At 72.1% G+C, this 92,602-nt stretch carries 78 protein-coding genes and 7 pseudogenes (1 of these 85 only partly in view); 44 read left to right on the forward strand and 41 right to left on the reverse strand.

The genetic code is table 11. The annotated features are described in order from the left end of the window. The 3 genes from LPA54_RS06445 to rbsD all read left to right on the forward strand — a co-directional run. On the forward strand, positions 1-258 hold the end of the coding sequence (locus LPA54_RS06445) for a substrate-binding domain-containing protein (RefSeq protein WP_228974662.1). Its footprint begins 1,692 nt before the window's first position; only the last 258 of its 1,950 coding nucleotides appear in the window; its start codon lies beyond the left edge, outside the window; it ends in the stop codon at positions 256-258. 77 nt (positions 259-335) lie between these two features. Next, positions 336-1,238: a ribokinase gene (locus tag LPA54_RS06450; RefSeq protein WP_228974663.1), complete on the forward strand. Its 903-nt coding sequence runs from the start codon at positions 336-338 to the stop codon at positions 1,236-1,238. Further along, on the forward strand, positions 1,235-1,624 hold the full coding sequence (rbsD, locus tag LPA54_RS06455) for a D-ribose pyranase (RefSeq protein WP_228974664.1): 390 nt from the start codon (positions 1,235-1,237) through the stop codon (positions 1,622-1,624). The genes LPA54_RS06450 and rbsD overlap by 4 nt, the downstream gene beginning before the upstream one ends. A 150-nt stretch (positions 1,625-1,774) precedes the next feature. Here rbsD and LPA54_RS06460 read toward each other — a convergent pair whose 3' ends face one another. Then, positions 1,775-3,184 carry an amidase gene (locus LPA54_RS06460; RefSeq protein WP_228974665.1) on the reverse strand — a complete coding sequence of 470 codons (1,410 nt, stop codon included), beginning with the start codon at positions 3,182-3,184 and terminating at the stop codon, positions 1,775-1,777. A 239-nt stretch (positions 3,185-3,423) separates the two neighbouring features. Here LPA54_RS06460 and LPA54_RS06465 point away from each other — a divergent pair, with 239 nt between their 5' ends. Next, positions 3,424-4,785 (forward strand): DUF5050 domain-containing protein, encoded by a 1,362-nt coding sequence (locus LPA54_RS06465; protein ID WP_228974667.1) that lies wholly within the window; start codon positions 3,424-3,426, stop codon positions 4,783-4,785. 282 nt (positions 4,786-5,067) lie between these two features. Here the strand turns inward: LPA54_RS06465 and LPA54_RS06470 are convergent, their stop codons facing one another. The 4 genes and pseudogenes from LPA54_RS06470 to LPA54_RS06485 all read right to left on the reverse strand — a co-directional run. Continuing rightward, positions 5,068-5,415, reverse strand: coding sequence for a peptidase inhibitor family I36 protein (locus tag LPA54_RS06470; RefSeq protein ID WP_228974668.1), 348 nt, complete (start codon positions 5,413-5,415; stop codon positions 5,068-5,070). A gap of 318 nt (positions 5,416-5,733) precedes the next feature. Then, positions 5,734-6,726, reverse strand: a complete 993-nt coding sequence (locus tag LPA54_RS06475; protein ID WP_228974670.1) for a helix-turn-helix domain-containing protein — start codon at positions 6,724-6,726, stop codon at positions 5,734-5,736. Between the two features lie 307 nt (positions 6,727-7,033). Further along, on the reverse strand, positions 7,034-7,981 hold the full coding sequence (locus tag LPA54_RS06480; protein ID WP_228974672.1) for an LAETG motif-containing sortase-dependent surface protein: 948 nt from the start codon (positions 7,979-7,981) through the stop codon (positions 7,034-7,036). An 853-nt stretch (positions 7,982-8,834) separates the two neighbouring features. Beyond that, positions 8,835-9,770: pseudogene (locus tag LPA54_RS06485) on the reverse strand (TerC family protein); the annotation flags it as partial. A gap of 253 nt (positions 9,771-10,023) precedes the next feature. Between LPA54_RS06485 and LPA54_RS06490 the strand changes: the two are divergent. Both LPA54_RS06490 and LPA54_RS06495 read left to right on the forward strand, forming a co-directional pair. Further along, the gene (locus LPA54_RS06490; protein WP_228974674.1) at positions 10,024-11,091 is read left to right on the forward strand and encodes an arabinan endo-1,5-alpha-L-arabinosidase; all 1,068 of its coding nucleotides are present in this window, start codon (positions 10,024-10,026) and stop codon (positions 11,089-11,091) included. A gap of 377 nt (positions 11,092-11,468) precedes the next feature. Next, positions 11,469-12,443, forward strand: a complete 975-nt coding sequence (locus LPA54_RS06495; RefSeq protein WP_228974675.1) for a DUF2332 domain-containing protein — start codon at positions 11,469-11,471, stop codon at positions 12,441-12,443. A 365-nt stretch (positions 12,444-12,808) separates the two neighbouring features. Here the strand turns inward: LPA54_RS06495 and LPA54_RS06500 are convergent, their stop codons facing one another. The 5 genes from LPA54_RS06500 to LPA54_RS06520 form a co-directional block, all read right to left on the reverse strand. Continuing rightward, positions 12,809-13,486, reverse strand: a complete 678-nt coding sequence (locus LPA54_RS06500) for an adenosylcobinamide amidohydrolase (protein WP_228974677.1) — start codon at positions 13,484-13,486, stop codon at positions 12,809-12,811. A 401-nt stretch (positions 13,487-13,887) separates the two neighbouring features. Beyond that, on the reverse strand, positions 13,888-14,967 hold the full coding sequence (locus LPA54_RS06505; protein ID WP_228974679.1) for a SagB family peptide dehydrogenase: 1,080 nt from the start codon (positions 14,965-14,967) through the stop codon (positions 13,888-13,890). Positions 14,968-14,986: 19 nt separating this feature from the next. Beyond that, positions 14,987-17,164 carry a TOMM precursor leader peptide-binding protein gene (locus LPA54_RS06510; protein ID WP_228974681.1) on the reverse strand — a complete coding sequence of 726 codons (2,178 nt, stop codon included), beginning with the start codon at positions 17,162-17,164 and terminating at the stop codon, positions 14,987-14,989. Between the two features lie 306 nt (positions 17,165-17,470). Then, on the reverse strand, positions 17,471-18,763 hold the full coding sequence (locus LPA54_RS06515) for an NAD(P)/FAD-dependent oxidoreductase (protein WP_306806464.1): 1,293 nt from the start codon (positions 18,761-18,763) through the stop codon (positions 17,471-17,473). 236 nt (positions 18,764-18,999) lie between these two features. Beyond that, positions 19,000-21,153: an N-acetylmuramoyl-L-alanine amidase gene (locus tag LPA54_RS06520; RefSeq protein WP_228974811.1), complete on the reverse strand. Its 2,154-nt coding sequence runs from the start codon at positions 21,151-21,153 to the stop codon at positions 19,000-19,002. A gap of 464 nt (positions 21,154-21,617) precedes the next feature. Between LPA54_RS06520 and LPA54_RS06525 the strand changes: the two genes are divergently transcribed. Next, entirely contained in the window at positions 21,618-22,688 is a 1,071-nt protein-coding gene (locus tag LPA54_RS06525; protein WP_228974685.1) for a polyprenyl synthetase family protein, read from the forward strand. A 510-nt stretch (positions 22,689-23,198) separates the two neighbouring features. Here LPA54_RS06525 and LPA54_RS42840 read toward each other — a convergent pair. From LPA54_RS42840 to hppD, 6 genes are all read right to left on the reverse strand, one after another. After that, complete coding sequence (locus tag LPA54_RS42840; RefSeq protein WP_228974687.1) at positions 23,199-24,299, reverse strand: WS/DGAT domain-containing protein; 1,101 nt, start codon at positions 24,297-24,299, stop codon at positions 23,199-23,201. Between the two features lie 728 nt (positions 24,300-25,027). Next, complete coding sequence (locus LPA54_RS06535) at positions 25,028-26,650, reverse strand: alpha/beta fold hydrolase (protein ID WP_228974689.1); 1,623 nt, start codon at positions 26,648-26,650, stop codon at positions 25,028-25,030. Positions 26,651-26,671: 21 nt separating this feature from the next. Then, on the reverse strand, positions 26,672-27,607 hold the full coding sequence (locus LPA54_RS06540) for an alpha/beta fold hydrolase (protein ID WP_228974691.1): 936 nt from the start codon (positions 27,605-27,607) through the stop codon (positions 26,672-26,674). Further along, positions 27,597-28,946 (reverse strand): geranylgeranyl reductase family protein, encoded by a 1,350-nt coding sequence (locus tag LPA54_RS06545; RefSeq protein WP_228974693.1) that lies wholly within the window; start codon positions 28,944-28,946, stop codon positions 27,597-27,599. The genes LPA54_RS06540 and LPA54_RS06545 overlap by 11 nt, the downstream gene beginning before the upstream one ends. Beyond that, positions 28,943-29,656 (reverse strand): demethylmenaquinone methyltransferase, encoded by a 714-nt coding sequence (locus LPA54_RS06550; RefSeq protein WP_228974696.1) that lies wholly within the window; start codon positions 29,654-29,656, stop codon positions 28,943-28,945. The genes LPA54_RS06545 and LPA54_RS06550 overlap by 4 nt, the downstream gene beginning before the upstream one ends. Positions 29,657-29,693: 37 nt before the next feature. After that, positions 29,694-31,013, reverse strand: coding sequence for a 4-hydroxyphenylpyruvate dioxygenase (gene hppD / locus LPA54_RS06555; protein ID WP_308112806.1), 1,320 nt, complete (start codon positions 31,011-31,013; stop codon positions 29,694-29,696). 104 nt (positions 31,014-31,117) lie between these two features. Here hppD and LPA54_RS06560 point away from each other — a divergent pair, with 104 nt between their 5' ends. The 6 genes from LPA54_RS06560 (at position 31,118) to LPA54_RS06585 (ending at position 37,588) form a co-directional block, all read left to right on the forward strand. Then, positions 31,118-32,143: a methyltransferase gene (locus LPA54_RS06560; protein ID WP_228974815.1), complete on the forward strand. Its 1,026-nt coding sequence runs from the start codon at positions 31,118-31,120 to the stop codon at positions 32,141-32,143. Further along, positions 32,140-33,258 (forward strand): prenyltransferase, encoded by a 1,119-nt coding sequence (locus tag LPA54_RS06565; protein ID WP_228974697.1) that lies wholly within the window; start codon positions 32,140-32,142, stop codon positions 33,256-33,258. The genes LPA54_RS06560 and LPA54_RS06565 overlap by 4 nt, the downstream gene beginning before the upstream one ends. Further along, positions 33,255-34,268, forward strand: coding sequence for a tocopherol cyclase family protein (locus LPA54_RS06570; RefSeq protein ID WP_228974699.1), 1,014 nt, complete (start codon positions 33,255-33,257; stop codon positions 34,266-34,268). Before LPA54_RS06565 ends, LPA54_RS06570 begins: the two co-directional genes overlap by 4 nt. Before the next feature lie 96 nt (positions 34,269-34,364). Further along, complete coding sequence (locus tag LPA54_RS06575) at positions 34,365-35,843, forward strand: cytochrome P450 (protein WP_228974700.1); 1,479 nt, start codon at positions 34,365-34,367, stop codon at positions 35,841-35,843. Positions 35,844-36,068: 225 nt separating this feature from the next. After that, entirely contained in the window at positions 36,069-36,371 is a 303-nt protein-coding gene (locus LPA54_RS06580; protein WP_228974702.1) for an acyl carrier protein, read from the forward strand. Further along, positions 36,368-37,588: a beta-ketoacyl synthase gene (locus LPA54_RS06585; RefSeq protein WP_228974703.1), complete on the forward strand. Its 1,221-nt coding sequence runs from the start codon at positions 36,368-36,370 to the stop codon at positions 37,586-37,588. Before LPA54_RS06580 ends, LPA54_RS06585 begins: the two co-directional genes overlap by 4 nt. A gap of 231 nt (positions 37,589-37,819) precedes the next feature. Here the strand turns inward: LPA54_RS06585 and LPA54_RS06590 are convergent, their stop codons facing one another. The 3 genes from LPA54_RS06590 to LPA54_RS06600 all read right to left on the reverse strand — a co-directional run bounded on the left by LPA54_RS06590 (position 37,820) and on the right by LPA54_RS06600 (position 45,059). Beyond that, positions 37,820-40,447, reverse strand: a complete 2,628-nt coding sequence (locus LPA54_RS06590) for an RICIN domain-containing protein (RefSeq protein WP_228974705.1) — start codon at positions 40,445-40,447, stop codon at positions 37,820-37,822. An 80-nt stretch (positions 40,448-40,527) separates the two neighbouring features. After that, a complete protein-coding gene (locus tag LPA54_RS06595) occupies positions 40,528-42,888 on the reverse strand; it encodes a non-reducing end alpha-L-arabinofuranosidase family hydrolase (RefSeq protein ID WP_228974707.1) in 2,361 nt (786 codons plus the stop codon). Positions 42,889-43,466: 578 nt separating this feature from the next. Beyond that, a complete protein-coding gene (locus tag LPA54_RS06600) occupies positions 43,467-45,059 on the reverse strand; it encodes a sigma-70 family RNA polymerase sigma factor (RefSeq protein ID WP_228974709.1) in 1,593 nt (530 codons plus the stop codon). A 969-nt stretch (positions 45,060-46,028) separates the two neighbouring features. Between LPA54_RS06600 and LPA54_RS42220 the strand changes: the two genes are divergently transcribed. After that, entirely contained in the window at positions 46,029-46,154 is a 126-nt protein-coding gene (locus LPA54_RS42220) for a hypothetical protein (protein ID WP_267486810.1), read from the forward strand. A 467-nt stretch (positions 46,155-46,621) separates the two neighbouring features. Here the strand turns inward: LPA54_RS42220 and LPA54_RS06605 are convergent, their stop codons facing one another. From LPA54_RS06605 to LPA54_RS06615, 4 genes and pseudogenes are all read right to left on the reverse strand, one after another. After that, complete coding sequence (locus LPA54_RS06605) at positions 46,622-46,762, reverse strand: hypothetical protein (protein WP_228974821.1); 141 nt, start codon at positions 46,760-46,762, stop codon at positions 46,622-46,624. Continuing rightward, positions 46,722-47,334 (reverse strand): annotated as a pseudogene (locus tag LPA54_RS42615) (WYL domain-containing protein). Before LPA54_RS42615 ends, LPA54_RS06605 begins: the two are co-directional and overlap by 41 nt. A gap of 286 nt (positions 47,335-47,620) precedes the next feature. Further along, positions 47,621-47,671 (reverse strand): annotated as a pseudogene (locus LPA54_RS42620) (hypothetical protein); the annotation flags it as partial. Between the two features lie 624 nt (positions 47,672-48,295). Further along, entirely contained in the window at positions 48,296-49,258 is a 963-nt protein-coding gene (locus LPA54_RS06615; RefSeq protein WP_228974712.1) for a YafY family protein, read from the reverse strand. A gap of 63 nt (positions 49,259-49,321) precedes the next feature. Between LPA54_RS06615 and LPA54_RS06620 the strand changes: the two genes are divergently transcribed. The 3 genes from LPA54_RS06620 to LPA54_RS06630 all read left to right on the forward strand — a co-directional run bounded on the left by LPA54_RS06620 (position 49,322) and on the right by LPA54_RS06630 (position 52,836). Then, the gene (locus LPA54_RS06620) at positions 49,322-50,833 is read left to right on the forward strand and encodes an MFS transporter (RefSeq protein WP_228974816.1); all 1,512 of its coding nucleotides are present in this window, start codon (positions 49,322-49,324) and stop codon (positions 50,831-50,833) included. A 132-nt stretch (positions 50,834-50,965) separates the two neighbouring features. Continuing rightward, a complete protein-coding gene (locus LPA54_RS06625) occupies positions 50,966-51,799 on the forward strand; it encodes a VOC family protein (RefSeq protein WP_228974714.1) in 834 nt (277 codons plus the stop codon). A gap of 92 nt (positions 51,800-51,891) precedes the next feature. Beyond that, positions 51,892-52,836, forward strand: coding sequence for a Gfo/Idh/MocA family protein (locus tag LPA54_RS06630; RefSeq protein WP_228974715.1), 945 nt, complete (start codon positions 51,892-51,894; stop codon positions 52,834-52,836). A 127-nt stretch (positions 52,837-52,963) separates the two neighbouring features. On the opposite strand, the gene LPA54_RS06635 is transcribed toward LPA54_RS06630, so the two are convergent. Then, positions 52,964-53,593 (reverse strand): hypothetical protein, encoded by a 630-nt coding sequence (locus LPA54_RS06635; RefSeq protein WP_228974717.1) that lies wholly within the window; start codon positions 53,591-53,593, stop codon positions 52,964-52,966. A gap of 1,042 nt (positions 53,594-54,635) precedes the next feature. Between LPA54_RS06635 and LPA54_RS06640 the strand changes: the two genes are divergently transcribed. The 4 genes from LPA54_RS06640 (at position 54,636) to LPA54_RS06655 (ending at position 57,140) form a co-directional block, all read left to right on the forward strand. Then, positions 54,636-55,076 (forward strand): hypothetical protein, encoded by a 441-nt coding sequence (locus LPA54_RS06640; RefSeq protein ID WP_228974718.1) that lies wholly within the window; start codon positions 54,636-54,638, stop codon positions 55,074-55,076. 356 nt (positions 55,077-55,432) lie between these two features. Continuing rightward, complete coding sequence (locus LPA54_RS06645) at positions 55,433-55,618, forward strand: hypothetical protein (protein WP_228974720.1); 186 nt, start codon at positions 55,433-55,435, stop codon at positions 55,616-55,618. Positions 55,619-56,143: 525 nt separating this feature from the next. Further along, a complete protein-coding gene (locus LPA54_RS06650) occupies positions 56,144-56,425 on the forward strand; it encodes a hypothetical protein (RefSeq protein ID WP_228974722.1) in 282 nt (93 codons plus the stop codon). Between the two features lie 382 nt (positions 56,426-56,807). Then, a complete protein-coding gene (locus LPA54_RS06655; protein WP_228974724.1) occupies positions 56,808-57,140 on the forward strand; it encodes a hypothetical protein in 333 nt (110 codons plus the stop codon). A 178-nt stretch (positions 57,141-57,318) separates the two neighbouring features. On the opposite strand, the gene LPA54_RS06660 is transcribed toward LPA54_RS06655, so the two are convergent. Next, entirely contained in the window at positions 57,319-58,056 is a 738-nt protein-coding gene (locus LPA54_RS06660; RefSeq protein WP_228974726.1) for a WD40 repeat domain-containing protein, read from the reverse strand. An 860-nt stretch (positions 58,057-58,916) separates the two neighbouring features. Continuing rightward, a complete protein-coding gene (locus LPA54_RS06665; RefSeq protein ID WP_228974727.1) occupies positions 58,917-59,210 on the reverse strand; it encodes a YkvA family protein in 294 nt (97 codons plus the stop codon). Positions 59,211-59,436: 226 nt separating this feature from the next. On the opposite strand from LPA54_RS06665, the pseudogene LPA54_RS06670 reads away from it, so the two are divergent. The 5 genes and pseudogenes from LPA54_RS06670 to LPA54_RS06685 all read left to right on the forward strand — a co-directional run. Next, a pseudogene (locus LPA54_RS06670) lies at positions 59,437-59,874 on the forward strand (transposase family protein); the annotation flags it as partial. Positions 59,875-60,190: 316 nt separating this feature from the next. Then, positions 60,191-60,600 (forward strand): annotated as a pseudogene (locus LPA54_RS06675) (transposase); the annotation flags it as partial. Positions 60,601-60,634: 34 nt separating this feature from the next. Then, positions 60,635-60,757, forward strand: coding sequence for a hypothetical protein (locus LPA54_RS42225; protein ID WP_267486811.1), 123 nt, complete (start codon positions 60,635-60,637; stop codon positions 60,755-60,757). Next, a complete protein-coding gene (locus LPA54_RS06680) occupies positions 60,745-60,891 on the forward strand; it encodes a DUF6221 family protein (RefSeq protein ID WP_228974729.1) in 147 nt (48 codons plus the stop codon). Before LPA54_RS42225 ends, LPA54_RS06680 begins: the two co-directional genes overlap by 13 nt. 63 nt (positions 60,892-60,954) lie before the next feature. Beyond that, positions 60,955-61,725 carry a transposase family protein gene (locus LPA54_RS06685; RefSeq protein ID WP_228974730.1) on the forward strand — a complete coding sequence of 257 codons (771 nt, stop codon included), beginning with the start codon at positions 60,955-60,957 and terminating at the stop codon, positions 61,723-61,725. A gap of 58 nt (positions 61,726-61,783) precedes the next feature. Here the strand turns inward: LPA54_RS06685 and LPA54_RS06690 are convergent, their stop codons facing one another. Then, positions 61,784-63,874, reverse strand: coding sequence for a hypothetical protein (locus LPA54_RS06690; RefSeq protein WP_228974732.1), 2,091 nt, complete (start codon positions 63,872-63,874; stop codon positions 61,784-61,786). Between the two features lie 1,245 nt (positions 63,875-65,119). Here LPA54_RS06690 and LPA54_RS06695 point away from each other — a divergent pair. After that, positions 65,120-65,524: a hypothetical protein gene (locus LPA54_RS06695; RefSeq protein ID WP_228974735.1), complete on the forward strand. Its 405-nt coding sequence runs from the start codon at positions 65,120-65,122 to the stop codon at positions 65,522-65,524. Here LPA54_RS06695 and LPA54_RS06700 read toward each other — a convergent pair. After that, positions 65,425-67,668 (reverse strand): glycoside hydrolase family 9 protein, encoded by a 2,244-nt coding sequence (locus LPA54_RS06700; protein WP_228974737.1) that lies wholly within the window; start codon positions 67,666-67,668, stop codon positions 65,425-65,427. The genes LPA54_RS06695 and LPA54_RS06700 overlap by 100 nt on opposite strands. Before the next feature lie 382 nt (positions 67,669-68,050). Here LPA54_RS06700 and LPA54_RS06705 point away from each other — a divergent pair. From LPA54_RS06705 to LPA54_RS06725, 4 genes and pseudogenes are all read left to right on the forward strand, one after another. Next, a pseudogene (locus LPA54_RS06705) lies at positions 68,051-68,149 on the forward strand (HNH endonuclease); the annotation flags it as partial. Between the two features lie 489 nt (positions 68,150-68,638). Next, a pseudogene (gene mobF, locus LPA54_RS43000) lies at positions 68,639-69,462 on the forward strand (MobF family relaxase); the annotation flags it as partial. Between the two features lie 154 nt (positions 69,463-69,616). Further along, positions 69,617-70,222 carry a hypothetical protein gene (locus LPA54_RS06720; RefSeq protein WP_228974742.1) on the forward strand — a complete coding sequence of 202 codons (606 nt, stop codon included), beginning with the start codon at positions 69,617-69,619 and terminating at the stop codon, positions 70,220-70,222. Continuing rightward, positions 70,132-70,467, forward strand: coding sequence for a hypothetical protein (locus tag LPA54_RS06725; RefSeq protein ID WP_228974743.1), 336 nt, complete (start codon positions 70,132-70,134; stop codon positions 70,465-70,467). The genes LPA54_RS06720 and LPA54_RS06725 overlap by 91 nt, the downstream gene beginning before the upstream one ends. Positions 70,468-70,973: 506 nt before the next feature. Here LPA54_RS06725 and LPA54_RS06730 read toward each other — a convergent pair. Continuing rightward, entirely contained in the window at positions 70,974-71,417 is a 444-nt protein-coding gene (locus LPA54_RS06730; protein WP_228974744.1) for a hypothetical protein, read from the reverse strand. A gap of 708 nt (positions 71,418-72,125) precedes the next feature. Between LPA54_RS06730 and LPA54_RS06735 the strand changes: the two genes are divergently transcribed. The 7 genes from LPA54_RS06735 to LPA54_RS06765 all read left to right on the forward strand — a co-directional run bounded on the left by LPA54_RS06735 (position 72,126) and on the right by LPA54_RS06765 (position 76,624). Further along, positions 72,126-72,401, forward strand: a complete 276-nt coding sequence (locus LPA54_RS06735) for a hypothetical protein (RefSeq protein ID WP_228974745.1) — start codon at positions 72,126-72,128, stop codon at positions 72,399-72,401. Between the two features lie 101 nt (positions 72,402-72,502). Then, on the forward strand, positions 72,503-73,111 hold the full coding sequence (locus tag LPA54_RS06740; RefSeq protein WP_228974746.1) for a replication-relaxation family protein: 609 nt from the start codon (positions 72,503-72,505) through the stop codon (positions 73,109-73,111). Between the two features lie 36 nt (positions 73,112-73,147). After that, on the forward strand, positions 73,148-73,525 hold the full coding sequence (locus LPA54_RS06745; protein WP_228974818.1) for a hypothetical protein: 378 nt from the start codon (positions 73,148-73,150) through the stop codon (positions 73,523-73,525). Positions 73,526-74,080: 555 nt separating this feature from the next. After that, entirely contained in the window at positions 74,081-74,602 is a 522-nt protein-coding gene (locus tag LPA54_RS06750) for a hypothetical protein (protein ID WP_228974748.1), read from the forward strand. A gap of 174 nt (positions 74,603-74,776) precedes the next feature. Beyond that, positions 74,777-75,787, forward strand: coding sequence for a hypothetical protein (locus tag LPA54_RS06755; protein WP_228974750.1), 1,011 nt, complete (start codon positions 74,777-74,779; stop codon positions 75,785-75,787). A gap of 259 nt (positions 75,788-76,046) precedes the next feature. Continuing rightward, on the forward strand, positions 76,047-76,397 hold the full coding sequence (locus tag LPA54_RS06760; RefSeq protein WP_228974753.1) for a hypothetical protein: 351 nt from the start codon (positions 76,047-76,049) through the stop codon (positions 76,395-76,397). Positions 76,398-76,399: 2 nt separating this feature from the next. Beyond that, a complete protein-coding gene (locus LPA54_RS06765) occupies positions 76,400-76,624 on the forward strand; it encodes a hypothetical protein (RefSeq protein ID WP_228974754.1) in 225 nt (74 codons plus the stop codon). A gap of 552 nt (positions 76,625-77,176) precedes the next feature. Here LPA54_RS06765 and LPA54_RS06770 read toward each other — a convergent pair. The 3 genes from LPA54_RS06770 to LPA54_RS06780 form a co-directional block, all read right to left on the reverse strand. After that, positions 77,177-77,326 (reverse strand): hypothetical protein, encoded by a 150-nt coding sequence (locus tag LPA54_RS06770; protein WP_228974756.1) that lies wholly within the window; start codon positions 77,324-77,326, stop codon positions 77,177-77,179. Between the two features lie 316 nt (positions 77,327-77,642). Then, a complete protein-coding gene (locus tag LPA54_RS06775) occupies positions 77,643-78,242 on the reverse strand; it encodes a hypothetical protein (RefSeq protein ID WP_228974758.1) in 600 nt (199 codons plus the stop codon). A gap of 748 nt (positions 78,243-78,990) precedes the next feature. Next, positions 78,991-79,335, reverse strand: a complete 345-nt coding sequence (locus LPA54_RS06780) for a hypothetical protein (RefSeq protein ID WP_228974759.1) — start codon at positions 79,333-79,335, stop codon at positions 78,991-78,993. A 162-nt stretch (positions 79,336-79,497) separates the two neighbouring features. On the opposite strand from LPA54_RS06780, the gene LPA54_RS06785 reads away from it, so the two are divergent. Further along, complete coding sequence (locus tag LPA54_RS06785; protein WP_228974761.1) at positions 79,498-79,719, forward strand: hypothetical protein; 222 nt, start codon at positions 79,498-79,500, stop codon at positions 79,717-79,719. 75 nt (positions 79,720-79,794) lie between these two features. On the opposite strand, the gene LPA54_RS06790 is transcribed toward LPA54_RS06785, so the two are convergent. Next, positions 79,795-80,097, reverse strand: a complete 303-nt coding sequence (locus tag LPA54_RS06790) for a hypothetical protein (RefSeq protein ID WP_228974763.1) — start codon at positions 80,095-80,097, stop codon at positions 79,795-79,797. Positions 80,098-80,312: 215 nt separating this feature from the next. On the opposite strand from LPA54_RS06790, the gene LPA54_RS06795 reads away from it, so the two are divergent. From LPA54_RS06795 to LPA54_RS06805, 3 genes are all read left to right on the forward strand, one after another. After that, a complete protein-coding gene (locus LPA54_RS06795; RefSeq protein WP_228974765.1) occupies positions 80,313-80,648 on the forward strand; it encodes a hypothetical protein in 336 nt (111 codons plus the stop codon). Between the two features lie 28 nt (positions 80,649-80,676). Continuing rightward, the gene (locus LPA54_RS06800; protein WP_228974766.1) at positions 80,677-80,949 is read left to right on the forward strand and encodes a hypothetical protein; all 273 of its coding nucleotides are present in this window, start codon (positions 80,677-80,679) and stop codon (positions 80,947-80,949) included. 277 nt (positions 80,950-81,226) lie between these two features. Next, positions 81,227-81,424 carry a hypothetical protein gene (locus LPA54_RS06805; RefSeq protein ID WP_228974768.1) on the forward strand — a complete coding sequence of 66 codons (198 nt, stop codon included), beginning with the start codon at positions 81,227-81,229 and terminating at the stop codon, positions 81,422-81,424. 344 nt (positions 81,425-81,768) lie between these two features. Here the strand turns inward: LPA54_RS06805 and LPA54_RS06810 are convergent, their stop codons facing one another. From LPA54_RS06810 to LPA54_RS06820, 3 genes are all read right to left on the reverse strand, one after another. Next, positions 81,769-82,704 carry a VOC family protein gene (locus tag LPA54_RS06810; protein ID WP_228974770.1) on the reverse strand — a complete coding sequence of 312 codons (936 nt, stop codon included), beginning with the start codon at positions 82,702-82,704 and terminating at the stop codon, positions 81,769-81,771. A 1,633-nt stretch (positions 82,705-84,337) separates the two neighbouring features. Further along, the gene (locus LPA54_RS06815) at positions 84,338-84,865 is read right to left on the reverse strand and encodes a hypothetical protein (protein ID WP_228974772.1); all 528 of its coding nucleotides are present in this window, start codon (positions 84,863-84,865) and stop codon (positions 84,338-84,340) included. A gap of 195 nt (positions 84,866-85,060) precedes the next feature. After that, positions 85,061-85,609, reverse strand: coding sequence for a tellurite resistance TerB family protein (locus tag LPA54_RS06820; protein WP_228974775.1), 549 nt, complete (start codon positions 85,607-85,609; stop codon positions 85,061-85,063). A 375-nt stretch (positions 85,610-85,984) separates the two neighbouring features. Here LPA54_RS06820 and LPA54_RS06825 point away from each other — a divergent pair, with 375 nt between their 5' ends. Beyond that, positions 85,985-86,221 carry a hypothetical protein gene (locus LPA54_RS06825; protein ID WP_228974777.1) on the forward strand — a complete coding sequence of 79 codons (237 nt, stop codon included), beginning with the start codon at positions 85,985-85,987 and terminating at the stop codon, positions 86,219-86,221. Between the two features lie 606 nt (positions 86,222-86,827). On the opposite strand, the gene LPA54_RS06830 is transcribed toward LPA54_RS06825, so the two are convergent. The 4 genes from LPA54_RS06830 to LPA54_RS06845 all read right to left on the reverse strand — a co-directional run bounded on the left by LPA54_RS06830 (position 86,828) and on the right by LPA54_RS06845 (position 90,046). Further along, a complete protein-coding gene (locus tag LPA54_RS06830) occupies positions 86,828-87,133 on the reverse strand; it encodes a hypothetical protein (protein WP_228974778.1) in 306 nt (101 codons plus the stop codon). 255 nt (positions 87,134-87,388) lie between these two features. Continuing rightward, entirely contained in the window at positions 87,389-87,853 is a 465-nt protein-coding gene (locus LPA54_RS06835; RefSeq protein WP_228974780.1) for a hypothetical protein, read from the reverse strand. Continuing rightward, positions 87,840-88,052, reverse strand: a complete 213-nt coding sequence (locus LPA54_RS06840; RefSeq protein ID WP_228974782.1) for a hypothetical protein — start codon at positions 88,050-88,052, stop codon at positions 87,840-87,842. The genes LPA54_RS06835 and LPA54_RS06840 overlap by 14 nt, the downstream gene beginning before the upstream one ends. Positions 88,053-88,285: 233 nt before the next feature. Then, positions 88,286-90,046, reverse strand: a complete 1,761-nt coding sequence (locus LPA54_RS06845; protein ID WP_228974783.1) for a hypothetical protein — start codon at positions 90,044-90,046, stop codon at positions 88,286-88,288. A 188-nt stretch (positions 90,047-90,234) separates the two neighbouring features. Between LPA54_RS06845 and LPA54_RS06850 the strand changes: the two genes are divergently transcribed. Then, positions 90,235-90,411 carry a hypothetical protein gene (locus tag LPA54_RS06850; RefSeq protein ID WP_228974786.1) on the forward strand — a complete coding sequence of 59 codons (177 nt, stop codon included), beginning with the start codon at positions 90,235-90,237 and terminating at the stop codon, positions 90,409-90,411. Positions 90,412-91,347: 936 nt separating this feature from the next. Here the strand turns inward: LPA54_RS06850 and LPA54_RS06860 are convergent. Next, the gene (locus LPA54_RS06860; protein WP_023591429.1) at positions 91,348-91,590 is read right to left on the reverse strand and encodes a DUF6411 family protein; all 243 of its coding nucleotides are present in this window, start codon (positions 91,588-91,590) and stop codon (positions 91,348-91,350) included. Between the last annotated feature and the right edge of the window lie 1,012 nt (positions 91,591-92,602).

Below are 92,602 nucleotides of genomic sequence, written 5' to 3' on the forward strand. Positions count from 1 at the left end.
GCCCTCGGCGCGATCAAGGCACTGGGCTCCAGGGCCGGCACGTCCGTCCCGGTGGTCGGCTTCGACGGCACGCCTGACGGCCTCAAGGCGGTCGAAGGCGGCACGCTGTACGCGTCCGTGGCGCAGCAGCCGTCCCAGCTCGGCAGGATCGCCGTGGCCAACGCCCTGAAGGCGCTCCAGGGCGAGGAGGTCGAGGAGACGGTGAAGGTGCCGGTGAAGGTGGTCACGAAGGAGAACGTGGCCGGCTTCGCCGGCTGACATTCGGGGCACGGCCGGGCGGTCGTCCACCACGGGTGGCACCGCCCGGCCTGGTCACACACATGGGGAGACAACGCATGTACGACTACGACCTCCTGGTCGTGGGGTCGGCCAACGCCGACCTGGTGATCGGCGTGGAACGCCGGCCCGCTGCCGGCGAGACCGTGCTCGGCTCCGACCTGGCCGTCCACCCGGGCGGCAAGGGCGCGAACCAGGCGGTCGCCGCCGCCAGGCTCGGCGCCCGCACGGCTCTGCTGGCCCGGGTCGGCGACGACGCGCACGGCCGGCTGCTGCTGGACTCGCAGCGTGAGGCCGGCGTCGACACGGCGGGTGTCCTGGTGGGCGGTGCGCCGACCGGCGTCGCGCTGATCACGGTCGACCCGTCCGGGGACAACAGCATCGTCGTCTCGCCGGGCGCGAACGGCCGGCTCGCCCCGCAGGACGTACGGGCCGCCGCAGGCCTGTTCCAGCGCTCCCGGGTGGTCTCGGCCCAGCTGGAGATCCCGCTGGAGACCGTCGTGGAGGTCGTACGGAACCTGGCGCCGGACAGCCGCTTCGTCCTCAACCCCTCGCCGCCGCGCCCTCTGCCGCGGGAGGTGCTGGCGGCCTGCGACCCGCTGATCGTCAACGAGCACGAGGCGAGGGTGATCCTGGGCGGCTCCGCCGTCGGGGACGCTCCCGAGGGCTGGGCGCGGATCCTGCTGGCGAAGGGGCCGCGGTCGGTGGTGGTGACGCTGGGCTCGCAGGGCGCGCTGGTGGCGTCGGCGGAGGGCGTCAGCCGTGTCGCGTCCGTGAAGGTGGACGCGGTCGACACGACGGGCGCGGGCGACGCGTTCACCGCCGCGCTGGCCTACCGGCTCGGTGCGGGCGAGTCCCTGGCCCAGGCGGCGGCGTACGCGTCCCGGGTCGGGGCGGTGACGGTGACGAAGGAGGGCGCGCAGGCGTCCTTCCCGACGGCGGCGGAGGTCGCCGCCCGGTGAAGAGGGCCGGGATACTGAACCGCCACCTCGCCGGTGCGCTGGCCGAACTGGGCCACGGCGACGAGGTGCTGGTGTGCGACGCGGGCATGCCCATACCGGACGGCCCACGGGTGGTGGACCTGTCCTTCCGGGCCGGGGTGCCGGCGTTCGCGGAGGTCGTGGAGGGGCTGCTGGCGGAGCTGGTCGTCGAGGGCGCGACGGCGGCGGAGGAGGTGCGGCGGGCGAATCCGCAGGCGTCGAAGCTGCTGGACGGCCACTTTCCCGCGCTGCACCTCGTCCCGCACGAGCGCCTCAAGGAGCTGTCGGCGGGGGCCCGGCTCGTCGTCCGCACGGGCGAGGCACGACCGTACGCGAACGTGCTGCTGCGCTGCGGCGTCTTCTTCTGAGCCCCCGGGACCCACCCGACCGCCCCCCGGTCCCACCCGACCGGCCCCCGGTCCCACCCGACCGGCCAGGCCCGCCCGCGCGGTCGGCCCTCGCTGGGAGCCATCGGCGAAGGCGGTCCCGGAAGCCGTCACCGCCGTGGCGGTCGTCCTTCACACACTGAGGTCGGGAGGCGGCGGGGACGGCAGGGCGGTGCCCAGTGCGTGTGCGGCGCGCAGGACCAAGGCGTCCTGGTGGCGGGCCGCGACGAGCTGAAGGCCGATGGGGAGGCCGCTGTCGTCCAGGCCGCAGGGCAGCGTCGCGGCGGGCTGCTGGGTGAGGTTGAAGGGGTAGGTGAAGGGCGTCCAACTCGTCCAGTCGGCGTAGTCGGACCGCGGCGGCACGTCCACGCCGGCCTCGAAGGCCGTCAGCGGCAGGGTCGGGGTGACCAGCAGGTCGTAGGTGGTGTGGAAGCGCCCCATGCGGTAGCCGAGGACCGAGCGGATCCGGTCCGCCTGGAGGTAGTCCAGCGCACTGAGGTTCGCGCCTCGCTCGGCCGCCCCGCGCAGTCCCGGGTCGAGGAGCTCGCGCTGGTCCTGGTCAAGGTGGCGTGTCGCGAGGGCCGATCCGCTGCACCACAGGGTGCGAAAGGCCTCGGTGGGGTCCGGGGCATCGGGGTCGGCCTCCTCCACGTACGCGCCGAGGGCGACCAGATGGTCCACCGCGGCGCGTACCGCGGAGGCGACCGCGGCGCTCACCGCTGCCCGACCGCCGAGCGACGGCGAGTAGGCGATGCGCAGCCCTTCCACACCTTGGTCCAGGGAGCCGGACACGGCTGGCACGGGCCCGGTCTGAGAACCGTCACGCCAGTCCTCACCGCTGATCACGTCGAGGAGCAGCGCCGCGTCCGCCGCGTCGCGCGCCATCGGACCCAGGTGCGCGAGGGTGCCGTAGGGGCTGTGTGGGTGGAGCGGCACCCTGCCGAAGGTGGGCTTGAAGCCGAAGACGCCGCAGAACGACGCGGGGATACGGATCGATCCGCCGGCGTCCGTGCCCACGGACAGAGGGCCGCCCCCGAGCGCGACGGCCGCGGCGGAGCCGCCGCTGGAACCGCCCGACGTGCGCGCCGGGTCATACGGATTGCGGGTGACGCCGGTCAGGGGCGAGTCGGTGACCGGTTTCCAGCCGAACTCCGACGTCGTGGTCTTGCCCAGGAGTACCGCCCCGTGGGCACGCAGCCGGGTCACACACGGCGCGTCCTCGTCCCACGCGCCGTGCGGCGACAGGGTCCGCGAACCGCGCAAGGTGGGACCACCTGCCTGGAGCAGCAGGTCCTTGACCGAGACGGGCACCCCGTCGAGCAGCCCCTGCGGCTCACCGCGCTGCCAGCGCCTCTCGGATGCGGCCGCCATGTCGAGCGCCGGCTGCGCATCCACCCGCGCGAACGCGTTGACCAGCGGCTGCACCACGTCGATCCGGTCGAGCACCGCACGGGTCACTTCCACCGGCGAGAAGTCCCCGCGTGCGTAGCCCGTCAGCAGTTCACCGGCCGTGAGGCCGGTCAGAAGCGTCGGTGAGGTCACACGGCGAGAGCTACCACTTCCCGCCGACGCGTAACCTCGCCGCCGGCGGCTTCGCCCGAAGCTCCGGACCCCTTCCCGGGTCCTCCGGGTGGTGGCCGGTGTCTCGGCCAGGGTGGAGCAGGCGAGCCGGGGAGGCGCTTGGCGAGCGGTTCGCGGACGCATGCCCTCGTCGTACGGGCCCGTCGCGGAGCCAGGCGGAACAGTTCCGCCGCCGCCGGGCCCGGGACGAGGAGCACACCATGTACCCGCGCACACCCGTACTGTCCACCGCATCGCATGGCTCGCCCGCCCGCCGGACCGCCGCGGTCGTGCTGCTCGGCGCGACGCTGGCCGGGGTGGCGGGCGCCTCGGCGTCCGCCACCCCGGCCCCGCGACCCGCCCCGGTGTCGCCGGCCGCCGCCGTGGCGGAGGCGGACCCGCCGCTGTCCTGCCCGTCGGCGGCCTGCCGCCGGGTCTCCACCGAACTGGGTACTCCGCGCGGGGCGGCCCTGAACAGCACGGGGGAGTGGCTCTACGCGATCGACGACAGCCAGAACGACAACCTCTACCGGGTGAACACGCGGACCGGGGCACGGGACCGCGACCCGATCGCGACCGACGTCGGCAGCGCCATCGAACTGGCCGACGACCGCACCGCGTACACGGTCGCGTTCGGCCCGGACAAGCTGTGGCGGGTCGACCTGGAGACGGGCCGCAAGACCGAGGTCGCCACCCTACTCAACCCCATCGACCTGACCCTCGACGGCAAGGGCAAGGCGTACGTGGTCACCCAGCAGGGCTCCAGGACGCTCTTCGAGGTCGACCTCGCCACCGGGAAGGCGTCCGAGGTCTTCGTGGCGGAACGCAGCCTCGGCGCGGTGGTACTGGACGGCAGGGGCAACGCCTATGTGAACGAGCGGGAAAGTGACGTGCTGTACCGGGTGTCGCTGGAGACCGGCCGCAAGACGAAGATCGCCGACGGTGTCTACGCCAACTTCGTCATGAAGACGGACAGCGCAGGCCGGATCCATTACGTCACCAACAACGAGGGCGGCAGTCTCCGACGCGTCGACCCCTCCAAGCCGGCCCCGGTCACGCCGGAGACGCTGGTCACGGGTCTGGGCAAGCCGTACTCGCTGGACTTCGACCCCTCGGGTGCGGCACTGGTGTCCGACCGCCAGACCGGCACGCTGTGGCGGATCACCCATGTCCTGTCGGCCGCCCACACCGCGAGGGTGGTCTCGGCCGGTGCCGGAGCGAAGGTGGTCGCGGGTGGTTTCGCCACTCCCGCGGTGAAGCTGGAGAACACCGGGAAGACCCTGATCGGCGCCGAGCGGGTGACGGTCACCGCGGGGCGGGGTACGAAGATCTCCTCGTCGCGCATCGGCTGGTGGGCGAACGGCGCCACCCACACTGCCGACTGCACCCGCTCCGCGGACAAGACGACCCTGACCTGCGACAAGGTGGAGCTGAACCTCGCGCCTGGCGAGCAGGCCCAGGTGTGGGCTTCGGTCAAGGTCGACACGGGCCTGCCGGTCGGTACCGACCTGAAGGCGACCTTCGCCTTCGGGTCGCCGGTCTTCGCCTCCGGCGACAGCACCTACAAGACCAGCACCGGCTGACACGGCGACGCCCCCCGGCTCGTGCCGGAGCGGACCCGGAACGACTCCGCGGACCGGACCCCGCCGGGCCCGCACCATGTGGTCGAAGTCGCCACGGCGTACCGGGAGCCGGACGGCGGCCCGCCCACGTCCGAACGGGTGCCGGCGGCGACCATCCCTGCCGGGCGACCCGGGGCGATCCGGGCCCGCCGGAAGGCGGCGCGGGGCACCACCTCCCGGTGCCGTCAGCCGGGGGGCCCGCACGGCGGCGCTGAACGCGCCGTGCGGGCCCCTGTCAAGACCTCAGCACTTGTCGCCGACGGCGTCGATCTTCTTCCCGAATCCGGTGTCGTAGCGGGCGGCGTAGTGCCCCTTGCTGACCGTGCGGCAGGTCTTCTGCCCGCCACTCCAGTCGATGAAGGCGCCGGACCGGTTCGCGATGAAGGAGTAGGTGTGATCGCGCCAGGACCCAGGCAGGTCGACGTATCCCCCCGTCCAGTTGTACTGAGCGCCGGAGTAGGAGACACCGGTCCACAGGCAGATCGCGTTGGAGGGGCACACCGCGTTCGTGGTGCTCGGAACCGCCTGCGCGGTCTGGGTGGTGCCCAGGGTGGCCAACGTCAGGACGCCGGCGACCAGGAGTGTGCGCATGGGCTTGCTTGCCTTCAACTCGGGACTCCTCGATGTTGGACCGCCGGTTTCCGGGGCTTTCCGCGGGCGACCCCGGCCGGGCGGTGCTGGATGCACCACCCGACGGGAGTTCGTCCGCGATACGCCCCGCCGCCCCGACGGTCTGCGACGTTCCGCGCCCCTGGGAGATCCGGAGGACGCGTCCCCTGTGCGTGCCGGGTTTCCCGGGCGGGGACCCCCTCCCGGACACGCCGAACGCCATGAATGCTCCGGGCTGCCGGCACCGGCGGCCACGCCCTTAAGCAATGACTTAAGGGCCTCCGGCCGCGCTGCGCGCCGCTACTCGTTTCCGGCCAGCAGTTCCCGGCCCAGGGCAGTGGCCAGGTGCAGTACGGAACCACCGCGCCGGCTGGTGGTGATGAGGCGCGCGTCGCGCAACGCCTTGGTGTGCTGGCTGGCGGCCGCCAGGGAGACACCGAGTCGCGCGGCCAGTCCAGTGGTACTGCAACCGTCGGCGGCCACGCGCAACGCGGCGGCCCGGGTACGTCCGAGCAGGGCGCCCAGCCGATCGTCGGTCACGGAACCCCCGGGATGCCACAGCGCGGCACCGGTGGCCGGGTCGGTCACCGCGGGCACCGTGAGCCGCGGCACCGAGGTGTCGTCGTACGGGTCGTACAGCAGGCTGAACTCACGCCAGGAGAACAGGGTCGGCACCAGGACCAACCCCCTGCCGCCCAGGTGGACCTCGACCGGGCGCGGGTAGCGGACCTCCAGCACGGGCGGGCGCCAGCGGACCAGCGGAGGGCTCAGAGCAGTCAGCACAGCCTCGACGCCCCCGTCCAGGAACGTGCGGGCGTACTGCGCCCGTACGGCGTCCAGTCGCGACCGGGAAGCCGCCCAGTACGGTGCGACGGCCACCCGGTGACACGCCACGAGGCCGGCCGCCAGCAACCGCCGGGCCTCGGCGTCCCCCTCGGCGACGGCCCGCGCCCATGGCATGTGGGCCGATCCGACCGCGACGGGCTCCAGCTCGCGGCGAACCCGGGTGCGCGGAGCCCGCAGCAGAGCCTCCGCCGCGTGGTCGATGTCGGGCGAGTCCCCGGCGAGCGCCAGCAGGTCGAGGCCCGGGCCCCGCGCCGGCAGCAGCGTCGTGAGCGGCCCGGCGTCCTCACCGAGCCGGCCGGCCACCGTGGCGCGCCACCGTCGAAAGGGCAACGGGACGGAACGCCGACCCAGCATCTCCAGGCTGTAATACGTCTCCGCGGCGGCCCCGATGGTACTGGCCACCCGGGTGCGGGCAAGATCCTCCGCGGTGAAATGGATGCGCAGCACCACAGACCTCCGTCACGGAGCGGGGGACACCGTCAGCTCGGTGCCGGTCCCGGCTGCCGCCTCCGTGGCGACCGTGGCATTGTCAGACGGTACGAGGGCGGCCTGCAACGCCCTTTCCGGACTTTTCACCATGGGGTGGGCCCCGAGGCGTCGGGCTCACCCGAGAGCCGCGCCTCGGCCCCCCGACAGACGAGTGACCGGGTGCACCTGGCAGCTCTGCTCGATGCGCTGGGGCTGCCGGCGGCGGAGTCCTGACCGAGCGACGACGACCCCCGGCCAGGGTTCGGCCGCCCTCACCGCGTGAGGGTCAGGCGCTGTTGCGCCCGGCGGTCCGGCGACGGCGGACGACGAACACCGCCCCGGCGCCCGAGGCCACGGCGGCGGCGCCCGCGAGGGCGAACCGGGGCAGCACCGAGGAGGAACCAGTCTCGGCGAGGGAGCCGTCCGTCTCGCCGTTCGAGGCACCGGCCGCGGCGGGGCTCGCACCGCTCTGCGGGGTGCTGCCGGAAGTGGACGGCACGCTCGTGGCGGGCGCGGGCGCGGGCGCGGCGGTGGCGGTGGCGGGTGCGGTCGGCGTGGCGCCGGCGCCGGGGGTGCCGGGCGACGGCGCGGGCGTACCGCCGGTGCCGCCGCTGCCGGCCTTCCTGGCGTCCTCCAGGGCCTTCTCGGCGGCCTGGAGCGCGGTGAGCGCGTCCTTGGTGGTCTTCTTGAGGACGGGAAGCTGCTGGACGAGCCGCACGCGGTAGTCGGACAACGCGCTCCGGGCGGCGGTGCTCCTGGCGTCGGCGGCGGTCTTCGCCGCGGCGGCGGCCTCGGCGGCCTTCCGCGCGTCGTCGTGGGCCTTGAAGGCGGCGACCCTCTGGTCCTCCGTGGCGTTCGGGTCCTCGACGATCGCCTCGACGGCGCCCTGGGCATCGGTGACGGCCTTGTCCGCGGCGCTCTTCGTCGCGGCGGCCCTCCCGGCGTGCGCGCGCGCCGCGGTGGCCGCGACGGCGAGCGGGTGGGTGGCGTCGTCGAGCTCGGCGTCGAGGACCCTCTGGTACTCGGCTTCGGCGGCGAGGGCGGCGTCGTACCCCTTCTCGGCCTGGACGACGGCCTGTTCCAGCTCCGCGACGGACGCCGCAGTGGCGGTGGCGACCCGGGACACGGCGACGAAGGAGCCCGGGTCCGCGAACGCGGGCGCGGCGCAGAGCAGCAGCACGGGCGTGACGGCGGCGCAGGTGACGGCCGTCGTGACGGCACGGCGGATCTTCACAAGTCCCCTTTTCCGGAACGGAGGACAGTGGCGGATGCGGCCGCCCTGGGCAGGGTGTCGGCGTCGGTCGTGCGTCGAACCCCCGTGGCTCCACGCACAGTGACCGGCGCAGCGGTGCGCCATGACGACCAGCCCGACGATCGTATGCGTCGGGCGTCCCGGCGCCACCTGGGGCCCTCCCGCGCCTGGGGTGCCCCGGCAGGACCACGGCTGCCGGCGCCTGTCATGCCCGCACGCCGGTGCCGCACCCTCCTACCGCCGGGCGGCGTAGGGGGCCGCGCGGCCGGCTGCCGCCCGCCCTGGAGCCGCGACGTCAGGCCTCCCGGGGAACCGGCGCCGGCACCGACCCGGGTGTGAGCAGGCACGTCATCGTGGCGTGGTCCGCTTACCTGGTCGGTGGGTGTTTGCGCCGGGGGTCCAGCCGGTAGTCGGGACAGTCGCGGTTCTGGCACGCGCCGGGGCCCCATTCCGGAACGAAGACGCCGAGGGTCTTGTGGCGGTGGACCGCGGCGGGGACGGACTGCTGGCACGTCGGGCACGTGTACGTGTCGACCTTACGATTCGTCTTGACCATTTCTTTACGATATGCCGGATTTGCCGCCACGGAAAGTGGTCGCCCTTCGCGCCCCTCGAATCCGTCCGACCCCTCCGACTCCTCTGACTCCTCCGACTCCTCCGACTGCCCCGGCCTCTCCGGCGTCTCCGGCGGTGCCAGCGCCCTGGGGCGCTGGGCCGGCCGAGCCCCGGGCGGTCGGGAGGCGTCCGCGTCCGCCACGGCGGGCGCACCACCCGCCGGGCCGCCCCCTGCGGCCGCGGAGGCGTCCCGCCGGTCGTCGCCGCCCTGCGGAGTGGCGGCCGGAGGCGGCCTGGTGAGGCTGAGCACGACGGAGGCCGCCAGGACGACGACGATGACGGCGAGGCTGATCGGCGAGGGGATCTCCGGGATGTCCGGGCTGACCACCTTGTGGGACGCCTGCAGGATGAGCTTGACCCCGATGAAGGCGAGGATGATCGCCAGGCCCTTGCTCAGGTAGTGGAAGCGGTCCAGGAGCCCGGCGAGCATGAAGTACAGGGCACGCAGGCCGAGAATCGCGAAGGCGTTGCTGGTGTAGACGATGAAGGCGTCGTCGCTGACCGCGAGGACGGCCGGCACGCTGTCGACGGCGAAGATCAGGTCGGCGGCCTCGATCGCCGCGACCACCGCGAGCAGCGGGGTCGCCACGCGTCTGCCGGCTTCCTTGACGAAGAACTTCGTCCCGGCGTACTGGTCCGAGACGGGGACGATCTTGCGGAGCATCCGTACGGCGAAGCTGTTGCCCGGGTCGAAGCTCTCCTCCTCGTCCCTGAGGAGCTTGTACGTGCTGTAGAAGAGGACCGCGGCGAAGGCGAACAGCACCGCGGTGAAGCGGCTGACGACGGCGACGCCGAGGGTGAGGAAGACGCCGCGGAAGACCAGGGCGCCCATGACGCCGAGGAAGAGCACCCGGTGCTGGTAGGCGCGGGGCACCTTGAAGTAGGCGAAGATCACGGCGAAGACGAAGAGGTTGTCGACGGACAGGCTCTTCTCCAGCAGCCAGGCCGTCGTGTACTCGGTGCCCGCCGTCGTGCCGAGGACGAGGAAGACGACGGCGCCGAAGACCAGGGCCAGGCCCACCCACAGGCCGCTCCAGGCGGCGGCCTCCTTGAAGCCGATGACATGCGCCGTGCGGTGGGACAGCAGATCCACCGCCAGTGACACCACCACGGTCGCGGCGAAAGCCCCCCACAGCCACAGCGGGACCTCAAGCACACCGAACACCCTCGTCATGGCCCGCGCCGGGGACGCGGGGCTCGTATACCGAAGTGTGCGCCGCCGCACCCTCGGGCGCATCCGGAGCGGCCCGGGGAGGGCCGCCCCGGCGGGCGCCGCGTACGGGTACGCGGTCGGGCTCCGGCAGGGCCGAGTACCGGCGGGGCGGCAACCGTTCTCGACTCAGCGGCAACTGTCGAGCAGCCCGTCCCTCACGGGCACCCCCCACACCCGTACAGATTGGGAATCACGCATGACACAGCTGCACGGCCACGGCAAGGCGCGGCACCGCAGAAAGAGGACGGTCCTGCTGTCAGGGATCCCGCTGGCGCTGGTCGCCGCGGGGGCCATGGCCTACGGCACGGCTTTCGGGGCGTTCGGGGAGGACGCGCGACCGAAGGCCGCGGCGGCGCCGCCGAGCGCGCCCGCCCAGCCCGGTCCCGGGCGGGTGACCGGCGACGTCGTCGTCCACGACCCGACCATGCTGCGGGCCCCCGGCGGGCGCTACCTGCTCCACTCCACCCACGGCTACCTGGAGGTCCGCACCTCCACCGACCGGGTCTCCTTCAGCCGCGACGGAAACGCCTTCACCAAGCCGCCCCGTTGGTGGTCGCGCTACTCGGCCGAGAACGACCCGTGGGCACCCGACCTCTCCCATCACGGGGGCCGGTACCTGATGTACTACTCCGTCTCCACGTTCCATTCCAACGCCTCGGCCATCGGCCTCGCCACCTCCACGACCGGCACGCCGGGCAGCTGGAAGGACCAGGGCATCGTCCACTCCTCCACGGCCGGCAGCGACTACAACGCCATCGACCCCGACCTGTTCGTCGACGACGACGGCACGTGGTGGCTGGCCTTCGGCTCCCACTGGAGCGGGATCAAGATGATCCGCCTCGACCCGCGGACCGGCAAGCAGCACCCGGGCGACACCACCCGCCACGCGCTCGCCTCGCGCTCCGAGGCGCCGAGGGCGGTGGAAGGCCCGACCGTGGTCAAGCGGAACGGCTACTACTACCTCTTCGCCTCGTACGACACCTGCTGCGCCGGTACCGCCTCCACCTACAAGATCAAGGTCGGTCGGGCCACCAAGCCCACCGGGCCCTACCACGACCGCGACGGCGTGGCGATGAACAAGGACGGCGGCACCGTGGTCATGGCGTCACACGGATCCGTGATCGGCCCCGGCGGGCAGGACATCCTGCGCGACGGCGGCAAGGACCTGCTCGTCTACCACTACTACGACGGCAGGGACAAGGGCGCCCCCAAGCTCGGGGTCAACCTGTTGAAGTGGAGCGGGGGCTGGCCCACCGCGTACTGACCGGGCTCTGCGGCGAGGAGGCGGCGGTTCGCGCGAGGACCGCCCGCGCGGCCCCCTGTGCCCGGGAGACGGCCCGACCCGCGCCGGTACGTCCTGCCCACTCCTCGCCGCCTGGCTGCCGCCGTCCCGCCGCCATGGCGCGGACGAGCGCCCCGGCCGGCAGTGACACTCCCGCCGTCACCGCGCTCCCTGGCCGCGCCGCGACGCTCCATGCGAGCCTGCTGCCACGTCAGATGCCGTACACGACGACCACGGGTCAGCAGGTGCCGCCGTCGGACCCGCGAGAGTCGGAGCGGGGCTGCCTCCGGCCGCCGGTCGGCGCACGGCAGCGGGGACACCCCCTAGGCTGCCGTTCGGTCGGCGAGAAAGGGAGTGCGGTGGTGGACACGGCGGAGCGGTACCGGCGATTCGCGACGGCGGAGGCGCGGGGTCATTCCCCGACGTACGAGCGGCTGGCCACCGCGATCGCTGATCTCCCGGACCTGTTGGCGCTCATCGACGAACTGCCGCCCGCCAGGCGGCAGCCCAATCTGCTGCTGGCCGCGGTGCGTTTTCTGGGCGGCCCGGTCGATGACGTCGCCGCCTTCCGGGAGTGGACCCGAGTCCACTGGGCCCGGGTCCGCGCCACGATGCTGGAGCGGCGGACCCAGACCAACGAGCCGGGCAGGTGTTCCGTCCTCCTTCCCGTGCTGGCCCGTCTGCCCCAGCCGCTGGCCCTCATCGAGGTCGGTGCCTCGGCCGGGCTCTGCCTCTACCCCGACCGCTACCGCTACCGCTACGACGGGGGCACCGCGCTCGGCCCGTCGGACAGCGCGGTCGTCCTGGAATGCGACACGACCGGCGCCGTTCCGCTGCCCGCCACACTGCCGGAGGTCGTCTGGCGAGCCGGTGTCGACCTGAATCCGCTCGACGTGGCCGATCCCCAGGACGCCCGCTGGCTGGAGTGCCTGGTCTGGCCCGAGCAGCACCAGCGACTGGCCCGGCTGCGGGACGCCCTGCGGATCGCGCGCGTCGAGCCCCCGACTCTGGTCCGCGGCGACCTCAACGGGACCATCCGCGACCTGGTCGCCGCCGCCCCGGGGGAAGCCACCCCGGTCGTCCTCCACAGCGCGGTCCTCGCCTACCTGCCGCCCGAGGAACGCGAGACCTTCACCGCCACCATGCGGGAGCTGGGCTGCCCCTGGATCTCCAACGAGGCCCCCGGCGTCCTCCCGACCGTGGACCGCCGGCTGCCCGCCGGTCCTCCCTCCGACCGTCTGCTGTTCACCCTCGCCCTGAACGAGCACCCGCTCGCCCGCACCGGCCCGCACGGTCAGCGCCTGGAGTGGCTGCCCGCCCGGACAGCCCCGTGAACGAGCAGCTGTCCGCCACCCGGCGTCTTCCCACGCGAGGACGCGCAACAATCGGCTGGCGCGCTCGGACGCGGTGGGCCGGCGCCCGTCCCGGGCCGACCGGGTGGGCGGCGAACGGCCCCGCCGCCCGGAGCGTCAGCGGCCCCTCGGACTGTCGCGCCACGTCGGAGGCGGAGGGCAGGGGCGGACCACCCGCCGGCGGGCTCGGCGCCTGCGCCGTCGCCGCACCCGCCGTATCCGGGCTCGGGGCCCACGAGGCACTCAGGCCACAAGCGAGGGGGGCGAGGGACAGCCGCTTCCGCTCGTGACGTGCCGTGCGTGGTGGCCGTCGGCCTGCGGCGCCGGCGGGCGACCGTGGCGGGGCGTCACGGCGGGGGTACGGCGGCCCGTACGGCGTGGTGGACGGTGCGTGCCAGGCGGGCGCCCCATACCGACCGCGGCCCCGCGAAGGAATGGAGCTCCCGGCCGGGGCGCGGACTGCGCGCGGCGATGACGATGGCGTCGGTGGGAGTGCCGGAGCAGTCGTATCCGGCGTCGAGCAGGGCTTGGACCTTGGCTTCGGTGGCGGTGGCCACCGCGTTGACGAGGGCCGCGTCGGTCAGCGCCACGGGGAGCGCGGCGATCACGTTGATCGTGCCGGGCGCTGCCGGCCCGTGGGTGCCCTCCGCCGGGGACGCGGCCCACCCGCGGACCGTCACGCCCGCGGTCGCGACCGCTTCGGTGCCGCCGTCGTCTGCGACGGCGTGACGGGAGACGTCAGCGGCCGTCATCAGCCCGACCCCCGCCCCCCGGGCGCCGGCATCGCGGGCGAGGGCGGCCAGGTGCCGGTCCGGGTCGGTACGCCGGTAGCCGTGCGAGACCTGGGCGTTCAGGACCCAGGCGCGCTCCCCGATGCCCCCGCCGAGGACCGCGCTGCTGATCATGCGCCAACCCGGGCCCGCACGCCACAGCAGGGCGTGCAGCCGCTCGCCGTCCTCGACCCGGACCAGCCGCTGCAGGGACAGGACACCGGCGGCACGGGGCGGCGGGATGACGGCAGCCAACGGTCCGGGCTCCTTTCGGGCGGCGAGGGACCGGCTGATCGTACTGGGAGGCCGTCGACGTCCTCGCCGTGGTGTACGTGATGCGCGGTGCGGTCACCCGCCGGCATCCGCCCGCCGAGGCCCGCCGCCACGTCTCCGACGTCCTGCGCGGCCGGCCCCACCAGCCGGACCTGGTCACGGCCGGCCGATGGATGATGACCGCCGTCCTGCGCGCCCGGTACCGACGCCACACAGAGGACCAGGCCGTACCTCCGTCCGCTGTCCCGCAACCCGGGCCGACGGCCTTGGCGGTCCGGGAGGGCGCCGGCCGTGGCGAGGGCCGGGCGCCCGCCACTACCCGGACCAGCCGGGCGCCCCGAGGGCGACGCACTCCCGCCGCTTGCCTGGAGGAAGCCTCCGGGTCAGCCAGGTCGCTCGCCCCGGGGGAGGGGGAGTACGGCCACCGGGGGCCGGTCCGAGGCGGGCAGCCCGAGCGCCACTCCGCCGACGTGGAACAGACGGTCGCGGTACGCGGCGAGGAAGGGGGCGCTCAGCGCGGAGTCGATGGCGCCTACGGGGCAGGCGGCCAGCCCCAGATCCGTGGCGGTCAGGCAGAGGGTCTGCATGAGGCAGCCGGTGTCGCGGTAGATCAGGGCGAGCGCCAGGCGGGAGTACTTCCAGGTGGTGCGCTGCGCGCACGAGGTGAGGTAGAGGCTGACCGGCGGTGGCGCGTCCATCCCGGCCGGCGCGACGACGAACCGCTGCTGCAGTGCGGTCAGGGCCTCGTCCCAGGGCGCCAGTTCGTCGAGACGGTGGCCGAAGGGGTCGTAGTGGTAGGCGCCGGGTTCGAGGCCGTCCACGCTCCGGGCCAGGACGTATACCTCCAGACTGTGCCGTGCGCCTCCCGACGGTGCCGGCCGCTGCGTCTGCTGGTACGCGAGCGGCGGCAGGTGACCGCGGACCCGGGCGGCCCGCTCCAGGAGGAGGGCCAGGGCGGTCAGGGGCACCGGCTCGGCCGCGTAGTGGCGGACGGTGCGCCGCTCGGCCAGCACCGCGGCCAGGGCACGGCTGCCCGCACCGGCGGGCTCGGGCAGTTGGATGGTGGCGGTCGCCTCGTCGTGGCGGAGGCGGGCGGGCGGTGAGGCCGCGAGGTCCCGCCCGCCGAGCCCCGCGGTACCCGCCTGCCGGTGCACGGCCAGTTCGTACGGGCTCCACCCGTCGTCCGGCGCGTCCTTGTCGTCGGGCGGGCATCGCCGGACGACGCCGGCGTCGGCCAGCCTCTCCAGGAGGGCCGCCACGGGGCCGGGGCCGGGCGACCGTTCCCACAGGCCGTGCAGCTCCTCGGCGGTGCGGGGCCGGTCGAGGTGGGACAGCAGGGTGACGAGGGCCGGGCGGATGGCGAACTGCCGCCAGTGGCGGCAGTCGCGCAGGACCAGACCGCCTTCGGCTCCCCATTCGGGGATCACGTCGGGGTTGCGGCGGTAGTGCCGGTGGTCGTTCATGCGGGGCCTCCGAAAGCCGTCAGAGGAACGGGAGGGGCAAGCGGTTGAGCTGCCCCTCGGTGAGCGGAGCGCCGCGCAGCCCCATGGCCACGGGCGCTCGGAAGACGCGCGGGCCGCCGAGGCGGTGGAAGTCGCGGCGCAGGGTGATCGGACACAGGCCGGGCACGATCGTCCGCACGACGGAGACACCGCACTCCCGCACGTCGATCGGGGTGATGTCGACGGTGATGGTCTCGTACCCGGCGGCGGCCAGCCGCCCGACGGCCTCGGTGAGTCGGGCGTGCCGGGATCGCCCGGCGGCCCGGGGGGCGGGCAGGGGGTGCAACGGGCCGTCCTGCAAGAACCGCAGGTGGCCGAGGCGGTCCGGGCTGCAGTAGTAGCGGCCGAAGTCCGTGACCGTACGCAGGTCCGCGTCGGGGTGGGGCACGCCTTCGGTGGGCAGTGTGCCCCGCACGGCTTCAAGGCACAGACACGCCTCCTCCAGGGCTCCCTGGAGCGCCTCGTGCACGTCGAGGGCCGCCCGGGCCGCGTGGCTGACGACGGGCTCGTCAGGGGTGCCGGTCACCACCTGCACCCCCACCACCGGAATGCCGAGGTCGGTGGTGAGGTCCTTGCACAGGACGCGGCCCTCGTCCGCCGCGAGCCGCTCCGCCATGTCGCGGGCCGGGCCGTCGCCGAGGAGGGACAGGTCCAGGGTGGGCAGGGTGAGCCGGTTGGACCAGGCGATGACGGTCGCGTCACGCTCCACCAGCTCCAGCAGGCCGCCCAGGGCCGCGTGGGCGGCGTCGCGCCCGGCCGCCAGCCCGTTGGAGATGGGGTTGAACCAGGGCTTGTGCCCCCGCGGGAAACGGTACGGGAGGTAGACGGCACAGGCGGGTACGTAGCGCGGGCGCCGGGTCGTCAGGGAGACGCCCCGCACCCAGTCGATCTCGGCGTCCGGGTCGAACGGGCCGAGGCGGGGCAGACGTGCGTACTCCGCGTCCGACCCCAAGGGCAGCGTGCGGGGGTCGACCGCCGCCTCGCCCAGCGCGGACAGGGTGGAGCGGACCAGGTTCGCCGGGTCGTACACGCCCGCCGCGTACCGCTCCATCGTCTCCCCGAGGGCGCACACCCGGGCGGTGTCGGGGTCCCACTTGTTCGCGGCGCCCTGCGGCTGGGCCTTGACCGGTGAGAACCAGGTCGTGGTCGGCATTCCGGTGGTGTAGGCGCTGGTGGTGGCACCCGGCTGGTCGTCCTCGAGCACGCGCATGCCGCCGACGATTCCGGTCAGCGGGCTCACGGCATGGCGCATGCGCTCCCAGTCGGCGCCGCTGCCGTGCTCGGTCTCGGCGGCAGCGGCCTCGGGCAGCGCGTCGGCGCGGGGCGTGGGGCGGACGCCTGCGGGACACCCCGGGCAGTGCGGCGTGTGCAGCAGGCGGTGCCGGGTGCGCTCCAGCGACGCGTGGTCCACTTCCAGCAGGTAAGGCGGGTCGTGGGGCGCCGAGTCGGGCAGGGCCCGCAGCAGTTCATGGGCGAGGGTGCCGGCGGCGACGGCCGTGGTGGGCCAGGGGGAGCTGTCCGCCGCGCCCATCAGTGTCTCCAGAGGCAGGTCCGCGATCGCCTGCCAGGTGTGGTTGGCGCGCAGGCGTCGGACCAGGCACACCGGGCACGGGGTCGTCGGCGAGGCCAGCCGGGTGAACAGCAGCCGGGTGGGCGTGCTCAGATACGCCACCAGCGCGCCACCGGTCTCGGCCGACCACCGTGCCCAGGCGCCCAGTTCGGTCTCGTCCGCCGACAGCGGCACCAGTGCCGCCGCGCGGCCGGCTCCCTCGACGGCAGGGGGGATCCCGGTGTCCTCGACCCGTGCTCCCGCCGCCGCGAGCAGCCGGCGGACGGCCTCCTGAAGCGGGCCCCGCCCGACGGTCAGTACGGTGCCGTCGGCCACGCCCGCCGCGTCGTACAGCGGGTGGGTCGGCACGGGGCCGCTCTCGGCGAGCAGACCGCGCCGGCGCAGCCCCGTCACGGCCGGTTCCGGCAGGGCGTCCGGGCGCACGAAACCGTCGCTCCCGTCCAGCTGCTCCGGGGTGGCTCCGCGAAGCCGGAGCGTGCCGGTGCTGGCACAGACGTACAGCAGACCGGACCGGGCGAGGAGGCGGACGTCGGGGCGGGTGACGATCGACGGGGCGGGGGAGGGCGGCTGGCTCGGCTGCGCGTTCATGACGGCCCACCTTCGGCGTGGTCGGACGGCGAGAAGGGTGTGCCCCGCCCCCGGCGGGGGCGGGGCGCCTCTCGAGCGGCTAGTCGATCTCGTATTCCTCGTCCGACACCGCCGCGGAGTGGCAGCAGGTACAACCGGCCGCCACCTCGGGCTCCGGAACGGCCATTTCCTCGAACATGTCTTGGATGTCTTCCATCGCCTTGCCTCATTTCGTGGAAGGTCGTGCGTGGCGCGCCGAAAACGCGACACGCGTCGGTCGCCCAGTGCATGCCCCCGAGCCGCGCGCCGGAAAGCCACGTGGCGTCGTCACGCCGTTCGGTGCGTTTCTCCGCGCGTGCGCGCCCCGGAAAGCGCCCGCAGAAACCCTTGCCGGAAACCGGGGTGATGCCGGAACTCCTGAAGCGCCGCCATGTGCCGCTCGGCGTCCGAGAGCCTCGCGTGGCGGAGGTTCTCCTCGTACGGCGGGGTGAAGCGGCTCTCCAGCGCGGCGGCGTACCGCTCCAGCGCCGCCGCTGTCCGACCGCGGTCGCCCAAGCCGTCGCCGAGGCACTCGTCGAGCAGTGCCGCCTGCTCGAAGGCGTCGGCGATGCCCTGCGCGCCGAGGGGGTCCTTGTGGAGCGCGGCGTCCCCGACCAGCGCCCATCCCGGTCCGGTCGACCGGCGGAAGAAGTTGGGCAGGTCCCCGCAGCAGTGGAGGCGGTCCGCCCGGCGGGCGCCCGCCACCGCCTCCCGCAGTCCGGGCGCCGCCCGCCCGACCAGGTCGAGGTACAGCCGCTCGCGGTCGCGGCGCTCCCCGAGCGGATGGTCAACGGGGAACTGGACGTTGACCAGCGTCAGGCCGTCGTGCGTCGGGATCGCGGCCGCACCGACGCCCTGACCGAGGAAGAGCCGCAGGGACGGGTCATCCAGACCGTCCCAGTACGTGTACCACGCCCGGGTGAGCCTGCCGTCCCACCGCGTGTACGGGGCGTCGGCCAGGCGCGCCACCGTCGAACGGCGCCCATCCGCTCCGATGACCAGGCGGGCCCGCTCGACCCGGGCCCGGCCGTCGGGCGCCCGGCACACCACGCCGGCGACCGAGCCGTCCTCCCAGTGGAGCCCCGTGACGGAGACCCCCTGGCGGAACTCGACGCCCGCCCGGACCGCGCCCCGGGCCAGGACGTCGTCCAGTACGTACCGCCGGGGCGCGCAGACCATGCGAGGCTCCCCGTCGGCCGCCGGTAGCGGCCCCTCCACACGTATCCCGGCGCCCGTGAACGACAGCGTCGTCAGAGGCGGGCACCCGGTGGCCAGCACATCCGGCAAAAGCTCCCACTGCGCCAGGAGTTCCATGCCGCGCAGATGAATGAACAACGTGGACAGGGTGTCATGCGGAAAGGCGGACCTTTCCAGCAGCAGTACGCGATACCCACGCCTCGCCAAAAGCATCGCCGTGGTCGATCCCGCGCACCGGGCACCCACGATCGCCACATCGAACATACGCGTCCCGGACAGGGGGGAATCGGCAGGAAAAAAGAAAAGGCGGGGTGGACGATCTCGCGCGAACTCCCCGCCCCTCTGTCTTATGCGCGGCCCCACCGGCGCGGAACCCGCCGGCATCGCACCTGACGCCAACTCGCCAACGCTTCCTCCGCCTCGACACCCTCGACGGCCCCCGCTTCCGACGGCCCCCCCTTCCGACGGCGCCCGCTTCGGGTGTCAGCCGACCGCCGGCGCGGGCCACAGCGGGGCCGCGTACTGCCCGCACCTGCACCCCGAGATGACCAACGCCCCCCGGGCTGGGTTCTTCCCGGCCCGAGGGGCGTGGTTGCGGGTCGCCTCTGTAGGGGCTGGTGTTACTTGAGGTAGACGAGACCGTCGGTGGTGATGGCGGGGCGGCCTGCGGTGCCGACGACCACGATCCTGACCGTGTGCTTGGCGCTGGTGGCCCAGGTCTTGGTCCAGATGGCGTCGCGGTACTTGGTGGTGGCCGACTTCAGGTCGACGGTGGCGGCCTTGACGCCGTCGACGTACACGTACGCCTGGCCGGAGTTCGCGGCGCGGGAGACGACCCAGGCGGCGGAGCGGCCGGTGAAGGTCCAGGTCAGACTGGCGTTCTTGGTGGAGGACGCCAGGGACTTGCCACCGAGGTAGCTGGTGGAGGACTTCGCCGCCCAGGTGCCGGACTTCGTGGCGGCGGTCTCCTGGAGGATGACGTGGGTACCGGAGACGGAGGCGCCGGCGGTGTTGCCGGCCCGGTCGTGGGCGGTCAGGCTCCAGGTCGTGGCCGCGCCGGACTTGGCCGTGTGAGCGGCGGAGTAGACGCTCGGGCCGTACGTCCTGGCCACGGGGCTCGTCAGGCGCACCTCCTTCAGCGCGGTGGTGTCGGTGGCCTTCCAGCTGAGGGTGAGCGGGACGGCGGTGGTGTCGACGGTGCCGGCGCGCAGGGCGAGCGCGGGCCTGGTGGTGAAGACCGGCGCGGTGGTCTCGGCGACCACGGTCGCGGCCGGGGTGGTCGTGGTGCGGCCGGAGTGGTGGACGGCGCGGACCTGGACCTTGCGGGTGCCGGGCGGGAGCGCCGTCGTGGCGGAGGTCGCCGAGCCGGTGGCGGTGGCGGCGACCTGGCCGTCGACGAGCAGGTCGTGGCTCTTGACCAGGGTGGAGGGAGTGGTGGAGGTCCAGTTCACCGTGAGGGACGACTTCGTGTAGTACGTCGTGCCCGACAGGTTCGCCCCGGTGATCGACTTGATGGCGAGCCCGGCCACCGGGCCGGCCGCCCAGGAGCGCAGGGTGGGCAGTTGACCGTAGAAGGCGTCGCCCGGGCACTGGGTGTTGTAGCCGTCGCGGTGGCCGTGGATCACCGGGAACGACACCTGCGCGCCCTTGGCCCACGTCCTGCCGAAGAAGCTGCGCCCGCCGTCACCGGCGGTGAGGGTGGTGGTGCCGGCCGGGTCGACGCCGTACTGGCCCAGCTTCCACGCCGCGACCCGCGCGACGGCGGTCATCGCGGCCTGCGAGGGAGCGGTGTCGGTGTAGGTGCCCAGGACGGAGATGCCGGTCGTCTCGGCGTTGAAACCGTAGGCGTGCGCACCCTGCACCGGTTGGTCCACGCCGCCCTTGCGGCCCTCGTAGACGGTGCCGCACTTGTCGACGAGGAAGTTGTAGCCGATGTCCTTCCAGCCCAGCTGCTTGACGTGGTACGCGTAGATGCCGCGCACCACCGCGGGCGCCTGCTCGCACGTGTAGGTGTTGGACTCGGCGGTGTGGTGCACCACCACGGCCTTGACCTGCCCGCCCGGCAGGTAACCGGGGGCCTCGGGGCTGATCGACTCGTCCGCGCCCCAGTCCGCCCGGTGGGTGATCGGCGGGCGCGGCATCGTCGACGGCGGCGCCGGCGGCACCGTCACCGTCGTACTCGGGCTCGGGCTCACGCCGGCGCTGGGGCTCGCCGGCGGGGTGGACGGCACGGAGGCCGACGGCGAGGGCGGAGCGCTCGTCGTGGGTTCGCCGGTCGGCTCCTGGCTGACCGGCGGCGTCGTGACCGGTTCCCCGCTGGGCGTCACCGACACCACCGGCTCCGGCTCCGGCTCGCTCCCTCCCGGCGCGGGCGTGGTCTCCGCCGGGGTGGGCGGCTCGGTCTCCTCCAGAGCGAACGCCGCCGGAGCCATGCCCCTCACGCCACCCGTCTTGGGGTCCACCATGTCCAGCCGCAGCCCGGCCGGCAGCTTGCCCGACGTCGTCCCGCCCGCACGCAGCCGCACCTCGACACCGTCGGACGGGCCCACCCACGCGGGCTCGGTACCCCCGCGCGCGGCGCCGTCCTCGCCCTGGCCGCTGTCGCCCTCCAGCCGCAGCCACGACGACCACCGCCCCGAACCGGCCGCACGCGTACGGACCTCGACCGTCCCGGCGACCCGCGCCGACGGCTCCGTCCACGTCACGCCCAGCATGCTGAACGGCCGGGTGCCCTCCTCCTTCAGCGCCGCCGAACGACCGTCGGCAGCGGCCATGATCGGCTCCGTACGCGCCTCCGCCACCACCGGACGAGGCTTGCCGTCCACCGCCTCGGTGGTCGCCTCCGTCCCTGTCACCCCCTGGAGGACCAGTACACCGGTGACACCCGCCACGGCGGCACTCGCCGCCACCACTATCCGACGCCGCTTCACGCAGCCCCCACCCCTCGCAAACGAAAACCGCGACCAGCCGCGCATCCGCCGGCCACGGCATCCACGCGCGCACGAAGGCTACACACAGACGAGTGCGCCCCCTTCCGTACCGCGCGCATGGAACCGTGTGTACGGGGTACAAGCAGCCCTTTTCATTGACCGTGAGCAAGGTCACAGGGCTGTCAGCCCGGGCGCTGTGGGAGCGAACCGAGACGTCCTGACCCCGGCCGCGGGCCGGCGCCCTCGGGGTCGTTAACGTCGCACTTCCACCGTGGCGTCGCCCGATCCCCAAGCAGGAAGCATGTGTCATGACCCAGCAGATCCTTGAGCGTGTCAGCGGGTACGAGCGTCGGTTCAACACGCTGTTCGAGGAGTACTTCGACACGTTGAGCGCTGCACTCGATGTGCCGTCGTTCAGCCGGTTCACCCCGGAGTGCCTCGCCCTTCTGCGGGAGTTGTCCCTGCGCGGCGGGAAGCGGATGCGGGTCGTGCTGCTGCATGAAGCGGCGCGTCTGGTGACGGACGGGCCCGCCGAGGGGCTGGACGCCGCCGCGCTGAGCATCGAGCTGCTGCAGACCCACGGCCTGGTGCACGACGACCTCATCGACGACAGCCCCGTCCGCCGCGGCGGCCCGTCCACCTACTACGCCTACCGCCGGCAGTTCCCCGACCACCCGCGGACAGCCCTGGGCCTGACCGTCCTCGCGGGCGACCTCGCCCTGGCCCTGTCGCTGCGGGTACTGCTGGAGTCCACGGCGCCTGCCGGGGTGCGGCAGGCCATGGTGGAGGTGCAGACGCGGGCGGCGGCCGACACGTTCCTGGGCCAGATCGTCGACCTGGAACGCGACTTCGCCGGCGCACCGGACGAAGGGACCCTGCACTGCGTGGCCGACTACAAGTCCGCCCGCTACTCGATCCTCGCGCCCCTTCAGCTCGGCCTCCTGGCCGCGGGCGAACAGCCGCAGCGCTTCGACGGAGAACTGCGCGAGTACGCAAGGCTCGTCGGGATCAGCGCGCAGATGCGCGACGACTTCCTGGACCTGTTCGGGGACGCGGACACCATGGGCAAGCCGACCGGCACCGACCTGCGCGACGGCAAGCACAGCTACACCGTCCGTGCGCTCCTCGCGGCCGTCGACGACGCCGAGCGGCGCGTGGTGGAGGCCGCGCTCGGCGATGCGACCTGCACGCCCGAGACGATCGCCGCCGTCCGTGAGATCGGCGAACGCCGCGGCGTGGCCGACCGGATGCGTGCGGACATGCGCCGCTACGCGCAGCAGGCATCGGCGGTGGCCACCGGCTGGCGGCCTCGGTGGCGGGACGAGGCAGTCGGCTTCTTCGAACAGCTGCCGCTGTGGAGCATCGAGCGAGCCAGGTGACCGGCGAACGCACCACCTACATGGTCTGCCCGGCCGAAGGACAGCCGGCGGGCGGGGGATCGTCCGTCGCCGCATGCGGGACCTGGACCATCGGATCGGCCAGGGCCTGTCGCCGGAGACCGGGGAGGCTGTCGGCGCCGGGCGAAGCCGTCTCGATGCGGAAGCACACGCTGGTCGTGTCACCACCGCAGGCCGCGGCCACGACAGCGAGGGGCACCCCTGGCGCGCAGGGCCCTGATCTGCTCGTGTATGCGGTGGGTGCCCGGGTCATCGAGGTGACAGGGAAACACCACACGGTGGGCGGTGGTCAACGTGCCCGCCGCGTCTCACCGGGCAGTGCCGGTGGCCGGCCGCAGGGGAGACCGGCGGCGGGTGGGCGTGGTCACAGACCCGGGCACCTCCTGAAGAGATCGGAGCCACGCACAAGAGGAGCCTCGCCCTCGAACCCGGGATGGATCGTCGACACTGCCGGAGGGGTCGTGCGGTTCGGCGACTTCGGTCCGCGGGCCCTCAGCGGGCGTAGTCGGCGAGGTCATGCAGGGCGGCGAGCCAGTGTTCTCCCAGGCCGTCCGCACCGGTCAACGCGTCGTCGGCGAGGACGGTCAGGCGGGCGGTGTCGTCGTAGCCGGTGAGGGCGATGTGGCAGAGCTGGTTTCTGATCAGCGGGGTGACAATGGCGCCGTGTGTGGCGCGGGCGCCTTGGTGCAGCAGGGCGGGGCCGACATTGACGTTGGAGCAGTCCATGGCGACCGGACAGACCGAGGCCACGCGCGCGCCGAAAGCCGCTGCCAGCCGTAGCGGTACGGCCGCCAGCAGGAGGCGGGCGGCGTCCCGGTGCCCGCTTTCGCGCAGCCGCGCTGTCTGGGCGGTCACCCGGGTCAGCGCCTGCAGGGGTGAGACGGCGTCACAGGGCAGCGTGAGCAGTGAGCTGACCACGTCGTTGAGGGGAGCGTCGGCGCGTTCGGGTGTGCGGATCGACAGCGGCACGGAGACGCGTACCGCAGGGTGAGGCTCTCCGGCGAGCTGCCGATGGAGGCGTCCCACGGCGAGGGCGAGAGCCCCCAGGTGCACGTCGTTGATCGTGGCCCCGAGGTTTCGGCCGATCGTGCGCAGGGTGCGCAAGGGCACATCGGTGTGGGCGAGGCGGGCGACACCGGTGGCCTGGCCGCTGAAAGCTGGGCCCAGCCGCGGCGGGCGCATGGCCAGGGCCACGTCCTTGCACGCGGAGGCCATGCCCCGGGCCCGCACGGGTCGGGGGGTGTGCAGGCGCGGCAGGGCACCGGCGGGGGCGGGCTGGTCCTCGAGCAGGTCCCGGGCGATACGGCAGGCGCCGGTACCGTCCAGTAGGACGTGATCGATACGGAAGCACAGGGTGTGGGAGCCGCGAGCGCGCCGGATCAGCCAGACGTCCCACGTGGGCGCGGGAGCGGGTGGCAGAGGACGGCTGAGCATCGACTCGGCGGCCTGGGTGGCGTCCTTGTCACCGGGCAGGTCCACAGCGAAGACGTGGTGGTCGGCGACGGGCGGGGGAGTCAGGAGCGCGCTACGTCCGCCGGCCTCGACGCGGTAGCGCAGTGCGGGCAGGCGGAAGGCCCGTTCCGCGACGCGCACACCCAACGCGGTCGGTTCCGGGGCAGTGCCTTCGAAATCAAGGAGGTAGCACACGGGTCTCGACTGGTGGCCGGCCCCGGCATGAAGCACGGCGTCGACCGCCCCGAGTCGCAGTCGACGGGGTGGCGCAGCAGGCGGTCCGGACAGCACGGTGCGATGCCTCCTGGAGGATGGAGCGAGGGGTGGTCGCCCGCTGCGTTCCCGGCAGGAGCGAGTGTCCCGTCCCGCCCGCCGCGGCAGGCGCAGCACCTCCTTGTATGGGCCTGACCCTGTTCGTCGCTTACGGCGCACCGATACGGATCCCGATTGCGCCCCGAATAGCGCCAATTTCTCCCTTTTCGCGCCCGAAGGGCGGGGTTGTACCGGGAGGGAACGCCGACATGGGAACTGCGCCCCATCCAGGTCAGGCAGTCCGGCCCGGCGGCTGAGCCCGAGCGCACTCCGACCTCGCGCTCCGACTCTCGGTGCTGCCGAAACCCGGATGGCCGACGGCACCCTCAAGCACGCCCGCGCTGCGGCTGCGGCTGCGGCGACCCGGGCCCGGATCGCCGCCGTGATCGACCCAGCCCTGGCGTCCGTTGCGTCGCAGCCGTCCACGGTCGCGCGCATGGTTACGGTACAAGGGCAGCTACCAGCGCGTTCGCGCCGACCTGCGCGAGAAACGCACCTCACCACGATCTGTTGCTGCGCGAGAGGTACGCCCGCGACGGGGAGGCGAGGGGGCCCGCTCAGGGACCGAGAGGCAGGGAGAGGCGGGGGTGTCCGAAGGTCAGACGCGCTCCGGCGGGGTTGGCCGAGCGATAGACCAGGTCCTCCGTGTCGATGACCACGGCGAGTCGACGACCGCGGGGGACGTCGTAGGCGGTGGCGTGCATGTCCAGGGTGACGGTGAACCGGTGGCCGGGGGCACGGTCGGTGAAGGTGTAGGGCGCGTGGCTGATGAGACGGCCCACACCGAGGGCGTCCTGTTCGTAGAGGTAGACGAAGAAGGTGCCGGTGGAGGCGCTGGGCGTCACCGGCACGGTGACACGGGTGGTGCCGCGCAGGGGTGTGGGGGCGGTGGTGAAGCCCGCCGCGTGCCAGACGGCGGTGGTGGTGCGGGGCAGCAGCGGCAGCACCGCCAGGGGTGGCAGGCCGCGCTTGTCCAGGGCCGGTGAGAGGAGGGGCAGCCCGGTGTCGGCGCCCGCGCCGTGCCCCGTGCGGATGGTGACGGGCCCATGGTGAAGAAGCTCCGACCGTTCACGCCGCGCGGTCATGGAGCGCCAGTCGGCGTGCCGCTCCTCCGCGTTCCCCTGGCGCGGCCGCAGGAGGAAGGGAGCGGCGTCCTCGACGGCGGTGCGCTGGTCACGCACGTGGTCGTCGAGCCACCGCTGTGTCCTGCGGCAGACGTCGATGCGCACGCCGGTGAGGCAGTAGATGCCGTGTTCGGCGTGTTCGCCGGGCCGCATCTCCAGATGCCTGGGGCCGTCGAGGGAGTCGAAGAGGTGACCGATCTGATCCGGTGGTGCCAGCAGCGTGTCCGTCCAGTGGTTGACCAGGAACACCGCTGTCCGGTGGGCGTTGAGGGCGGCCACGTACTGCTGGGGGGACCGCTGGCGGGCCCATGCCCGCACGTGCTCGGGGACGCGGCCGGAGAACAGGGCGCGTTTCATCTCGACCATCTCATCGGACGGCTTGCCGAGCAACCGGGCGAAGCCGTGCTGCGTGGACGCCTTGAAGGCCGCTGGGGTGTCATGGCGGAAGAACGTGTCCTCCAGGTCCGCCCAGCCGTCCATGGCGGCCACGGCGTCGATCCGCGGGTCGGACGCCGCGCCGAGCAACCCGATGCCGGCCCCGTAGGAGTATCCGAGGACGCCGACGCGCCGCAGGTCGACGCCCAGACGGCGACCCGCCCAGGTGATGACGGACGACAGGTCGTGGACGTCGCGGGGGCCGGCGGAGTCGATGCGCCCCGTGGAGGCACCCCAACCCCGCGGCGAGTACGTGACCACCAGGTACCCGGCGTCGGCGTAGTGGCGCGCCTCGGTGTTGTACGGAGCCTTGCCGAACGCCCAGGTGCCCGGCATCACCAGGAGCGGCGGACGCTCCCCGGCCGCCGCCCGCCGTGGGACGTGGACGGTGGCGCTGAGCGCGACACCCGGCTCGGTCGTGATGCGGTGGTCGGCCGGGCGGGGCGACACCGCGTCGACGGCCGGGGGAGTGGTGGCGGGTTGTGTGGCGAAGGCCCCGGACGACACGGTCACCACGCAGACCGCTCCGGCGACGGCAGCCGTCCAGGCGGGGCGGGGACGTTTCCGTCCGCGTCCGGGGGACGGGGCGTACGCCGGGGTGGCGGACCAGCGAATGGGCATGGACTCTTCGATCCTCGGTGGTCAGGCCGCCGGGTGCGCCGACGCGGCCGGCACACCCGGCCGGGGGCCGTCGTGGGTGTGGGGGAGGCGGCGGCAGTACGGCAGACGCGCGCAGTCCTCGCCTCGGAAGTGGGTGAGGAGCAGCTGCGCGTACTCGCGGTCGCGCTGCACGAAGGACAGGTGGTCGGTCTCCGCGATCGTGACGCAGGTGCCCCGGGGGTAGGCGGTGGCCAGCCGGCGCCCGCCCTCGGGAGGCGTCAGGGTGTCGAACTCGCCGGTGCACACGAGTGTGGGCGTGTCCGGCAGCGGGCCGTCGTAGGAGACCTGCGAGGTGTAGAGCCGGCGCGTGTTGGAAATGATCTTGGACCGTGCCTGTCGCGGTACGCGCACCAGCGCCCCGTGGACCATCCGGCGCACCGCGGCATGCCGGTGCACGGGCCCGGGCGGGCAGGCGGGGGAGAGGTGGTCGACCGCCATCCGGGCGAACGACTCTACGTCGCTGGCCTTCAGGAGGTCTGTGAAGTGACGTAGAGCGGCCACCTCCTCCTCCCGCAGCGGCTGCCGCGGATCGGCCGCCCCGGTCAACACCAGGCTGCGCACGACGTCCGACCCGTACCGCTGCGCCAGCCGATGGGCGACGAGCGCGCCGTAGGAGACCCCCACCAGGTCGTACCGCTCGAAACCCGCCGTGCGCATCGCGTGGTGCGCCGCCACGGCGAGGAAGTCGATGCCGTGGTGCGCGGGGAGTTCGTCGGCCATCCCGTACCCGGGCAGGTCGAGCGTGACGACCGTGGTGTGCCGCCGGAAGACGGACTCGTGGCGCCGCCATGAGCGCATGTCCTGGAACGCGCCGCCGAGGAAGAGCACAGGGGCCGTGCGCGACCGGGCGTGGGCGAGCACGCGGCGGTAGTACGCGAACCCCTCGTGCTCCAGCCGGTCGACCGCTTCAGTCGCCACGGCCGTCGCTTCCCTCGCCGCGTCCGGGCGGCGCCGGGGTACGGGCGGTGACCGGGCGGGCGGCTCCGCGGGTCGTCCCGGCCGGTGTCAGGCGGACCACGGTGTTGATGACGTGGTCCATGACGTCGGACGCGGGGGCGTCGGTCAGGTTGGACAGGAGCCGGACCATGAAGCGCATGGCGCGGGGCGACCGGACGGCGTTCTGGGTGACCAGCGCGGTGAAGGCGGGCCGGGCCATGAGGGCGGAGAAGCCCCGGCCGACACGGTAGTAGCGGCCCAGCCGGTGGGCCATCTCGCGTGGATAGTGCTCCATGGCGCGGTCCCGGGACGGGCCGGCGGAGCGGGCCAGGGCCTGGGCGGCGACCTCGGCGGCGAGCTCCGCGGACTCCATGGCGTAGGCGATGCCCTCACCGTTGCACGGGTTGACCATGCCTCCGGCGTCACCGATCAGCATCAGCCCCGGCCGGTAGTGGGGGAGCCGGTTGAACCCCATCGGCAGGGCCGCGCCGCGCAGCGGGCCCTCCGCGTTGCCCGCGTCGCGCAGTCCCCACGCGACCGGAGTGCGGGCCAGCCAGGCGTCGAGGAGCCCGGACATCTCCATGGAGCCGGTCCGGGAGTCGTTGAGGACGCCGAGGCCGACGTTGACCCGGCCGTCGCCCATGGGGAAGATCCACGCGTATCCCGGGAGGATGCGGCCGTCGTGGCGGCGCAGGTCCAGCCAGGTCTCCAGATAGGCGTCCTGGTGCTTGGCGGGACTGCGGAAGTACCGCCGGACGGCGGTGCCGAGTGGGCGTTTCTTCAGCCGCTCGATCCCGACGGCCACGGCGAGGCGCCCGGCGACGCCGTCGGCTGCGATGACCAGGGGCGCGGTGAAGGTTTCGGACCGGCCGTCCTCGCCGGTCGCGAGGACGCCGACGACCCGCCCGGCGCGGTCGAGCAGGGGCCGCGTGACCTTCGTGCCGGTGTGCAGCCGGGCCCCGGCCGCCGCGGCGTGTCGGGCGAGGAGGTCGTCGAAGTCGTCCCGGGCGCGGGTGAGGCCGTAACCGGGGAACCGTCCGCACTCGGGCCAGTCCATTTCCAGCGTGTGCCCGCGGGAGACGAAGCGCAGGCCCCGGTTGCGTGTCCATCCCGACGCGGTGGTGTCGACACCCATGCGCACCAGCTGCTGTACGGCGCGGGGCGTCAGGCCGTCGCCGCAGACCTTCTCCCTGGGGAAGCGCGCCTTCTCCAGCACGACGACGTCCAGACCCTGGCGTGCCAGGTGGTAGGCGGCGGTGGACCCTCCGGGGCCCGCGCCCACCACGATGACCTGCGCCTCCGTCGTCCGTGAGGCGCTCATGCGCCGGCCTCCTCGGGCGGGGAGGCGGGGCGCGTGGCGCGGTGCAGGGCGACGACGCCGCCGGTGAGGTTCCGCCATGACACGCGGGTCCAGCCCGAGCGGGCGATCACGTCGGCGAGCGCGCGCTGGTCGTGCCAGGCGCGGATGGTGTCCGCGAGGTAGGTGTAGGCGTCGGGGTTGCTCGACGTCCAGCGGGCGATACGGGGCAGTCCCCCCATCAGGTAGCGCAGGTAGACGGTGCGGAACGGCTCCCACGTGGGGTGGCTGAACTCGCAGACCACCAGCCGTCCCCCGGGCCGTACGACCCTGCTCATCTCGCGCAGCGCGGTGGGTGCGTCCACGACGTTGCGCAACCCGAACATGATGGTCACCGCGTCGAACCGCGCGTCCTCGAAGGGGAGGGAAAGAGCGTCACCCACCTGGAGGGTGACGTCCCGGTGCGCGCCCCGGCCCACCATCCCGGGCGAACGGTCGATGCCGACCACGGTCGCGCCCGAGCGTGCCAGGGCTTCGGTCGAGACGCCGGTGCCGCACGCCACGTCCAGGCACCGCTCTCCGGGGCGCAGCGCGAGTGCCTGGCGGGTACGGGCCCGCCAGATCCGGTCCTGCCCCGCGGAAAGGACGGTGTTGGTGATGTCGTAGCGGTGTGCCGCCTGGTCGAACATGCGGGTCACGGCGTCGGGTTGTCTGGCGAGCGTCGCCCTCGACATGAGTGCTCCTGCCGTCCTGGGCCGTCCGGGCCCGTGGTCAAAGGTTGCCGCGTCGTTCCTGTTCGCGTTCCACGGCCTCGAAGAGCGCCTTGAAGTTGCCCTTGCCGAAGCCCTGGCTGCCGTGGCGTTCGATGAGTTCGACGAAGAACGTCGGTCGATCCACCAGGGGGCGGGTGAAGATCTGGAGGAGGTAGCCGTCCGCGTCCCGGTCCACCAGGATTCCTCGCGACCGCAGTTCGGCGATGTCCACGCGCACGGAACCGATCCGCGTCCGCAGCCGCGGATCGTCGTAGTAGGTGTTCGGGGTGGGCAGGAAGGCGACGCCGGCGGCCCGCAGCGCGTCCGTCGCGGCGACGATGTCGTCCGTCTCCAGGGCGATGTGCTGGGTGCCGGGGCCCCGGTGGTAGGCGAGGTACTCGTCGATCTGTGACCTGCGCGCACCGACGGCCGGTTCGTTCAGCGGCAGTTTGACCTTGCGGGTGCCGTCGGCGACGACCTTGCTCATCAGGGCCGAGTAGGTGGTCGAGATGTCCTCGCCGACGAACTCGGCCATCAGGGAGAACCCCATGGTGCGCCGGTAGAAGTCGACCCACTCGTCCAGCAGGCCGAGTTCGACGCACCCGACGACGTGATCGATGCCGTGGAAGAGCGGGGGGCCGGTCGGCCGGGGGCCACCCGGGGCGGGTGGCTCGAAGCCGGGGAGGAAGGGCCCTCGGTAGGAGCCGCGTTCGACGACCGTGTGGCGCAGCTCGCCGTAGGTGGCGATGGCCGCGGTGCGCACCTCACCGAACCGGTCCTGTTCCCGCCGGGGTTCCTGCAGGACCCGCGCGCCGGCGGCCACGGCGTGAGCGAGCCCTTCCTCCAAGTTCCGCACCTCCAGGGCGATGTCGCTCACTCCGTCGCCGTGCGTGGCCGCCCACCGGGCGGCGGGGCTGTCCGGTTCGGCACCGCCCGTCACGACGAACCGCACGCCGCCCGAGGCGAGGACGTATTCAGCGTGGCCGTGCGGCGACGTCTCCGGGCGGCGGCACGCGGCGATCTCCATGCCGAAGACGCAGACGTAGAAGTGCGCTGCCTGGAGGGCGTTTCCCACACAGACCCGGATGTGGTCGATGCCCGCGATGTCCCAGGCCCGCGTGGGGCATGGGGGCGGGTCCGTGGCCGAAGCCGAAACAAGTGTCGTGGGTTCCAAGGCGATGTCCCATGCGGAGGGAATGGGTGACGTGGCCGCCGGGAAGCGACGCGCGTCATCACTATACGTGACAGCGCCAGTGCGTATAGTGATTGTGCGTTTCGGTTCGCCGGTCGCCAGGGTCACTTGCCGCACGTCGGCACCCGGCGGGCGGGGTCCCGCCACGGTCCACGAGCGATGAGCAGAGGGAATGTATGACAACCCACGTGACGGGCTCTCCGGTGCGTCCTTCAACCACCTCCGGCTCAGCGCAGCCGGCCGGACTCGACATGGACCGGCTGTCCCTCCTCCTCTTCGGGCACGCCGCCTTCCAGTACCTCAACGCCGCCTGTGAGCTGGAGCTGCTGGACCTGCTCATGGAACGCGAACCGCTGACCGCCGACGAGATCCGCGACGAACTGCGCCTGGCCGAGCGGGCGGCCGACATCCTGCTGCTGGGATGCACCGCCCTCGGGCTGACATGCAAGGAGGGCGACCGCTACCGCGTGGCCCCGCTGATCACCGCACTCGCCGCGGAAGGGACCTGGAGCAAGATCAAGGACACCGTCGCGTTCGAGCAGCACATCGTCTACCAGGGCCAGGTCGACTTCGTCGCGTCGCTGCGGGAGAACACCAACGTCGGACTGCGGCACATCCCGGGCGACCACCCGGACCTCTACCACCGCTTCAGCCGGCACCCGCGGCTGGAGGGGGTCTTCTACCGGTACATGCGCTCCTGGTCGCAGTTGGCCAACGACCACCTGGTGGCGGCCCTGGACCTCGCCGATGCCACGCGGCTCCTCGACTGCGGCGGCGGAGACGCCGTCAACGCCTGCGCCCTCGCCCAGAGCAACCCGCACCTGCGGGCGACCGTCCTGGAGATTCCCGCCTCGGCCACGCTCACGGAGAAGCGGATCGCCGAAGCCGGCCTGAGCGACCGCGTCTCCGTCCTCCCCTGCGACATGTTCGCCGACGCCTTCCCCTCGGGCAACGACTGCGTCCTCTTCGCCCACCAGCTCGTCATCTGGACCCCGGAGGAGAACACCGCGCTGCTCCGCAAGGCCCATGACGCCCTCGTCCCCGGCGGGCGCGTGGTCATCTTCAACTCGATGTCCGACGACGAGGGCGACGGTCCCCTGGTCGCGGCGCTCGACAGCGTCTACTTCGCCACCCTGCCGGCCGAGGGCGGCATGATCTACCCCTGGCGTCTCCACGAGCGCTGCCTGCGCGAAGCCGGCTTCTCCGACATCCAACGCGTCCCCGTGCCCGGCTGGACGCCGCACGGCATCATCATCGCCTACAAGCGCGGCGGTTGAGCGCCTTGCAGGCGGTGACGGCGTCCCCGCGGCCCGGCTCACCGGCCGCCTTCGTCCGGCTGGCCCGCGTCAAGTTCCTCTTCCAGAGCATGATGGTGACGGGCTTCGGCGTCGGTCTCTCCGTCTACACGACCGGTGCGTTCTCCGCGCCGTGGTATGTGCTGACGCTGGCCTTCGCCTGGTCGACGCACCTGATGACCCACTTCTGCAACGAATACTTCGACCTGGAGGCGGACCGGGCGAACCCCCGGCCCACCGCCTGGACCGGCGGCAGCCGCGTCCTCGTCGACGGGCTCCTCACCCCGGCCACCAGCATCGGCGCGGCCTTCGTCCTGCTGTTCGTCTCCATGGCGCTCATCGCCGCCATGCCGACGTTGTTCGCACGGCTGCTGGCCTGCGCGCTCACCGCGCTCGCCTGGTTCTACACGGCCCCGCCGCTGCGCCTGAACTACCGCGCGCTGGGAGAGGTCAGCTGCGCCGCCGTCCTGTACGGGATGGGCCCGCTGCTCGCGGCCCACCTGCAGGCCGGGCGGTTCAGCGCGCTCCTGCTGTGGAGCACCGCTCTCGTCACCGCCCTCCAGGTGCTCCGCTGCCTGATCATGAACCTGGCCGACATCGAGGGCGACACCCTCGTCGGCAAAAGGACCCTCGCATGCGTGGTCGGACCGCGTCGGCTGGCCCACGTCTACGCGGTCGGACAGACGGGCCTGTACCTCGGCGTGGTCCTGCTGGCGTCGGTCGGTGCCCTCCCCCCGCCGGTGGCGCTGGCGCAGCTCGTGGTGGCGCCGGTCGGGCTGTTCGTGGCGCGCAGCCTCCTCACCGGCGCGATGGACGATCCCGGCCGCCGCGGCGACGTCACCTTCTGGTCGTCCATGCAACTCCCCCTCACCACCTGTTCGACCATGGTGGCCGCGCTCGCCGAGATGATGCGTCAGGGCCGCCCGGTCCCCCCGGCCTGGCTCGCCATCGCGGGACTGACCACCGCGCTGTTCCTGCTGTGGCTCCAGCGCACCGCCGCCGCCAGGCCCCGCGAACGCCCGGGCGTCCCGTTCCCGACCGTGCGCACCGGTGAAGGGCCTGCGACGGCGTACCACCCGAGGGGCCGGAAGAGGTGAACGGCCGCCCGGGGCCCGGTGCCCCGCGCCCACCGGCCGACCGCACCGCGTCCGTCGCCGCGCTCCTGCGCGACCACTGGCGCAGGACCGGGGCCGACCTGCCCGGAGGGGACCCGCTGCTCTCGCACCAGGCCCCGATGGAGGGGTACCTCTGGCGCTTCACCGACCCGGCACGCGGCAGGGTCCTGCTCGTCGCCTGCGGCGTCAACCACCATCGCCGCCACCCCTGGGGCACGGTCGTGGTCGCCGCTCACCCTTCCGGGCTGGTGCGCTCGGCCAGTGTCGACGGGGCCCGTGCGAGTACGACCGCCTACGAGGTCTCCGCGCCGCCGATCTTCCGGCTCGGCGCGAACCGGCTGCGGGTGCGGATCGGCGAGGACGTCGACATCAACTGCGCGCTCGACCCCGTGCGGACCTGGCCGCCACGGCGTCTGCTGCACGGCAGCGGCGTCTTCTCCCTCGTTCCGGGCCTCAACCACTACTGGCACCCGCATCTCTTCGACGCGAAGGCGGAGGGGACGGCACGGCTCGCCGGGGACACCTGGGACCTGTCCACCTGCCGGGTCTACGCCGAGAAGTCGTGGGGCCGCGGCTTCCCCCGGTCCTGGTGGTGGGGCCAGGCCCACGGCTTTGACAGACCGGACGTGTGCGTGGCGTTCGCCGGGGGGCTCCTGGGTCGCGGGCCTGCCACCGTGAAGGTCAGCGGTCTCGTACTCACCGTCGACGACCACGTGCTCAGCCTGGTCCCGCCCGTCGCGCTGGTGCGGGGCAGCGCGCGGGACGGCGTCTGGCGCCTCAGCGGCCGTAGCGCCCGCCACCAGGTCGACCTGACGGGAGAGACGGACGGCAGCCCGGCTCTGCCCCTGCCGATTCCCCTGCTCCAGCCGCACCGCTTCGGCCACTCGCTCCAGCACATGGCGGGCAACCTGCGCGTGCGGGTCCGGCGGGACGGCAGGGAGGTGTACGCCGGCAGCTCCGTACTGGCCGGGTTGGAGACCGGAGAACTGTGACACCCCCGGGCCGGCCCGCGCCCCGCACCGCCCCGCTCCGCCCACCGGCGGGCGGGCCGGCACCGAGCCCGACCACCGAAGGAAGCGAGACGGCACATGCGCATGCGGCAGCAGGCCGACCCGGTCCCCACGGCGCCCGGAGCCGTGCCCGTCGCCGGACACGCCTGGCGGATGCTGAGGCAGCCGCTGTCCTTCGCCACCTCCCTCGCCGGGCAAGGGGACATCGTCCGGCTGCGGCTGGGGAACGTCCCGGTCCACGCGCTCACCCACCCCGCGCACGTGCACCGGCTGCTCGTCACCGACGCCCGGATGGTGGAGCGCGGACGGTTCTTCGAGAAGTTCACCGGACAGGGCCTGTTCTCCTTCAGCGGGGCGGCCCACCGGCAGCAGCGGCGCGCCCTCCAACCCGCCTTCCACCACGCCCGCGTCGCGGGCTGCGCGCAGGCGATGGCCCCCGTCGCCGACGCGCTCACCGCCTCGTGGCCCGCCGGCCGGGTCGTCCGCGTCGACCGGGCGGTGGACGAACTCACCCACACCATGCTGCTGACGGCGCTCTTCCCGGCGGACTTCCTCACCGCGGGCGCCGACGACATCCGCCGGGCCGTACCGGTCCTCTCCCGCGGGCTGCTGGCCCGCATCCTGCTGCCCGACTGGTGTTTCGCCCTGCCGGGCAGCGGCCGGCGGTACGACCGGGTCGCCGACACGGTCCGCTCGGTGGTCGACCGGGCGATCAGCCGGTGGGACGGCGACGCCACGGGCGACGACCTCCTCTCCACGCTGCTGCGTCTGCGCCGCCTCGGGTCCCTCACCGATGAACTGGTCCGCGACCACACCATCTCGTTCGCGGTCGCCGGGGTGGAGACCACGGCCCCCGCGCTGGCCTGGCTCCTCCATGAGCTGGGCGAGGATCAGAGGACCCAGGACCTGGTACGCGCCGAGGTCCTCGACGTGCTGGGCGGGCGCGACAGCCTCGCGTACGAGGACCTCGCGGCGCTGCGGCTCACCGGGCGGTGCGTCTCGGAGGTGCTGCGACTGTACGCGCCCTGGTTCGGCATGCGCCGCACGTGCGGCCCGCTGACGTTCGGGACGCTCACGCTGCCGGCCGGCGCCGAGGTCTCCTACAGCCCCTACGCGCTGCACCACGACCCCCGGTGGTTCCCCGACCCCGAGCGGTTCGACCCCGACCGGTGGCTGCCCGCCCGTGCGGCGCGCGTCCCCCAGGGGGCCTTCCTGCCGTTCGGGCTCGGCGCGTACAAGTGCGTCGGCGACACCCTCGCCGTGGCGCTCATCAAGGTCGCCGTGTGCGCCGTCCTGCGGCGCTGGCGCCTCCGTCCCGCGCCCGGCAGCCGGGTCCGCAAGCAGGCGTGGATCGCCGTCCGGCCCGACCGACTGCCCATGGTCGTCGAGGGGTGGAAGCGCCGGCCCGGCCTCACGACGGGGCCCGGCCCGGCGACGATGGCGCCCGGCCTGCTGCGGCAGGCCGGCACGGCGCGCGGCGACCGTCGGGAGGAGACGGCGACGAGACGAGACGTCGACGGTGCTCCCGGTGCCGCGTCCGGTACGGGGGTGCGGTAAATCCGACAGAAACAGTAACGACCGGAACGGCCGAGGACGTACGCGCTGCTGCCCGGTTCCCGGGCGCCGGTCCTGCACTCTTCCCGAGAGCGTCCACCGTGCCCACCGCACTCCCGCCCGCCGCCGGCCGGGTCCGACGGAACGTCCCGGTGGAGTGCGCACCCCACGCGACGCACATCGCACCGCTTCGCAGGCCCACCGCACTCCATGACCAGAGGAGTCTGCATGTCCGAGACGTACCGTGCCATCGAGAAGGACCTGATCGAACACTTCCAGGCCCCTCCGGGCAGTCTGACGCCGCACACCACCGTGGACCAGGCGGACCTGGACTCCCTGGCCATGCTCGAACTCGTCACGATCCTGGAGGAGCGGCACGGCGTCACCCTCATCGACCGCCCCGACCACCCCCGCGGTGACGCGACGATGCAGCAGGTCGCCGACTGGGTGGACCGGGTGATCTCCGCCGAGGACCCCTCGGGGCGGAGCCACCGCCCGCACGCCCTGCCGGCCGGACGAGCCGGCGCGTGAGGCGCCGGCCGGTCGCGATCACGGGGCTGGGACTGGCCACGCCCGGCGGCCTGAGCTGCGCCGAGACCTGGCGGACCCTCCTCGCCGGCATCAGCACGACGCGTACGGATCCCCACCTGCACGGCATGCCGGTCGACTTCTCCTGCCACATCGGGGACTTCGACCCCGTGCGGGACGTGGGGCGCCATGCCTGGCGCATGGACCGCTTCACCCAGCTGGCACTGTTCGCCGCCCGGCAGGCCGTCACCGACGCGGGTCTCGATCCGTCGGCCTGGGACGGCGCGCGGGTGGGCGTGGTATTGGGGGTGGGGTCGGCCAGCATGGAGTCCTGGGGGCCGGAGTTCCACAAGGTGGGGGAGGGGAACCTCAGCGTCTCCCCGCTCCTGATCCCTCGCAGCGTGCCGAACATGGCGGCCGGCGAGGTGAGCATCGACCTGCGCGCGAACGGACCGAGCCTGGGGGTGAGCACCGCCTGCGCCTCCGGTGCCACGGCCATCGGCATGGCGAAACTGCTCCTGCAGGCCGGCGCCTGCGACGTCGTCATCGCCGGTGGCAGCGAGTCCCCCCGCGCCTCGGCGATGACCAGCCTCTGCTTCTCCCGTATGACGGCCCTCTCCCGGCGGCACCACGATCCCGGTGGCGCCTCGCGCCCCTTCGACGCCCACCGGGACGGTTTCGTCCTCGGCGAAGGCGCGGGAGTGCTCGTACTCGAGCGGGAGGAGCACGCCCGCGCCCGAGGGGCGGTCGTCCACGCCAGGCTGTCGGGATTCGGGCAGTCCGCCGACGCCGCCCATCCCACCCGTCCCCATCCCACCGGAGCCGGCCTGGTGGCCTCGATGCGCGCGGCGCTGGACGACGCCGGCATGGAACCGCACGACATCCACCACGTCAACGCCCACGGCACCTCCACGCCGGCCAACGACCTCAGCGAGGCCCAGGCACTGAACGAGGTGTTCACCGCGCCCCCTCCCGTCACGGCGAACAAGAGCATCATCGGCCACGCCATCGGAGGGGCGGGCGCCATCGAGGCGGCGATCGGCGTCCTGTCCCTGCGGCACCAGACCATCCCGCCCACGGCCAACCTCGACCACCTGGACGAGCGCATCCACCTGGACATCGTCGCGAAGGTGCCGCGTCCGGTGCGCATGGAGACGGTGCTCAGCAACTCGGCGGGCTTCGGGGGCCAGAACGCCACCCTCGTCATCGAAGCGCCCTGACGGCCAGGGCGGGGCGCGGCGCAGCACGGGCTGCGGGAAGAGCACCGGACACCTTCCGAGACCACCTCGTGTCCACGTCAGGTACCGATGCGGGTAGGTGCCGGTCATGTCGTTCCGCTGCGCCGGAAGGCCGCCCTCCGACCAGGTGTCGCATCGGTCAAGAGGGCGGCGTTCCCTTGCGGACATCACGTCAGCTCGGACGTCGGATGTGCGTCCGCTCCGGTGTCGGGGTCAGGACGGGTCGCCGTACTGGAGGCCGCGTCCGTTGGTGCCTACGTAGACGCGCCCGTAGGTGTCGGGGTCGCCGGTGATGACGCCGACGCCGCCGATGGCGCCCCACTGGTGGCTGTCGTCGTTGACGCGGAGCCAGGTGGCGCCCTTGTCGGTTGAGCGGAAGACGCCGGTGACGTCCTTGACGGTGCCGATCAGGTACAGCGCCTGGTAGGAGGCGCCCGGTGCGGCCTTGCCGAAGCCGATGGCCGAGGCGGACTTCACCGTGGTGAGCGCGGTGAAGGTGCGGCCGCCGTCGGTGGAGTGCAGGAGCCCCTTGGTGCTGCCGGCGATCCACAGGTCCCCGGCGACGCCGGGGACGGCCGCGAGGCGGCCGGCGGGCAGGTCGGTGGCGCGGGGGGTGAAGGTCGCACCGCCGTCGGTGCTGGCGTACAGCGTGCCGCCGGACAGCGAGTAGAACGTCCTGGCCGAGGAGCGGTCGGCGACGACCACGGCGCCGGTGCCCAGGCCGCTGACCTTCGACCAACTCGCGCCCTTGTCGGTCGAGCGGTAGGGGACCTGGCCGGCCTGGGTCCAGACGATCGTGGAGCCGTCCGCCGCGAGCGCGACGTGGCCGTCCTGGGCGCCGGCCACCGGCTCCGACGTGAAGCCGCGCCAGTGGCGGCCGCCGTCGGTGGAGTAGGCGCCGTCCTGCGCGCCGCCCCGGCCGACGCGGACCATCAGCGAGGGGGTCGCCTGGGCGAAGTCGATGTCGGTGCTGTTGGTCATCAGCGGGTTGTCCAGCCGCCCGGCGGGGACCTTGGTCAGGTCGTCGTGGCGGAAGCCGCCCTGATCGCCCATGGCGGTGATGACGGTGGCGCCGCCGGGCGGAGCGATGGCGTCCATCAGCGCGGTCTCCTCAAGGCCCCGAGCGCCGACGGTCCAGTGGCTGGTGCCGCCGGTGTCGGTGGCGGTGGCGTCCTTGCTGCGCCAGATGCCGTTGCCGGTGCCGTACAGCACGTGCCCGGAGTCGAAGGGGTCGATGGCCAGGGCGGTCATCCAGTGCCCGGTGTGGGTGCCGATGTACGGAGCGGCCGAGGCGTTCCGCACCGACTTCCCGGCCAGTGCCTTCCAGGTGGTGCCGCCGTCGGTGCTGCGGTGGATCTCGTCCTCGGGCCACCAGCGGCCGAGGGTGGTGACCATCACCGTGGAGGGCTCGCGCGGGTCGACGGCCAGACCGGAGAAGCCGTAGCCGCCCCGGGACGGGGAGACGTTCCTCCACGCCCCGCCGGCCGGCGTGTGCTTCCACACCGAGCCCGCCGTCACGCCGTTGGGTCCGAGGTTGTCGGTGTACGTCAGGTACAGCGAGCCGTCGCCGGAGAGCACCCCGTGTTGCGGCAGCTGACCGGTGGGCTGCCCGGAGACGACCTGCCAGCTGCCGCCGCCGTCGGTGGAGCGGTACAGGGAGGTGGACCTGTCGGCGACGCCCACGTAGATCGTCTTGCTGCCGGCCGGGCCGCACGTGACGAAGGAGATGCCCGCGCCGCTGCTCGCCCCGTCTTTGACGGGGAACGAGGAGACCTGCCGCCATGTCGCGCCGTGGTCGGTGCTGCGCCACAGGCCGTTCTTGCGGGTGCCCAGCAGCAGGGTGCGGTTGTCCGAGGGGTCGACCACGAGCCGTTCGCCCGCCCCGCGGCCGTCCTCGTTGCCGCCCAGCTTGAACGGCAGGTCGGTGCGTTGGAAGGTGCGGCCGCGGTCGGTGGAGCGCAGGAGCGCGCCGTTGCCGGCCCAGTCGTTGGTGTAGGTGCCCGTCGCGAGGTAGAGCCGCGCGGGGTCGACGGGGTCGGTGGCCAGCGCATCGATGCCCAGCAGGTTCCAGTCCCTCTCGCCGAGCCAGTCGGTCAGCGGGATCCACTGCTCTGCCGCGACGTCCCAGCGGTAGGCCCCGCCCATGTCGGTGCGCGCGTACAGCAGGCCCTTCTCCCGGGGGTTGAACACCAGCCCGGTGACGTATCCGCCACCGACCACCTGGGCGTTCCTCCATCGGTACGGCCCGGCCGCGGCCGCCGCCTGTCCGTCCGCCACCTTCACCAGCCTCCATCGCTGGTTGGCGCTGCCCCTGCCGGGGAACTGGATGATCGCCGCGCCCCTGGCCGTGGAACTTCCGGAGACGTCCAGGACCAGGCCGCTGGCGCGGGAGGTGAAGGTGACGGCGTCGGTACCGCTCACCGCGTCGATCCGCCACTCCTGGGAGGGCGACGGACTGTCTGTCTGCTGCTCGGCGACGGCCGACCGGGCGGTCGAGCCGCCCGTTATGCCCAGCACCTTGCCACTGTTGCGGTTCACCAGCTCGTGGTAGCCGTTCCCGGTGGGCCGCAGCCGCCACTGCTGGTTGGCGGTGTTCTGGTCGGTCCACTGCTGGATGCGGGTGCCGTCGGCGGTGGAGAACGCGTTGACGTCCATCACCTTGCCGCTGTGCACGGACACCAGCCGGTAGTAGGCGTCGCCGTCGATCGTCGCGGCCTGCGAGTCGTCCTGGGCGAACAGGAGGTACGGCACGGCTGCGGCGGGCACCGCGAGCAGCAGGGCTGTGGCGCTCCAGCGGCGGCGGTGCCGTCCTCGGCGTCGGCCGCGGGTGGGGTGGTTCATGGGGAGTTTGCTCCTTGCGTGTCACCGTGGATCGACGCTCAGCGCGCCGCACGGTTGGGTGTCACCGTGGACCGGGCGGCTCAGCGCCGCAGGGTGAGGACACCCGGCCGGTACGGCAGCTGGTCGTAGGGGCCGCCCGCCCGCGGGTCCTTGCCCTGGTACAGGAACCGGAGGTTGCAGGGGTCGATGGTCATCGTCTGATCGGGGCTGGTGCGGATCAGTTCACCGTGGCTGATGTCGTCGGTCCAGGTGGCTCCGCTGTTGGCCTTGCCCGCGAAGGGGTTGCTCTCGGTGGCGGCCTGCGGGGTCCACGCTCCGCTCAGACTGGAGGCCGTGAAGGACCGGAAGTAGCGACGTTCGTCCGCACCCCGGGCCTCGACGGTCATGAGGTACTGGTTCCGGCCCTGGACCTTGTAGACCTGCGGCGCCTCGAACAGGTTCTTCGCCGTGTCGGTCATGACCGTCGTGTACGAGGAGCCGAAGTTGCCCGGGAAGTTCCCGATCGGCATGGTCGCCCGGTAGATCTTGCCGTTGTCCCCGGCGAAGAAGAGGTACATGTTCTTCTCGTCACCGATCAGGGTCTGGTCGATCGGACCGGTGCCGGAGTCGGGGAGGGTGCCGGTGAACAACGGCTGCGGCGTGGACCAGCCGTTGGGGTCGGTGGGGTCGGTCGACGTGCGGTAGCTGAAGGGCGATGCCCCCCACTGGTACGCCAGCACCCAGATCTTCCTGGGCGCGAAGTAGAACAGCGTGGGCGCCACCGCGTTCTGGTTCATCCGGATCTGCCTGGCCGACGCCATGTCCGACCAGTCGGTGAAGGGGCTGAACGCCATCGAGCCGTAGGAGGTCCCGGACGCGCTCGACGCGTAGACCAGGTGCTTGCCGTTGTGCGTCACGTGGGTGAAGTCCTTCAGGGCGGCCCACCCGTTCGACGGCTGCGCGAGCGGACCGGTCGAACTCCACTTGTACGTCGAGGGCAGAGCACACGCGGTGCCGCCGTCCGATCCGGATGGGGCCGTCCACTTCTGGTTTCCGACGGCCGCGCAGGTGTACAGCTGGATCGTGGTGCCGTTCGCGGTGGCCGCGCCGACCGCGTCGAGGCACAGGCCGGAGTGGACGCCGGTGATCGTGCCGTTCGTGTTGACGTCCCACTTCTGGTTGACACCGCCGTTGCAGTCCCAGACGACCACCTGGGTGCCGTTGGTTGTGCCCTTGCTCTTGGCGTCCAGGCACTTGTTCCCGTGGATCCTCAGCTCCTTGGCCGCGGTGCGGGTCCAGCGCTGGCCGACCTGTCCGCTGCAGTCCCACAGCTGCGCCCGGGCGCCGTTGGCCGTGGCGGAGCCGGGGATGTCCAGGCAGCGCCCGGAGACCGCACCCTTGATCTCCCCGGTACCGCCGGCCGGCCGGGTCGGGGTGGTGCCCGAGCCGGAGTCGAGGGCTCTCATGACGGCGGTGTACGCGGGCTTGGGCTTGCCGTTGCCGTCGAACAGCAGGGGGTTCTCGTCGCTGCGCCAGGAGTCGCTGTCGCGGACGCCCCACACCGTGATGCCGGTGCACCGGGCCACCGACAGGCAGGCGGTGACCGCGTTCGCGTAGTGGGCGGGTGACGCCTGAGCGATGTCCAGCTCGGTGATCTGCACATCGACGCCGAGGGCCGCGAAGCCGGCGAGGGTGGTCCTGAAGCTCGCCGGCGGGCCGCCCGCGCCGAAGTGGCTCTGGAAGCCGACGCAGTCGATGGGTACGCCGCGGGACTTGAAGTCCTTGACCATGCGGTAGACGCCCTGCGTCTTGGCGTCCGACCAGTTCTCGATGTTGTAGTCGTTGTAGCAGAGCTTGGCCGAGGAGTCGGCGGCGCGGGCGGTGCGGAACGCCTCCTCGATGAAGCCGTCGCCCAGCACCTTCCGGAAGACCGAGTCGCGGAGCCGGCCGCTGCCGCCGTCGGCGAACGCCTCGTTGACCACGTCCCAGGCGTAGATCTTGCCCTTGTAGTGCTTCATCTGGGTGGTGATGTGGTGGTTCATCACGCTGCGCAGGGTGCCCGCGTCGCGGATGGCGTCGACCCAGGCGGGGAGCTGCGAGTGCCAGACCGTGGTGTGGCCGCGCAGGCGCTGGCCCCGTTCCAGTGCGCGGTTGACGATCCGGTCCGCGGGACCGAAGTGGAAGTTGCCGCGGGACGGTTCGATGGCGTCCCACTTCATCTCGTTCTCCGGGGTGATCATGTTGAACTCCCGGTCCGCGATCGCGGTGTACGCCGGGTCGCCGAGCCGGCCCGCGGCCACGGCGGTGCCGAAGTACCTGCCCGAGGGGGCCGCCTGGGTGCCCAGGCCCGCGGCTCCGGCGGAGTTGGGGAGGAACGTCACGACGCCGGCCACGAGCGCCGTGGCGGACAGCCCTGTCATCAGTGTCCGGCGACGCCGGGGCAGGCGGTGCAGGCCCTTCATGATTCTCCTCGGAGGTCGCGGGTCATCCCGGGTGCCGTGATCGTGCGCGCGTCGGCCAGGGCGGCCTGGTCCGCGGCGGGGCGGGTCGGGTGCGGGACGCGTATCCGTTCCCGCGCACCGGTCGACGCGGGACCGGCGGTGTGTCGGGTCATGGCAGTGGCCTTCTCCAGGGGACAGGTCGTGGGGGCCGGGCGACCCGCCACATCGACGCGTCGACGTGAACGGCGGGAAGGGCACCCCTGAAGTGGAGGCTTGGCGACCCGCCGTCCCGTAACGGAAAAGTCGCGCCGTCCCGGCGATTGCCTCGGTGATGCATCTCGCAGGCGAAAAGCGTTATGTCAGGCCCCGCGATCCGGTCGCCCCTCCGTGAAGGGCGCACCGCACCCCTGTCGATGACGGACATGCGCCCAGCGCGAGGCAGCGTTCGACGGCATGCGGAGAGGCGCCGGGCCCGGGCGCCCCACCCGGCTCACCCCCGGGTGGAGGAGGGCACCGTGCGGGACCGTGCCGCGTGGTTCGGGGTCACCGCTGTCGCCGTGCGATCCGGCCCGCGGCCCGCGCTGAGCGGGGAGCGGTTCTCAGGCCCAGGGCCCGCGGATGACGAAGGAAGCCTGGCCGGCCAAGGCCCGGGTGCCGTCGAAGCCGTCGAGCCAGATGCCGCCGTCGCGGTGGCGGATGACCGATCCGGGGTAGTTGTGCGCGTGCAGGGTCACGGACCCGGCGGCCGCCCCGGGGCGCGGACAGAAGGTGGCGTCCTCCCGGAACAGTGCGCTGCCGTCGTCGGTGCTCAGCCGTAGCCGCAGGTAGTGGTGGCGAAGGTACCGGCCGTCCGTGGCGCGGAAGGTGACGCACCGAGTGTCGGCCAGCCCCCCGACGACCGTGAAGGTGACCCGTCGCCGTGCCGGCTCGCCGCTGGACGAGGAGACCGGGCCGAGCGCCGCGAAGTCGCCGTCGTACGTGACGTACAGGCCGGGCCGGTCCACGGACTCCAGGGACCGCGCGCCCAGCGGAACAGTGCCCGTGGCGTCGGACGGGCCCGCCGGGGACGGTGGGGCCGGCGGTGTGGTGGGCGGGGTTGTGGGCGACGGAATCGGCGTGGGAGTACCCATCGGGGGCGTACCACTCGTGTGCGCACCGCCCGTGGGAGCGGCGGTGACGCCGGGCACCCGAGGCGCCGGTTCGGGCCAGGCCGCGTAGGTGGTCGCCCCGGCGATGAGCACCGCGCCGGTGGCGAGGCCCAACACCGGGTGGGCGGTCACCGCGTGGAGTTTGCCGAGCAGCGAGCCGTGCAGACCGCCGCCGCCCGCCGACGCGCCGGCGACGACGGGCGCCGCGGCCAGCCCGGCGGCGCTCGCCGCCGTACCCGACAACAGGCCCTTGGCGGTCAGCGCCGCGACGAGCGCGGCGGGGACAACCAGCGGCGCGACGCCGAGGAGCAGGAGCTCGGCCGGAACCCGCTGCGCCGTCGCCGCCGTGCAGATCGGGCATTCGCGGGCGTGCCGCGCGATCCGCTTGCGCCATACCGATGTCCGCGCGCCGTCCCAGCCGGCGACGGTCTCGTCCAGCCTCGGGCAGCGCGGGTCCGCCCCCAGAGCGGCGACGACCGTCCGGCTCAGGTCCAGTTGCTCGCGCATGCGCTGCAGGCGCACTCCGGCGTGGGCAACGCTGAGCCCCGTCGCCTCGGCGATGTCCTGACGGCTCAGCAGGCCGGCGCACTCCTGCCACCCCAGCGACAGCAGCGTCCGGTGGTCCGGGTCGAGCCACCGTCCGGCTTCGACCACCTGACGGCGCTCGTCCGACATGTACAGGCGCAGGATGGTCACGTCCTCGAGCGGGGCACCGGCGTTCGGTACCCGGAGGGCCTCGTCGATGACCGTGGTCCGGTCGGCGAGAACGCGCTGCCGGTGCCAGTGGGTGTTGATCTGGCGGAGCGTGATGGACACCAGCCAGGAGCGGAAGCTCTCCGGGGCACGCAGGGCGGGCAGGTCGCGCACCACGCGCAGCAGGGTCTCCTGGACGACGTCGTCCACGTCGGCATGTCCGCTGAGCGCTCGGCCGACGATGTTGTAGAGCAGCGGCAGGTACGCGGCGATCAGTCTCTCGCGCGCTCGGTCGTCACCGGCCTGCGCCGCGACGACCAGCTTCGCCTGGTCCGCGTCCATGAGTGCCATTCCCACCCCTTCAAGGGAGCGATCCGCCGAGTACGGCGGCATACCTTAGCGTCGGTGACGGCACACGACCCAAGCTGGCCGGAGCCACGGCGGCAACCGCCAGCCTGCCGGCGCCGAAACAGCCGCAAACCGGCCCGGTCCCCTTCGAGGCCAGGCAGGGCCGGCCGCCAGGAGACGCCTCTCGGCACCCGGCCACACGCACGACCAGCCAGGATACGTCTCCTCGGGACGACACCATCGAGCTGCCGCCCCGGACCGAGGACCCACCCCATGACACCGCTCGAAGACCTCCTGGGCACTGCTCGCCCCCGGACGCATCGTGCTGCCACCGTGTCGCACCCGTCGCCCGGCTGTGCACCGGCCGCGCCACCGCCGGTCAACGCCACTCCTACCGGCGTCGTGCCGCTGTGCCGCCCCCCCGACGGCCTGCCGCTCCGGTTCCGGAGCGGTCTTCCGTGCAGGCGTCCGCCACCTCCGGGTGCCGCCGCACGGTCTCCGGCTGCGCCATCCCCTGTCGCCGTCCGCTCGCCGCGCCGTCGGGTTGCCGCCCTGTCGCCGTGGCTTTCCGCCGGCCCAGCCCCATCCGCCGCCCCGGTGCTTTCTGCCGTGCTGCCGTCGTCCGTCCGAGGCCCCACCCACCTGCCGCTGTTGCCGCGGTGCGCCCACCGTTCTCTGAGTCGTCGCCTTGTCGCCGCGCCGCGTGAGCGCCGTCGGTCGCGCGCCATCCTGCCGCTGCCGCCCAGGCCACGCCGGTCACCGGCGTGGTCGATCGGGTGCAGAGCCGCCTCTTCGCCGTCGCTGTCCTGTTGCCGTGCGGTTGTGCTGGGTCCCGACTGCCGCCAGCCCGGGTACGGAAGCCACCCGTCGCCGTGTTGCCGCCGCCCGGGCCCCCGTGCTGCCGCCGTTGTCCTACCGGGCACCGCCGGGCGGCTGCGGGTCTCCGGTGCCGTCCGGCGGGGGAGGAGCACCGTGTCGGCTGAGGAGTACGGCCCGGGCTTACGCCTCGGCCGCGTCCAGCGCCACCGTGACCAGCATGGTCCCGAGCTGGTGGACACGCTTCCGGACGAGGCCGTGAGCGGCGAGTGCCTGGCGTAGCGCCGCGCTTGTACCGGCCTGCCGCCGCCCGACTCGCCCGTTCCGGCTCCAGCCGGTCCGGCGCGCTCGCCGCGCAGGCACCGGGCAGGCCGTGGACCGGGCGTATGGTGCTTCGGCCGCCGGTGGAATCGATGCTGGCGCAGGCCCTTGACACGGTGCTCGCGTGGTGCGCGCTGCTTGGTGAGCCGCGCCTCAAGCCGAAGATGGACGCTACCGGGCGCTCGCCTTCACTCCGTGGCCGGCACCTGGCCCACTGCTGCTGCGGTCCCACCGTGGCAGCCGTAGGGAGCCGCTTCCCCGAGCTCGTGGCCGCGGCCGGCGGACCTGTAGCGCCGGAGAAGGAACACGTGCAGCGCGCTCCTCCGATTCCGCGTAGCGAGGCGCTGTCGACCGGGTAGCCCCGGACGGTGAGGACCTGGCCGGGGCGCTCACCCGTCCGGCGTGATGGGCCGGAGGGCTTTCGGTTGTTACTTGCTGGCCTTGATGGAGGAGGCCCAGTCGTTGTACTCGCGGCCCTGGAACGTCATCTTCGCGCCGGACTTCGGCCGCACCCCCGGCGTGAGCCGATCAGCTTCGCCTGCTTGACCGCTGGAGCACGAGCACGTCACCGCCGTCGACGATGACGGAGAGCCGCGGTGGCGTGCGTCGCCTTGAGCGATTGGCCGTCAGGAGGGCCTGGGCGCGTCGAAGGAGTGCCTGGCGTACCTCGTCCGGGGACAGCACAGTGAGGGGTAAGGCCAGGCTGAGGAGGTAGGTGGCGAGGCAGTCGGTGCTGTTGCCGCCGATCCGGACCACGGTCGCTTCGGGTCCGTCGGGGCGGGTGCGTGCCGATGGTGGGCGGAACCTTGTGCAGGGCGTCCGCCAAGGGCAGCGGAAGGCGAATCGTCGTGTACACCGGGTAGACGACGTTTGCGATCCCGCTGGAGACCAGCGCTGCGGCGTCGGGCGGATCGGTCAGGTCGGCCGGTTCGGTGGTGCAGCGCACGTTCACCACGCGGTCGGCGCGGAAGGTGCGCCATTGTTGTTTGGTCACGTCCCGGGCGACCAGGTACCAGCGCATGCCGGTATGGACCAGGCGGTACGGGTCGATGGCCCGTACAGAGGCCCGGCCGGCATGGTCCCGGTAGGAGAGGGTTGTGCGCAGTGCGCCGTGGCAGGCCTGCGCGAGTTCCAGCAGCACGAGCGTGTCGATCTGCGATCCGCCGGAGCGGGGGGTGTGTTCGAGGGCGCCGTCCAGTGCGCTCAGCTGGTCCGAGAGGCGTGGGGGCAGGCTCTGACGGAGTTTGAGCAGAGCGGCGAGGGCCGCTTGCCCCGGTGCCGAGGACTCCGCTGAGCGCGGCTTCGCGCAGGGCGACAGCGACAGCGAGGGCTTCCTCGTCGTCCAGGACCAGCGGCGGCATCCGGGCGCCGGGGCTGAGCCGGTAGCCGCCCCAGGGGCCGGGCGTCGACTCGACTCCGTAGCCGAGGTGCCGCAGGCGGGCGATGTCCCGGCGCACTGTGCGGTCGGTGACCGCCATGCGCTCGGCCCGGCGGCGCCTGTACGGCGTCTGCTGGTCTGGCCGCCCCGCGCCGCCGTCGCACCCGCCCCCGGCGTGCCACCGCCGCTGCGTGCGCCCGGCGTTGCCGGGCCGCTGCCGTGTTGTCGCGCTGCGTGGGTGCTGGCCCGGGCGCGTGCCGTCCGGCCGCCGCCCCGCTGGCCACCGGCCAGTCGGTCGTGCTCAGGTCCGCCCCTTCGCCGCCGCTGCCGCCGTCCTGCCGCCGTGAGGGTGCTGCGTGCTGACTCTTCTACCGGGCAGGCCGGTCACCGCCGCCGTGTTGCCGCCGCGCGAGCCCCGACGCGGACGTTTTTTTGCCGCCTGCACGCCTGGGCCGTCGTCGCGTGCCGGCCGCGCCCGCCCCGCCCTCGTGGGGCCGCGCGCCGCTGTGCTGCTGCGGCCGGTTGGTCATCGCCGTACCGCTGCCGCGACCTCCGGGTCCAGAAGCCCCACCGGCGTGTTGCCGCCGCCCGGGCCCCTGCCGTGCCGCCGCCGTTCCGGTTGCTCCGCCTGGTGACCGGCTGGCTCCCGGCGGCGAAGTACGTCTCCCGCGGGACACGCCGGTGACCGCGTCTGCCGGTCGGAGGCCGCGGGGTCGGTCAGGCGTCATGGGGTGGTGGCGTGCTGCATGCGGACGGCGGCCTGGTGGAGGTAGGCGATCACCTCCGGGTCGGCGTCGAGGGTGTAGTCGGCGTCGAGGGCGGCGAGGGTCTGGGCGATGCCGGGCAGGAGGTTGCCGGAGCAGTCGACGGTGCACGTGGCCTCGTCGCGGGGACGGATGCGGGAGGCCAGAGCCCAGGTGCGGCGGCGGACGGTTTCGGCGGGAGCGTGCACGGTGGCGATCGCACGGTGGCGGGTCGGGGCGGTGGCGATCTTGTCCGCGACGTAGGCGGCCGGGTCGTCGCCGGGGACGGGGCGGGGGATGAAGTGGTGGCGGGTGGGGGCCGGATTGGTGATGCGGTCGAGGCGGTAGATGCGCCAGTCCTCCTTGTCGGTGTCGTGGGCGAGGAGGTACCACAGGCCGCCGGAGGCGATGAGGTGATGGGGTTCGACGCGGCGGGAGGCGCAGGTCCCGTGGCGGGTGGTGTAGTCGAAGGTGACGGTTTCGTGGTCGCGGCAGGCGGCGGCCAGGCTGCCCAGCAGCTCGGGGTCGGCGCGCGGGCCGCGGGTTTCCCAGCCGATGGTGGCCGTCGTCTGCTGTACGGCCGCGACCTTGGTGCGCAACCGGGCGGGCAGGACCTGTTCGAGTTTGGCCAGGGCACGCAGTGAGGTTTCCTCCATGCCGGTGAGATGGCCGGCGGCGGTGCGCAGGGCGACAGCGATGGCGATGGCCTCGTCGTCGCCCAGGATCAGCGGGGGCATGGCGGTGCCGGAGGCGAGGCGGTAGCCGCCGGCGTGGCCGGTGGTGCCTTCGACGGGGTAGCCCAGGTCGCGCAGGCGGTCGATGTCGCGGCGGATGGTACGGCCGGTGACGCCTAGACGTTCGGCGAGTTCGGTGCCGGACCATTCGCGGCGGGTCTGCAGCAGGGACAGCAGGCGCAGCATACGGGCGGGGAGGTCGGTCGTCATGCTCTCCAGATTGCCCCGCTTTACGGACGTGAGGTGTCCTAAAAGGGCCCTAGCTTGGACGGCATGTCCGAGAACAAACATCCCCGAAACACCATGAATGCGGTCGATCCGCGCCGGTGGGCCGCGCTGGCCGTGGTCCTCATCGCCTCCTTCATGGACGCGGTCGACGTCACGGTCGTCCACATGGCCGTTCCGCATATCCAGCAGGACATCGGTGCTTCGTCGGCGCAGGTGCAGTGGGTCACCGGCGGGTATGCGCTGGCGTTCGCGCTTGGGCTGATCACCGGTGGCCGCCTGGGCGACCTGTTCGGCCGCAAGCGCGTCTTCCTGCTCGGCGTCGTCGGGTTCACCGTCACCTCGCTGGTCTGCGGCGTCGCAGGGAACGCGGAGATGCTGCTGGCCGGGCGCATCGCGCAGGGCGCGATGGCGGCCCTCATGGTGCCGCAGGTGCTGTCGATCATCCACGTCACGTTTCCCGAGCGTGAGCGCGGCAAGGTCTTCGGCATTTACGGCGCGGTGATGTCGCTGGGGACGATCGCCGGCCCCCTGGTCAGCGCGCTGCTCGTGCAGGGGGATCTGTTCGGGCTGGGCTGGCGGCCGATCTTCCTGGTCAATCTGCCGCTGGGCGTCGCGGGGCTGATCGCCGGCGCCCTGGTGATCAGCGAGTCGCGGGCCGGGCGCGCCGCCCGCCTGGACCTGGTCGGAGTGGTGCTGGCCAGTGCCGGGCTGCTGGCGCTGGTGCTGCCGCTGACCCAGGGCCGTGAGCTGGGCTGGCCCGCCTGGACCTACGTATCGATGGCCGCCTCCGTGCCGGTGCTGGCACTTTTCATCGCCTGGGAACGGCGCCTGCTACGGCGGGGCGGCTCGCCGCTGGTGGTGCTGTCGCTGTTCGCCCGGCGCAGTTTCGCCGGCGGGCAGGGCGTACAGCTGATGTTCGGCCTCGCCTCGGGGGTGTTCTTCCTGGCCTGGACCCTCTACCTCCAGCTGGGGCTGGGCTTCTCGCCGCTGAAGGCCGGGCTGTCGGGGCTGCCGCTGTCGGCGGCGATGATGGCCGGTGCCGGGATGTCCATGCAGGTTCTGGTGCCCCGTTTCGGCCGCGTGGTGCTGCAGGTCGGCGCCCTGCTGGCGGCGGCGGGCATGGTGCTGTTCGCCTGTCTGGCCCAGCACTACGGCAGCGACATCGCGACGTGGCAGGCCATCGTTCCGCTCATCCCGATGGGCCTGGGCATGGGCCTGATCATCGCTCCGCTGACCGACGTGATCCTCTCCGAGGTCCCCGACGAGCACGCCGGGTCCGCGTCCGGGCTGACCAACACCACCATCCAGCTCGGCCAAGCCGTCGGTGTCGCCCTGTCCTCGGTGGTCTTCTTCGCCCGCCTGGGCCACGGCGACCCCGCCACCCAGGCCGCGAAGATGCCGCACGCCTTCACCGGCTCCCTGTGGTACGTGACGGCCGCGTTCGTCGCCGCGTTCGCCCTGCTGTCCACCCTGCCCCGCACCGCCGGAACCAAGAAGCCGGCCGCTGCCCCGGCCAGGCGGTCCGATCAACATGACGCCACAGTCCCCGTGGCCTGACCCGCCGCAGGCCCCGCGGGGCACTCAACCGGCCCTGTACGCGGGCCCGCCCCTGCGCTGCGGGACAGCCTCGACACGAAGGACCCCGGCCCGCGACACCTGCCGTGTTCGCGGTCACACGAAAGGAACATCATGCGCTTCATGTCTCCCGGCCAGGTCGTCTGGTTCGAGATCGGCACTACGGCCCCCGAGGCCGTCACCGACTTCTACGGTTCCCTCCTTGGCTGGAGGTTCGAGGTCGATGCGGATTCCTCCATCGACGGCCGCACCTACATCCGGATCCTCGCACCCGGCGCGCCATGGCCGATGGGCGCGATCCAGCAGGGCGACACCGGCGAGGAGGCGATCAACCTCTCCATCCTCTCCACCGACGTCCACCGGGACGTCGACAGGCTCACCGGGCTGGGCGCCAAGATCGTCGTACCGGCCACACCGGTGGGGGACGTGACGGTCTTCGCCCGGCTGAGGGACCCGCGCGGCAACCTGTTCTCTCTCTTCTCCCAGTCCGCCTCCCAGCGCTTCGAGGAGCGCATCGCCGGGACCGAGGAGTACATGCGGCAGGCCGCCGACGCCCCGAAGCCCGGGACCATGGCCGGATTCGAGATCGGCACCACCGACGTCCGGGCCACCATCGACTTCTACACCCAGGGCTTCGGCTGGCGGTTCGAGAAGGACGACACCATCGGCGGCGTGCCCGGTCTGGCCGTCTTCGGGCCCGGCGCCGATCACCCCTCCGGCCTGTTGTGGGATCACAGCGCCGAGACCGTCAGCGCGGCGGATTACGCCGCGCCCACCTTCCTGGTCACCGACGTCGCCGCCACCGCCACGGCAGCGCAGGAGGGAGGCGCACGAGTGGAGCAGCAGCCGCACTCCGCGCCCGCAGGCCCGGTCCGCGCCCGTATCCGCGACCCCCGCGGCAACCGCTTCGGCCTCCTCTCCCAGTTCGCCCCTCCCCTGACCCGCTGAACCCTGCCCTCCCGGCCACCCCCGCCCGCGCGCCATCGGCCGGAGCGGCCGGGGTCCGGCCGCCGCCTCACCCACCGCAAAGGAGACAAGAGATGAAGATCGCACTGCTGGGAACCGGTTTCGGGCAGGCGCACGCCGCCGTCTACGCCGCTCGTGACGATGTGGAGGTGGTGATGTTCGGCCGGGACGCGGCCAAGACCGCGAAAGCAGCGAGCCGGTTCGGGGTCGCCTCCTCGACGGACATGGACGCCGCGTTCGAGGACGGCTCCTTCGACCTGGTGGACATCTGCCTGCCGCTCCCGCTGCACGCCGAGTTCGTACTGCGCGCCCTCAAGGCGGGCAAGCACGCGCTGGTCGAGCTGCCGCTGGCCGATGACATCGAGGACGCGAAGCGGGTGGCCGAGGCCGCCGCCCGCAGCGACAAGCACGTGTTCGTCGACATGTTCGAGCGCTTCATCCCGGCCAACCAGGCCCTGTTCGACGCGGTGAAGCAGCGCACCTACGGACGCTTGGAGCAGCTGACGCTGTGGAACCTGACAGCGCACCTGTGGCCGGGCGCCTCGCTGGGGCTGAAGGTGCTGCCGATGGAGGCCATGCACAGCGACATGGACATCATCACCCGCACCCTCGGCCTGCCCCAGGCCACCACCGTCACCACCGTGGCGCGCGGTGAGGACTCCGGGGCCATCGACGCGGCCTTCCGCTTCGACGGCGCGGCGGCGCGTAGCTCCATCTCCTCACTGATGCCCCAGGCGTGGGGGGCCCGCGGCGGCTACACCGCCACCTTCCAGCACGGCGTACTGGACGCCACATCCACGATGGGCTTCGACGGCAAACCCTCCGGCACCGTCACCGCCTACACCGCCGAGGGCGCGCACGAGCTCCAGCTGCCGGACGCCGACCAGTACACCGCCATGATCGGCCACGTCCTGGACGTGGTGCGCGGTGCAGCAGACAACCAGATCGCCCCCGCGAGTGTGCTGGACGCCCTCCAGCTCACCCTCGACCTCGACCACATGGTCAACAATCCGCGCTGAGCCCCGCTCTCCCCGGGACCCGCTCCGGCGGGCCCCGGGGGCGGCGGCCCATGGCGCACCCGGGGCCCGTGCGAGCTGTAGAAGCGGGGTAGCCGGGCCCGCCCCGCCCCCGCTGTGACTGAGCGCTTCAGTCGGCCGGTGAGCGGCCGAGTTGGCCGGCCGAGCGTTCGATGTCAGGCGCCTGGCGGGTCCAGAGGGTGAGGTCGCTGCTGGTGGCGACGGCGAGGGTGCGTCCGGACGGCGAGAAGCCGGCGGCTCGCAGTTCAGAGTAGTTGGAGTCGAAGATGTGCCACCAGCTTTCGCCGTGCGGTCCGTCGTGGGGGATGCCTCCGTCCGCGGACAGCAGGACGCGATCGTGCGGCCACTCTGGGCTGACCACCTCCAGGGTCCAGCCGTCCTCGGTGGTGGTGTGCAGGCCGCCTCCGAAGAGTCCCGCGATGCGTACTCGGGTCGAGGCGATGGGGCCGAGCCCTGGGCAGGAGAGATCTGGCACTGCGTCCGGGGTGCCGCCGTCGGGGTCAGGGTCACGGTCCCGGGCGATCTTCTCGCCGGTGACGGTGTCGAAGAGCCCGTGGCCGTCGACGGAGACAACCATGACCAGGTCGCGGCCATCGTCGGGAGCGAGAGCGAAGCCGACGCCGAGCAGGCCACCGATGGGGATGAGCCCGGTCGGGACCGGGTGCCACGGGACAGGCGGCGCAACGACAGGGACGGACAGAAACTGCTCTCGCAGACGCCGCTGGTAGTCAGAGATCAATGTTCCTTCTCGCCTCGGCTGGACGTTGACCGCCCCAAGGCGATGACGTGGATCGTGCCAGGTTCGCACGAGCCTCGCACTCGACCGGCCAACTGAAGCGCTCAGTCACACCCGCAGCGGCCCGCGGTCGTGGGGGTACTTCTGTCCGTCCCGACTCAGGAAGTCAGTCATCATCAACGCCGAACGCGTTGAAGAAGGCCCAATCCGCCTCAGGCAGATCTGCGCCTCCGCAATGATTGGTCGGACTGCCGATCGGTAGTCCGGCGATGTTGCCTCCGAGTGCCGGTGCTCTGGCTGGTCGCTCCTGCGGCGTGGGTGCCGTGGTCGTTGGCGCAGCCGTTACCGAAGGCCGGTGAGAGGAAATCACCGACACCACCCGCCGTTGCCGGTGCGGCCGTGCTCAGCGTGACCCCCATGACTGCTGTCATCAGCGCCCATACTCCGGCTGCCTTGCAAGTCGTCATGCCCGCGTACGGGAACCGCGAGACGGGACACCGTACGAGCGTGCTTTCCCTCGTCCGGCCGTCTTCCCTCGACCAAGGCCGGACGGCGGAATAGAACCGGACGGCACGGCAGAAGAGGCACCCGGGCCCGCCTCCGCTCGTCCCCGCAGCGCCCGTGGCCCTACTTCGAGGACGTCACACGTCGGACGGGTCATGAGACGTCTGTCGACCTGCCTCGTGACCTGCGCCGACAAGCGAAGGGCCGTGACACAGGGAGCGACCGTTCAGCACAGCGGCGTCCTGGGGCAGTGGTCGGGCCACTGCAGGTTGCTGGTTGATCGCCTGAGATGCTTGCGACATGACCGCTCCCTTCCTTGTCGCCAGCGTCGTCCTGGCCGGCGTCCTCACCATGGCCGTGTGGGTCTGTATCAAGTTCGTGCAGGCCTGCCAGGAGCGGCGCCCCTGAGCCTCGGACACGCAACGCCCCGCTGATGGGCGTCGTGTGTGTTCCACAACATCGCCGCCATGATCGTCGGTGAGGGCGAGATCGGGGCCAGGGGATCCTCCGCGACGTCCAGCGCCGCCAGGGCCTGCCCCAGGTGGTGTGGCGCGACGCCGGCCGCAAGCTCCCCAAGTACAGCATCGCCCACGGTGCCACCCGGTCATGGCTGGCGCCCGACATCGACACCCTGCCGTTCGTCGACCGCCGCTTCCTGCCCCAGGACCCCTACCGCGCCGAGGACGGCCGCCTCGAGGCGAACTTGGTGTGCTCGCGTGGCTGCCCGTGCGAGTGCACCTTCTGCGGGGCGGCGGCGTCCATGAACCCCGACGTGACCATCCGCACCCGGGACCCGCACAACATCATCGACGAGATGGACCAGCTCCACGAGGAGTACGGGGTGACGGCGTTCCGCGCATTCGATGACCTCTTCCTCGGCGCTCGCCGTGTCATCCGCCCCGCTCTCAAGGCGTTCGCCGACGCCCGCATCGGGGAGCGGTGTGTGGGACGCGACCGGCCGCATCAACATCCTGGACCGTGAAGACGACGGCTTCCTGGCTGCGTTACGAGCCGACGGCCTGCGGGAGGCCGCCCTCGGCATCGAGTCCGGGGCCCCCAGAAATCTCACGGCGATGGACAAGCGCATCACCCCCCAGATGACACTGTCCGTCACCCGCCGCCTCCTCCAGCACGGCATCAGCGTCCAGGGCCACTTCATCCTCGGCTGCCCCGGCGAGACCCACGAGGAGGCCGAACAGTCCCTGCGACACATCAAGGACCTGTGGGCACTGTCCGACCGGCTGCTCGGCACTTCCGGGCCTCCGCCTTCGTCTTCCGCCCTACCCGGGCAGCCCGATCTTCAACGACCTCGTCCAGCAGGGCTACGACCCGGTCGCGATGCAGACCTACAGCGACGTCGACCTGACCGAACACGGCGCCGACGAGGCGATGCGCCAACGCGACGAGTTCAACTTCACCACCAGCCAGCAGTTCGGCACGGTCGCCCTCGACGACCTCAGCCGGATCTCGCCGCCATCTCCCGCGAGCAGTACGACCGCACCCTCCACGCCCGCCAGGACGTGAGCGCCTGAACACCCGCGGTCTGCTCCTCACTCTCGACGGACCCGGCGGCGTAGGCGAGACCACCACCCACCAGGCCCTCGCCCAAGCCCTGCTCCTGGCCGGCCACCAGGTCCACGCCACCGTCCAACCCTCCCGCAGCTCCTTTGGGCAGAGCGTCCGCACGCTGGGCGGCACAGGGGAGCTGACCGGCCGCGTCCTTGCGCTCGCCGCCGACCGCCACCACCAGCTCGACGCCGAGATCCGGCCCGCGCTCGGCGCCGGCCACACCGTGCTGCTGAACCCGGTACCTGCCCTCCACCCCCGTCCTGCAGCGCAAGGACGGAGTCGACACCGACTTCCTCCTCACCATCAACAAGGACGTCCCCGTCCCCGACCTCGCCGTCGTCCTCCTCACCGACGCCCGAACCGTCCACGCCCGCTGCACCCGCCACCGCTTCGAACGCACCCTCGACGACACCCGGCGCGAACTCGCCCTGTACGAGGAGACGATGCGGATCTTTGGAACAGCTCGGCTACCCGGTCGTATTGCCCGAGCCCCGTCCAGTCGCCGTCGTTCCCGTTCCGCAGCCGGAGTGCGCCGACGTCGACGACGACGTCGGCCAGGAGCAGCAGCTCGATCTCGAGGACCTGACCCGCGAACAGGTCATCGACTGGCGCGCTCGCGCCGCCCACGACCACCAGCTGGTGTTCGACCACATCGACCGATACGGCGAGACGTCGGGCAGGAGACTGTTCACCAGCAGGTTCGTGGACCAGGTGCAGCGCCTTGCCGGCCTCGGCCACCTGAACCTCTGCCACATCCTGTGAGGATAAGCATGAGCGGCAGCGAAATGTCCGGTGTCGACCTCGCGCGCCAGGCCCTGGTCGCCGCCCGGGAGGCGGCGAAGAAGAACGGTGCCCGCACGGCGAAGTCGAAGCCCCGGTTGCTCGATGTGGTGGACGAGGTTCTCCGTTCCCGGACCGCACTCGAATGGGAAGTCGAGACACTCCACCAACTACTCGACGACGCTGGATCTGCCTACCGGGTCAACGAGGCCGCGGACGGGTTGGAGGAGCGGGTCACTCCGGCCGTTCGCGACGCGGTGCGCCACACGATCGCGGACGCGGCGGCCGGGCAGTCCGCCGGCTCCCCGCCGCCGACCACCTTGCCGCCGCATGGCAGGCAGCGTACGGGCGCAGCCCGGATGCGGTGCGCGCGTACAGCGAAGCCATCGAGGCCGCGGAGGCCGCGGCCCATGCCATCGTCCAGCCGAACAAGCCCAGGGCCACCCTCGGCACCATGATCGGTGAGATCAACAACGCCCGGCACAAGTTCGCCACCACGCTCTCCACACCGGCCGGGAACGACCCCGTCGCCCCCGTCGAAGCGATGATGCGCGCCCTGTGGCAAGGGCAGACCTCCCGCCACGGCAGACAGGAGCCCACCTCGCCCGAGGCGCTGGAGGCCGCCCGCGCCGCCGTCCACCTCGCCGCGACGATCGTCCAGTGGTTCGTTTCGGAAGCCGTGATCCGACTCCCCTGAGCAGCTTCACCGGATGAGGGCGGCGGCTGTCCGGCCCTGGTTCACGCGGGGCAGGGGGCAGGGGCGTACCTGGCCGTCGCGTACCGCCTACGCCAGATGAGCCCAACCACCACTGCGACGCGGCCCGGCTGGCTCCCGGCGGGTACGGGACCGCCGGCCGAAGAGGTCGAGTCGCTGCTCAGCACGTCGTGCGGTAGGGGATGTCGGGTAGGTGGAGCCGCCAGTCCGTGCGTGTCAGCCCCGACCCGGTGCGGGCGTAGACCCGGCGTACGAGACGGGAGGGGTCGAGGTCGATCCGCTCGGCCGGGTTCCAGGTGCCGGATGTGTACAGGGTGGTGCCGTCGTCGGAGAAGGCGACGCTGGAGAGGGGCTGGCCGGAGGTGGGCAGAGGGGAGCCCAGGGGGCGTCCTGAGGCGACGTCCCACAGTTGGACGGAGGCGGTGCCCACGACGGCGAGCGTGGTGCCGTCGGGGGAGAAGGCCAGCGCGGCCGGCGAGTCCCGCTCGCTTTCGTGGTCGACGGTGGAGGTGCCGTTGATCACACCGAGTCGGCGGCGCAGGTCGCCGTCCCACAGGGTCACCCGTCCCGTGCCGTCGCTGACGGCGAAGCGGGTGCCATCCCGGCTGAACGCCCCGGCGAAGGGGAGGTCGCCGTCGTTGAGCACGATGGGACGGGCCCGTCCGGCGCGCGGGTCGACGAGCAGTTCTCCCCGGGTCTCGTGCAGGTCGCTGATCATCCGGTCCTGGCGGCGGCGTACCTCCCGGTTCTCCTCACGCAGCCCGGTGACGCCCGCCTGGACGACCTCCTGGATCTTGAGCCGGCCCTGCAGGATCCCGTCGTGCAGGGCGGTCAGCCCGACCGTCTCGTCATCGAGGCGCTGCACCTGCACACGCAGACGGGCCAGTTCCGCCTGCACCTCCTTCGCCAGCCTGTCTCAATCATCGAACTCCCGTTTCCACCACACGTGACCACCTAGTTACTCACGGCTATGACCCGTGCGTATCTCCCCACGATTACTCCAATCGCGGCGCTTTCCGGCCCTTCACTGGCCGAGCGCCACCCCATACGGAAGGCAGGACGCGCAGATGCAGCAGCGCAGGCACGCTTCGCCTGTCCTGAGTGCCGAGGGGCTGAGGCTGCGGCTGCCTGGAAGGGGCGGGTGGACTGCGGTGAGGCCTCCCGCGATCCGCCGTCCTGCCCCCTGGCCGTCGGATCCTCTCCCGACTGCCGGCCGCCGCACCGCACCACCCGTGCCTTCCCGAGTCGGCCGTCCGTCGTCGCCGTCACCGACGACCCGCAGGGGTGGCGGCCTCTGTGGGGGACCGCCGGCCCCGCAGGGGAGCCGGCAGCCCTGCTGGGTCCACCGGCGCCCTCTCGACCGCAGCCGCTGTGCCCAGGGGGGATCGGGTGGGGGCGGCGCCTTCCCTTCAAAACTGGTCATCGTCACGGGGTGGAGGAGCGGAGCACACGGGCGGAGGAGACCCGGGTGCGGCAGAGCCCCCTGGCTCTCCCCCTGATTCCCGCCCCTTGCCGGCCGACCGTACGGACCGTCGCGCGGTAGCGGGGACCTCCGGGCGCCGGACGTCGTGGTGTTCTCCCCATCGGGAACACCCGCAGCCGGGTTCTGCGTGGGTGGCGGCATCCCCGTGCTGATCACCGATGCCGACGGGAACGTCTGGACGGCGTATGGAGACGAAGGGATCCACAGCGGCCACCCCGTCCGCCGCAGTCCTCGCCGACGGCACGACCACCTGCTGGCGGCGCGGAGCCGGCTCTTCAGTGCGGCAGTTCCTTACGATCCGCCCCGCTCCTGGCTGCGGCCGCGTGCAGCGCCCGCAGTGCCACCAGGAGGACGCCGATGTCGTCCAGGTAGACAGGGTCGGGGATCAGGTCCACCGGCGACACCGTGTAGGCCACGGCCGCCCAGAACAGGGCCTTCGACTGCAACGGCACCCCGGCGTCCAGCAGCAGTCGGCGCGCCCGGAAGACACGTACGAGCAGAATCGCCGCGCCCGCGGCCACGACGAGAGCGAGAATCACGGCCACCACGAGCCAGGAAGAGCCGTCCATGGTGCCCTTGTACCCCTGCGGGTCCCGGCCGCACCGATCCCTCGCCACCCGCGGCGCGAGCGGGACGGCCGAGCCTCGTCCGAGAGCCTGCGCTCCGTCAGGCCTCGGCGGGGGCGGCCACTCGGTCGACCGCCGCCCGAGCACGCGGGCGCCGATTTTGCCTGCGAGGGCGTCGCCTTGTCCCTGAAAAGGGTTGCAGAAAGATTTGTCTTGGGCGTTTTGTCTGTTGGGTGGGGTGTTGCGGGCTGAGCCGGCGTGGGTGGAGACGTCCACGGGCTTGCGGATGGACCGGTTCGCGAAGCTGGTGAAGGTTGTCCGGGAAACGGGGGGGGGGGAACGGTCCAGGTGGCGGCCGGCCGTGGTGCCTGCCGCTGGTCGACCCGGTGCTGTTGGTGGTGGTGTATTACCACACGAACCTCACGATGCGGCAGCTCGCCCCGCTCTTCGGGGTTTCGCCGGCCACCGTCTGCCGGGTCATCCGGCGCCTGCGGCCGTTGCTCGCTCTGGAGCCGGCTCCGCGGCCGGTCGCCGATGTCGAGCGGTTGTGGATCGTGGACGGCATCCTGGTCCCGGTCCGCGACCGGCAGGTCGGCGCCTCGAGCCGCGACTACCGGTTCTCGCCGAACGTGCAGGTCATCGTCGACGCCGCCCCCGCCTGGTCGTCGCCTCGGCCCGTCCGGCGCCCGGGATCAAGGCCGACGCCCACGTCTGGCGCGACTTCGACCTGCCGGCCGCGGCGACCGGGACGACAGTGATTGCGCACTCGTTTGTCCATCACCGTGCCGCCGGGCCTTTGTGGTCGCTGTCGGAGTCGTCGCGCTGGTCGCTCCGTATGGTGCCGTTCCGGCCCTCGACACGGCGCCGTCCGGCTCCGGCGTGCTGGCCGGGTTACGGCCGGCCGTCGTACGGCATCGTCGCCGTGCTGCCGCCGGAGGTGGTGTGCGGCCGTACGCCGTGCATCCTCGGCTGGCGGGGGCAACTTGGTCCTTCGTGTCACCGCAGGCCAGGCGGGCGACGCCCCGGCCGTCATGGCAGGTATCCGTGTTCCGCGAAGCGGACCTGGACGACCCGGAACCCGGCCCGACGCCGTTCTGGCTGACCGTGCGTAATCATCACGCGCGATCCGCAATCACCTCCGGCGACGCGGAATCCGCGCTGTCATCCCCCAGCCGTCCGACCAGGTCGGCCACCGGCTGCGGCGAGGCCGCAACGGAGGGCACCCAACCCAACCCCCTTCGGCACAGAGGCATACAAGCAGCGCAACTCGGCCGAACGATGCATCAGCCGACTCAAGCAGTGGCGCGGCATGGCCATGCGAACGGACAAGCTCGCCATCGCCTACCAGGCCGCACTCCACCTCGCCGCCATTCTCATCCGGACAGCCGCTTGACTGCCCAAGCACGCTGCCCGGCGAAGATGGCCACATGGACGATCTTGTGGAGTTCCTCATCGCACACATCAACGACGACAACCACGCTTACGCCTACGTGGCCGGCACCCTGGGCGGCGAGGCCCTCTCGACAGCCACCTCCCCATGCTCGACCTGATCGAGCAACTGGCGAACGACTACAAAGCCATGGATCCCTCAGACTCCCGCTCGGCCGGCCCAGCATACGCGCTGCGAGTCCTTGGCCAGTCCTACACCGAGCACCCCGACTACCAGCAGGAATGGCGCCCGTAGCCTTTCAAGGAGACAGTCCCTAAAGCGTGTTGCAGAAGGCTGTGACGCTGGCATTTCCGCTGTATGGGTGGGGTGTTGAGGTCTGAGCCGTTGTGGGTGGAGACGTTCGCGGGGCTGCGGATGCGGCAGTTCGAACGGCTGGTGAAGGTCGTGTGGGAACGGGGCGGGAACGGGCCCGGCGGTGGTCGCCCGTGGTGTCTGCCGTTGGCGGACCGGGTGCTGCTGGTGGCCGTGTACTACCGCACGAACCTCACCATGCGGCAGCTCGCGCCGCTCTTCGGCTGCTCGCCGGCGACGGTCTGCCGGGTGATCCAGCGGCTGCGGCCGCTGCTCGCGATCGAGCCGGCCACCCGTCCGGCTGACGCGGTCGAGCGGCTGTGGATCGTGGATGGCACCCTGATCCCGGTCCGCGACCGCAAGGTCGGGGCGTCCTCACGCAACTACCGGTTCTCGGCGAACGTGCAGGTCGTCATCGTCGCCGACACCAAGCTGGTGATCGCCGCGGCCCGGCCGGTGCCCGGCACCACCGCGGACGCGAAGGCCTGGCGGGAGTCCGGCCTGGCCGCTGCCTGCGAAGGCGTGACGGTGCTGGGCGACGGTGCCTACCTTGACACCGGGCTCGTCGTCCCGCACCGCAAACGCCCCGGATGGGCCCTGCTGCCCGGCGAGGAGGAGGACAATGCCGAGCACCGACGGGTGCGGGCCCGTGTCGAGTACGCCTTCGCCCGCATGCAGCACTACAAGATCCTGCGCGACTGCCGACAGCGCGGCAACGGACTCCACCACGCCGTCCAAGCCGTCGCCCACCTGCACAACCTCACCCTCGCCGCATGACCAGACCGATCACAGAACCGCCCCTGACCTGCCCGGACGCAACCTTCTGCAACACGCTTTAGGGCTTGGGGGTGTCCTGCTCGGCGAGCCAGGCCACGGCCTTCGCGCGGTCCGCCTCCGTCGGCGCGGGGCTCACCTGGTCCGGGTGGCGGATGAGGTAGTGCTCGCGGGCGACGCTCAGGCCGACGGCACGGGCCTCAGGGGAGAGGCCGGGGTGCTCGGCGACCTCCTGGGCACGCCGCCACCAGCACACGCTTCTCGGGTCGACGGCGTAGTGCCACAGCGGCTGCTCGGGGTCCGCCACGCCGATCAGCACCCTGCGCAGCACGTACTCGCGGATGTCCGGGTTGCCGATCAGCCGGTCGGCGACGAGCAGCGGGTGCTCCCCGTCGAGGCGGGCCCGGACCAGCACCCAGGTCATCAGCTGGCCCACGTCGTGGGCGGGCGAGGTGACGAAGTCCCACAGTTCGGCGGCCTTGGCCTCGTCGGGGGCGCCGAGGTGGGTGAGGAGCCGCAGTTCGTCCTTCCACAGCGGCCGGGCCGCGTTCCACCAGGAGACCAGTTTCCCCGCGGCCGGGTGGTCCAGGTCGAGGGCGAGACAGGTCAGGGTGACCAGCGGGTGGCGCCATTCGGTGTACGTGGTCCGGTACTTCTTGGTGAGATCCTTCAGCCGGCGCGGCAGCAGGGCCTCGACGTCGGACGCGGTGGCCAGACCGTGGGCGACGAGGAGTTCGAGGCAGAACCCGAGCCCCTGCAGGCCGGTCGTCGGGTCGGCCACCCGGTCCCGCAGCCAGCGCGCGTCGACGTCGGTGAGCGCCCGGTACCGGTGCCACACGTCGGCGAGCTTGGTCTCGGAGTCGGTGAGTTCGGGGCCGGTACCGGAAAGGAGTCCCTCCCTGGCGGCCTCGTAACGGTCCACGGCGGCTAGTACGTCGGCGGTGCCGACCCCCTCGAGGTCGGTCTGGCCGGGCCGGAGCGCCTCCTCCCGGATGTGCCCCACCTGTTCGCGGGCCGCGTCCGCGGCGAGGACGCGCAGCACCCGCGGCAGTCTGTCGTCGGTGGCGAAGCGGACCGCCGCGAGCCCGGCGTACGACCGGCCGGCGTGGTAGCCCGCCCCCGTCTCCCGGCGCCAGTCGGCGGTGACGGCCTCGATCAGCGCGCCGTACAGCCCGTGCAGCGAGGTCTCCGGCAGGTCATGCGCGGCCAGTTCCGCCGCGAGGACCGCCGCGGCCCGTACCGCGTCGGGCTCGCGGAGCGACCGGTGCAGCGCGAGCCAGGCGTGCACCGGGGCACGATGGCCCGCGAGCGCGGCCTCCCGCACGACGGCCAGGCCCCGCTCCGACGGCATGCCGGACACGACGGCGGCCACCCGGGGGTCGCCGACGCCGAGGGCGTCGACCGTCCCCCACGCCTCCGCGTGGCCGTGGCGCAGCAGCGCGTGGAGCAGCTCCGCCCAGGCGCCCCACGCCGTGAGCCGCCCTTCGTACTCCGCACGCCAGGCGCGCAGCAGCCGCTCCGTCTCGTCAGGCGTGAGCCCGTCCCTGTGCTCCAGCGAGACCGCGAACCGGGTCGCGGCGGCGAGGTCCTGGGGGTCGTCCAGCCGTTCGTGGAGCCAAGCGGCCTCGACCGGGGACAAGGGCCGGTACCGGAGCGGGGAAACGCTGCGGTCCACTGGCTCGTCGAGCGCGTCGAGGAACTGCCGTACGCCGTCAGGGTCAGCGGGATCGGGCAGTCCCGCCTCGTCCCGGTCGGTGATCCGGTCAAGCCGGAAGGCGCCCTGAGGACCGCCGTCCACGACCCGGAAACCGGCCGGCCCCTCACCGAGCCCGGCGGCGACGGTGGCGTGGTCGCCGCCCCAGTGCAACAGCAGTTCGCCCTTCAGTGCGCTGGAACGGCCGAAGGCCCGCCCGTGGGACTGCCAGTGCCAGTACGCGAAGGAGACGGGGCCGGTGAGCCCGCGCTCCGCGTGGACCTCGGCGGCGTCCTCGTGGCCGTCGGACTGCGTGTAGCGGCCCCGGTTCGGCGGCGGGAGCACGAGGAACCCGTCGCCGCCGAGCCCCTGCCACCAGGCCGTGATCAGGGCGAGGTCCGAGGGCCGTCCGCGCGCCGCGCGGCGGCGGGCGGCGGGGGCGCCGGCGGCGTCGTTCACGTGCTGCTCCCTGGGTTCTCTTGGGGTCTTCTCCGGGATCCGTCGAGGACGGCTCTCCCGCCTCGGGAACCACCGTGCCACAGGGGTCTGACACGCCCTCTCCGCCGGGGGCAGGGAGAGCGGTGAGCCGCCCTACGCTCGCCGTATGACCCCTCGCCGCGCTTCGTCCGGTTCGTGCCTGTCCCTCCGGTCGCGCGACTCGTTCCTGTCCGTCGGATCGGCCGGTTCGATGCTCTCGGTCGGCTCCGTCGGCTCGTTCCTCTCGGTCGGCTCCCTTCGCTCCGCGCTCTCCGTCGGCTCGGTGGGGCGGTACCAGACGGCCCGTGGCATGGCGGCGGGACAGCGGCTGGCACGACGGGCGCGTCGGAATCGACGGCGCGAGCACCGCCGGCCATGGTGACACGGACAGCGACGGGCCCTGGCCGCTCGGCAGCGGTCCACTCTGTTGTCGGACTGGTGGATCATCCCCGTCGGCCGTCGGAATCGTCGACCGCCTCGAACTCGACCCGGACGTCCTCGCGGCGCGCCCCGACCGCGCCGGCGTTCCGCCCCCGCCGGGTGTCGTCGGGCAGCCGCCTGGCTTCTCGGCCGTCCGCTTACCGACCGCGCGCCGCCGAATGGCCGATCTCCAGATTTCGCCGTGCCGGACGCCCTGTCGTGCCGCGCTGCCCCGCGGGGGCGGTGTGGTGGTCCGTCGCTGTGTCGCCCCGCTCTCCGGTCGTGTGCCGCTGGGCCGTCGCGCGCGGTCGGGTGGCCGCCGCCACCCGGCTCCGCGTCGGTCGCTGTCTCGCCGTCCGGTCTCCCGCCGCTGCGGCGTCCTGACTGTGCTGCAGTCGACCGGCCCCGCCGTTTCGCCGCGGTCGCCTCGGGGCCCTGCCGGATCGCCGTTGCGCCGCCGCCCTCCGGTCGGCGGGCGCTGCGCGTCCGCTGTGGCGCCGCCAGCCCGCTGTCCTGCCGCCGAGCCGCGCCTGTGGCCGCCGGTCCCTACCCCTCGGCTCGTCCGCCCCTGCGCTGCCCGAGCACACCGCTGGGCCGCTTCCCGCTGTGCTCGTCCTGCCGCCGCCGCGTCCCGAATTGGCGTCGCGGCCGCAGCCCGCCGCAGTCCGGTCACGGTCCGGCTGCCGGCCGGCCTCCTGCCGCAGGGTGCTTTGCCGCCACGGTTGCCCACCGGACCGCCGGACCGCACGACGCCATTGGCCGTTCCGGGCTGCCGGGTTCCGCCGAGCTGCCGCTACAGGTCCCGCCGTGTCCCGCCGTCGTCGCGTGTGCGGCTACTGCGCCCCGGCCGTGCTCCGGCAGCGCACTGACGGGTGGCTGGCCGGGCTCCTGCTGCGTTCGTCCGCCGCCGTCCTGCCGCCTGTCCGCCGCGTCGCCGCCGCGTCGCCGTCGCTGTGCTGGCGCCCCCACCGGCTGCCGGGTGGCCGCCGGGCCGCCGCCACTCGCCCGCCACCGCTGCTCGACCCGCACCGCTGGCAGGCCACCAGGCTACGCGCGCGTGCCGGGGGCGTCCTGTCGGCGGACTCCCCCGGCACACGGCCGGTCGCCGCTGCCTACCCCTGGTCCGCCACGAAGGAGGCCATGCGGGTCAGGGCGGCGTTCCAGTTGATCGTGTGCTCGTTGGTCGACCAGGACTGGATGTCGTCGATGTAGCAGAACTGGCCGACACAGCCCTGCAGTTTGCTCTGCGCGTAGGGGTCCTGGATGCTCGAGTTCGGCCCGCCAGCGAGGGTGCCCTTCGGCGGGTTGGGCTGGTTCGGGTCGAGCTGGCGGGCGTACCAGCGGCTGTGCTGGTTCTGCGCGCTCACCTCGCCGTAGCCGGTGACGTAGGAGATGTTCAGGGCGTTGCGGCCCAGGATGTAGTCCATGCTCTGCAACGCGCCGTCGCGGTACTTCGAGGCGCCGGTGATGTCGTACGCGGTGGCGAGGACGACGGCGATGTTGAGGACCTGGTGACTGGAGCCCCAGTCGTAGACGTTGCCGTCCGGCGCGTACGGCATGCCGTAGGGGTGTGCCTTCAGGGTCGCCAGATAGCGGTCGGCGCCCTTGACGACGGACTGGCGCACCGTGTCCCGGCCTGGCAGCTTGTTCGGCACCGTCGCGAGGTCGAGGCGTCCCGCGGCCCCGGTGCGAGCCCAGTCGAAGCCGAGGGGCTGGAAGAGGTCGGCCCCGTGGACCGGAGACTTCAGGACGTACTCCCGGAACTGCCTCTCCTCCGTGGAGAGGTACAGCTCGGCGGCCGCCCAGTAGAAGTCGTCGGCGACGTCACGGTCGGGGTAGGCACCGCCGCCGATGCCGTCGTTCTCGGAGGCATAGCGGTCGGGGTGGGCGACCGCCGCCGACCAGGCCTTGCGGGCGGCCGCCAGGGCTCGGCCGGCGAACGCCTTGTCGTAGGGCCGGTACAGGCGGGCCGCCTGCGCGGCCGTCGCGGCCAGGTTCAGGGTGGCGGCGGTGGACGGCGGGTGCAGTTCGCGCTTCTGCGGGTCGTCGCTGGGCAGCAGCGGCAGGCCTGTCCACTGCTCGTCGTGCATCTTGTGGTGGGCCATGCCGGCCAGCGGCTTGCCGTCCGGCACCTGCATCCTGAGCAGGAAGTCCAGCTCCCAGCGCGCCTCGTCGAGGAGGTCCGGCACCCTGTTGCCGCTCTCGGGGATGTCCAGCGTGCCATCGCCGAGCTTGCCGGCGTCGCCGGTACGGGCGTGCAGCGCGCGCTCGTAGGTGCTCAGCAGCTCCCAGGTGGATATGCCGCCGTTGACGACGTACTTGCCGTGATCGCCGGCGTCGTACCAGCCGCCGCTGACGTCCAGCGAGTAGTCGCAGACACCGGGCTGACACGACACGTCGGTGTCGCCCTTGTTGGGTGCCACGCCCACGTGCCCGGCCGGGCGGCCGTAGCCGGGCCGCAGGTCGTCGCGTATCGCGATGCCGCTGCGCTGGGTGTAGTAGTACTTCGCCGAGTCGAGCCGGAGCCGCTCGTAGGCGCTCGCGTCGATGTCGAAGGGCCGGCTGGTCTCGCCGTCGGCGACGAGGGTGAGGCCCGAGCCCTTCTTGCGGTACGCGCCGAAGTCGATCGAGTGGACGTTCTGCCCGGAGGAGGCGTCGAGGCCGCGCGGCACGGTCGTGCCCCGGGCGACCACCGTCCCGCCGGAGTTCTTGAGCTCCCAGGGCAGCTTCGCCGTGGCATCGGTGACCAACGTGGCGTTCTTCGGCCCGGCGGGCAGGTAGGCGACCTGGTTGACGCGGACCCGGGGCCCGGTGTCGGGCTCGTACGGTTCCGGCGCCACCCCGCCCAGCAGCGAGACGTCGTCCATGCAGAAGCGCCAGGCGTCCGCGCTGCCGCCGAGCTGGAAGCCGACTTGGCCCCGGTCGGTGTCGACGGGCGAGGTGAAGGTGTAGGAGTAGGTGTCGCCGGAGACGCTGAGCTGCGGTGTCACCTCGTGGTACGTGTCGTACGGTTCCACCGACAGGCCCACGATCGCCCGGACCACGTGTCCGGTGGGTGTCCCGGTCGCGCTGAAGGAGAAGCGGTAGGACTCCCCCTTCACGAGGGTGATGTCGTTCTGCCCGACGGCGGCGTCCCAGCGGTTGGTGGTGCCGCCGGGGACGTCGGCGCAGAGCCGGCCGTCGGACAGGCCGGCGGTGACGTTGGGGGTCGTCCACCACGGATCGGTGGTGGTGTCGAAGGTGCCGTTCCTGACCTGCTCGGTCTCTTCCGCCCCGGCCGGTGCCGAGGGCAGCGCGGTGAGCGCCGTCGCCAGCAGGGCCGACAGGGACAGCAGGGCGGTTCTGCGTCGTTTCACGACTGGGCTCCTCTGGCGGAGGGGAGGGTGACGCTCGGCGTGGGAGCGCTCCCAGAAGCTGACGCATGCCATGGTTGTGCCGCTGTGACGTCCCGTCAACGGCCCGGACAGGACCGGCCGTCACCGGCTCCGTCCGGCCCGCTGCGCGCGAGGGGTCTGACGGCCGGTGTCTCCAGGCGGTCGATGCGGATGGCGCCCCGGGCCTCGTCCGGGTGGCGGCTGGTCACAGTGAGCCGGAGTCGCTAGCCGCGCAGGCACTGAAGGTGATCACGGTCGCATCGCCGGATGCCGTGGCCCAGTCGGTCGCGCATCCCGCACGGCCTGCCAGGAGCGGCCGTTTCCGCCGCTGCTGCCCGGCTGCCCCGCCGGGCGGCCGCTGGCTTCAAACCGGCAGAAGGCCGACCGGGACCCCGCCACCTGGATGCCTCTCGAAACCCAGGTCCACTGCCGCTACACCGCCGAGTGGACCGCCACCAAGCTCCGCGGCGCGGGGGTGAGGTGGTGCAGCGGGGGAGGGTCTCGAAGGTGGGCACGGTGGTCCTCCGGGGAGCACGACGAAGCCCCCCGCGGTTGCCGGAGGCTGCTGTAGGCGGTGCTCGTTGGTGGCGCTCGTTCCTTTGGCGTGGTGATGCTCAGCGGTTCTGGATGGTGTCGTCCGGGTCGTGGTGTGCGTGCTGCCGGAGAGTGATGACATGCACGTCCGGCCCGGAGCCGTTTCCCGCCCGGCGGGATGCGGTGAAGAAAGTTCGCCCGCTGCTCCCGCCTGGCGGGAGGGGCCGCTGATTGGCCTTTTCTTGCAGATCAGAGCCGTGTGGCGTGGTCTGCATGACAGTGGATATCAGGGTGATCCGGGCCGGTCAGATGTACTGCCACTACCTGCGCGAGACCGTTGTCGGTGACGGTCGCCGCCCCGCGGGCACGCCGCTGCGCACTGCCCAGGAGGAGGCCGGGGGTCCCGTCCGGGCGCTGGATGGGCCGCGGCCTGGCCGCGCTCGGACTCGCGCCGGGCGAGGAGGTCACCGAGGTGCAGCTGCGGAACCTGTTCGGCGAGCGGGGCCGCCACCCGTACGCGGACCGCATCGAGGCCGACCGGCTCGCCAAGCGCGAGTCGGCGAAGAAGGCGTTCAGGGCCGACGCCCCGGACGCCGGGTCACGGTCACAGGTGTGGATCTCGTGTTCCGGCCGCAGCCGACGATCTACCTCCTATGGGCGTTGGGGGATGAGGAGACGCGGCGGGTGATCGAGGCCGCGCACGAGTACGCGATTGAGCGGGTGCTGGAGTGGATCGAGGACGAGGTCGCGGTGATCCGGTACGGCAAGGACGGGATCTACCGGGTGCGGCCGCCCGGCGGCCTGGTCGCCGCGCGCTTCCGCCACTACGAGGCGCGCTCCGGGCGGCCCTTGCTCCATGACCATCTGCTTCTGAGCGTGAAGGGGCAGCGCCTGGACGGGAAGTGGGGCTCCATCCACACCACCGCCCTGCACGAGAACACCGTGGCCGCATCCGCGCTCTACAACGAGCTGGTGGCCGCTGAGGTCTGCGAGGCGCTGGGGCTGGCGACCGAGCCGCGCATCGTCACTCCGGGGCGCCGGCCGGTGATGGAGATTGCCGGCGTGCCGCACGAGCTGATTCGCTGGACCTCCCGGCGCAGTGACCAGATCGCCGCCTGCCTGGCCGAGCTGGAGCACGAGCACGTCACCGCCGTCGACGACGACGGCGAGCTGCAGTTCCTGCCCGTGGTCTCCGAGAGGGCCCGCGCCAAGCTGAACCAGATCGCCGCCCGCAAGACCCGCCCGCCCAAGCAGTCGGCCCGGCCGCTCGCGCAGCTGCGAGTGTGGTGGAAGGGCGAGCGCGATTCTCACCTCCGGTGTCGCCGCCGACGTCATCACCTCCCTCCTCGAGCACGCCCGCGCCGCGGCCGCGGCGATCCGGGACCAGGTCGCCGCCGTGGTCGACGTCGCCCTGGCGGCCGTCGACGTCACCGCGGCGGTGTTCGTGATGAACGACGGCGGCTGTTTCCACCGCCGGCACCTGCTCGCCGAAGCCCGCCGCCACCTCGCCCTCGTCCTGCGCGGCCGCCGCCGCGACCCCGGCCTGGACGACCAGGTCGTGGCCGCCGCCATCTTCACCCACTGCCTGGACATCAGCGAGCCGACAACCACGATCGGCCCGCTGTCGGACTACCGCCTTCACACCGCCCGGTGGTCCCTGTCCGACCTCCCCGCCCGGCGCCGCCCACCCGCCGTGCCCGGCCCGGACCCGGGCCGGCAACCGCCAGCCGATCCCGGCGAGCCAGCCTCGCTCCGGCCCCCGGGCCAGGACGCGGGGGAGTGGGAGATCCCCCGCATCCCGCTCCAGTACGAGCACGCCGTCCTCGCCGGCGCGGTGCTCCGCGAGAAGCTGCGCACCACCACGCCGTGCGGGGCTGGGCGTACGACGTCGTCGCCCACCAGCAGGCGGCGATGCCCGAGCAGCTGCTCGCGTCCGAGCCGGCCGACCCCGAGCACGACGACCAGGAGCAGAAGGCCGGTCGCGGGGAAGCGATCGACCTGATGGCGCTGCGGGCCTTGCGGGCATCCCGCACGGACGTGGAAGCCCTCGATCTCACCGCCGACCGACTGCGCCGCTTCCAGGAAACGGCCACCGAGATGGTCAACGACGCCCGCGCCCGCGCCGACCGCGTCCTCGCGGACCGCACCGCCGCACAGGCTGACCCCGACGTGGTGCGCCCGGACGACCAGCAGGCGCACCGCCCACAGCAACCCGGACCGCACCGCGGCCGGGAGGCCGGCCACTGAGTGGACCTGATGACGCGCACCCGGTGCGGTGGTGTGCACCGACGACGCCCCGCCCCCACTCCACCGAGTGGAGTCCACTGTGCGGGAGTGGACGCCACCGTGCTCGGCTTCCACTCCACCGAGTGGAGCCCACCGGGTGGAAGTGGACGCCATCGACGGGAGTGGGGGCTGCGCCACCCGGTGCGTTTCTCCTTGACCTCGGATCAGGTCAAGGAGAAACGCACCGCCTCCACCGCCTCCACCCGGGCCGACTCCACCGCACCGCGTCCACTCGGTGCGCACCACTCCCGCGCGCCGGCCGCACCGGTGCGCGCACCGCCCACCGAGTGGAGCACACCGGATGGACGGTGGTGCGCATCGTGGTGCGCACCGGATGGGCTCGGTGCGCACTGGATGGGCGCTCCACCGCACCGATGCGCACCGGGTAGGTGCGCTCCACCGCACCGGCGCGTTCCCACCCGGCGCGTTCCCACCCGGTGCGGTGGTGCGGTGGTGCGGTGGTGCGGTCAGAGGTGCGCACCCGGTGCGGAGTGCACCGCGTGCGCCAGCACCAGGTGCTCGTCGCGCATGGCCTCCAGGGTGGCGCAGGTGTCTCCATGGCCGTCGGGGTCCGGGATCACGTTCTCGACGAAGCGGGTGATGCTGCGGGCGATGCCGGGCACCGCCGTGGTGGGGGAGTTCCGCGCACAGTCCCGCAGCGCGGAGAGCAGCACGACCCCGACCTCGTCCAGCGCGGAGTCCGCGCGTGGGTCGGCCTCTCCGTCCACGGCCGTGACGGGCCAGATGATGTCCTCGGCGAGCCGCAGCAGGGTGAACGCCAGCTCCGGGATCGCCTCCACCCACCCAGCGGCGTAGGTACCGCCGCCCGTCTGCAGCGCCAGGAGGTAGTCGAAGCCCTGCTCCACCTGCTCGGGCATCAGCGGCGTACGGGTCGGGATCAGGTACGGCATGAAGCTCTCCTCACGATGACCGCCGTGCGGCTCACGGCGTCGTCTTCGTAGGGTGGGCGCGCTGCCCTGTGGACAGAGGGACGGAGATTTCTCCCCCGAGCCAAAACCGGCGAATCGGGTCTGCAAGGGCCAAACCGAACCCCCTTGTCCGGCAGGGCCGATCCGACCGCGAATCCGGCCCTGCCCCCTTTTCCACCTCTGCTACCGCCTGACCGCTGCCGTGTTTCTCCTTGACCTGGCCACGGTTAGACCGCGGACAAGGGGGGTCCGTGCACGCTGCTCCTTCGCCCCGACCGCCCCGGCCGGGGCGAAGGAGAGCAGACGATGACGAGCACTCACCCGGGGGCCGGGTAGCGGCATCGCTCGGGCCGATCACACCGGAAGGCCGGCGCCTGGCGGGCAGGCTCAAGGGGGATCCCTGGGCGCCCCCTTCGAAAGGCGCTTGGGAACCCCCTTTGGTGCCCGGCACCCACGGCCGGAGGAAAACCCCTTGTCAGCGCGGGAATGGGCGCGAAAACTGCGCCGTCACAACCCTCTTCTCTCCTCTTGTTGTCCGTAGTGGAGGAGAGCATCGGGTTCCGGGGGGCCCGGACGCCCTCCCCGGCCGGGCGCGGCCAGCGCCAGCAGCCGCAGCCGCAGCCGCAGCCGCAGCGGCGGCGGCCAGCCGGCGGCCGGCGGCCGGTCGCGAGCGACGAGGGAGCAGAGCTGATGGCGGGGAAGCGGAAGAACAACCCGGCGGGGTCGACGAACAGCTACCGCGGCGACGTGCTGCGCGTGCTCGGAGCGCTGAAGGTCGCCACGACGGATCAGATCCAGCGGATCGGCGCCCCGCATCTGACGTTTCGGCACGCCGACCAGCCGACCCCGTCGAAGCGGAAGCAGGCCCGGACCGCCTCGCACACGGCCGCGCTCTCCGACATGCGGGGCACGGCCTGTCCGAGAACGGCGGCTCCACCGGGACGGGCGACGCCCTGCGCAACCTGACCCCGAAGGGCCTTCCCCCGCCTCCTACGAGCTGAACCGGCCGGTGACAGAGATGGGGCTCCACCGCGCGCGGGGCGGGCTCCAGCGGGGCCTCCCACCCGATGGCCGTCAACGAGACGGTGATCGCGATGCTGTGCCCGAAGCCGAACATGGCCAGACTCACCGTCGGCCCGCCGCACGTCCAGGCCGCCGTCCAGGCCGCCGTCGACGTACCGGACGGCATCGGCACCATCGCCTCGTGCTGGACCGAGGTGTCGCTGCCCGCCACCGGCACGTGGAACGCGCCGGGAAAGGGCGGCGCCCAGGCCGACATCGTGCTGACCGCCCCGCAGGACGGGGTGCCGCTGCTGTTCATCGAGGTCGACAACTGCCACGAGACCGCCGAGGAGCTCGCCGACAAGCTGGAGAAGTACGCCCGGTTCTTCCGGCGGAAGGTAAGGACACCGACGGCAAGGAGCGTCCGATGTGGCGCACCCGCTGGACGGCGCCGGACAACCGGTCCGGGGACAGGACGCACCCGCCCGTGCTGCTGGTGTTCAACCGGATCGGCGAGCGCGCAACTCCCTCCACGCCATCCCGCGCCTGCAAGAGCTGACCCGCCACCTGTGGCAGGGGGAGCGGCAACGCGGCGGCGGCCACCACCTCTACGACGGGAAGATCCCCATCGTCGCGGTCTCGCTGATTGCCTGTTTCTGAACCCCTGCAAGTGACCAGGCGGAGCCCATGACCGTTTGCCGGTCGTGACCATGCGTAAGACAGCCACCGCATTCGTTCTCACGGCAACAGCCGCGGGAACGATCCTTGCCACGACCTCGCCGGCAACGGCCGGAGGAGTGGGCGACTTCCTGTCCCCAGCCTTCGGCACCAGCTGCGCCAACCACCATACGGGCGCCCGCGCGGAAGGGGCGACGACCCACGGCACCGGAGCAGCCAACGGCAACCTCGCCGGGCTCCCCCTCGGCAGCGCCCTCAACCAATGCGGCGGCGCGGACCTCCCAGAGGCAGACAAACTGTTGAAGCCGTGCGTCGCTCTACCAGTGGAAGACGTGCGAAACATCGTTGCACTGGTCAACGTCGGAGTTCACGACATTCTTTCAGACCGACAGAACCAGCAGTGCGTGTGAGGTGCGGTAACGGGTTCGCCACTTTCGCACATATTGGAGAACGGTGACGGAGATCGGTTAAAGGTGTTGGTGGACCGATCATCGGGTTGATGTGTGTCGTTGACTGCCTGCTTCTGAGAGTCGGCGGCTTCGGCAGCCTGATTCCAAGGTGGGTTCCGGGCTGAGGTCGTGGCCACCACTTGCCGAATGATCACAGCAGGGTCGGTCCGCCGACAGACCCGCTGGCCCCTGGGGCGTGTACTCCATGGACAACACCCCGCCCCGCCCCACTCGCCCCAGCGGTTCGGTTCGCCGAACGGTCACGGTGACCGCTCTGCGAACGCTTCGACGAACTTCGCGTTCCGGACACTGACAGGTTTGCCTGCGGCTTCTAAGTTCAGAAACAACCACTGAAGAACCTTCGTGCGCATGGACCGGCCGGCCGGGTGTTCATCCGCTTCGGCCGTGACAACCTGGAGCCGCCCCTGGAGGCGATCGGCAACCCCTGTCGCGAGGCCGCCGACGCCCGCGCCCGGGAAGAGACCGCGCCGTACAGAGGCGGAGTACCAGGCGAAGGTGCAGCGCGCGGCGCTGGAGCAGGCCGCGAAGCAGGCAGCCGAGCGTGAGGCGCGCCGTCCCGTGTGCGCCGGCTGCGGGGCGAAGTTCACCGACGAACGGTGGAGGGTGGCACAGGCGACGGTTTGGGGCACCCCGAAGGACTCCCACCCGCACCTGTGCGACGACTGCATGCAGAAGGCCGGCGCCGTCGTCAGCCCAGCGGCTGGCACGCAGGAGCGCCAGGAGCCGGTACGCGGTGAGGCCGGGTCGGACGACTTCTGGCCCGCCCCCGAGCGGCCCGTCTGCACCGAGTGCGGTGCCGCGTTCACCGATGAACGATGGAAGGCGACCAAGTCCGTCGGCTGGACTGCTTCCCTGGCGAAGCGCCCGTCTCTGTGCGGGGACTGCGACCAGCGGTTCGAGGCCGACATGGACCTGGCCTGGGGTGTGAGCCCCCGGCAGGAGGAGCGCCACCAGGAGCAGGAACCGGCCGTGCCCGAGCAGAAGGCAACCGGCTGGCCCTCGCGCCTGCGCCGCTGAGAACCTGACTGTGATGCCGACATGTCATAGGGCCGCGGCTGAGTCGTGGCGCGAGTGCTGCCCTGGCATGCGAGCACTGTGAATGGGGTGGGGCTGAAAAGCGACGCGTGAGTGGCGGCTGAGCAGAGCAGGCGTCGTTGTGTGATCTTTCGTACGCAACCGGACGGAGGCGGCATGACGACGCAGACACAGCAGGTGCAGGACGGCACCGAGGCCGAGGTGCCGATCGAGGCGCCGGAGCCGGCCGGGCCGGGTGTGATCCGCCTGTGCGATCCGGCGGAGGACCGGGCGCGGCTGGGCTGGCACCGCATCGGCGGCTCCAACGCGGTGGGCCGCTATCGCGCTGACGCACACCTGGTGGTCGACATCGACGAGCCGGGCGGCGACGGCAAGCTCCAGGTGCGGGGCCAGGTGCGGGGCATAGCCCACCACCGCGTCCGCGAGACCGGCGGCGCACCGTGGAAGCGCACCGGTACCTACCGGGCGCAGGGCTGGCTCAAGCTGCTGCGGCGGGACACCAACGGCCACTTCGCCATCGTGGTCGACGAAGCGGAGAGCTTTCGGGACAATCCCGGCCCGGAGCCGGTGGTCCCGGTCACGCTGTCCGCGACGGTGGACGCGGACCGGCTGGGCGACTACGCCTTCCAGTGGACCTTCGGTGCCGACGGACACGAGGGCTCCAGCCTGGTCCTCGGCGCCCGCGTCCACGGCCGCCGGGTGCTCTTCGTCCCGCCCTCGATGCAGGGCATGGAGTTCGGCACGCTGCGCGACCCGCGCAGCGGACGCCACCACAGCACAGGTGACAGCCGTACCACCGCGCACCATATGGAGGCCTTCGCGCAGATCACGACCCGTCGCGCCTCGGCCACCGAGACCGAGGTCAGCACCGAGGTCACCGTCTCCTGGGACCTGGGATTCATATCGGACCCCAGCGCCACCGACATCCACATCACCAGCGCCCTGGAGCGCTACGACACCCGCGCGGACCGCTGGCGGACAGCAGCCTCCCACCACCACACGGTCCATAAGCCTTTCGGCTCGCTCAACGCCACCGGCGGCCAGCTCACCCACACCGTGCCCACCAGCGAACTCAACCTCTACCGCTACGTCTGGGGCTGCGCCGACGCCAGCCAGCAGACCAAACTGCACAAGACGGTGCTCCCCATCTACCGGCGCGCCACCTGACGTCACCACCTCCGCGCACCGGCCCGCGGTCTCCCGCCGACCCCGATAGCCCCGCCGACGTAATCCCAGATAGACCCGTTCACGAAACCGCAGACGGGCCCTGTAAGAACCCGTCTTGGAACCGCTATTGCGGGTTCTGAGACGGGTTCTGAGCCGGTACGCCGCTGGCGGCCGGGCGGTGGGTACACGTACCGGTCCGCCCGGCCGCCGGTGGTGGGGGAGACTGAGGGCCACCATTCCAGCGGCGAGGGGCGAGAACATGGCGGCGAAGACGGATCCGGCGCAGTTGGTGCGTCAGGCCCGGGACGTGATCGAAGAGTTCAACCGCGTGGTGCTGGACGACGCGCAGGAGCTGTCCGCGCCCGCGCTGTCGGAGTCCACCCAGGTGCTGAAGTCGTTGGTTGAGCGGCTCCCGCAGGCGTTCGAGCAGACCGCCGACGTTCTGGAGCTCCTGGCCAAGAGCGAGAAGGTCACGGTCGAGCAGGGTGACGTGAAGACCGAGGTGGTCACGACCGCCGTGGAACTTCGGACGGTCGCGGCCGACAACGAGCAGCTGGGCAAGAGCCTCGCCAACCCGGCATCGGCCCTGTTCCTCATGGGCGGCCGCTGACCATGACCGACCTGCCCTCGCCCGAAGAGGTCGAAGCCGCCCGCACGCCCGCCGGCGGCTGGAAGCGCGACCAGCTCACCGCCTGGGGCGTTCCGTGGCCCCCGCCGAAGGGCTGGAAGGACGAGCTGGCCGAACGCTGGGAGGCCGCCCGCCCGGACGGACCGCCGGCACCCCCGCCGACCCCGGCCCCGGCCGACTTCGCCCAGGACACGCTCGACTTCGGCTGACCCGACGACAGCGGGGCCGGACAGGATCACCCTGCCCGGCCCCGCTGCTCGTTCCCGTCTGCTCACCGGCTGAGGCGGCTCCTCCGGATGAGGAACGGAAGGAGGCAGGGGGCAGTAGCGCGCGGGCACCTCGAAAGTGATCACGATGTCTCTCCTGCGGGGCCTGGTTTGCTGCGTGGGACCGTGCGGGGCCGGCATGAGCGCGCGCTCCCCGTCGACAGAGGGATCGTGCCGTGTGTCGGAGGCGGTATCTGCCAGTGGCATCGCCCCGCAGCCGCAGCCGCAGCCGCAGCGGCAGCCGAGCTTGGCGCCGAGTCCTGTCCCGCCCTCCTCGACGAGGGCGCCCGCGTGGGCGTTCGGCACAGAGTGGCGTCAGCGCACTGCAGTGCCGGTGCGGCCGCGGCCAGCGGCTTTCGCGCGCCGCGCTGGCGGCCGCAGGCGCAGCCACACGAACGCGTCCGCCGACGACGGCGCCTGCTGATACGCCCGCGTCCCCTTCCACACCACCCCCCAGCAGATGCTCACCCGGCAGAGCATCCCGCTGCCGACACGTCAGCAGCTCCCTCCGCCCTCCGCGACCCCGCCGAACTCGCGCCGGCGCCGACCGACGTCGGCGACGCGGAGGTGGACGGTGCGCTCGCCCTCATGGACGCCCTGACCGTCGCCCGCCTCGATGACCTGGACCTCGCCGACCGGTACCACGACGCCCTGGCGGAGGTCATCACCGCGAAGGCCGAGGACCGGCGGCCGGCGCCGGTCGGCGCGGAGGCGGAGCCGCCCGGGCAGGTGGTCGACCTCAACGCCTCCATGGAGCAGGCCGCGCCGCCCGCGGGGACGATGAGCACGCCACCGTGCACGAGATGCCGCAGCGCCCGAAGAAGAAGGCCCCGGCGAAGAAGGCGGCCGCGGGGAAGAAGGCCGCGGGGAAGAAGGCCGCGGCCCCGGCCCGGCGCCGGAAGGCCGGATAGCCGGAACGTCTGCGGTGCGCACGCCTCCGCGTGCGCACCGCAGGCGCGCTTCAGCAGGCGTGATCGTCGTCGTCCGCCAGGCCGCAGGAGTAGCACGTCCCGCTCTGCGGGCCCACGCAGGTGAGGCCGCGCGGCATCCGTGCGGCCGCCAGGCCGGAGTAGGCGCCCGTCCCGGGGTGGATCGCCGCGTGAGCGTCGCCCATCGACACCCGCAGCTCTCCCGGGACCCGCGCTGCCCGCCGTGCCTCCGTCCGGAACTCTTGCGGGTCGGTCAGCGGGGCGCCGGTCCTGCCGGCCGCAGGGGACAGGTCGTGGTCGGGATGGTCCGCCCGTACAGCGGGACCAGCATGGCGACCCCCAGGTGGGCCGTCTCCAGCTCTTCCCGCCACCACTCCATGGCGGGCCAGGAGAGGGGCGACCGGAGGGGCGGTCCGGGTGGTGACGCACACGCAGGCATGCCCCCGCTCCCGCGGCAGCGTCGCCCACCGCGGGGCGCCGGTCAGGCGCAGGGGCAGGCCGCGCAGGTGCAGCCAGCTGGACCCGTCCTGCCCCACCATCATGGCCGGCCGATGACTGCCCACGGCGGGCGTGGCGGTGTGCATGTCGCCCAGGCGCGGGCCCCAATCCCGCTGGATGACGTCCGCCAGCATCCGGGCGGCGTCCGGCCCGGGCCGCCCGCCGCCCCGTCCGGCACGACCGGATAGGCCAGCCAGCACGGCATGCGGGCTCGGGTGTGCGGGTTGGACCCCACCCAGGCATGCAGCGCCACCGCGTCGGCGTTCACCGTCCCGCCCGCTTCGTGAGTCGTCACAGGTCAGCCCCGTCCCGCCCGCTTCGTGAGTCGTCACAGGTCAGCCCCGTCCCGCCCGCTTCGTGAGTCGTCACAGGTCAGCCCCGTCCCGCCCGCTTCGTGAGTCGTCACAGGTCAGCCCCGTCCCTCACGTCCGCCTTCGCCTGGCTCTGCCACCAGTCCCCGGCCCGCCGTGCCTGCTGCGTCCACTCCTCCAGCGACGCGCTCAGGTCGGTGAGGTCGTGGCGAATGCTGTCCCGGCGGTTGCTGTGGCGAGTAGGAACGCGGTCGCTGCTTTACGCATAGACACGGCCGGTAAACGGGCCTCGCTCACCCTTGGTCACCCCAGGTCCGGGCCAGGGCCCGCAAGGCCGCCGCCACCATCCCGGAGCGCAATCCGCGCACGCGCACAGCCGCCGAGCGCGCGGCCGCGGGCGACTGGGTGCAACTCGTGGAACGACGACCGGCACAACCGCCGACCGGCCGCCGGCCGCTGGGGAAGCACAGTTCAGACCGGATGTCCTGACCCTTGCACAGGGCACGCTTGGGAGAACCGCCACGGGCGGAACGGGCCCCAGGAGCGGCCCACGGGCGGTCGTGAGGCCTTCTCACTCGCTGAATCCAGGGCCGAGACCAAATACTGCCGCGCTGGTAGGGAGGCCCCGTTTAGCCAAGCTGGCAAACGAGCCGACGAAAGGGGCGTCGGCTCCTCCGCATTGGTTGAGTGCGTTGCTCAGTGGGACGCCTGCCACGTTGCTTCCGCCGGTGCCGGTGCCATGGCTGGTGGCTCCGTCGGCGTGGGCGCCGTTGTTGAGGTTTGCGCATGCGGTGCCGAATGCCGGGCTGAGGAAGTCGCCGACACCACCGGCCGCGGCAGGCGCGGCGCCGGCCAGTCCGGCGCCGAGCAAGGTGGCGGTCGCACCGAGAGTGGTCAAGGTTCGTTCGAATGCCATACCTCAGGTAACGAGCCATCACGCGGACCGGTCACCTCGACCGGACCGGATCCGCTGGCAACAGAGCCTGACTGCCCGGTTCGCAGGTCAGCGTCCTGGCCGGTCCAGTGATGCAACCGGCGAACAGAACACGGCCGCCGGCGCCAGCGGAGGCTAGGGGGCATGGTCGGACACCCGTCTGTGATCGCCTACCCGCCGTCCCCCACAGGGGACCGGCGGGTACGCGCGGACGGGGAGATCCTGGGACTCGCGCACAGCCTCGCGGACGTCGTGGAGTTCCTGCGCCGGGCGGGCCTGGAGGTCTCCGAGTACGAGGCGGCGCGCTCCCCGCTGATCGAGTGGAGGGGCGGTGGCCCCTACGTATGGGTAGCACCGCCCCCGTGATCACACGGTCACGTCACTCCGCCGTGGCTGCCTCTGCCGCTGAGGCCGGACGAGTGGATCACCTGTGCCGCTGGACTACTCTTCGATGGCCCTGACAATCAGCCGGTCGCCCAGGGGCTTGTAATTGGCTCCCAAGCCGCCGCACTGATTGGTGGGTCCGTCGAACGGGACCGCCGCATTCAGGGCCGTGGCGATGCCGGGGTGGAGGGCGGTCAGGCCGCGCGCGACAGCTGAGCCAGCGTTGATGCAGGTGTTGTTGTGCGCCGAGTTCCCGAAACCGATGATCGACGTCGCCGAAGCGGTCGCGGACGCTCCTGCGAAAGCGGTAGCGGCGGTGAGGGTGACGGTCACGACACGGGTGACGTGAGAAGAGCTCATGCGGTGGTCCTCTGGGGCGAGGTCGTTCGGGCGCAAGGTATAACGCCCCGATCAGAGTTTGGATACCGCATGAGGCGGCAGGCTCCCCGCTGACAGAGTGAAGAGGCGGCCGCCCCTACGTATGGGTAGAGCTGCCCCGAGACCCACGGGCACGTCACAACGCCGTGACTTCCTCTGCCGCCCACTCCAGCCCGAGGCCGGCCAGGATCGCGAGCTTGTCGGTAGGCATCGTCTCGGACGAGGCGGCGGCGTGGCTGGTGACGCGTGCCCGGATGGCTGATCTGCTCGGGGACCGCGACCAGGCCGCGCGGCTGCGCGCTACCGTCGCCCGCATGGGCAAGAACCCCGACCCCGACTGGTTCGAGCAGCCCGACTGCGCCGAGCCGGCGTGGCACAGCGGCCCCCCGCCGCCGCTATTCCCCGATCCGCCGGCGGGTGTGTGGCAGGAGTCGCGGGAGACGCAGGTGGCCGAGGACCGCAGGGCGAAGGCCGCCGCCTACAAGGGCAGGGCGCAGGCGGATGGGAGTCGATGGGGTCAACGCCCACGTTGAGGCGCGCTGGACCAAGGACAAGCGCGTCATGCTCCAACTGAGCAGCGGGTTCGATCCGGATGCTCAGTACCTGCGGCTGGAGGTGTCGGGGGAGTCCGCGACCGGCGTGCGGGAAGTGGGGCCGTACCCCGTGGACCCCGAAGTCGTGGTGCCGGTCGATGACTCGCTGGCGGATGTGGCGGTGCGTGTCGCGGGGGGCGGGAAGAGCTGGAAGAAGGGCGGCACAGGGACCGTGCAGACCCTGCGCCTGTCTCCGGACGGGTCCGTGGTGGACGCGGCGACCGGTGACCGCCTCACCTGACCCGCGGGCGGACAGCCTGTCGGCGCCGGGAGACTGCCGGTGTGGTGGACGACGTGGCGGTGACAGTGCGGGAGTCGGCCGGGTGGCTGGTGGACACGGTGCGCTGGCGGGGTGGGGTGGGAGGGGTGGGCGTACGCCTCCCCGTGGCCCCTCCTCCTGGCCCACGGCCAGCTGTTCACCCCGGCACCGTGGCCCGAGGCCCGTCCGCCCGGTGCGCCGGGCGGGAGCTTCACCGAGTCGGTGTTGTGGGCGTGCGGGTCGGGTGAGGACCTGGTCTATGTGGAGGGGGGCGGAGCCGGGCGCGGCCTACCTGGGCCTGCCGATGGTCCCGGACGTCGCCCGCGCGCTGATGGGGCGGAGCGGCGGCCCGATCCTCCACGGCCGGGGCGGCATGGTCGGCGCGGTCGCATTCGGGCGGATGCGGGACGGCGTCCCGCCGGGAGCCCTCCTCGATGTCGGCCACCGCCCGGACTGACTCCCCGGGGCGGGGTGCTCGACCGGGAGAACCGCGCGCCGGGCCCGTACCGCGTCTGCGGGGGCGGGTGTTGGGCCGGGGATGCGACGACGAACGATGACGGCGGCCGCCGCGGTGACGGCCTTCCTGGTGTGTCTGGCCCCTGCGGCGGAGGCGGTGCCCGCGCCGGCCGCCGCCTCGGCGGGCAAGGAAGGTGATCGACAAGCGGCTGAACGCCTGCCCACCCTCTGCTCAGAGGGTGCGCAGACCTGCTCATGTTGACTTCCCAGCCATACCAGGCCGGGGCGAGGCGGAACCACGCAGCTCTGACGTCCCCTGACAACGAGGCACACCTTCGGGAACCCTCATGCCCCCGCGCAGATCTCCCGGAAGATCAGAGCTGCACCCAGAGCTGCTTCGGCCGGAACGAAGATCTCCCCCCGGGCCGTCTCGCGTACGGGCAGCCCGTTCTCTGCAAGCAGCGCACGCGTCCGAGCGATGTCAGGGACGGCAACTGTGCAGGCGACAAGCGCCGGGAGCGCAGGCGCAAGCTCACCTGGTAGCAGATCCGGGAGGTCGGCCTCAGCCACGAGGGTAACCGGCCCCTCTGCGGAGATCGGCCGACCCAGATACCGCTCGTACCGCTCGCGCACCAGGGGGAGTTGTCCGTCAGGTACGCACAGCACCGCCTCGACAAGCTCCTGGGCGCCGTTGGGGTGGTCGAGGCGACGGGTGTGCTGGAATTTCGGGTCCACGTCGGCAACGACGCCGACCCGGCCCTCAGGCGCACCGTCGATCTCCAGATAGCGGACGGGTTCCGTGCGCATGCCGTTCGGGGTCTCGACCGGTCGGCCGACGGTGTTCACCCCTCCGTGCTCGACACCGGCAGCGGTGAGCCGGTGCCCCGTGCCGTCCACGTCCGGCGAGGAGAACATCAGGATGTGGAGCCCCTCGAAGCGATCACGCCACCCGGCAAGCCGGGCGCTGGTCGCCTCGATCCGCGACAGGACCAGGGGCAGCTTCTCCGGAGGCGCCTGGAGCGGAACGATCCGCGCGTCAGGTGGCAGGCATGCCACATTCCCAGGCTTCACGGGGGTCACCAACTCGATGAAGCTCCGGGAGAGGTCGGCGTGGGTGTTCGCCGCACCGAAGGGCTCAGGTGCGGCGCCCTCACTGGGCGCCAGTGCCGGAACGCCGGGCGGCGGAACGTGAAATCCGAGTCGTTGGTAGAGCGCTGTGGCCTGTGTCATGTCGCTGACGACGTGACCGACGTGATGTAAGCGTGTGATGTCGTGAGGCATGAACTCACCGTAGGCCCAGCCGCGCCTGGTCACCGCGGTTCCTGCTTCTTGGCTTGTCCGCCTCTCCGCTGGCTGGGCGCGGGGCCGGGCCGCTTCCCGCCGTACTCATCCTGCCGCCCGCTCTCCGCCGCGACGTTCCGAGCCAGCGACGCGGCCGCACTCCGGCCTCCTGCCGCGGGTGTTACGCCGCCCCGGTTGCCCGCCGGGCCGTCCGCCGCTCTACTCGGTCGCTTTGCCGCTCCCCGGCGTTGGGGCCGCCGCTCGCCGTCGCGCTGCCGCCCGCCGCTTCCCTGCCGTGCGCCAATCTCAGTCATGCCGCCGTCCTGCGCCCGTCGCGGCCCAGCCCCGTTGCTGGGCCGGCCGTCGCCGGACCGTGCTGCCCGGATGTTTGCCTACACCGCCCGGTCCGCCGCCGTACCGCCCCGCCGCCAGGCCGTCGTGCACCGTCGGGTGGCCGCCGCTCCCCGACTGCGCGCTGGTCGCTGTCTCGCCGTCCGGTCTCCCGGGGCATCCTAATTCTGCTGCGGCCGACCGGTGACCGCCGTGGCGTCGCGAGCCCGGGTTCGCAAGCCCCCGCCGCCGCACTGCCGCCGCTCCAGGGCCCCGCCGTGCCGCCGCCGCTGTCACGGCTACCCCGCCTGGCGGTCGCCGGCTTCCGGCGTCGCTCGGTGCCGGTGCCATTGCATGGCTGGGGCCCGAGGGGGTCCGCTGCCTGGTCTCCCTCCGGGCACGCCGTCGCCCTGCCGCCTGCCGCCCTCCCGTTCTCCGTCGGCGCCGCGTGTGTCCTGTGCCGCCGCCAGCCCGCCGTCGTGTGTGCCGCTGTCCTGCCGCCGGGTGGCTTCCCGCCGTGTTCGTCCTGATGCCGCCGTCTGCTGCGCGTGCCGAACCAGCGTCGCGGCCGCAGTCCGGCCGCAGTCCGGCGACGGTCGCTTCCGGGGGCCTCGCCTCCGCTGTTGCCCGCCGGGCCACTGTTCGGTTGCTGTGCCGCTCCCCGACGGCGCCCGCCGCCCGCCGCCGCTCCGCGGCGTCCTGCCGTGCGCCACCACGCCCGTTCCCCGTCCGGTGGGCCACGGCATTGCCGCTGCGGTCGGCCCGCCGTGGCTTCGCCGCTGCAACGTTGCCGCGCCTTGAGCCCCGGCCCGGCCGCGTGCCGCCGTCCAGGCCCCGGTGGCCACCGGCCAGTCGGTCGGGTGCAGAAGCCGCTCGCCTCCGGCGTCGCCCCGCCGCTGTCCTGCTGCTCCGTACCGAGACTCCCTTGCCGGGGCCGGCCGATCACCCTCCACCGTGCTGCGGCCGGGAGTCCGGGCCCGGAGGCCCCCTGGCAGCCGCGCTGCCGCCGGGCGACCGCCGGCCCGCCGCCCTCTGCTGCGCCGTCGGCGGGCCGGGCCGCCACATGCCGCTGCTCCCAGCCGCTCACCTTTGCGTCGCCGCCTGTCGTTCGCGCCTCGGCCGCTTGCCCGCTGCTGCCTCGCGTGCTGCCGTCCCGTCATCCCACGCGTCGCGTCGCCGCCTGCCCGCCGCCCTCTCGGGCGTCCTGCTGCCGCGGGTGCCTCGCTGCTGCGGTTGCCCGCCGGGCCGCCTGCGCCCTACTGTCCGGCCGCTGCCGGCCGCATGGCCGAGCGGGGCGGCAGTCTCAGTCCTGGGTGCCGACCGAGCCGTCCTCGGCGGCCCGGTTCCACAGCTTGCTGTAGACCCGCAGGTCTTCATCGGACAGGTTCAGATCGCCGTGGCCGCGGACGGTGGTGGTGTCCCAGGGCCTCAGCCCATCGTGGCGGGGGGTGAGCAGGATGCCGAGTGCGGAGGACCTCTCGGCCCTGCCGGTGCGGAAGGTCACCTCATGGTGGCGCAACTGCACGAAGGCGGTGAACGCGGCCCGGATGTCGTCGTCGAAGCGGCTGGCGGCGCCGACGATGAGCTGCTGGGTTCCGCCCGCGTCGAGCTGGCGCCGAAAGCGCCACTTCGCCTCCTCGTCAGGGACCTGGGGAACATCGCCGAGCATGTCCAGCAGGAGGCGGCCCCATTTGGTGCGGGCTCCGACGGGAAGCCGGTCGAGGTCGGAGAGCACGGTGTGCCGGTCGGCCTCGGTGAGGAGGCCGACCAGCGGGCTGAGGGCGATGTCCCATAGCAGCAGACAGCTTTGACGGCCGGCACGGTGACTCATACCGCCCTTCTGGCCGGTTTCGGCTGCTCGCCCTCGGGTGCCGCGGTTGGATCGTCGGAGGTTCTTGGTGGCGTCCGTGATGGACCAGACCCCGGCCTCCCGAGCGCCGTTTCTGGCCACTGGACGGCATGCTGGCCGTCCGGTTCCGCTGATGTGGCCGTGCACTCAGCCGAGGCGATCCGGACCACGGACAGATCAGAGCTGGAACTCGGCGGGAGACACTCCCAGCGCTGCGCAGGCTTCCCGGATGATCATTTGCTCGGGCTGGGAGACATCACCGTCAGCCCCGGCGATGACGATGCCGGTCTGGATCACCGCCCTCGCCTCAGTCGGCTTCTTGGCGGCCTTGGCAATGTCCTGCATCGCCTCGGCCTTGCCCTGCTGGAAGTTGCGAGTCAGCTGGTCCACATGCTTGTTGAAGCGTTCGCGCAACTGCTCCGGCGGGAAGTTCTGCAGCACCTCATTGCTGAGGATCATCGACTCGACGTGCTGCCGCTCGGCCGGATCCACCTGCCCGTCCGCAGCCGCGACCAGAGCGCACATCGCCATGCTCGCGTCCCGGTACGCACCGCTCTTCAGCTCCGTCTTGAGGGACCCGAGCTGGGTCTTCAATACGCTTACCAGCTGGGCGCGTGGGCCGCCGCTGGACATTCCGCCGCGGTTCGGGCCGGGGGTTGCACCGCGCCCGCGCTGGGCCTGCTGGAGAGTCTGGGCCTGGTCCTTGAGTCGGTCCCACATTGCCATTGACGTCGCCCTCGGTATTCCTCTGAGCCGGTCGCGATTCCGTTCGCGCGTTCACTTGACCAACGGCTACCTCCAGGCAAAGGTTCCGCAAAATGCGTTCAGCGTCCGGCGGGACTGGACGAGGACGTCACCGACACGGTCGACCTGTACGCCAAGTGGGCACCGGGCAGCCCGTGGACCGGGCGTATGGTCCTTCGGCCGCCGGGTGCTGCCGTGGCGCCGGCGCCGCCGAGCCTCGGTCCTGCGCCGTCGCGGCGCCGGTACGGCGCCTGCAGGTCTGGCCGCGGCCGCCTGCCGTCAGCAACCCACGCCCCGACGTGCCGCCGCTGCCTGGCCGTGCCCCGTCGGGTTGCCGAAACCGCCCGAGAGGTGTACGTGCTCGGCTGTTGGTCCCCGAACGGGAGCCCGGGCGCCTCGATCACGAACACCGACACCACGGTGCGCACCGCGGCGGCCGCCGCCGGCTACCCGTTCGTCTCGCCGGTGACGGGGTCGGTGGACGACTCGGCGGGCGCCCTGATGGTGACGCACGGCCCATGGATCACCGCGGGGAACACGGCCGCGTACGTCGGGGCCGACGGCGTCCACCCGACCGACGCTGGCCACGTCTAGCTCTCACGCCGGATCGTCGCCGGGATCCGGGAGTTGATGCCCGCCTGACCCGGCCCGGTGTCCTATAGATTCTTGACTAAAATAAGGGAGCCTTGCAGCTCAAAATCCCCCGGAACGGGTTGGGAACCAGCCCCTCGCTGGTGGTTCGGCCTCGGGGAACATCGGTACAGCCGTTGGCGCTAAGCCGGTGATCTTCAGGCCGGAGTTCTGAGGCCGGTGACGCGGTTCTCGTACTCGCGGCGGGCCTTGCGCTGGGCAGGGACGGCAGGGACGCCCTGGGCGCCGTCGAGCGGTTGGCAGCGGCTCGGCGGACAGCGGGGTGGTGCGGCCGATCGGCCGCAGTCGGCCGCCGGAGTCGTAGCGGCCCAGCACGAGCACGTGGGGCCGCCGCAGCGTGCCGGTCACCGCCCCGAAGGAGTCAGCCCCACATGACCGCTAAACACTATGCCTGGACCGTCCTGGAGGTGCGCCGCCCCGGCGACGTCCCGCTCGACCTCATCCCGTCGCGGGCCACCGGATGGGACGCCCTGGGGTGACGAAGGCCCGTCGCAGGGCCGGGGCGGGCGGGTTAGTCAGGCTGACTGGCTGGACCGACCGGCACCGACATCACTCTTCGAGAACACTAAGAACCCCTTCTTTCACCTGGTCTTCATGGCCGCTGAGCAAGCCTTTGATCTTGCTGAGGACGCCGAGATTGCCGCACTGGTTGGCCGGGGCAGCGGATGGGGCGATGGCCTGGAGACCGGAAGCCGTGCCCGGGTGCTGAGTTGTGGCCGCCTCGTTTCGCGTTCCACCATGATTGGCGCAGCTGTTGTCATGAGCCGCGTTGCCGAAGCCGATGATGGTGTCAGCCATGGCCGGTTCCGTGGCTACGCCGACGAGCCCGGCGGCGAAAAGGACCAGGGAGATCACACGAAATCTCTTCACAACCAGTCGAACGATCACGAGACGGTTCAAGGCACGCGCATGCGGCCTAACGATTCCCCTCCGCGGAACCCCCAGCCGGTGTGCTAATCGTCCATGATCGTTCTTAGCGCCCACCGCTGTACCGATGCTCCCCGAGGCCGTGGAGCCCCGTGGGTTCAGGGAAACTGAAGGCTCTTCAGCGCGAACCCGCGGGTCGCAAGCTGTGCTCTGTGGGGGTCGGCCCCCGAGTTCCTTGCCAACTCACGGCGAGGCGTCCTGGCCCGTGGGCATCGTCGCCTCGTGGAGATGTTCCTCAACCGGACCCAGGTGCTGGTCATGGGCCAGGACGATCTCGTCCGCGAGGTTGAGGATGCGGATGGTGCCTTCGGGGAACTGGACGGTGATGCCGACGGCGAAGTCGTAGTTGCCGTGCTGGTAGCGGATCTCCCGGACGGAGAGGATCCGCTGGCCGATCAACCGGGTCATGGGGAACTCGGGCAGGTCGTCCTCGACCGTGGTGTGGCCGCACTCGTCCATGTCGTAGGGGCCGTGGGGCTGGTCGATCTCCAGGGACAACCCGTCGCCCGGTGTGTGGAACCGGACGGGGCCGAGGCCGTCCATGTGCAGCCACATGTGCAGGAGGGAAGACTCGGTCTCCTGGTAGTGGTGCCAGGATGTCGTCACCTTCAGCAGGCGCCTTCCGACCAGGTCCTCAGCGTTGATCATCCACCGATGCTGTCACGACGTTCCACGATTCGGCATTGGTTTCCAGGAGGCGCCGTGCGGAGTCCGCGTAGCGCATGGCGGTCTTCTCATCGAGCCCGAACACCTCGGCGAGGTGGAGCGGGTCGGGCCCGTGGGTCAGGGGTTCTTCGAGTTGTCGGTCGACGCGGAGCCGCTCCAGCGTGGCGTCCTGTCCGCGCATAGGTGCACTGATCCAGTGATTGCTGGCCCGGCTGGTCGTGTTGGCGGTCTGGTTGTTGATCAGTAGGTGGAGGTTCGCGGTGTTCGGCCAACGGCGGCGCCGGTGGGCCCCCACACCGCAGCGTCGCCACCCGACCAGCGACCGCGCCGTCTCGTCCCGGTGCGCGGTGGCTCGCCGTGTCCAGGACGGGCCGTCGCTTGCCGGGTCTGCATCGCTGCGGGTGTCGCGGCTGGTCAGTCCTCGAAAGTTATGACGATGATGAAGGTGACAGCGGCGCCGATGAGGCAGAAGAGCACACCGATCAGTTGTAGCCACCAGTAGGGGGACTCGACGACGAACCCAACGGAGATATAAGTCTCAAAGCAGCACCCGAGTGCCACCCATGCGGCTGTTTTCCATGGGGTCGCCGATCCCTTGAGAGCGCAGGGGATTGCGACTGTTCCGAGGCCGATCAGGAGCGCTATCCATAGCAGGGACAAGTGCGGTAGCGGACGAATCCTCGTTGTTTTGCCTGCCGCGCTGACTGCGACGATGTCGCCTTTCCAAACGGTGAGGTCCACCGTCGAGCCTTCGCGTACCGCGCGGTAGATGTCAAACTCGACCTGCTGGATTTCGGTGGCGCCAGAGGGGCGCTTGACATTGAGGCGGTCCATGTTCTCACCCAAGGAGCGCATTTTTTGCACCACTTGGCCGGTTTCTCTCCCGACGCAGTTTTGCTGTGCTGTTGCCGTGACCCCTGAAGGGCAGACGGGTGCGTGGAGGTCTGCGACGGTCTCGGCATGGGCGTCCACCGCCTGGATGATTCCCAGCACGATGGCCGCGAGTGCGAGGACGCAGGCGCCGATCTGAAGTACGTCGGCGAAGGAGAGATGCTTGTCCGAGTCCGCCGCAGGGCTCTTGGGCGATCTCAGTCGGCCGGCGCCCGCAGGGACGCCGGGGCCGGCTGGTGCGGTTCGGCCTGGTGGCCGACCTGCTTCGGCAGTCGTGGCTATTGTTGCCGTGACAGTAACAAGCGACTTCGGCGGCTCGGTTCCTTCATCGAGCCGTGGGGCGTCTGCCTGTTGACGGGCGTATGCGTCGTCGACGACGTCCAGCGCTTCGGCGACCGCCTGCTCCGCCGCGGTCCTGTGGTCTTCCGCCGTGCGGATACGCTCGATCTCCGCTCGCGACTCCACCAGGCGCCCAAGGATCTCGTCGGCCCGCTCCTCGGCCACGGCAAGTTCCTGCCGCGTATGGGCCAGCTCCTCCTCCAAAGCGGTGATCTTCTCCTGCGCCGCCTCGGACAGTTCCCGCTGCTGCAGCCGGTGAACGCGTTCCCTTGCTGCGGCCTGATCCTGCAGCTCGCGGACCTGCCGCCTGGCGACGACCAGCTCCATACCTGCCGCACTGCGGAATTCCACCAGCTCCCGCCGGGCAACAGCCGTCTCCTCACGGGCCTGGTCGATCCGCTGTTCCGCATCCGCCAGGCGCTGTTCAAGAGCACGCACCTGGTCCTGGGCCAGTTCGACTTCCTCGGCGAGCCGTGCCTTCTCCTGCGAGTGCTGCGCTCGAAGCCACTGAGCCTTCTCCGCGGCCCGCTGTCTGACGGCATCGAGCTCCCGCCGTAGCAGGCGCCGCTCTTCCTTCAGCACGCCGACCTCTTGAGAGAGGTCTTCGTACATGTAGGCGTCCTGGTACTTCTTGGCCCGGTTGGGGCTGAACGCCTTCACCGCCTCCACGTGCAGGGCGCGGGTCACCGTGCGTACCTCCTCGGTGACCTGGTTCCCGTTTGGACGAGCCTCCCTCAGCAACCGCTTGACGAACTCCAGGGTCGGCACCTCAAGGCCGTTGACGTAGGTGGAGACCTTCCCCTTGTCCGTGCGAAGCGCAGTGGCCGCTTCCTGATCCGTGGGAAACGACGCCAACAGATCCCGCAGATGCTCCACCCACGCCACCAGCTCTGAACCACCCGGGTTGCCCTCCTTGGGCTCCCACGCTGGCCGCTGGCCGTTCACCTCGCCACGCCAACCGGGCCTGCCCGGCTTTCCACCACCCGCCACTCCAGCCCCCCACCGAGTTGTTGCGCAGGAAGCATTCCCAGCAACACGATCTTGGTGTCTTCCGTAACAAAACGCTGCTCGCTCAGTGTGGAACAGCAGCCGACCGGCAGTACCTGTTTCCACCGACTTGAGAGAGGCAAAGCATGCCCAGCCGAAACCAGCCGCCACGCTTCCCGGACCTGACCGCCTTCGCGGCCGTCCTCAGCATCGGCGCCCTCCTGGTCGTCTTCGGCCACCTGACGACCGAGGAACTCGCCGCCTACACCGTCGCCATCGCCGGCCTCTTCGGCGTCTGGACCAACGGAAGGCGAACCCCGTAGAAGGCACTACCGGAGGCGGCGAGAACCAGAACACAGAGCTCATCCCGCGGCCTGCTTCGATCTTCACATGGTGCTCCTGCCCGACGTGGAGGACCTGCGCCGCCGCCCACCCGCTCCACTGCCCACCCGCGCCCGACGCCCACGACACCGCGCTCCGAGTAGCCGGTCTCGTCCCGCCCGGTCTCGCCCGACGCCGTGGTGCTGCGGTGCGCGGGGGCCGGGCGCTGGGCCGTTGGGCGCCGGACCGGCCGATCGGCACGCCCCCACTGTCACAAATCCCGTTCGCCTGTCCATAACCTCCAGTACCAGGGAACCTCGCTTGGGCCTTGTCCATGAGCTGTAGGCCAGTCGGATGTGCTGGTCGGAGCTTGGGGCGGGGTCTTTGTGTGGGGCCTTCGCGTGTCTAAGGGGGTGTGGTCGCACCCTGCCGTCCGTCCGGCACCTGACCGCGCAGATGGTCCGGTGCCGGGCGTTGCCGTGTTCAGTCCGCGGACCGCCCGCGGGCCCCTACTTTGGGAGGGAAACCTTCATGTCCACTGCTACCCACCAGCACCCACACGGTCCTGTATGACGCCGACGGCCTGATCGAGCCGGGCTCCCGCTCGATCGCGAACCGTACGAGTGCCTCGTCAAGGCCGTCCTCGCGTGGACCGACCAGGACACCCTCACCGCCAGCGACTTGGAGCAGCTCGCCCTCCAGCTCACCGGCCACGCCCGCGCGCTTGCCACTGACGACCAGCGCCACGCTGCCACCCTGCCGAAGAACGACGGCCGCGGCGCCCTCGCCGACGGCATTCTCTGCGAAGCCGCCGATTGCCTCTCCCAGCCGAGCGAGGAGATCGAGCAGCGCGGGCAGACCCTGCTGCTCGCCCTCGCAGACACACCGCGGCCCGGCCGCCAACGGAGATTGCGTGCCGGGCCGAGTGGGACGTGGGGTCAGAAGGGCATGTGGCCCCGCATGCGGCGGCCGGCCGTGCCACTCTTGCCGACCGCCTTCGAGCTGCTGCTGAACGGCTTGCTGAAGAGGCGGCCCAGCGGGCCGGGGGCCTTGCCGCCCGCGCGGGAACCCAGGCCGAGGGTCTTCTGAGTACCGCGCTCAGGGTGCTTGGAGAGGCGGGGCAGGAAGAACGCCAGAACGGCGAGTATGACGCAGACGGCAATGATCCCGGCGATCATCATGGTTGGACCCCACTTCCTCGGTGGTGCGCTGACGCTTCGTCGTGTGCGACCGCGTGTACCCGCCGAACCCTCGGTCACGCCCCGGCTCCGGCCGTCGTACGGCCGCTGGCCGAGGTCACCGTACGGCCGAGGTCGCCTCAGGCCCCCGGACCACTCCGCCGTACGGCCGCCGCGCCGGTACCAGACCATCCACCGGGGGATCACGGCGAAGGACTACAGCCAGGCGGTGCCCGTCGTCGTCACTACCGTGGAGCAGCTCCAGGAGCATGGCGTCGGCGCGGCGGTGTGGCGGCTCGTTGCCGTTCCCCGGCCGTGCCGCCGTCACCGCGCCGCCGTCCGCCGGTCCGGCCGCCGGGCCGTTGAGCCGCTGAGCCGTTGAGCTCCGGTCCCGCGCCGGCCGTGCCCCGAGCCGTTCCGGCGCCTGCGCGCCGTGCTGTCGCCGTCCGTCCGCAGTCCGTCCGCCGTCCGCCGTCCGCCGTCCGTCCGCAGTCCGGCTTCCTGCCGGGGGTGCCTCACCGCCGCGGTAGCCCGCCCGGCCGCCACTCCGCTTCCCGGTCGCGCGCCGCCGTTCCGCCGCCCGCCACCGCTCCGCGGCGTCCTGCTCCGCTCCCCGGTCGCGCCGCCGGATAGCCCCCGCCGCGCACCGGCCGCGCGTCGGTTGCCATCTCGCGGTCCGGTCTCCCGCCGCTTAAGCATTCCGACTCTGCTACGCCCGGCCGGCCGACCGCTGTACCGCCGCGGTAGCCTCGGGGCCCGCCGGGTCGCCGTTTCACCCACCACTCTCCGGTTGCGCGCCGCGGTCGTCCGCTGCTCGTGCCGCCGCCTGTCGCCGGGTGGCGCCTTTGAGTCTGGCGGCCGCGCCGCGCCGTCGGTACCCCGCGCCACGCGCCGTTTCCAGGACGCGTTCGCCAAGGTGGGCGACGACTCCCGCGTCCGGGCGAACCGCGTCCGCGCGTACCGCCACACCGGCCAGGACGACGACACCGGCGCAGTACGCCCGGTGCGCTCAGAC

Source organism: Streptomyces sp. DH12, assembly GCF_020873895.1.
In the GTDB taxonomy this organism is placed as follows: Bacteria; Actinomycetota; Actinomycetes; order Streptomycetales; family Streptomycetaceae; genus Streptomyces.

What these genes read in the sequence shown, in the direction of transcription:
- LPA54_RS06450 (WP_228974663.1), top strand. Translation starts at nt 336, where the DNA reads ATGTACGACTACGACCTCCTGGTCGTGGGGTCGGCCAACGCCGACCTG.
- LPA54_RS06465 (WP_228974667.1), top strand. Translation starts at nt 3,424, where the DNA reads ATGTACCCGCGCACACCCGTACTGTCCACCGCATCGCATGGCTCGCCC.
- LPA54_RS06470 (WP_228974668.1), bottom strand. Translation starts at nt 5,415, where the DNA reads ATGCGCACACTCCTGGTCGCCGGCGTCCTGACGTTGGCCACCCTGGGC.
- LPA54_RS06490 (WP_228974674.1), top strand. Translation starts at nt 10,024, where the DNA reads ATGACACAGCTGCACGGCCACGGCAAGGCGCGGCACCGCAGAAAGAGG.
- LPA54_RS06505 (WP_228974679.1), bottom strand. Translation starts at nt 14,967, where the DNA reads ATGAACGACCACCGGCACTACCGCCGCAACCCCGACGTGATCCCCGAA.
- LPA54_RS06510 (WP_228974681.1), bottom strand. Translation starts at nt 17,164, where the DNA reads ATGAACGCGCAGCCGAGCCAGCCGCCCTCCCCCGCCCCGTCGATCGTC.
- LPA54_RS06515 (WP_306806464.1), bottom strand. Translation starts at nt 18,763, where the DNA reads ATGCCGGCGGGTTCCGCGCCGGTGGGGCCGCGCATAAGACAGAGGGGC.
- LPA54_RS06520 (WP_228974811.1), bottom strand. Translation starts at nt 21,153, where the DNA reads ATGGCCGCTGCCGACGGTCGTTCGGCGGCGCTGAAGGAGGAGGGCACC.
- LPA54_RS06525 (WP_228974685.1), top strand. Translation starts at nt 21,618, where the DNA reads ATGACCCAGCAGATCCTTGAGCGTGTCAGCGGGTACGAGCGTCGGTTC.
- LPA54_RS06535 (WP_228974689.1), bottom strand. Translation starts at nt 26,650, where the DNA reads ATGCCCATTCGCTGGTCCGCCACCCCGGCGTACGCCCCGTCCCCCGGA.
- LPA54_RS06545 (WP_228974693.1), bottom strand. Translation starts at nt 28,946, where the DNA reads ATGAGCGCCTCACGGACGACGGAGGCGCAGGTCATCGTGGTGGGCGCG.
- LPA54_RS06550 (WP_228974696.1), bottom strand. Translation starts at nt 29,656, where the DNA reads ATGTCGAGGGCGACGCTCGCCAGACAACCCGACGCCGTGACCCGCATG.
- LPA54_RS06560 (WP_228974815.1), top strand. Translation starts at nt 31,118, where the DNA reads ATGGACCGGCTGTCCCTCCTCCTCTTCGGGCACGCCGCCTTCCAGTAC.
- LPA54_RS06575 (WP_228974700.1), top strand. Translation starts at nt 34,365, where the DNA reads ATGCGCATGCGGCAGCAGGCCGACCCGGTCCCCACGGCGCCCGGAGCC.
- LPA54_RS06580 (WP_228974702.1), top strand. Translation starts at nt 36,069, where the DNA reads ATGTCCGAGACGTACCGTGCCATCGAGAAGGACCTGATCGAACACTTC.
- LPA54_RS06590 (WP_228974705.1), bottom strand. Translation starts at nt 40,447, where the DNA reads ATGAACCACCCCACCCGCGGCCGACGCCGAGGACGGCACCGCCGCCGC.
- LPA54_RS06595 (WP_228974707.1), bottom strand. Translation starts at nt 42,888, where the DNA reads ATGAAGGGCCTGCACCGCCTGCCCCGGCGTCGCCGGACACTGATGACA.
- LPA54_RS06600 (WP_228974709.1), bottom strand. Translation starts at nt 45,059, where the DNA reads ATGGCACTCATGGACGCGGACCAGGCGAAGCTGGTCGTCGCGGCGCAG.
- LPA54_RS06615 (WP_228974712.1), bottom strand. Translation starts at nt 49,258, where the DNA reads ATGACGACCGACCTCCCCGCCCGTATGCTGCGCCTGCTGTCCCTGCTG.
- LPA54_RS06620 (WP_228974816.1), top strand. Translation starts at nt 49,322, where the DNA reads ATGTCCGAGAACAAACATCCCCGAAACACCATGAATGCGGTCGATCCG.
- LPA54_RS06625 (WP_228974714.1), top strand. Translation starts at nt 50,966, where the DNA reads ATGCGCTTCATGTCTCCCGGCCAGGTCGTCTGGTTCGAGATCGGCACT.
- LPA54_RS06630 (WP_228974715.1), top strand. Translation starts at nt 51,892, where the DNA reads ATGAAGATCGCACTGCTGGGAACCGGTTTCGGGCAGGCGCACGCCGCC.
- LPA54_RS06645 (WP_228974720.1), top strand. Translation starts at nt 55,433, where the DNA reads ATGCAGACCTACAGCGACGTCGACCTGACCGAACACGGCGCCGACGAG.
- LPA54_RS06665 (WP_228974727.1), bottom strand. Translation starts at nt 59,210, where the DNA reads ATGGACGGCTCTTCCTGGCTCGTGGTGGCCGTGATTCTCGCTCTCGTC.
- LPA54_RS42225 (WP_267486811.1), top strand. Translation starts at nt 60,635, where the DNA reads ATGGACGATCTTGTGGAGTTCCTCATCGCACACATCAACGACGACAAC.
- LPA54_RS06680 (WP_228974729.1), top strand. Translation starts at nt 60,745, where the DNA reads ATGCTCGACCTGATCGAGCAACTGGCGAACGACTACAAAGCCATGGAT.
- LPA54_RS06685 (WP_228974730.1), top strand. Translation starts at nt 60,955, where the DNA reads ATGGGTGGGGTGTTGAGGTCTGAGCCGTTGTGGGTGGAGACGTTCGCG.
- LPA54_RS06725 (WP_228974743.1), top strand. Translation starts at nt 70,132, where the DNA reads ATGCCCGAGCAGCTGCTCGCGTCCGAGCCGGCCGACCCCGAGCACGAC.
- LPA54_RS06730 (WP_228974744.1), bottom strand. Translation starts at nt 71,417, where the DNA reads ATGCCGTACCTGATCCCGACCCGTACGCCGCTGATGCCCGAGCAGGTG.
- LPA54_RS06735 (WP_228974745.1), top strand. Translation starts at nt 72,126, where the DNA reads ATGGCGGGGAAGCGGAAGAACAACCCGGCGGGGTCGACGAACAGCTAC.
- LPA54_RS06740 (WP_228974746.1), top strand. Translation starts at nt 72,503, where the DNA reads ATGGCCGTCAACGAGACGGTGATCGCGATGCTGTGCCCGAAGCCGAAC.
- LPA54_RS06745 (WP_228974818.1), top strand. Translation starts at nt 73,148, where the DNA reads ATGCGTAAGACAGCCACCGCATTCGTTCTCACGGCAACAGCCGCGGGA.
- LPA54_RS06755 (WP_228974750.1), top strand. Translation starts at nt 74,777, where the DNA reads ATGACGACGCAGACACAGCAGGTGCAGGACGGCACCGAGGCCGAGGTG.
- LPA54_RS06760 (WP_228974753.1), top strand. Translation starts at nt 76,047, where the DNA reads ATGGCGGCGAAGACGGATCCGGCGCAGTTGGTGCGTCAGGCCCGGGAC.
- LPA54_RS06765 (WP_228974754.1), top strand. Translation starts at nt 76,400, where the DNA reads ATGACCGACCTGCCCTCGCCCGAAGAGGTCGAAGCCGCCCGCACGCCC.
- LPA54_RS06775 (WP_228974758.1), bottom strand. Translation starts at nt 78,242, where the DNA reads ATGCTGGCGGACGTCATCCAGCGGGATTGGGGCCCGCGCCTGGGCGAC.
- LPA54_RS06780 (WP_228974759.1), bottom strand. Translation starts at nt 79,335, where the DNA reads ATGGCATTCGAACGAACCTTGACCACTCTCGGTGCGACCGCCACCTTG.
- LPA54_RS06785 (WP_228974761.1), top strand. Translation starts at nt 79,498, where the DNA reads ATGGTCGGACACCCGTCTGTGATCGCCTACCCGCCGTCCCCCACAGGG.
- LPA54_RS06790 (WP_228974763.1), bottom strand. Translation starts at nt 80,097, where the DNA reads ATGAGCTCTTCTCACGTCACCCGTGTCGTGACCGTCACCCTCACCGCC.
- LPA54_RS06800 (WP_228974766.1), top strand. Translation starts at nt 80,677, where the DNA reads ATGCTCCAACTGAGCAGCGGGTTCGATCCGGATGCTCAGTACCTGCGG.
- LPA54_RS06805 (WP_228974768.1), top strand. Translation starts at nt 81,227, where the DNA reads ATGTGGAGGGGGGCGGAGCCGGGCGCGGCCTACCTGGGCCTGCCGATG.
- LPA54_RS06810 (WP_228974770.1), bottom strand. Translation starts at nt 82,704, where the DNA reads ATGCCTCACGACATCACACGCTTACATCACGTCGGTCACGTCGTCAGC.
- LPA54_RS06815 (WP_228974772.1), bottom strand. Translation starts at nt 84,865, where the DNA reads ATGAGTCACCGTGCCGGCCGTCAAAGCTGTCTGCTGCTATGGGACATC.
- LPA54_RS06820 (WP_228974775.1), bottom strand. Translation starts at nt 85,609, where the DNA reads ATGGCAATGTGGGACCGACTCAAGGACCAGGCCCAGACTCTCCAGCAG.
- LPA54_RS06835 (WP_228974780.1), bottom strand. Translation starts at nt 87,853, where the DNA reads ATGATCAACGCTGAGGACCTGGTCGGAAGGCGCCTGCTGAAGGTGACG.
- LPA54_RS06840 (WP_228974782.1), bottom strand. Translation starts at nt 88,052, where the DNA reads ATGCGCGGACAGGACGCCACGCTGGAGCGGCTCCGCGTCGACCGACAA.
- LPA54_RS06850 (WP_228974786.1), top strand. Translation starts at nt 90,235, where the DNA reads ATGCCCAGCCGAAACCAGCCGCCACGCTTCCCGGACCTGACCGCCTTC.
- LPA54_RS06860 (WP_023591429.1), bottom strand. Translation starts at nt 91,590, where the DNA reads ATGATGATCGCCGGGATCATTGCCGTCTGCGTCATACTCGCCGTTCTG.